The organism is Enterocloster sp. 210928-DFI.2.20 (genome assembly GCF_020554465.1).
GTDB lineage: Bacteria > Bacillota > Clostridia > Lachnospirales > Lachnospiraceae > Enterocloster > Enterocloster bolteae.
This window is the reverse complement of the sequence record NZ_JAJCHK010000001.1, coordinates 519,045-618,161: the sequence shown is the minus strand read 5'-3', so window position 1 is coordinate 618,161 and position 99,117 is coordinate 519,045. Positions and strand designations below refer to the sequence as shown.

The 99,117-nt window shown below is 49.3% G+C and carries 93 protein-coding genes, 3 tRNA genes, 1 pseudogene and 1 riboswitch (1 of these 98 cut by a window edge); of the genes and pseudogenes, 18 read left to right on the top strand and 79 right to left on the bottom strand.

Going from position 1 to position 99,117, the window contains the following annotated elements; genetic code table 11:
* Positions 1-35 precede the first annotated feature (35 nt).
* From LI015_RS02845 to LI015_RS02780, 14 genes are all read right to left on the bottom strand, one after another.
* Positions 36-446: an AbrB/MazE/SpoVT family DNA-binding domain-containing protein gene (locus tag LI015_RS02845; RefSeq protein WP_227124037.1), complete on the bottom strand. Its 411-nt coding sequence runs from the start codon at positions 444-446 to the stop codon at positions 36-38.
* Between the two features lie 12 nt (positions 447-458).
* Positions 459-1,388, bottom strand: a complete 930-nt coding sequence (locus tag LI015_RS02840; protein WP_227124035.1) for a DNA adenine methylase — start codon at positions 1,386-1,388, stop codon at positions 459-461.
* A gap of 15 nt (positions 1,389-1,403) precedes the next feature.
* Positions 1,404-1,865 (bottom strand): hypothetical protein, encoded by a 462-nt coding sequence (locus LI015_RS02835; protein WP_227124033.1) that lies wholly within the window; start codon positions 1,863-1,865, stop codon positions 1,404-1,406.
* Between the two features lie 230 nt (positions 1,866-2,095).
* Positions 2,096-2,647: a hypothetical protein gene (locus LI015_RS02830; RefSeq protein WP_227124031.1), complete on the bottom strand. Its 552-nt coding sequence runs from the start codon at positions 2,645-2,647 to the stop codon at positions 2,096-2,098.
* Between the two features lie 45 nt (positions 2,648-2,692).
* Positions 2,693-3,538, bottom strand: a complete 846-nt coding sequence (locus LI015_RS02825) for a phosphoadenosine phosphosulfate reductase family protein (protein ID WP_128570489.1) — start codon at positions 3,536-3,538, stop codon at positions 2,693-2,695.
* A gap of 401 nt (positions 3,539-3,939) precedes the next feature.
* Entirely contained in the window at positions 3,940-4,662 is a 723-nt protein-coding gene (locus tag LI015_RS02820; protein WP_227124029.1) for a DUF5131 family protein, read from the bottom strand.
* 63 nt (positions 4,663-4,725) lie between these two features.
* A complete protein-coding gene (locus tag LI015_RS02815; protein WP_227124027.1) occupies positions 4,726-5,151 on the bottom strand; it encodes a GNAT family N-acetyltransferase in 426 nt (141 codons plus the stop codon).
* A 191-nt stretch (positions 5,152-5,342) separates the two neighbouring features.
* On the bottom strand, positions 5,343-5,768 hold the full coding sequence (locus tag LI015_RS02810) for a hypothetical protein (RefSeq protein ID WP_117626399.1): 426 nt from the start codon (positions 5,766-5,768) through the stop codon (positions 5,343-5,345).
* Positions 5,769-6,004: 236 nt separating this feature from the next.
* The gene (locus tag LI015_RS02805) at positions 6,005-7,609 is read right to left on the bottom strand and encodes an antirestriction protein ArdA (RefSeq protein WP_227124025.1); all 1,605 of its coding nucleotides are present in this window, start codon (positions 7,607-7,609) and stop codon (positions 6,005-6,007) included.
* 92 nt (positions 7,610-7,701) lie between these two features.
* The gene (locus LI015_RS02800; protein ID WP_227124023.1) at positions 7,702-8,943 is read right to left on the bottom strand and encodes an antirestriction protein ArdA; all 1,242 of its coding nucleotides are present in this window, start codon (positions 8,941-8,943) and stop codon (positions 7,702-7,704) included.
* 85 nt (positions 8,944-9,028) lie between these two features.
* Positions 9,029-9,589: a GNAT family N-acetyltransferase gene (locus tag LI015_RS02795; protein ID WP_227124021.1), complete on the bottom strand. Its 561-nt coding sequence runs from the start codon at positions 9,587-9,589 to the stop codon at positions 9,029-9,031.
* Between the two features lie 48 nt (positions 9,590-9,637).
* Complete coding sequence (locus LI015_RS02790; RefSeq protein WP_227124019.1) at positions 9,638-10,216, bottom strand: urea carboxylase-associated family protein; 579 nt, start codon at positions 10,214-10,216, stop codon at positions 9,638-9,640.
* Between the two features lie 765 nt (positions 10,217-10,981).
* Positions 10,982-11,260, bottom strand: a complete 279-nt coding sequence (locus LI015_RS02785) for a hypothetical protein (protein ID WP_227124017.1) — start codon at positions 11,258-11,260, stop codon at positions 10,982-10,984.
* Positions 11,261-11,320: 60 nt separating this feature from the next.
* Entirely contained in the window at positions 11,321-11,506 is a 186-nt protein-coding gene (locus LI015_RS02780; protein WP_227124015.1) for a helix-turn-helix domain-containing protein, read from the bottom strand.
* 535 nt (positions 11,507-12,041) lie between these two features.
* On the opposite strand from LI015_RS02780, the gene LI015_RS02775 reads away from it, so the two are divergent.
* The gene (locus LI015_RS02775) at positions 12,042-12,218 is read left to right on the top strand and encodes a PspC domain-containing protein (RefSeq protein WP_227124013.1); all 177 of its coding nucleotides are present in this window, start codon (positions 12,042-12,044) and stop codon (positions 12,216-12,218) included.
* Positions 12,219-12,734: 516 nt separating this feature from the next.
* Here the strand turns inward: LI015_RS02775 and LI015_RS02770 are convergent.
* The gene (locus LI015_RS02770) at positions 12,735-13,034 is read right to left on the bottom strand and encodes a type II toxin-antitoxin system RelE/ParE family toxin (protein ID WP_195420544.1); all 300 of its coding nucleotides are present in this window, start codon (positions 13,032-13,034) and stop codon (positions 12,735-12,737) included.
* A complete protein-coding gene (locus LI015_RS02765; protein WP_002565254.1) occupies positions 13,024-13,287 on the bottom strand; it encodes a type II toxin-antitoxin system prevent-host-death family antitoxin in 264 nt (87 codons plus the stop codon). Before LI015_RS02765 ends, LI015_RS02770 begins: the two co-directional genes overlap by 11 nt.
* Positions 13,288-13,668: 381 nt before the next feature.
* Here LI015_RS02765 and LI015_RS02760 point away from each other — a divergent pair, with 381 nt between their 5' ends.
* From LI015_RS02760 to LI015_RS02750, 3 genes and pseudogenes are all read left to right on the top strand, one after another.
* Positions 13,669-13,827, top strand: a complete 159-nt coding sequence (locus LI015_RS02760; protein ID WP_024725848.1) for a ribbon-helix-helix domain-containing protein — start codon at positions 13,669-13,671, stop codon at positions 13,825-13,827.
* A 3-nt stretch (positions 13,828-13,830) separates the two neighbouring features.
* Positions 13,831-15,456, top strand: a complete 1,626-nt coding sequence (locus LI015_RS02755) for a recombinase family protein (protein ID WP_024725849.1) — start codon at positions 13,831-13,833, stop codon at positions 15,454-15,456.
* Between the two features lie 53 nt (positions 15,457-15,509).
* Positions 15,510-16,244 (top strand): annotated as a pseudogene (locus tag LI015_RS02750) (nucleoside recognition domain-containing protein); the annotation flags it as partial.
* Positions 16,245-16,363: 119 nt separating this feature from the next.
* On the opposite strand, the gene groL reads toward LI015_RS02750, so the two are convergent.
* Positions 16,364-17,986, bottom strand: coding sequence for a chaperonin GroEL (gene groL / locus LI015_RS02745; RefSeq protein WP_002565270.1), 1,623 nt, complete (start codon positions 17,984-17,986; stop codon positions 16,364-16,366).
* A gap of 43 nt (positions 17,987-18,029) precedes the next feature.
* Positions 18,030-18,314, bottom strand: coding sequence for a co-chaperone GroES (locus LI015_RS02740; RefSeq protein ID WP_002565271.1), 285 nt, complete (start codon positions 18,312-18,314; stop codon positions 18,030-18,032).
* 229 nt (positions 18,315-18,543) lie between these two features.
* Between LI015_RS02740 and LI015_RS02735 the strand changes: the two genes are divergently transcribed.
* On the top strand, positions 18,544-19,203 hold the full coding sequence (locus tag LI015_RS02735; protein ID WP_002571919.1) for a hypothetical protein: 660 nt from the start codon (positions 18,544-18,546) through the stop codon (positions 19,201-19,203).
* Between the two features lie 160 nt (positions 19,204-19,363).
* Here the strand turns inward: LI015_RS02735 and LI015_RS02730 are convergent, their stop codons facing one another.
* Entirely contained in the window at positions 19,364-20,311 is a 948-nt protein-coding gene (locus LI015_RS02730) for a hypothetical protein (protein WP_002565273.1), read from the bottom strand.
* Between the two features lie 117 nt (positions 20,312-20,428).
* A complete protein-coding gene (gene pdxR / locus LI015_RS02725; RefSeq protein ID WP_195633459.1) occupies positions 20,429-21,832 on the bottom strand; it encodes a MocR-like pyridoxine biosynthesis transcription factor PdxR in 1,404 nt (467 codons plus the stop codon).
* Between the two features lie 259 nt (positions 21,833-22,091).
* Between pdxR and LI015_RS02720 the strand changes: the two genes are divergently transcribed.
* Positions 22,092-22,562, top strand: coding sequence for a hypothetical protein (locus LI015_RS02720; RefSeq protein WP_002565275.1), 471 nt, complete (start codon positions 22,092-22,094; stop codon positions 22,560-22,562).
* Positions 22,563-22,725: 163 nt separating this feature from the next.
* On the opposite strand, the gene LI015_RS02715 is transcribed toward LI015_RS02720, so the two are convergent.
* Positions 22,726-24,420 (bottom strand): glutamine--tRNA ligase/YqeY domain fusion protein, encoded by a 1,695-nt coding sequence (locus tag LI015_RS02715; RefSeq protein ID WP_227124011.1) that lies wholly within the window; start codon positions 24,418-24,420, stop codon positions 22,726-22,728.
* A 171-nt stretch (positions 24,421-24,591) separates the two neighbouring features.
* Between LI015_RS02715 and LI015_RS02710 the strand changes: the two genes are divergently transcribed.
* A complete protein-coding gene (locus LI015_RS02710; RefSeq protein WP_002565277.1) occupies positions 24,592-25,293 on the top strand; it encodes an AzlC family ABC transporter permease in 702 nt (233 codons plus the stop codon).
* A gap of 3 nt (positions 25,294-25,296) precedes the next feature.
* Positions 25,297-25,626, top strand: a complete 330-nt coding sequence (locus LI015_RS02705; protein WP_002589882.1) for a branched-chain amino acid transporter permease — start codon at positions 25,297-25,299, stop codon at positions 25,624-25,626.
* 141 nt (positions 25,627-25,767) lie between these two features.
* On the opposite strand, the gene LI015_RS02700 is transcribed toward LI015_RS02705, so the two are convergent.
* The 18 genes from LI015_RS02700 to LI015_RS02615 form a co-directional block, all read right to left on the bottom strand.
* Positions 25,768-28,338 carry a histidine kinase N-terminal 7TM domain-containing diguanylate cyclase/phosphohydrolase gene (locus LI015_RS02700; protein ID WP_195633461.1) on the bottom strand — a complete coding sequence of 857 codons (2,571 nt, stop codon included), beginning with the start codon at positions 28,336-28,338 and terminating at the stop codon, positions 25,768-25,770.
* Between the two features lie 14 nt (positions 28,339-28,352).
* Positions 28,353-29,987: a GH3 family domain-containing protein gene (locus LI015_RS02695; RefSeq protein ID WP_002565280.1), complete on the bottom strand. Its 1,635-nt coding sequence runs from the start codon at positions 29,985-29,987 to the stop codon at positions 28,353-28,355.
* A gap of 6 nt (positions 29,988-29,993) precedes the next feature.
* On the bottom strand, positions 29,994-30,527 hold the full coding sequence (locus tag LI015_RS02690; protein WP_227124009.1) for a methyltransferase family protein: 534 nt from the start codon (positions 30,525-30,527) through the stop codon (positions 29,994-29,996).
* 454 nt (positions 30,528-30,981) lie between these two features.
* Positions 30,982-31,341 (bottom strand): hypothetical protein, encoded by a 360-nt coding sequence (locus LI015_RS02685; protein WP_002565282.1) that lies wholly within the window; start codon positions 31,339-31,341, stop codon positions 30,982-30,984.
* Positions 31,342-31,447: 106 nt separating this feature from the next.
* A tRNA-Thr gene (locus tag LI015_RS02680) sits at positions 31,448-31,520 on the bottom strand.
* 254 nt (positions 31,521-31,774) lie between these two features.
* Positions 31,775-32,722, bottom strand: coding sequence for an L-lactate dehydrogenase (locus tag LI015_RS02675; protein ID WP_024725852.1), 948 nt, complete (start codon positions 32,720-32,722; stop codon positions 31,775-31,777).
* 122 nt (positions 32,723-32,844) lie between these two features.
* Complete coding sequence (locus tag LI015_RS02670) at positions 32,845-33,906, bottom strand: type IV pilus twitching motility protein PilT (RefSeq protein WP_002565286.1); 1,062 nt, start codon at positions 33,904-33,906, stop codon at positions 32,845-32,847.
* Between the two features lie 25 nt (positions 33,907-33,931).
* Positions 33,932-34,411: a hypothetical protein gene (locus LI015_RS02665; RefSeq protein WP_002565287.1), complete on the bottom strand. Its 480-nt coding sequence runs from the start codon at positions 34,409-34,411 to the stop codon at positions 33,932-33,934.
* A 51-nt stretch (positions 34,412-34,462) separates the two neighbouring features.
* A complete protein-coding gene (locus tag LI015_RS02660) occupies positions 34,463-34,978 on the bottom strand; it encodes a hypothetical protein (RefSeq protein ID WP_002565288.1) in 516 nt (171 codons plus the stop codon).
* Complete coding sequence (locus LI015_RS02655; RefSeq protein WP_002571903.1) at positions 34,971-35,465, bottom strand: DUF4860 domain-containing protein; 495 nt, start codon at positions 35,463-35,465, stop codon at positions 34,971-34,973. Before LI015_RS02655 ends, LI015_RS02660 begins: the two co-directional genes overlap by 8 nt.
* Before the next feature lie 13 nt (positions 35,466-35,478).
* Entirely contained in the window at positions 35,479-35,808 is a 330-nt protein-coding gene (locus tag LI015_RS02650; protein WP_002565290.1) for a hypothetical protein, read from the bottom strand.
* A 17-nt stretch (positions 35,809-35,825) separates the two neighbouring features.
* Complete coding sequence (locus LI015_RS02645) at positions 35,826-36,884, bottom strand: type II secretion system F family protein (RefSeq protein ID WP_002565291.1); 1,059 nt, start codon at positions 36,882-36,884, stop codon at positions 35,826-35,828.
* 15 nt (positions 36,885-36,899) lie between these two features.
* Entirely contained in the window at positions 36,900-37,823 is a 924-nt protein-coding gene (locus LI015_RS02640; RefSeq protein ID WP_002565292.1) for a transglutaminase-like domain-containing protein, read from the bottom strand.
* Between the two features lie 30 nt (positions 37,824-37,853).
* Positions 37,854-38,597 carry a 23S rRNA (guanosine(2251)-2'-O)-methyltransferase RlmB gene (gene rlmB, locus LI015_RS02635; protein WP_002565293.1) on the bottom strand — a complete coding sequence of 248 codons (744 nt, stop codon included), beginning with the start codon at positions 38,595-38,597 and terminating at the stop codon, positions 37,854-37,856.
* Positions 38,594-39,064: a Mini-ribonuclease 3 gene (locus tag LI015_RS02630; protein ID WP_002565294.1), complete on the bottom strand. Its 471-nt coding sequence runs from the start codon at positions 39,062-39,064 to the stop codon at positions 38,594-38,596. Before LI015_RS02630 ends, rlmB begins: the two co-directional genes overlap by 4 nt.
* A complete protein-coding gene (cysS, locus tag LI015_RS02625; protein WP_227124008.1) occupies positions 39,049-40,458 on the bottom strand; it encodes a cysteine--tRNA ligase in 1,410 nt (469 codons plus the stop codon). The genes LI015_RS02630 and cysS overlap by 16 nt, the downstream gene beginning before the upstream one ends.
* An 83-nt stretch (positions 40,459-40,541) precedes the next feature.
* A complete protein-coding gene (ispF, locus tag LI015_RS02620) occupies positions 40,542-41,093 on the bottom strand; it encodes a 2-C-methyl-D-erythritol 2,4-cyclodiphosphate synthase (protein ID WP_002571900.1) in 552 nt (183 codons plus the stop codon).
* 73 nt (positions 41,094-41,166) lie between these two features.
* Positions 41,167-42,090 carry a diacylglycerol/lipid kinase family protein gene (locus LI015_RS02615; protein WP_227124005.1) on the bottom strand — a complete coding sequence of 308 codons (924 nt, stop codon included), beginning with the start codon at positions 42,088-42,090 and terminating at the stop codon, positions 41,167-41,169.
* A gap of 178 nt (positions 42,091-42,268) precedes the next feature.
* Between LI015_RS02615 and LI015_RS02610 the strand changes: the two genes are divergently transcribed.
* The 4 genes from LI015_RS02610 to LI015_RS02595 all read left to right on the top strand — a co-directional run bounded on the left by LI015_RS02610 (position 42,269) and on the right by LI015_RS02595 (position 44,320).
* A tRNA-Val gene (locus LI015_RS02610) sits at positions 42,269-42,341 on the top strand.
* Between the two features lie 20 nt (positions 42,342-42,361).
* Positions 42,362-42,435: transfer RNA gene (locus LI015_RS02605), tRNA-Met, on the top strand.
* Positions 42,436-42,540: 105 nt separating this feature from the next.
* Positions 42,541-43,668: an MFS transporter gene (locus tag LI015_RS02600; RefSeq protein ID WP_002565298.1), complete on the top strand. Its 1,128-nt coding sequence runs from the start codon at positions 42,541-42,543 to the stop codon at positions 43,666-43,668.
* A gap of 13 nt (positions 43,669-43,681) precedes the next feature.
* A complete protein-coding gene (locus LI015_RS02595; RefSeq protein WP_227124004.1) occupies positions 43,682-44,320 on the top strand; it encodes a sce7726 family protein in 639 nt (212 codons plus the stop codon).
* 57 nt (positions 44,321-44,377) lie between these two features.
* Here the strand turns inward: LI015_RS02595 and bcp are convergent, their stop codons facing one another.
* The 15 genes from bcp to LI015_RS02520 form a co-directional block, all read right to left on the bottom strand.
* The gene (gene bcp, locus LI015_RS02590; RefSeq protein ID WP_227124003.1) at positions 44,378-44,845 is read right to left on the bottom strand and encodes a thioredoxin-dependent thiol peroxidase; all 468 of its coding nucleotides are present in this window, start codon (positions 44,843-44,845) and stop codon (positions 44,378-44,380) included.
* 98 nt (positions 44,846-44,943) lie between these two features.
* The gene (locus LI015_RS02585; RefSeq protein ID WP_117626385.1) at positions 44,944-45,834 is read right to left on the bottom strand and encodes a nucleoside hydrolase; all 891 of its coding nucleotides are present in this window, start codon (positions 45,832-45,834) and stop codon (positions 44,944-44,946) included.
* A 53-nt stretch (positions 45,835-45,887) separates the two neighbouring features.
* Positions 45,888-46,739, bottom strand: a complete 852-nt coding sequence (locus LI015_RS02580; protein WP_227124002.1) for a carbohydrate ABC transporter permease — start codon at positions 46,737-46,739, stop codon at positions 45,888-45,890.
* Between the two features lie 17 nt (positions 46,740-46,756).
* Positions 46,757-47,638 carry a carbohydrate ABC transporter permease gene (locus tag LI015_RS02575; protein WP_002578063.1) on the bottom strand — a complete coding sequence of 294 codons (882 nt, stop codon included), beginning with the start codon at positions 47,636-47,638 and terminating at the stop codon, positions 46,757-46,759.
* An 80-nt stretch (positions 47,639-47,718) separates the two neighbouring features.
* Complete coding sequence (locus LI015_RS02570) at positions 47,719-49,077, bottom strand: ABC transporter substrate-binding protein (protein ID WP_227124001.1); 1,359 nt, start codon at positions 49,075-49,077, stop codon at positions 47,719-47,721.
* 209 nt (positions 49,078-49,286) lie between these two features.
* Positions 49,287-50,009, bottom strand: a complete 723-nt coding sequence (locus LI015_RS02565) for a response regulator transcription factor (RefSeq protein WP_227124000.1) — start codon at positions 50,007-50,009, stop codon at positions 49,287-49,289.
* Entirely contained in the window at positions 50,006-51,769 is a 1,764-nt protein-coding gene (locus LI015_RS02560; RefSeq protein WP_227123999.1) for a sensor histidine kinase, read from the bottom strand. The genes LI015_RS02565 and LI015_RS02560 overlap by 4 nt, the downstream gene beginning before the upstream one ends.
* A gap of 209 nt (positions 51,770-51,978) precedes the next feature.
* A complete protein-coding gene (locus LI015_RS02555) occupies positions 51,979-53,193 on the bottom strand; it encodes a D-galactonate dehydratase (protein WP_002565301.1) in 1,215 nt (404 codons plus the stop codon).
* Positions 53,194-53,257: 64 nt separating this feature from the next.
* Positions 53,258-54,100 carry a carbohydrate ABC transporter permease gene (locus LI015_RS02550; RefSeq protein WP_227123998.1) on the bottom strand — a complete coding sequence of 281 codons (843 nt, stop codon included), beginning with the start codon at positions 54,098-54,100 and terminating at the stop codon, positions 53,258-53,260.
* Positions 54,093-54,986: a carbohydrate ABC transporter permease gene (locus tag LI015_RS02545; RefSeq protein WP_002565303.1), complete on the bottom strand. Its 894-nt coding sequence runs from the start codon at positions 54,984-54,986 to the stop codon at positions 54,093-54,095. Before LI015_RS02545 ends, LI015_RS02550 begins: the two co-directional genes overlap by 8 nt.
* A 27-nt stretch (positions 54,987-55,013) precedes the next feature.
* Positions 55,014-56,411 carry an ABC transporter substrate-binding protein gene (locus LI015_RS02540; protein ID WP_002565304.1) on the bottom strand — a complete coding sequence of 466 codons (1,398 nt, stop codon included), beginning with the start codon at positions 56,409-56,411 and terminating at the stop codon, positions 55,014-55,016.
* Positions 56,412-56,598: 187 nt separating this feature from the next.
* Positions 56,599-57,501: a helix-turn-helix transcriptional regulator gene (locus LI015_RS02535; RefSeq protein ID WP_002565305.1), complete on the bottom strand. Its 903-nt coding sequence runs from the start codon at positions 57,499-57,501 to the stop codon at positions 56,599-56,601.
* Positions 57,502-57,665: 164 nt separating this feature from the next.
* Positions 57,666-59,603, bottom strand: a complete 1,938-nt coding sequence (locus tag LI015_RS02530; RefSeq protein WP_227123997.1) for a PTS fructose transporter subunit IIABC — start codon at positions 59,601-59,603, stop codon at positions 57,666-57,668.
* 21 nt (positions 59,604-59,624) lie between these two features.
* The gene (gene pfkB, locus LI015_RS02525) at positions 59,625-60,527 is read right to left on the bottom strand and encodes a 1-phosphofructokinase (RefSeq protein WP_002571890.1); all 903 of its coding nucleotides are present in this window, start codon (positions 60,525-60,527) and stop codon (positions 59,625-59,627) included.
* Positions 60,528-60,759: 232 nt separating this feature from the next.
* Positions 60,760-61,614 carry a MurR/RpiR family transcriptional regulator gene (locus LI015_RS02520; protein ID WP_002565308.1) on the bottom strand — a complete coding sequence of 285 codons (855 nt, stop codon included), beginning with the start codon at positions 61,612-61,614 and terminating at the stop codon, positions 60,760-60,762.
* A gap of 247 nt (positions 61,615-61,861) precedes the next feature.
* On the opposite strand from LI015_RS02520, the gene LI015_RS02515 reads away from it, so the two are divergent.
* Positions 61,862-62,527 carry a phosphatase PAP2 family protein gene (locus LI015_RS02515; protein ID WP_002565309.1) on the top strand — a complete coding sequence of 222 codons (666 nt, stop codon included), beginning with the start codon at positions 61,862-61,864 and terminating at the stop codon, positions 62,525-62,527.
* Positions 62,528-62,697: 170 nt separating this feature from the next.
* Here the strand turns inward: LI015_RS02515 and LI015_RS02510 are convergent, their stop codons facing one another.
* The 4 genes from LI015_RS02510 to LI015_RS02495 all read right to left on the bottom strand — a co-directional run bounded on the left by LI015_RS02510 (position 62,698) and on the right by LI015_RS02495 (position 66,271).
* On the bottom strand, positions 62,698-64,035 hold the full coding sequence (locus LI015_RS02510; protein ID WP_227123995.1) for a uracil-xanthine permease family protein: 1,338 nt from the start codon (positions 64,033-64,035) through the stop codon (positions 62,698-62,700).
* Between the two features lie 339 nt (positions 64,036-64,374).
* Positions 64,375-64,707 carry a hypothetical protein gene (locus LI015_RS02505; RefSeq protein WP_002571888.1) on the bottom strand — a complete coding sequence of 111 codons (333 nt, stop codon included), beginning with the start codon at positions 64,705-64,707 and terminating at the stop codon, positions 64,375-64,377.
* A 69-nt stretch (positions 64,708-64,776) separates the two neighbouring features.
* Positions 64,777-65,796, bottom strand: coding sequence for a glycosyltransferase family 2 protein (locus tag LI015_RS02500; RefSeq protein ID WP_002565319.1), 1,020 nt, complete (start codon positions 65,794-65,796; stop codon positions 64,777-64,779).
* Between the two features lie 25 nt (positions 65,797-65,821).
* Entirely contained in the window at positions 65,822-66,271 is a 450-nt protein-coding gene (locus LI015_RS02495; protein WP_002565320.1) for a CPBP family intramembrane glutamic endopeptidase, read from the bottom strand.
* Between the two features lie 158 nt (positions 66,272-66,429).
* Here LI015_RS02495 and arcC point away from each other — a divergent pair, with 158 nt between their 5' ends.
* On the top strand, positions 66,430-67,359 hold the full coding sequence (arcC, locus tag LI015_RS02490) for a carbamate kinase (RefSeq protein ID WP_002565321.1): 930 nt from the start codon (positions 66,430-66,432) through the stop codon (positions 67,357-67,359).
* Positions 67,360-67,458: 99 nt separating this feature from the next.
* On the opposite strand, the gene LI015_RS02485 is transcribed toward arcC, so the two are convergent.
* From LI015_RS02485 to LI015_RS02455, 7 genes are all read right to left on the bottom strand, one after another.
* Positions 67,459-68,076, bottom strand: a complete 618-nt coding sequence (locus LI015_RS02485; protein WP_118017772.1) for a CarD family transcriptional regulator — start codon at positions 68,074-68,076, stop codon at positions 67,459-67,461.
* Between the two features lie 64 nt (positions 68,077-68,140).
* The gene (locus LI015_RS02480) at positions 68,141-68,605 is read right to left on the bottom strand and encodes a RidA family protein (protein WP_054354530.1); all 465 of its coding nucleotides are present in this window, start codon (positions 68,603-68,605) and stop codon (positions 68,141-68,143) included.
* Positions 68,606-68,747: 142 nt separating this feature from the next.
* A complete protein-coding gene (carB, locus tag LI015_RS02475) occupies positions 68,748-71,966 on the bottom strand; it encodes a carbamoyl-phosphate synthase large subunit (RefSeq protein ID WP_227123993.1) in 3,219 nt (1,072 codons plus the stop codon).
* On the bottom strand, positions 71,966-73,039 hold the full coding sequence (locus LI015_RS02470; protein ID WP_002565325.1) for a carbamoyl phosphate synthase small subunit: 1,074 nt from the start codon (positions 73,037-73,039) through the stop codon (positions 71,966-71,968). Before LI015_RS02470 ends, carB begins: the two co-directional genes overlap by 1 nt.
* A 227-nt stretch (positions 73,040-73,266) precedes the next feature.
* Positions 73,267-74,115 carry a MarR family winged helix-turn-helix transcriptional regulator gene (locus tag LI015_RS02465; protein WP_227123985.1) on the bottom strand — a complete coding sequence of 283 codons (849 nt, stop codon included), beginning with the start codon at positions 74,113-74,115 and terminating at the stop codon, positions 73,267-73,269.
* A gap of 339 nt (positions 74,116-74,454) precedes the next feature.
* Positions 74,455-75,705, bottom strand: coding sequence for a peptidoglycan-binding domain-containing protein (locus LI015_RS02460; protein WP_002571884.1), 1,251 nt, complete (start codon positions 75,703-75,705; stop codon positions 74,455-74,457).
* Positions 75,706-75,818: 113 nt separating this feature from the next.
* A complete protein-coding gene (locus LI015_RS02455; protein WP_002578041.1) occupies positions 75,819-76,454 on the bottom strand; it encodes a cytidylate kinase-like family protein in 636 nt (211 codons plus the stop codon).
* Between the two features lie 159 nt (positions 76,455-76,613).
* Positions 76,614-76,728, top strand: a riboswitch (FMN riboswitch).
* Positions 76,729-76,986: 258 nt separating this feature from the next.
* On the opposite strand from LI015_RS02455, the gene ribD reads away from it, so the two are divergent.
* The 4 genes from ribD to ribH all read left to right on the top strand — a co-directional run bounded on the left by ribD (position 76,987) and on the right by ribH (position 80,659).
* Positions 76,987-78,090: a bifunctional diaminohydroxyphosphoribosylaminopyrimidine deaminase/5-amino-6-(5-phosphoribosylamino)uracil reductase RibD gene (gene ribD, locus LI015_RS02450; protein WP_117626713.1), complete on the top strand. Its 1,104-nt coding sequence runs from the start codon at positions 76,987-76,989 to the stop codon at positions 78,088-78,090.
* Positions 78,072-78,752: a riboflavin synthase gene (locus tag LI015_RS02445; RefSeq protein WP_002571881.1), complete on the top strand. Its 681-nt coding sequence runs from the start codon at positions 78,072-78,074 to the stop codon at positions 78,750-78,752. Before ribD ends, LI015_RS02445 begins: the two co-directional genes overlap by 19 nt.
* A 91-nt stretch (positions 78,753-78,843) precedes the next feature.
* Complete coding sequence (locus tag LI015_RS02440; protein ID WP_227123983.1) at positions 78,844-80,061, top strand: bifunctional 3,4-dihydroxy-2-butanone-4-phosphate synthase/GTP cyclohydrolase II; 1,218 nt, start codon at positions 78,844-78,846, stop codon at positions 80,059-80,061.
* Positions 80,062-80,131: 70 nt separating this feature from the next.
* On the top strand, positions 80,132-80,659 hold the full coding sequence (ribH, locus tag LI015_RS02435; RefSeq protein ID WP_117626712.1) for a 6,7-dimethyl-8-ribityllumazine synthase: 528 nt from the start codon (positions 80,132-80,134) through the stop codon (positions 80,657-80,659).
* Positions 80,660-80,667: 8 nt separating this feature from the next.
* Here the strand turns inward: ribH and LI015_RS02430 are convergent, their stop codons facing one another.
* The 14 genes from LI015_RS02430 to LI015_RS02365 all read right to left on the bottom strand — a co-directional run.
* Positions 80,668-83,550 (bottom strand): hybrid sensor histidine kinase/response regulator, encoded by a 2,883-nt coding sequence (locus tag LI015_RS02430; RefSeq protein ID WP_227123980.1) that lies wholly within the window; start codon positions 83,548-83,550, stop codon positions 80,668-80,670.
* A gap of 131 nt (positions 83,551-83,681) precedes the next feature.
* On the bottom strand, positions 83,682-85,397 hold the full coding sequence (locus LI015_RS02425; RefSeq protein ID WP_002565413.1) for a GGDEF domain-containing protein: 1,716 nt from the start codon (positions 85,395-85,397) through the stop codon (positions 83,682-83,684).
* A gap of 246 nt (positions 85,398-85,643) precedes the next feature.
* Positions 85,644-86,264 (bottom strand): histidine phosphatase family protein, encoded by a 621-nt coding sequence (locus tag LI015_RS02420; protein ID WP_227123978.1) that lies wholly within the window; start codon positions 86,262-86,264, stop codon positions 85,644-85,646.
* Between the two features lie 21 nt (positions 86,265-86,285).
* Positions 86,286-87,329 (bottom strand): NAD(P)-dependent alcohol dehydrogenase, encoded by a 1,044-nt coding sequence (locus LI015_RS02415; protein ID WP_002565415.1) that lies wholly within the window; start codon positions 87,327-87,329, stop codon positions 86,286-86,288.
* A 65-nt stretch (positions 87,330-87,394) separates the two neighbouring features.
* Positions 87,395-88,879, bottom strand: coding sequence for an FGGY-family carbohydrate kinase (locus tag LI015_RS02410; RefSeq protein ID WP_002571874.1), 1,485 nt, complete (start codon positions 88,877-88,879; stop codon positions 87,395-87,397).
* Positions 88,880-88,927: 48 nt separating this feature from the next.
* Positions 88,928-89,866, bottom strand: coding sequence for a transketolase family protein (locus tag LI015_RS02405; RefSeq protein ID WP_117626710.1), 939 nt, complete (start codon positions 89,864-89,866; stop codon positions 88,928-88,930).
* Positions 89,859-90,692: a transketolase gene (locus LI015_RS02400; RefSeq protein WP_002565418.1), complete on the bottom strand. Its 834-nt coding sequence runs from the start codon at positions 90,690-90,692 to the stop codon at positions 89,859-89,861. The genes LI015_RS02405 and LI015_RS02400 overlap by 8 nt, the downstream gene beginning before the upstream one ends.
* Positions 90,693-90,706: 14 nt before the next feature.
* Positions 90,707-91,663 (bottom strand): ABC transporter permease, encoded by a 957-nt coding sequence (locus LI015_RS02395; RefSeq protein ID WP_002565419.1) that lies wholly within the window; start codon positions 91,661-91,663, stop codon positions 90,707-90,709.
* 5 nt (positions 91,664-91,668) lie between these two features.
* On the bottom strand, positions 91,669-93,186 hold the full coding sequence (locus LI015_RS02390; protein ID WP_227123976.1) for a sugar ABC transporter ATP-binding protein: 1,518 nt from the start codon (positions 93,184-93,186) through the stop codon (positions 91,669-91,671).
* Between the two features lie 58 nt (positions 93,187-93,244).
* Positions 93,245-94,309, bottom strand: coding sequence for a sugar ABC transporter substrate-binding protein (locus LI015_RS02385; protein WP_002565421.1), 1,065 nt, complete (start codon positions 94,307-94,309; stop codon positions 93,245-93,247).
* A 331-nt stretch (positions 94,310-94,640) separates the two neighbouring features.
* Positions 94,641-95,657: a LacI family DNA-binding transcriptional regulator gene (locus LI015_RS02380; protein WP_002565422.1), complete on the bottom strand. Its 1,017-nt coding sequence runs from the start codon at positions 95,655-95,657 to the stop codon at positions 94,641-94,643.
* 116 nt (positions 95,658-95,773) lie between these two features.
* A complete protein-coding gene (gene nrdG, locus LI015_RS02375) occupies positions 95,774-96,310 on the bottom strand; it encodes an anaerobic ribonucleoside-triphosphate reductase activating protein (protein ID WP_227123974.1) in 537 nt (178 codons plus the stop codon).
* Position 96,311: 1 nt separating this feature from the next.
* Positions 96,312-98,471: an anaerobic ribonucleoside-triphosphate reductase gene (gene nrdD / locus LI015_RS02370; RefSeq protein WP_227123972.1), complete on the bottom strand. Its 2,160-nt coding sequence runs from the start codon at positions 98,469-98,471 to the stop codon at positions 96,312-96,314.
* A 285-nt stretch (positions 98,472-98,756) separates the two neighbouring features.
* A protein-coding gene (locus tag LI015_RS02365; RefSeq protein ID WP_002565425.1) for a LacI family DNA-binding transcriptional regulator crosses the window boundary here: on the bottom strand, positions 98,757-99,117 show its 3' end. 677 nt of this gene lie beyond the right edge of the window; the window shows 361 of its 1,038 coding nt (coding positions 678-1,038); the start codon falls outside the window, past its right edge; its stop codon occupies positions 98,757-98,759.

Genomic DNA, 99,117 nt, shown 5'->3' with positions numbered 1-99,117 from the left:
AAAGTTCAATGCCAGAGTTTTGCTGGCATGATCACTCAAGATTCCGAGAGATCATTAATGATCCGTACCTTCTCAGGGTTGATTCCAATTTCCGAACACAGTTCCAGTATTTCATGCGGCACGATTACCCCGGCCCGGGCCGGAAGAATGGTAATCCTCCTATCCTCGCACACAACCTCCAGGTCCTCATCCGGCTGGATACCGGCTTCCTCTAACAGTTCCTCCGGAACCGTCAGATGCGTTCCATCCTCATACAGCTGGTCCGGCGTCAGTTCCCCCACCTCCAACGGGCTTACGAACACCTCCGGCCCGCCGCCATATTCTTTTGCCAGATATGTGACATAGACCGTTCCATCTGCATTTGTGCCAATCGCTTCCAACACTTCTGCCGGTATTATCACTCTCCCGTCTTCCTCTGGCCTCATATTTAATTCTTTTAACCGCATGTTCCTCCTTCCTTACGAATAAAATCCGTATACATCCGACAGCTCTATCTGTTCCGGCAATTCCCTGCTCCTACACGCTGTATCATAGTTTGATATGAACACCTCCGCATACTCCTCCCTCTGGTTATACCTCTGTGCCAGGTTATTCAGCCGTTTGACAGTCTCAATCTGATATCCTTCATACAGTCCACGGATATAGGCACAGTCGTTATAGGATAACAGCCATTTTCCCTGAATACCCCCAAGCACGTCACGGAGCCGCACATGGTCCTCCCGGCGGAACACCACTTCGTAATGTCCCTCTGTTTTGTAATAGGGCGGGTCACAATAAAAAAAGGCATCCTCCCGGTCATACTGCCGTATAAGTGCCTCAAAATCCTTGTTTTCCACCACGGTCCCGGCTAACCTCCTGCTTCCCTCCCAGAGCAGCCCGAATGTTCTGCGAATATCGAAGGGCTGACTCCCATAGGAAGTGCAGCTGCTTCCGTAGCTATATCGGATTAACTGATAAAAGCAGGCAGCCCGTTTTACATCATACATCCTTGCACGTTCCTCCAGGATAGGCCGGATATCTCCACACGCCTCTGGTGTCAGACATTGTTCTGCCAGATGTCCCTCCTCCTGATACCATGGACCTGGAGCCATGAATTCCTCCCGATTCAGAAATCTCTTCAGATAGTCGAACTCCTCCCTTCCATTCAACGGAAAGAATCCTAATTCCTGAATCAATGCCAGGGGCCTGTCCCGCACACACCGGAACAGGTTGGTCAGGTCAGAGTTATAATCATTGTATACTTCCATCCCGTCCGGCGGCTTTCCGAACAGAACCCAGCCTCCCCCGCCAAACACCTCGATATAACGTCCATAGGATAAGGGGAACCGCTGGTAAATCAGTTCCCTGAGGGCTTTCTTTCCTCCAATCCAACTGATAATGCTGTTCAATGGGGCATCACCTCCCTACACCATACCGACCTGTTCCATACGCCTCAGGCCATGTTCCCGCAGAAGGCATCCGGTCAGGAGGACGGCAAACAATCCCTGGTCCACCAGGCTGCGGTCCGTCAGGTCCGATACCTTCACACATCCTGTCCGGTAATACAGGTCCTTGGCCAGATGAAACAGGATGTATCCTTTGACGTTGATGCCTCCAAGCTGTATATCCGGAAAGATTACCTGTGACATAGTAATGGCATCCCGTGCCTTATCCCAGAGATATCCGTCAGCGGCCAACAGATAAAGGGCGCAGGAATAGGATGCCTTTTGGTCCAGAGCAAGAATCTGTCTATGCCCCATGAGACCTCTGTATCGTTCCTCATGTTCCCGGTTTCGATAGACAGGGCCGTCCATACATGACTTTGTTTCCTCTACCCGCTCTATAAACTGGCTGTCGGGAATCCGTAACCGCAGTTCCTTTACCATCTTCTGGTATCCTGAAATCTTTGTGTCTTTGCAAAAAAAACAGGAGATCGCCATTTCCTGTCCCTTCCTGTCCGGAAGACAGGGATTCCCCTCCTGCATCAACACTTCGAATGCCTCTAAACTGCTGCCTGATAAAAAACGTCCTACTGGCATTTCATTTACCTCTCTTTCCTCTGTCCTTACATGTTTTGTGAACATTCGTTTTTCTCATTCTTTGAGGACCATCTTCTTTACTGCACAGGTCCCTGGGGTCCCATCTGACTGTTCTGTCCTGTTTCCAGTAGTTGTGCCCCCTGGAAAAAATAATGGACCAGACATCTCATATCCTCAAACCCTCTTGTTTCCGGCATGCAGACCGTGATAACCACTGCATCTATGATGCTTCGTCCGTCCCAGATCCTGGAAAATTCACGGCTTTCCCCCCAGTAACCATCTCCTTCTGTATTGAATTCCTCATATCGGCCATCCGCTTCAAATAAATAGGTCACTGTATCAACTCCAATCTCTTTCTGCTCTACCTCCTGTCCCTTATAACAATAGCCATCCATGTAGGTGCTGATGGTTCGTTCCGGGGCCATATAGAGGGTCATGGTATCCAACATTTCTCCCGGCAGGTCCTCAATCGGTTGTTCCTGCAGGACGACCCGTGCCACAAAATTTTTAGGCACCTTACAATTCACCGCCAGACGGTCAAGTTTTTGGCCCTCAAAACGTTCAAAATACATGGGATCACCGAACCGTATATGCGTTGGACAGTCCACTACATAAATTTCTTTCTTCACAATTTCCTCCTTTAAGGCCGCATATATTACATCCACGTACTTCCGTCACTCCGACTTCTCATTCTCTGCCCTCCACAGCTCCAAATCGGACAGGCTGATTTGTCCTTCCGTGTTCTTATCCTCCATCCACCAGGCAAAGACATCCTCTGCATCCTTCCATCGGGTTGTTATCCCCTGCTCCTGAATAGATGTCAGCATCACGCCGAATGCCCGTAGATAGGCCCTCTGGTAGCTGGGAAAAATGCGGAATTCGGTCCAACGGTTCTTTGCCGCCATGGGGCAGCCAATGCACCCAACCCGGTGAAATCCCCATTCATACAGCGGGTTTACCGGAATACGCTCGGACTGGATATAGTCCCATATATCCCGATCCAGCCAGTCCACAATAGGATTGCAAATCCGTTTTCCTTTTATGGCGCATGTCTCAAATAACATACGCTCATCGACATTGTCATTGTTAAGAATAATCTTCTTGTTCTTATCTCTTGTGTAGTTCTCAAAAACACCACGATTATTCCTGCGTTTCTGACTTTCCGCCCATCGTACCCCGGTCGTTATAAACCGGTCCTGACAGGAATTTTCCTTCAGTATCTCACAGCAATAACGCTGCAGCCTTGTAGGTGGGAACCGTTTCATGGGAATCAGGGACCACATGGACACGCGCTGACCTTTGTAATACGGATAGTGAATGCTGCACGGGATTCCCTTGCTTTCATATTCCCTGAATATCTGCCGTACATAATAAATTGTCTGTGGTGCGTCGGCAGTAGTCAGATTATGGTGAAGCTCAAAGGGTATGCCAGCTCTCCTCACAATCTCCCTGCAAACAGCACTGTCTTTCCCTCCACTGTCCGTAACTACTAAGGGACGGCCATATATCCGCAAAGACATTTCAGATGCTGTTTTTACTCTTTCTATCGCTTTCTGCTCTAAATCCATTCAAAAAAGAGTCAGATATCTTTTCCCGGCCGGAACTCTGCCTCCTTCCTTTTCGCTATCTTGCAAGAGAAAGAAAAAAGACACTGACTCTCATCAGTATCTTCGTATCAGATCTGCTCTTTTCTATTTACACTGCAACCACCCTCGCCTTCCTTCCAACACAATTTCATTGCCCCGCTCTCAATTCACAGGTTCATTTTAGGAACCTGTACAGGGTCTTATCTTAAAAATGTGGCGTTGCCCTCATATCCGCTAATTTCATATAGAAATTCATTGAGCACACCGAAAGCGGACATAAAAACAGAGGCGTCATGACATATTCTTTATGTATGCCACAACAGCCTCTATATCATTTAGCACTTATAATTTACCCCGGCCTTCTGCGCCTGGCTCATCTGAGCCTTCCGGTCTATCAAATACACCTTATTCCCCTTCTTGAACATTGCCCCTGTCTGCTTAAACCAGAAGGGTACATCATATTCCACACATTGCTCCATGGAATCAAGTATCCAGGAGAAGTCACAGACTCTTGCGTCCGGCCCGGACTCTCCACCACAGGTAACACCTTCTATCTTCCCTGTGGCCAAATATTTCCGGATATCGATCTGCTCCAGCATTGGCTCATGAATCACAGTCCGGTGTTTGATTGGCAATTCCAGAAAAACAGGCAGGCGGTAGTCAGCCTGATTCTGATTCTCACAGGTACAGCAGATGGTCACATTTTCATACCCGCTTCCCCAGTCCCCCGGTAATTCCACCTCAAACCGGTGGATGCGTTTGGTAATAATAACAAAATGCAGATCGCTGCGCCTACGAATGATATTCCATGCTTCCGCACGCCATACATCTGCCTCATCCAGAAAAAAATCAGAGGTCATGCAGGTATACACACTCTCACCATCTGGCTGCAGCTTGTAGTCACCCTTGCGGTTACATTTAACCGGCATATCAAATTTAGAAGTACGGGTTACAACACTGCTATCCTTACCAAATTCAGCATCTCTCCGATAAACATAGCAATTCGTACAGCCTGGGCTGATTTTTTTACATCCATGCCATGGATTCCAGGTTGACATATCACCACCTCCGGTTTTCACTACCAAACAGGCCAGAAGAGCCCTTTCTCGTAAATTAAGCTCTTATTTCCCACTCTCATAGACCATCAGACATTCTCTCTCGCCGGTATCTTTTTCTGTCATTCGCTCCCGGACCGTGAACCCTTCTTTCAGGTAAAAGGCCATTGCCCCTGTATTCTTATCGAACACATGCAAGGACAACCGCTTCTTCTTTTTCACCGTTTCAATTAGCTGATGGCCAATTCCCTGCCCCTTGTGTCCTGCCGCTACAAAAATACCGGCAATATATTCCGCGTCCATTCCGATGAAACCCAGAATTTCTCCCTCCTCCTCGTACACATATACCTCCGCATTGGGCAGTACCGATTTTACGGAATCGAAATTCTTCTTCCAATACTCGGCGTCTATAAAAGAATGGGCTTCCAGATTTCCCTGGAGCCATATATCCATAATCTTATCTAAATCCTGAAATTCAAATAATCGAATCATCTCTCCGCCTCCTTGCCTCTCTATTATATCGGACCAGCATCTATTGTGCAAGTGCCAATAGAACATTTGTTTGTTTTCATCGAATCACATCGTTCTATATGACAGAACGGTTGGTTACTATATAATTACCGAAGCCCGGCCGCCGTTATGATGAGCCAGGATATCTTTCTACAGTCCTGCTCTAGCACCTACTATCTCATTAATATATCACCTAATCCAAGCTCCTCATTCTCCTGAACAGGGGTATCCAAACGCCGCTCTGACTGCTGATGTTCCTCCATCTTTTGTACAGGCCCTCCATCAAGAAAACCGCCTAATGTGTTTGCAACATAATCAGACAACCATGTGCCTCCAAATGTCTCATGACTACGAAGCCTCCATATAGCCAGCTTTCCGAAATCGAGTTTCACATCCTCAAATGGAAACAGCAGGTTGGTTGAGCCCTCATGGAAAAATGACCTCACATCTCCAAACTTTGTCCCTCCCAGTAAGATATCTTCCTGTGTCAATAATTCATTAATCCCATTCACCCATTCCTGTATATCTCCTCCACAGCCCTGCAAAATCATCCCCTCCTTGTGTTTCATCTGACGCAACTCATTTATTGTGATCTCCATGAAACTCCTCCTTCTACTTTTATGACAGCTCAATTCTTCCATATTTCCCTACAGCTATCGTTCTATATAACCCTCAACATGACAGACCGCGGAGCTCATCCGTTCTATCGTCTTCTGTTCTAAATCCAATCGCCAGAGAGTCAGATATCTCTTATCCCGGTCGGGATCCTGCCTCCTTCCTCTGGCTTCCTACAGGAGAGTGATTTGTATAAAAAGGGGGACCTCCTTTATCTATCTTATATAAACGGTTCTATCCTCCCTGTTTCCTGTTCTGGAAGGTCTGGCCTCTTTAATTCTTCTTCCGTCATGATGCACAGCGCAGTCCCATAGTCCTCATCCCATAGTCCGATATGCATTTCCCCCCTCTCCGTAAGGATGGGATATTCGAGGAGGGACAGTCCCCATCCCTCCTTCATTTGACGCAGCCAGTCCCTCTTCAGTTCCTCTTGTTCTGCTTCTGTCAATGTTCCTATTGTCCTTACCTCAAGGGCACACCACAATTGCCCGCCATATGCTTCGATCTCCGGAACCATACATTCAACCTTTGCACGTAGCAGCTGATGATTCAGGAAAGCTCCCATACAATCTTCGTCGGATGGCAGATGCCGTTTGAATACAGTCTCAATGGCAGTCTTTTGTTTGATTAAACGTTCACCTGATAATATCTCCGGCATGAAACCATCTCGGTTATTCCAGAACATTGAGACTGTCAGGGGGCTATAGAGCCGGATGGTCCTGTTCTCTGACAGACGGCGGCTGTAATCCCTGGTTGGATGAAATACATGGCCTGTGAATGTGGTTACCATGTATCGGTCCGGAAAGGATTCCATATATTCCTCATAACGGCAGAACGGTTTCAGCTCCTCTGGCAGGACTATCCTGAAATACTGTAGAGCCAACATTCTCGCCATCGTCTTACGGCCCATCTTATCAGAAGGAACATACACGTAGTTTTCATAGTCTTGGATAATATCACATGCTTCCCCTATGGTTTCCGGCAATCCAGCTTCCAGAATAGCATAGAGTTTTTCCTTCTCCAGTATCCCTCTTCGGGCGACTTCCCTGTCGATTACATCGGCTACCCGGTCTAGTTCAGATAACGTAATTCCTGGTGGAAGATAACACGAAAGTTCCCCCAGATAACCACTGGTGTGCTGTATGGCATAGGCGTCCCATTTTTTCACTGCCGGACAGGCTTTCTTCTGTTCTGTAAGCGGAAGTTGGAATATTTCTTTATTCCAGTTCTCATCTGTCATATGGACAGAAAGAAAACATCCTTTGTAAGAGTCATACCCTTGTTCCTTACTCCTACACGGGGCAGTCTGTTTTTTAATCACATAACCCATGGGGGTCATACAGCCTTTCGTGCTTACATATTCCCTTCCAATGGATTCAAAGTCCAGAAACGGCTCAATTCTCTTGTCTATCTGTATTCCTCGCTTTTCCAACTCCAGACGCCCGGCCGCTTCCCAGTTTTTCATGCGGTCATCCAGGATGTAACGGTCCAGGTTCTTTGCCACGTCCATTACCGTTTCGATTGAGTCCGGATGGTCCCACATAAGCGCTGCACCGAATCTTTCCTTCTCATCTTTCTCCCACACGGCCATCTCCCGAGTAAGCTCATTGAGCAATTCCAAATGTCCATTCTTAAATACCGTACAATCTTCCAGGCATTCTGCCAACGATGGCACGTCCGATTCCACCCCGGCGATAAACGGTATCATACTAGAAGAATGCATCCCTTTCAGCTCCATGTATATCCGTTCTATCTCATCCTGACTGGCGGGCAGGTCCATCCATACCCCCTGACTGATATTCTCTCTCTTGATATATATTCGCATCTTACATCTCCAAATAAAAAGAGACCTCCATAAAGGCGGCCCTACAACTATTCTAATCTATCACACCAGTATCGCGATTCTTAAACTCAAACTCATTGCATCACCATGTCTGATACTGACCTGGCTGATTCCCACACAAACGTCTGCTCATTTCTGGAGGCGACACCATAGGGAGTCATAGCAGCACCTTTCTTCAGCATATAACGCTCCCCATAACCCCTGAAATCAAAATAAGCGAAGGAAGGATCATCTGTATCAATACCTGCTTTCTGAAAGACCTGTTCCGCATAGCATTCTAATGAAATGATAGATGGGTCCAACTCATAACAGTTCAAATTGTTTGCAATATTCAAATTCAACTCCAGGTCATTACTTTGTTCAAATTCCAATACTGCCTTATATTTTATCAGTGTTTCCCCATCAGGAAATGTCTGGATCCGCTCTGCCAGGATATTTAACTCATTGATGTCCGTATCACTGGCAATCTGATAATTAAATAGTGGAACAATACTCTTTACTTCAGTAATAATGCAGGAATTCAACGAAGAGACCTCCAGCCGTTTGAGAGCCTGGTCTATTTCCATTTCTCCTGCGGGTAAATCCAACCATACGCCAGTATGTTTCTCTGGATTACAATCCAGGGAATTCAACCGCAAGGAGATAACCCCCTCATGGATGTCTGGATATTCCGGAAGGTGTATCCCATCATATGTCTCTGTCCATATGTCAGATCCAAAGAATAGGTAGCCTTTCGTAGTGAACACTCCCTTATCACTTTTCCGGAGTGCCCGCCCTACTTTTTCTTCATCCAACATCTCCAATACTTCATCGGATGCTTCCTGAATCACATCCAATAACTCTCCCATCAGGCATAGTTCCCCCAGCATGTTATCATTCAGGATATCTGGTTGGAATACAAATGAGTCCAGGTTATAACAGATATTGATTAATTCCTTCATATCAATTCTGTTCCCATCTTCCTGGCGTAGTTTAATGGCTCCTTCGTAAGTATTGAGTTGTGCTTCATTCATCTGGCTCAGCTTATAGGCCAGTAGGTTTACTTCTTCTAGCTTCTTTTCCCCGCATGCTTCCAATACATTGTCAAGAAACTGCGGCCAGTCCTCAAACCACTTCAGAGCTATTTCTTTCTCGGAAGGTGTATGTGCACACGCCAGAGCATCCGCAATCCCTGCCTTGCCTGCTGGAAGCTTCAGGACTGCACCTGTGTATCCCCGCTGTCCGATGTATTGATTTGCCATGATTGTTACCTGCATTTTTGTTTTATACCTCCAAAAAAAAGAACCACCACAAAGGCGGTTCACCACATATTTCATTTATCTTCATACTCCTGCATCTTCAGTCTCACACTATATCGGACATTGTTTTATACTCCCTCCTACTTTTTTCTAACCTATTGTTTCAATCTATAAATACCCCATCACCCCTCTTGTTATTTGTAAATCGATTTCTTGCAGTGTTCAATTCTCTTAAATTGGACCTTACTATAATTTCGTAATGTATTCTTTGCCCTGCATATTCAGAAAAGGGTTCTTCACTCTTTTTTACGAACTGAAAGCCTGCACTTTCATAGGTATGCTGCGCAGGAACGCAAACCTGATTCGTCCAAACGACTATCTTTTGGGCCCCTTGCGCAATAATGCGCTGAACGGCCTCCCGCATCTGTCGTTTTCCATAACCATTTCCTTTGTATTTCGTCAAAATACAGTTGTGTCCGATTTCTGTTGATTCAGGTAGATTGGTCGGATTCCAGGAAACAAACCCGATAGGTTTTCCTTCTGAGACTGTCATAAAGCCGCTAAAATCAGCAATATGGGGATTATCATAAAAAAAATCATCAAATTCTTGCCATTGGTCATGCCAACTACGTTCAAATTTCGGTTCAAAAGCATAGCCGTCTTTTAGAAGAGTTGCAAGTGTTCCACGAGGAAAATCTGTTATCCTTTTAAATTCAATCTCCATTTTCTCCTCCACAATTTCGATTTATCAGCCCAGTAAACCTGAAATGTTTTAATCAACAACAATTTTGACAGGAGAACACGTTCCACGATTGCACTTACTTTCAGAAACACTACAAGCGGCAACTCCCAGTGTAATATCCATCAGTGCTTTTAATACAATTTTGTCACCCGCTTTAGAAACTGGTTCTTCCACTGAAATACTGCCATTGGTGTTGATTTTCGTGTGCATGAATAAGTTGACAGGTACGATAACGGCACGTTGTTCATCAAGCACCCTATTGATATTATCAAAGCAGTTTGGATGTTCTTCGCCGTTATGGTAGAAGAAGTCATACATTTCTGGCCGGCAACATGGGTGGAGCAAATCATGTTCTCCCACATCATCCGTAAGCACTTTTATCATGGGGCGGTATAGGTTTGTATAAATAATATCTCCAACATTTAATTTCAAAGATTCGTTACAGTCAATCGTCACTCCAGTTGAAAGAAATTCATTTACATTTCCATTCACTTCGGCAAAAAAATCTACCACTTGCCCGCCTTCAATATCAATCACTGTAATACTTTGACCTTGCTTAACATCAATTTTCATTCCCGAACACGCCGGAATTATATACTCTCTACTCAATGTATTTGCCTCCCCATTTCCGATTTAGGTAAATTATATCACATAGAACTTTCTCCGTCATGACATTCATACATTCATCAGTCTTACATCTAAAATTCATTGACATACATAACATCACTCATCCACTACGATGCTTATTTTTAGAATTGTGATTTTTGTAGTTTAGTCATATTCCATCCTCCTTAATTATTAAACCTTAATAGTGTATGTATCAGTTTGTAAACTAATATTAATGAATCTGCTACTATCATTTCGTATTTCTATATTTTATAATTAAAATAACTTCTATGCTGAAAGGTGGGCGCTCGATATGAAATACCAGCTACAATTTCACTATCTATTTGGGGGATGGATTATATTAGCCACTATCCTGTTTGCCATAAATGAAGTGTTCATCAATAGTTCAATATTTAGTATACTTATCAAGGCAAGCTTGGGAATTATCCTTATTATTTATCCGATTTATCCTAAACGTTTTGAATCCTTTTGGGAGAAAAACACTTGTAGAAACATAATTCGTCTACTGGCAACATTAGAAATCCTGGCTTCTACACTAGTTCTTAATAAATTCTAAATTCCTTGTATGTAATACTCACTCTCCGACACTATATTATTGTTGGCTTTAGACTTACATGCTCCATATGCCCGGTCTTTACAAAGGAAAGAAAAGCTACTGCAATTTAGTCCATAATCATAAATGCAGTTGTCACATAAGCACTCTTTACATTTATTTTCGTCAAACATGTTATTCTCTTCTCTTAAATGCTAAATTAAATAACTGGCCCACGCATACTGTGTATTATCTTCTATGGCCCAATAATATCTCCCATAGGAAGAATCATCACCTTGCTGATGCTGATCACAGTATTCGTTTTCTTCTTGCTCCTTTGGTTCTTGTGTTACGCCAAAACCAGATAAGCAACCGTCATCCATATCTGCGTTTTCTGAATCCCCCAGCTCTAAGTCCTCATATAGTTTATCTGTTTTTTCTTTTAACTTCTCGTATTCAGCTACTTTCCGTCCTATTTCTTTCGGTATTTTCAAGTTCTGTTTACCCCTTAAATGTCACTATCATATTCCGCAACGCTTCCAGGTCATTCTATTTTAAGAATGGAAGGAGTTATTGTCCCTAAGTAGTTTTCTACTCCGGGCAGGAAGTGTTGGATAATCCTTCCTGCCCTGCTCCCATTTGATAAGGGAGCGCTTTGACACTCCGGCGTACTTCGCCAGCTTTGCATGGGATAGCCCCTGCTGTTTACGCTGCTCCTTTAAATACTCTCCGACTTTCATATGTACACGCTCCTATATTGTATCTGTTCTCTTACGACTATCATAAATGCCAATTTTGAAGAATTTCCACCTTTATATCAGCTTCTATCCAGATGATATCAATAAAACCGCTATTTTCAGAGTTCAAAAACACATCTATTTTTCGTCAATTCAAGGCCATTTTACACTTCAAAGCCATGGGAAGTTGTCGTTTCAATGATAAATAAAAATTTTGTAAGATAAACTTAACCTTCTGCACACCATATTTCTCCATTTTATATTTTATAATAAAAATATATTAACCACACGTTCTGAAAGTATTACTATAACTAAATATTCTAATGCGGAACAGGAGGCATTCTGATGAAAATAAAATACTTTATAGCAGGTGTGTCCGTGTATTTCTTTTTCAGTCTGCTTAAAGCCTTATTATATCCATAAAGATGAATGGGTGGAAAAATAAATATCAATTTAAACCTCATGAGATTCTATAATTTTAATAAAGATTATATAGAGAGCATCTAACAATACAATTTGTATAAACGAGGTAATATTTATGAATAAAAAACTATATCGTTCAACAAACGACCGTGTTTTTCTTGGCCTTTGCGGCGGTCTTGGAGAATTTTTCGGGATAAACCCATTGGCTTTCCGATTGATTTTTTTCTTCTCAGGGCCTGGACTTTTAGCCTATCTTATACTCTGTGCTTTTGTTCCAGAAAAACCATATTAAATAAACATTGAGTAGTTCAGCCTTTTCTTACTCTAAAACATAGCAGAAAAAGCCATACTCACAATCAGAATCTATCCATAGCAGCATATTTACAATCATCATTCCTACTTTCTGTGAATATATCATTGCCCACAATGGTCAGCAAGTCTAAATCCTGGCTGGAAATCCCTAATCACATTAAACTTTAAAGGAAGATTACGACATCTTGGTGCCGTCTGTCTCCCTTTTTAACTGATTTTATCGCCATCCACCAACCTCAGATCTATTCACACGATTTAACAGAAATCTATTATTCGCCAACTGCCTCCGGGAGGGTTGGGATGTAGATAACGCAATTATTAAAGAGCAGAATACACCCCAAATGTAATTCAGCTTCATACATATTCCAGCTTAACAGATTCCAATCAACATCTGAACTGCACTCCATGAATAATCTTTTTATAAAAACAGGAGTGTCACTATTTTGACACTCCATATCACTTTTCTGGATTTTAATGTAGAACTTTATATGCTACTCTAAAAATTTTTTTTCCCATGCTGCACCGTAACAATATCCACTTCCTTCTTTCTTGCATGAATCTTATATATAATAATATAACTATCCACAATCAGTTCCCGGTAACCGCGGTTTGCATATCTGCCAGTTTTTCGCTCCGCGCAGCGGTATGGATATTCTTCCAGACTGAAAATACCTGCCTCCAAACGGTCCGCCTGCTCTTCTGCATATTCCGGAACCTGTTCATAAATATACTGGTAAATACTGTCTAAATCCCGCAGGGCACGCTGAAACATCTTGATTGTATATTTATTTTGCATACTTTCTCCTCAATCCGCTCAATGCCTCCCTGGCATCCATAAGGACAGCCCCACCTTCCATTTCAGTCTCCGCTTCTGCAATCGCAGCATCAATCTGTGTATCAGTTATCAGCCTCTCATACGCTTCAATGCTCATCACTACAAGATCCCCATAGCCATTTTTTGTTACAAAAATCGGTTCCTGGCTTTTATGGCAGATATCTGAAATTTCATTCGTTTTCCTTAAATCTGTAATTGGCATAATCTGTGGCATAATATCCCTCCTCTTTTTGTACATAATTATATCATTATTATATACAAAATTCAATCTATATATAACGAATCCAGACTCTCATGAATCTTTCGCTTATAACATTAAAGGGTTAGAGACATCATCATACCGCTATTCAATTCCATCTCCGCCCGGTTTTTACTAATAATCCGTATCTCCCTCACCAACTGCCGCACCAATACATCATCAATCACTCTCCCCATACCATGCCTCTTTTTACTTTTCATTCTTTGAGTACATCATTCCATAAGCCACATCAATGTCGCCATCTCGATATTCTTTATATAAAGAACACGAAACCCATCCAACAACCTTGACAAAGGTGTTACACTATGGTACACACTATACAAGGAGGTGGACAATATGGCTGTTTCTAAAAATAACGTGAGAGTACCTATAACAATCCCCAAGGAATTAAAACAGCAGTTAGACGAACTGGCAAAAGAGGATAAGCGTACCTTTTCCAACTTATGCGCTAAGATTCTGTCTGACTATGTTGAGCAAAAAAAGGATGGTGAGTAATCTTTGAGAATCTATATATACAGCCGTAAATCGGTATATACGGGCAAAGGGGAAAGCGTTGAAAACCAGATTGAAATGTGCAGGGAGTATATTTCAGCCAAAATCCCCGAATCAGATAAGGCAGAAATTGTCGTTTATGAAGACGAAGGCTTTTCTGCAAAAAATACGAACAGACCGCAATTTCAGAAAATGCTTCGTGATATAAAACTAAACAAACCAGAATATGTTGTTTGTTATCGCCTTGACCGTATCAGCCGTAATGTCAGTGACTTTTCTTCTCTGATTGAAGACTTGAACAGCTATAATATTTCATTTGTCTGTATCAAGGAAGAATTTGACACCTCAAAGCCTATGGGAAAGGCCATGATGTACATAGCTTCGGTTTTCGCCCAACTGGAAAGAGAAACGATTGCAGAGCGTGTCCGTGACAATATGCTAATGCTGGCAAGGACCGGACGTTGGCTGGGCGGCACTACTCCCACAGGATTTACCTCTGAAAAGATACAGGAAATCATCATTGACGGAAAAATCAAGACTTCCTGCAAGCTAAAGGACAATCCGGAGGAACTAAAAACCATCGACTGTATTCTGGAAAAGTTCTTAGAACTTCGGAGTATATCCGGAGTAAGCAAATATCTAATCAAGCAAGGAATCAAATCACGTACGGGGAAAATATTCTCTCTGTTAGGGATTAAAGAAATACTGCAAAATCCGGTTTACTGTATCGCTGATGAGGACGCATGGGAATACTTTACGGAACATCATTCAGACGTTTGCTTTGAAAAAACCGAGTGTTCCAATAAATATGGTCTGCTGACATACAATAAACGTGATTACAGGAAGAAAAATGCCCCAAGGCAGGGTATGGATAAATGGATTGTAGCTATCGGAAAGCACAAGGGACGTATTTCCGGTAAAAAATGGGTAGCCATTCAGAACATCCTGAAAGATAACATCCCCACAGGTACGAAACCAGCTATCATGCATAATGACTATTCCCTGCTGTCCGGCTTAATCTTCTGCGACAAGTGCCAGAGCCGGATGTTCGCAAAGCAGCGAAGCGGCAAAGGCGGCAACCGTGAACTCTACTACTATATTTGTAACAACAAACTGCGTGGAGGTTTAAAATTATGTGACTGCCAAAACCTCAATGGGCAGCAGGCGGACGATATTGTTTGTGAATACCTCATGCAGTACACGGATGAAAATTCCGGTATCTACAAGCTGCTGGAAAAGCTGAAACAGGATTTACAGGGCCAGACACAAAAAAGTCCCCTATCAGTCCTTGATGATAAGATCACCAAATGTAACAGCGAGATGGACAACCTGATCAACACACTGTCACACGGAAACTTAGGCACTGCTTTCATTGAACGTGTAAATGCCAGAATCATGGAACTGGACAAAGAACTGTCTTCCATGAAAGAAGAAAAAAAACGTCTGCAAAAGGATGTCAGCGTCATAACTGACAGGGAAATCCAAGTTGATATGCTGTCCACGGCATTGTCCAGCTTCAAAGACAATTTCCATACACTGACAATCGAAGAAAAACGCACCTTAATTAAGCTGATGGTTAAGAAAATTGTCTGGGATGGCAAAGATCTCCATATTTTTATCGACGGCGAGTAGGGAACTGTCAGCCCTCTACTCGTCGTATGGAGCAAAGTTACCGTTTAGGTGGTGGCGCATTCCCCACACTCATCGCCATCATCTCCATGTTCTTTGTGGGTGTATCCGGAGGAGCCTTTGACTCCATGCTGTCAGCCCTGCTCCTGACCCTGTTTATTGTACTGGGCGTATGCATGACCTTTGTGGTCTCCAAAGCCCTTTCCATGACCGTGTTAAAGGGAATTCCCTCTTCCTTCACCCTGGAGCTGCCTCCTTACCGGCGTCCCCAGATTGGCAAGGTGATTGTCCGTTCCATCTTTGACCGGACCCTGTTCGTGCTGGGGAGGGCCATTGCGGTGGCTGCCCCTGCGGGCCTTTTAATCTGGGTCATGGCAAATGTACAGGTAAACGGCATCACCCTGTTAGCCCATTGTTCCGGTTTCCTGGATCCCTTTGCAAGGCTTCTTGGAATGGACGGAGTGATTCTGATGGCATTTATCCTGGGGCTTCCTGCCAATGAAATTGTAATTCCCATCATTATCATGGCCTACATGGCCCAGGGAAGCCTTCTGGAATTTGACAGCCTGGCACAGCTGAGGGAATTGCTGGTAAATAACGGCTGGACCTGGATTACCGCTGTCAGTACCATGCTTTTCTCCCTGATGCACTGGCCCTGCACCACCACCCTTCTTACTATCCGAAAGGAATCAGGCAGTTTTAAGTGGACAGTTATGTCCTTCCTGGTGCCTACGGTCTGCGGAATCGTGCTGTGCTTTGCCTTTACAGCCGTAGCCCGGTTGTTTGTATAAAAAGAGCTTCCCCGCACATACGGCAGGAAAGCAAAAAGGATGGGACAGCAGCACACATATTCCTGTGCTGTGTCCCATCCTTAATTATACTTTATCAATCAAATATCGTGTCTGGGGGATTAATACATTCCGCCCATATCAGGTGCTGCCGGGCCTGCCGGAGCCGGCTCCTTGATGTTTGCAACAACAGTCTCTGTTGTCAGCAGTGTGGAAGCAACGCTGGTTGCGTTCTGAAGTGCGCTTCTTGTAACCTTTACAGGATCCAGGATGCCTGCTTCAATCATATCCACATACTCTTCCTTGTAAGCGTCAAAGCCGTGGCCTACAGAGGATTCTTTTACCTTATTTACAATAACGGAACCTTCCAGTCCTGCGTTGGCCACGATGTGGTACAGAGGAGCCTCCAGAGCCTTTAAGATGATTCTGGCGCCGGTCTTCTCATCGCCTTCCAGTCCGTCAGCAACACTCTTCACTTCTCCTGCTGCGTGTACATAAGCAGAACCGCCGCCTGCGATGATGCCTTCCTCTACGGCTGCTCTTGTGGCGTTCAGCGCATCTTCCATACGAAGCTTAGCTTCCTTCATCTCTGTCTCGGTTGCAGCGCCAACACGGATAACGGCTACACCGCCTGCCAGCTTAGCCAGACGCTCCTGCAGCTTCTCTCTGTCAAAATCAGAGGTGGTTTCCTCGATCTGCTTGCGAATCTGGGATACCCTTGCGGAAATGGCATCCTTGTCGCCCATGCCGTCAACGATGATGGTGTTCTCTTTCTGAACCTTAACAGATTTTGCACGTCCTAACTGCTCCATGGTTGCATCCTTCAGATCCAGGCCCAGTTCCTCGGAGATAACAGTGCCGCCTGTCAGGATAGCGATATCCTGCAGCATCTCTTTCCTTCTGTCGCCGTAGCCGGGAGCCTTCACAGCCACTACGTTGAATGTGCCTCTCAGCTTGTTTACAATCAGGGTGGTCAGTGCTTCGCCTTCCACATCCTCAGCGATGATGAGAAGTCTTGCGCCCATCTTAACAACCTGCTCCAGCAGAGGAAGCAGATCCTGGATGTTGGAGATCTTCTTATCGGTGATCAGCACGTATGGATCGTCTAAGTTAGCTTCCATCTTATCCATATCTGTGCACATATAAGCGGACAGGTAACCTCTGTCAAACTGCATACCTTCAACCAGGTCAAGCTCTGTCTTCATTGTCTTGGATTCTTCAATGGTGATGACGCCGTCCTTGGAAACCTTCTCCATAGCGTCTGCTACCATGGTTCCCACTTCATCATCGGAAGCAGAGATGGCAGCTACCCTTGCAATCTGCTCTTTGCCGTTGATCGGCTTGCTCATCTTCTTGATAGCTTCCACAGCTGCATCTGTAGCCTTCTTCATACCTTTTCTCAGAACGATTGGGTTTGCGCCTGCTGCCAGATTCTTCATGCCTTCGTTTACCATGGCCTGAGCCAGAACAGTTGCTGTGGTGGTACCGTCTCCGGCCACATCGTTGGTCTTGGAAGCAACTTCCTTGATCAGCTGTGCGCCCATGTTCTCATATGGATCCTGCAGCTCGATTTCCTTTGCAATGGTAACACCGTCGTTTGTAATTAACGGAGCGCCGAAGGACTTATCCAGGACAACGTTGCGTCCCTTCGGTCCAAGGGTCACACGTACAGTATCTGCTAACTGGTTAACGCCTGCTTCCAGTGCCTTGCGGGCTTCTACGCCATATTTAATCTGCTTTGCCATCTTTCATCAACCTCCAATATTCTATGTTCTACTGTTTTATTTATTATTCAACAACTGCCAAGATATCGTTCTGCTTTACGATAACGTACTTCTCATCCTCAATCTCTACTTCTGTTCCTGAGTACTTGGAGTAGATTACCTTGTCGCCGGCCTTAACCTGCATGGTTACTTCCTTGCCGTCAATAACTCCGCCTGGTCCCACTGCAATGACCTCTGCCTGCTGCGGCTTCTCTTTGGCTGCCCCCGGAAGGACAATGCCGGACTTCGTTGTCTCTTCTGCAACTAACTGCTTTAACACTACCTTGTCAAACAATGGTACTAACTTCATAATTGAATTCCTCCTTGCTCGATATTCTGATTTTTCTTTCTTGATTTTTTTCCTTACTACTTTCTTTTGCTCACATGATATGTTATATCACCAGTTATTAGCACTGTCAAGAGTTGAGTGCTAATTTCTTTTAATTTTATTGTTTTTTTACAATTTGCTGTTTCTTTTTTTTTCCATTCGTATTACAATAATAACAATAAGGCATAATATGACCCATAGGGGAGCTTTTATGCATCACCATTACAAGAAAGGGGTTTTTGGCATGGCAAAGAAAGGTTGGGGTAAATTCGTGGCATTTGCAGCAGTAACCGGTGCTGTAGCTGCCGGCGTTTCCTACGTACTTCAGTATAAGACATACCACAGGGAGCTGGAAAAGGATTTCCGGGAATTCGAGGATGGCGGCGAGGACAGAACCGACGAGGACGGGACAGATCGCACCATTGATACACGCAGCCTGGACCGCAATTACATCTCTCTTTCCTCCAGCAAGGACGAATTCAAGGTGGCTGCCAAAGATATGGCCCAGGCAACGAAGAATGTCCTTAAGGATGCCGGAAGCCTGCTGTCGGACACGGCCCATGAGGCGGTTTCCGCTGCCGTGGACACGGCTCAGATTGCTCTGCAGACCGTGAAGACAAAGAAAGCGGATTTCATGGATGAGCACTCCAGGGATAAAGATGATGATTCTGATTTGTTTGAAGATGAGGGCTTTCTGGACGACGACTATGTGGACGAGGACGACCTCTATGATTACCGCCGCATGGACGGCAGCTCCTCCTATGATTCAGGAGATCTTACGGAAGATGATTACGACGACAGCAGCGAGGAGCCTGAGAAATCGGAAGCAGGCCGCTCTACCGCTATCATTGAGGAAGATACACTGGAATAACACAGCGGTTTAAGACCATGTAAACGAACCAAAACAGTATAAAACAGAAAAACTCCGAGAGCATGACAGTTTATGTTCCCGGAGTTTTTTGGCACTTTATTCTGTATTTCATTTATCCGTTTACTCTTTTTTTTCTTCTTTTTAACTCTTTTTGACTCCTTTATTCCTCCCAGGCCAGAAGGTTAATCCACACAGGCTGGTCAGCCAGCTTCTCATCCATGATGTAGGCATGGCTGTCATCCTCCTGGGACATAAGCTGATACTCCCCACGTTCCTCTATATAGATCCAACGGTCATCTAACTGTACCGTACCGTCCTTTACTTCCAGCTTCCAGGTGGATGTCTCTCCCTCCTGGTTCAGGGTGGTATAGGTTACCTCTCCCTCCAGCCTGTCACCGGAAAACCTTCCTGTCTTGCACACATCCCTGGCTTCCCCTTCCGGGCTGGTCTCATAATAGCAGTATCCTGTATGGCCCAGGCCCTCCATCTTCCCATCCTTCCACAATCCCTGGGAGTAATCATACCTGGGGGCATCCAGTTCAACCACCTGAAGGGCCGTACATTCCCCTTCCGGCCTGCCGCCCTTAAAGGTACCGTAATACAGGGTCTTAGGCATGGTAAGGACCAGCCCCTCACCCTCCATGGACTGGCTGAATGACCGGCCGTCATAAAGATACCGCGCCCCATCCATGACCTCATAAAACAGAGTCACAAGCTCCTCCTCACCGCTGTCCATGACCTGGGCGGCAGTCTCCAAATCCCGCGTCTCTAATGCATTTATGATTTTGTCCAGAACCGCCTTCTGGGATTCTGTCACATCCGGAAGGATCTCTGCGTCTTTCCCTCCCGTCCGGGCCAGATCCTCCCCTGCGCCTTCTGCCGCCTGCGCAGCCCCTGCGGTACCTGGATAAGCCCCGGCCTTCCCCACGGGACCGCCATCTTCATCCGCCGGACCTGCCTGGTTATACATCCGGCCATAAGCGCTGCCCGCCGTTCCTGCCTGGTCATAGGCCCTGTCATGCTGACCCCAGAAGGCACTGATTCCCAGTACCGCTGCAAAAGCAGCGGCAGCAGCCATATCTGTCCATGTATTATTCCTGCCCTTCATGGCATACCATTCCTTTCCTGTCATTTTTCCTGTTATATTACCTGCTATATTACCTGCTATATTATCTGTTATTTAACCCGTAATCCCGTTCGCTGTCTGAAAAGTTCATACAGCAGCTTAAAATGTCCAGGCCTTACTCAGTAACTTAGTGCCATTTCGGATTTCCTCCTCGCTGAGACTGGCATATCCCAGCATAACGGTTGAATCAAACAGCTTCTCCTCCGGCTGTATGAAGCATCCTGATATTCCATAAACCTTCACTCCCAGTTCAGCCGCACGGGCCACCAGACTTTCCTCCGCCTCTCCCTGCCTGTGGGTCAAAAGCACATGCAGCCCTGCATATTCTCCCCTGATTAAAAACCGGTCCTCCAGTTCCTTAAGCCCTGCCATCAGAGCATCATGTTTTCCCTTGTACAGGGCTCTCATGCGGTTCAGGTGTCTCTCATAATATCCCTGGGTTATAAACTGATAGAGAATGTTCTGGTCAATCCTGGACACCGTGGAAAGATAGAAACCGGCTCTTTCCCGGTATGCCTCCAGCAAATGCTCCGGCAGCACCATGAATCCCACACGGATAGCCGGGGCTATGGACTTGGAAAATGTTCCCATGTAAATCACACGGCCGCCCCGGTCCATTCCCTGCAGCGCGGGAATAGGCTTTCCCTTGTATCGGAACTCGCTGTCATAATCATCCTCTATCAGATACCGGTCTGCACCGCTGTAAGCCCAGGCCAGCAGCTCCTGCCGCCGCTTCACAGGCATGACAATCCCTGTGGGATACTGATGTGAAGGCATTACATAGGCCACATCCGCGCTGCTGCGGGAAAGCCGCTGCACATCCATTCCATACCGGTCCATGTCCACGGGAATCACAGGATATCCCTCGCCCTTAAGCACTCTGTATGCCTGCTTGTATGTGGGGTTTTCCATGGCGATTTTCCTGCCGTTTCCCAGAATCTGGGATAGGAGCATCAGCAGATACTCGCTTCCTGCGCCGATGAGTATCTGCTCAGGCCTGCAGTCCACCCCCCTGGCGGAATGGAGGTAATCTCCTATGGCAGTCCTGAGAGCCCTTTCCCCCTGGGGGTCTCCTGCCGCAAACATCTCCTTGTTATCATCCACCAGTGTATTCCTGCTGATTTTCCTCCATGTATTAAAGGGAAAACTGTCCAGATCAATTCCTCTGGGAGAAAAATCCACCTCGTAACGGTCCTTTCCGGTGTCTCCCGGCTCTACAAAAGAACCGCCTCCCTTTTGCCGTACTTCCACCAGCTCCTCTATCTTGCAGACAAAATAACCCTTGCACGGCAGTGCCTCTATATACCCTTCAGACAGCAGCTGGTCATAGGCCATCTGGGTGGTACTGCGGCTCAGCCTCAGGTTCCTGGCCAGTATACGGGTGGAAGGCAGACGGCTTCCGGACTCCAGCTTTCCCTGGCGGATTTCGTTTTTTATGTACTGGTAAATCTGTTCATAGAGAGGACTTTCTGACTGACTGTCAAAGGGTACTATCAATTCCATTTTCCGCCCCTTCCTGCCGCAAACTGGCATTATCATTTGTATTTGAAATAAACATTCTAATCATACCAGTCCAAGTGGAAGATGTCAATGTGTTTTTATATTTATTCTGTTAATTCGTATTATTCAAGCAAAATACAAAGATTATTCAAAGATAATATACTCTTTTTTCTGATTTGTATATTGTAATCACCACGGTATGGAATTATAATAAAAGTAGGAAGACAATCCAATAAAATCAGTTGAGAAAGGACGGATGGACATGAGCGAACAGACTCTGAATATGTTAAAGAAGCTATCTCCCAAAAAGGAACATTCACTGGCTTTCCGCTGTTTCATAGGGGCTGCGGCCATTGTGCTGCTGACCGTGTCCGTGCACATCCTGGTGTTCACAGCCATAGAGAAGCACAGCGAGATAAGGAACCTTCCGGAATGGTACCAGCTGCTGGCAGGTCTGTCTGTGGATGCGCTTTACCCGCTGTTCATAGTGTCCCTGGCATCCATCATCAAGCGGGTGTTCCGTATACCGGTACACCGTCTGGAACGCAAGGTTTTCAAGTTTACCTATCTCTGCCTTGGACTTATCGCCGCCTCCAGAATCAGCATGTATGTGGGACTCTATGTATTCTTTATGGCTTTGTTTGCAGCAGGCACAGCCATATATATCATTATCGGCATACGTTTTCTCTACGAACTGTTTAAATACCGCTTCATATCCTGCCGGTATTATTAAATGGCGTACTATTAGATTACGTGTTATCAGGCGATCCGTCACCGGATTATGCATGGGATACGGTCATAATAAATGCCGGGGACCTTTTCATCAGGTTCCCCGGCATTTTCTTTATCGCATTAATGACTGCTTTGATTTATCTGTTATTACCTCATGGTTCATCCTATTTGGGAAGCTTAAATGAGCTCTTTAAGGATACAATCCGGTTAAACACCGGCTTCTGGGGCGTGCTGTCCTTGCAGTCCACACAGAAGAAACCGTTGCGCACAAACTGATAGCTGTCATAGGCCTCTCCCTCTGCCAGGGCCGGCTCAACGTAGCACTCCTTTAACACAACCAGAGAGTTGGGATTTAAGTTAAGGCTGCCGTCTTCATTCAGCTTGCCCTTCTCCTCGTCCACAATATTCTCATAAAGGCGGCACTCCACCTGTCTTGCTGTGGGAACAGCCACCCAGTGGATGGTTCCCTTTACTTTGCGTCCCTCAAAACCGGAACCGCTCTTTGTCTCCGGATCATAGGTGCCGTGTACCACGGTAATGTTGCCGTCAGCATCCTTCTCACATCCTGTACACTTCACGAAATATGCGCCCATCAGGCGTACCTCATTGCCGGGGAACATACGGAAATACTTTTTAGGAGGCTCTTCCATGAAATCCTCCCGCTCAATATAAAGCTCCCGCCCAAACGGCACCTTCCTGTCTCCCAGCTCCGGATTCTCCAGATTATTGGGAACATCCAACATCTCCACCTGTCCTTCCGGATAATTGTCAATGACCAGCTTCACCGGATTCAGAATAGCCATCATACGGGGCTTCTTAAGCTTTAAGTCCTCGCGGATACAGTATTCCAGCATGGCGTAGTCCACGGAACTGTTGGCCTTGGATACGCCAACCATCTCCACGAACATCTTGATGGCCTCCGGTGTATATCCCCTTCTCCTCAGAGCCGCGATAGACACCAGACGGGGGTCGTCCCAGCCGTCCACGATGTTATCCTCCACCAGCTTCTTGATATAGCGCTTGCCGGTTATCACATTGGTCAGATACAGCTTGGCGAACTCAATCTGGCGCGGCGGATTCTCAAACTCGCACTCCATCACCACCCAGTCATAGAGAGGCCTGTGGTCCTCAAATTCCAGGGTGCAGATGGAATGGGTAATGTGTTCAATGGCATCCTCAATGGGATGGGCGAAATCATACATGGGATAGATGCACCACTTGTCGCCTGTGTTGTGGTGGGACATGCGGGCAACGCGGTAGATAACCGGATCCCTCATGTTGATATTAGGGGAAGCCATATCAATCTTGGCTCTCAGCACCTTCTCTCCATCCTGGTACTTTCCCTCCTTCATCTCCTCAAACAGAGCAAGATTCTCCTCCACGGAACGGTTCCTGTAAGGACTCTCCTTGCCGGGTGTGGTAAAGTCTCCCCTGTACTCCCTGATCTGGTCGGCTGTCAGGTCACAGACAAACGCCTTTCCCTTCTTAATCAGGAATACGGCGCACTCGTACATCTGGTCAAAATAATTGGACGCAAAGAAAAGCCTGTTCTCGAAATCAGCTCCCAGCCACTTCACATCATCCATGATGGACTCCACGAATTCAGTCTTTTCCTTTGTGGGGTTTGTATCGTCAAAACGCAGGTTGAACTTGCCGCCGTACTTCTGTGCCAGGCCGTAGTTCAGTAAGATGGACTTGGCATGTCCGATGTGCAAATAACCGTTTGGCTCCGGCGGGAAACGGGTCTGGACATGGTCATAAACGCCCTCTGCCAGGTCCTTGTCAATCTCCTGTTCAATGAAATTCCTGGAGACTACCTCCTTTTCCTCTGTTTCCATTACGGTATCCTTGTCTGCCATAATTGTTCCTCCGTTACGTTGCTATTGTGATAAATATAATTATTAATCATAACACAATTCTTTTATCAGTGAAAGGGGAAAATACATTTTGCAGTGGAAATCTTGTCCCATGTCTGCTATACTATATTAATGTGCTAAATTATGTACAATTATGAGGAGATTTACCAAACCATGAAAAAAGCAGCAAAATTCGCTCTGATAAAGACCATCCCCATATTCCTCGGCTACCTGTTCTTAGGAATCGCCTTTGGCCTCCTGTTGCAGAAATCCGGTTTGGGTGTGTTCTGGGCCTTTCTCATCAGCACCCTGGTTTACGCGGGTTCCATGCAGTTTGCCCTGGTGGGCATCCTCACCGGCGGCTTAAGCTATGTGACCACGGCTGTCATGACCCTCTTTATCAACAGCCGCCATGCATTTTACGGACTCACCTTCATCGAGCGCTTCAAGGAAATGAGAAAGACCTATCCATATATGGTATTTTCTCTGACGGATGAAACCTATTCCCTGTTATGTTCCATGGCCCGTCCGTCTGACTTTACAGACAGGGAATGGAAGGCAGCCACCTTCTTTACCTCTTTTTTTGATCAGTGCTACTGGATAGCCGGGTCCGTGTTGGGCGCCCTTATGGGTGAGCTGATTACCTTTGACACCACAGGTATTGATTTTGCCATGACCGCCCTGTTTGTGGTCATATGCGTGGACCAGTGGAAGGCGGCAAAGACCCATATACCGGCTGTCACCGGTTTTATATGCGGCGCACTGTTTCTGGTGCTCATCCGCTCTTCCAACTTCATCCTTCCTGCCCTGGCAGCTGCCGTAGCCATGCTGCTGTTCCTGCGCAGGACTGTGGAACAGAAAATGGAGGAGGATTAAACCATGACCCAATCAAATTATGTACTAATTACCATACTGGTTTGCGCTCTGTGCACCCAGGTAACCCGTTGGCTTCCCTTCCTTCTCTTTGGCGGTAAAAAAGAAGTCCCAGGGCTGGTCCGCTACCTGGGAACCATTCTCCCGGCCGCCATCATGGCTGTGCTGGTGGTCTACTGCCTGAAGGGAATCACACCTTTAGCCTACCCTTATGGCCTGCCGGAGCTTATATCCGTTGCCGTGGTGGTGGGACTCCACCTCTGGAAGAGAAATACCCTTGCCAGCATTGCGCTGGGAACGTTGTGCTACATGATGCTGGTACAGTTGGTATTCTGATGAGGCTCTGACCATGTTCCGGCCGTGCTCTGACCAACCCATATATAAAAGCCTGTTCACGCTTTATAATGTGTGAACAGGCTTTTCTGCATCATTTTATTTTATAATAATTTTATTTCATACCCATTTTATATGCATTTATTAAATCTCTGCATCCGTCCCTTCCGGCTCCCTGCTGCAGACGTCATTCCCATCGTTCAGCGCAGGCCTGATCATTCCATCCTTCAGCAGGCCGATGAATACCGGCACCAGCTCCGGATCAAACTGTGTTCCCGCGCCCCGTTCCAGCTCATTGACAGCGAATTCCACCGACATGCTGGGCTTATAGCTGCGCTTGGATACCATGGCATCAAAGGAATCTGCAATACAAAGGATTCTTGCTGCCAGAGGTATATCCTTCCCTGCGATGCGCCTGGGATATCCCCTTCCGTCATACCGCTCATGGTGTCCCAGGACAGCGGGAATCACATAATCCATGGAGGGGAGGTGGCGTATGATTTCCACGGATGCCTCCACATGGCGTTTCATGGTGCTGTACTCCTCATCCGTCAATTTTCCTGTTTTATTCAGTATGTTTTCCGGTATCCCTATTTTTCCGATATCGTGAAGCAGGGCCGACTCCTTAAGAATCTCCTGGTATTCCTCGCTGGTTTTCAGGGCCTGTCCCATGGCATGGGCATAGTAGGCCACATTCTTGGAATGCTGGAATGTATAATGGTCCTTTGCGTCAATGGCAGCTGTCAGGGCATAGATGGTGGGAGCATACTCAGAATACATGCTTCGGTGCTTCTTTGCCAGTCCCTCGTCTGTATCCCTCACCCCGATGATTCCGTCCGAGTATACCCGAATTCCGTTCTTTCCGGAACGCTTCACATGGTATACCGCACAGTCTGCATTGGATATGAGCTCATTCATGGACGCGGCTGCGTACGGAGCCGCGCAGATTCCGCAGCTGACAGTCAGGGGCTTTAAGTAAGTGTCCGTACAGTCCAGATTCATATTCTGGATCTGCCGCGAAATGTTCTCAGCCAGGTTCTGCGCTGAATAGATATCATAATCAGGCAGGATGACGGCAAATTCCTTGCCGCTGTAGCGTCCGCAGTAGCCGTTATCCCCCACAGTCCCCTGTATGATACGCGCAATATGCACCAGTGCCTTATCTCCCTCATGATTGCCGTAAAGCTGGTTGTACAGCTTAAAATCATCCACGTTGAAGATGACAAGGGCCAGAGAGGTCCGCCTGCATTTTTCGTAATTTTCCTCCAGTGTCTGGCAGAAATATTTCCGGTTCAAGAGTCCGGTAAGCTCATCTGTTCTGGCTTCCTCATATGCCTTTTCATAAAGCCTGGAGTTCTTCACCGCAATGGAGCTTACGGATTCAATGGAGTTAAGGAATATGATGTCCTCCTCGGAATACCCCTGGGTACGCATCTTTCCCCGCTTCTCCCTGCCCCCTAAAAGCACCAGTCCGGCCAGATCGTTCCCATCCTTAAGAGGCAGAATACACTCAATCTTAAGGACCTCCATCTGGTATTTTTCTTCCTCCCACATGGACTTGTATTCCACGGTCCTGCGGAAATCCTTAAGCAGCAGACAGGAATCATGGCTTTTAAGCCAGTTGATAAGCGGCGCGCTGCCGGCCAGAGAAAAATTCTTGTCATCCAGGGGACTGCTGCTGAATACAGCCGGATAATTCCCCTGGGAATCCCTGATGCAAATATAAATCTTCCTTGTGTGCAGGGTATTTCCTATGACGTTCACCAGGGCATTCAGGATTTCAGTCAGTCTGAGGGATTGGGACACAATGGCGGTGTATTCGCTGAGACGTTCTGTCTGGCTCACCTCCTCCTTAATAAAAATCCGGTCAAAAAATCCTTTGGCCACCATGTAAATCAGCAGTGTGACCAGCATGGTCATAGTAGCCACAATCATGACGCTGAAAGGGGCCAGCATTGGTATATCCCTGCGGATGATGCCGTCCAGGGTCTGGGCCACATTGTAAAAGGCCAGGGCGCTTACTGCCATGGCAATGATGTAGCAGTTGCCTCTGGATACCAGCAGGGTCATGCGGAACACATGCCTGGAATAAAGCGTATAAAACATCACCCCTGCATTCAGCACCCCTGACAGTATATCAATGGGAAATCCATTGAACAGAGGCACAGCCATATTGCCTGCAAAAAGCAGGAGTATACCTGACAGCAGCGGTACCACCTTGGCCTTCAGGGCCCTGTTTTTCCGGCTGCTCCATATGATGGCGGCCGTATGTATGATTACCAGGAAGCAGAGTCCGTACATAATGCTGGCACGCCAGTCCATATGATAGACAAACACGGCGCTGGCTCCATTCCACTCGATAGCAGGCGGCTGGACCAGGTTTCCTGTCCATATATTATAGAGGTTCACCAGAAGGATAAGCGCCAGCCACATCCTGTGGGAGCTTTTCGCCTTATGGCCGCAGAAATCCCTGATAAAGCAGAAAAACGCACACGGCACCAAGCTGATTCCTGCCAGCGAAAGATGAAACCACAGCTCATAGGACGGCCAGGCCCGAAGCCTCATCAAAAGGGAACCGCCGGTCCACAGAATCATGGCGCCCAGCACAGCGATAAAATCACGAATCAGCCGTGATTTCTTAGCCGACATAAAAGCCAGCATAAGAAAGGTATAGAAATATAAAGCTGTTATGGATATAAAAACATAGCTTCTCATACAATCAGTATCTCCTAATATCTCCTGTGCCCGTCAAAAGCCGCCTGCATCTTTATCATTTCCTGTATATCGTGGATGGACGGGTTGATATGCCGCAGTGTCTTTCCTGTCTTTTCCCGATAGGAGGCAAAGGTGCCGCACCGCAGGACAGTTATCTCCAGCGGGTCCATACCCAATATACGTTTCAGATCATGGTAATCCTGGTCCACGTATTTAAAATAAATGGTCAGGTGTTCCTTCAGAAGTTCCCGGCTTACGGCCCGGTTCACCACGCAGCCCGGCGCCAGCTCCACGTACATATGGAGGTATGGCCTCCCTCTGTCCTCAGTAAACTCCTTAAGGGCTGCCCAGTCCGTCACATCAATTCCAGAAAGACTGATAACATTCTTAATGGAATTTTCCGAAATCCTTGTAAAACCGGCAATATCAATAATATCCGGTACCCGGTCAATGTACTCAAACCTGGGAATCCGTGTCTCATCCTCCTTGCTGGTAAGTCCCAGACAGCGGTAGACATCCCCCACCCGGTACCGGGCAAATGCCCCGCCTTTCAGCACGGTAAGGACAATTTCATACACCTCCCCGGCTGCCACCTCATCCATACATATGGTCCTGGGAACATAGGAGGGATCATCCAGATTCTTGTACATTTCCGCTTCCGGTATAAATTCATAAAAGCATGCATCCGGAAAAAAGTACAGTCCGTTGCGGTTCCATGTCTCTGTCCCGATAAAACTGGGCTCTGTCCCCGCAAACACCTCCACGGGCCTGATGCCCCACAGCTCCTCCAGGTCATCTTTATAGCAGCGGTTATCTGTTCCGGCGCACAGAAATCCCTTCAGCCTGAACAGATCCTTGGGCATCAGTCCCCGTCCTTCCTTTTCACACTGTTTCTTAGCCTTAAGATACCGCAGGGTCATGGAGGGGGGCATGGTAAACAGCTTTTTAAGGAAAGACCCGCCCTTCTTACCGCCCTCGGACAGACTGGCAATACTCATACTCACAAAATAAGCCACGCTGCCCATGCCAAAGAAGAAGTCAATGCCCTTTCCCAGCCCCATCTTGAATCCCTTCTTATTCCGCTCGGAAAAGGTCATGTTTACGGCCTCGTCCACCGGAGGAAGAAACTCTATATGGAGCTCGTCCGACAATCCCAGGGGAATCAGGCCCGTGATATAGGGCAAAGGCGCCAGGCCGTATAAAAATGTATCGCCGATTCCGATGTCAAAACTTCCCCTGCCCTTGCTGGTTGCCATCATCAGGCAGGTAAGGATATTATTCTTATAGGTCTTCAGCATGCCGCTGGTGTAGGGCGCCACCTTAATGGGATGCTTGCCGCCCTCCCAGGTGGTCTGTATCCATATAATGGGTTTATCAGGAAGCATGTCCTCCTTCTTAAGGAGAAGAACATCCGCATAATCCTCATAGGTAGTCAACGGCACCATGGCCCTAAACTCCTCTATATTCTCCGGTCTCTTGTCCTTTAGAATTTTCTTTCCAAGAGGGCTGGCGCACCAGAGTCCCATCTGCTCCTCCAAAAGCCTTCTCTGGATTTTCATATAAGACGCCATGTCCAGGTCCAGAAATCCGCAGTATTCCTGCCATATCCTGTCATACTCCTGATTGGTCAGCTTTTCCTCAAATGTCATTCCGGTTCACCGCCTTTTCCACAGTCTGGGTAATAAAAATGGTACCTGCTCCTGATACTCCCTGTAGTCAGAAAACTCCTCTACAAATATAAGCCTGTCCTGATACCAGGCATACAAAAGGTTCAGAAAAGAAAGGCAAAGGCTGAGCATCACCCGGTTCGGATTCCCGGTGGATAGGCCCACGCAGAAAAAGCAGCCAAAAAACCACCAGATGCCTGGATGACGGCACCAGCCATACATACCTGAGCGGCAGACCTTGTGCCGATCCGCCTCCTGGCAGTATGTATTATCAAAGGGCAATGCAAAATACAGCGTATAAATCAATACAGCCAGAAAAAATGCGCCAGGAAGGAGCCATACAGATTGTTCCTTAATTCCTGAGGAGACGCAGGCATATACCATTCTTCCTCCCACCACAGCCAGCAGCAGGTTCCCTGCTGCAAAAAGCGGTACAAACCACTTTTTCTTCAAAAAAACCCGATTCCAGTCATACAGGAAAAACATTCCAAAGGCCTCTAATCCAAAGCCCCAATCCAACACCTATATCCCCCCTTCCCCATATATAAAAGGGAGTCCGCTCTCTTCATGATTCCAGACTCCCAACCGTATCTAAAATAAATCCTCCCATCTGTTCTCAACCTTTGGGAAATTATGTAAAGTATCATGTAAATAGCAACTATTTGCCGAATAGTATAAATTCTATCATAAATATGCCGAAAAAGGAAGGGATTTGTCCAGGTATTATTTATCTTTTCTTATAAATAATTAGGTTATTTTGTAATCATGCTAAATTTATTGTTTTTTAGATACAATTATTCTCCCCTCGCCTGTTTAAAGATACTCTTCCAGGATGATGATTGATATGGACATTTACAAGGGTAAAAGGATAAGTTGGATTGTGGCGCCAATGCTCCTATGGCTGCGGCAAAAAAAGAGACAGCCCAGGCTGTCCCTTAAAATTCTTACCACATAAAATTCCTATCCCTTAAAATTCCTATCCCTTAAAATCCATTTCTGTTGTAAATTCCTTGCCGCAATATGGACAGGTGACACGAACCACAGGTCCTTCTAATCCGTTTAGGGTTTCGTACATCTCCTGTAAGAATTTCAAATCAGAAGCAAACAACTTTTCTATTGTTTCAACTGTTACCAGCGGAAGACTGCCCAGTTTTATAATAACATGGGATAATATAATAATTGCCGCATAATCCGGGTTCTGCATTACCCTTGGGTCCCTCATTGCTCTTATTTCGTCCATTGCTGTTGCCAGGCGCATGATCCCATTCTTATGAAGATTTCCTTCCTCATCCATGTACCCTTTCGGCAAAGTGAATTCGTATTGTGTCTGCAGCATAACCTCTCCTCTCCTTACATGTTAATATTTAAAATATACTAATACTTCCAATATGTACCATGGAGAACAAAAGAAAAAAAGCCTGGTAAATACCAGGCTCTCCACAAGCTGCTGACGGGAATCGGACCCGTGACCTCCGCACTACCAATGCGACGCTCTACCGACTGAGCCACAGCAGCTTATTCTGTTTTGGTGCGCTCTCGCGAACCTTGTATATATTATCATGTCCGTATGGTTTTGTCAACAATAATTTTCAATTTTTTCAAACAATTCACCAACGGTTCTTTCTTGCCTTCTCTTTCTTACCTTCTATCCCCGCCAGTACAAACCGCTGCTCCCGCAAGCCTTCCCGGCAATCATGAGCAGCAGTCTGTGCGGCGGCTTCCCAAAAGATTCTAAAAAATCGAATCCCCAATCAACCCTTTTCCATATATCAGAAAATCCCGTCATATCCTTCACGCAGCGTATCACAGGAGCGGCCCAGCTTCTCCAGCTCCTCCGGTGTCAGGGACAGGGGAAGGACCCTCTGTACCCCGTTCTGGTTGATAATACAGGGAACTCCGGCAAATACGTCCATCTGACCGTACTCTCCCCGCAGCATGGCGGATACGGTAAGTACGCTGTGCTCATCCCCCAGAATGGCCTTGGTTATTCTGGTAAGGGCCATGCCAATGCCATAATAAGTGGCACTCTTGGCCTCTATGATTTTGTAAGCGGCCGTGCGGACCTCTTCCTCGATTTCATCAAACCGCTGCCGGCATACCGCTTCCCCGTTTTCTCCGCACAGTTCCAGTATGGGCTTGGTGGCCAGCAGTGCCTGGCTCCACGGCACAAACTCGCTGTCCCCATGCTCTCCCATGACATAGGCATGGACATTTCTGGGATCCGCCTTCAGATAATCGCCTAACAGGTATCTGAGCCTGGCTGTGTCCAGGGCTGTTCCTGTTCCCAGTACCCGTCTCGGATTAAAGCCTGACAGGGTACAGGTTATCCTGGTCATGATATCAACCGGATTGGTTGCCACCAGAAACAGTCCGTTAAAGCCCGATGAGGTAACCGGCTCAATGATGGAGCGGAACACCTCAGCATTCCTTTTCAGAAGATCCAGCCGGGTTTCACCCTGCTTCTGGGCCACGCCGGCACATATGACCACAATATCCGCGTCACTGCAGTCGTCATACTCCCCTGCATATATTGTCATGCTGGAATTGGCAAATGCCAGGCCATGGTTTAAATCCATTGCCTCCCCCTCGGCCCTCTTCTTATTTACATCAATGAGCACCAGCTCATCACACACCGATTGATTCAGAAGGCAATAGGCATAGCTCATGCCCACCATTCCAGTTCCTACGATTACCACTTTCCTCTTATCTGCTCTCACGTGCTGCTCCTTTCCCACCGTCCCGGTCTGCTGTTCATAACCTTAGTATATCTGGAAAACCTGCGTCTTATTCCGGCAGGATTCCCAATTGGTTTTTCCAGGACCTCCGGCAGGTCCGGCGGCTACCTGGCCAGTTTCTTTTCCATTAACTCGCTGTTGCTGCTGTAAGCTATCGCATTTTCACGTGAAATCACTCCGTCACGGTATAATTTAATAAGGCTGTTATCCATGGATATCATACCTTCCTCCTGGGAGGTGGCAATGATTCCGTCTATCTGGTGAATCTTGGATTCCCGTATCATATTGCGGATTGCATTGTTTAAAAACATAATTTCAAAGGCTGGCTGCACCCCGCCGTCTACTGTAGGTATGAGCTGCTGGGATATAACCGCATCCAGCACCATGGCCAGCTGGGTCCTTATCTGCTGCTGCTGGTTTGGCGGAAATGCATCGATCACACGGTCAATGGTATTGGCTGCTCCCACAGTATGAAGGGTGGAGAGAATCAGGTGCCCTGTCTCCGCTGCTGTCATGGCTATGCTGATCGTCTCATAATCTCTCATTTCACCTAACAGAATAACATCCGGCGCCTGGCGCAGGGATGCCCTCAGGCCTGTGACGTAGCTGTCCGTATCCGTAACAATCTCCCTCTGGGTCACCACGCTCTGTTTATGCCTGTGCAGGTATTCGATGGGGTCCTCCAGTGTGATGACATGGGCGTTTCTGGTGCTGTTGATTTCGTCAATAATACAGGCCAGGGTTGTGCTCTTACCGCTGCCTGCGGGTCCGGTCACCAGGACCATTCCCTTGGTAAGCCTGGATACGCCGATGATGCTGTCCGGCAGATGGAGCTGTCCGGCATCCGGCAGCTCAAAACGCACCACCCGGATGATTCCTGCCAGGGAGCCCCTCTGGCGGAACACACTGGCCCTGAAACGCGATACACCCGGTATGGCAAAGGAAAAATCATCATCTCCGTGGGACTGGACCTTATCCATGCCCCGATTCTTTGCCAGGCCGTATATCTCGGTAATCATCTTGTCCATCTCATCGGGCATGATCCGGTTGTCACCCTGATAGATAATCCGGCCGCCAATCTTATAGGAGAAGGGCATGCCTGGTATAAGAAATATGTCAGCCGCATTCTTCTCCACGGCCGATGTAAGCAATTCCATCACATTCATCTGTTTTGCTCCTTTTGCCTCTGTTTTATTCCTGGGACGGGGCTGCTCCGCCCCACACAGGCATAGAATTATCTATTTCATACTCATCACTGGCATATACATACCATGACTTTATATCGTAATGCTTTTCCCCGCACATGAGAACCAGCTCAATGCGCAGAGACTGTCCCCTGTCCATAGGGATGTCCGTGGAAATAAGGCCGGTTTCCCTGTTGTAAAGCTCTCCCAGCCTGTCCTTGATATCCAGGCTGCACTGGGTGGAATCCTTTCCCTCCCCCATTTCCTCTGTCAGGACCTGGTCCACTTCCTTAAGCCACTGCTGCCCCCTGCTGTCCGCCTCATAATAAGCCTGGACCGCCTCCCCATTGCGCCCGGCCAGCTTTAAATCGCCCTGGGCGCTGCTTAAGGACAGCAGTCCAAAGGTTGCCATGCACAGAACGATGAAAATAAGAATCAGGGACGACGCCCCTATATTCACTTTATTCCTGGATGCCTCTCCTGCCATCTGTCTTTCCTTTCCGTGTTTCATTTTCCCTAAATACGGCGGTACACAGTTTTAGGGGCCGGCATAGGTCTCTGTCTGCAGCCGGTACAGCATCTTTCCCTTATTGGCCCCTCTGCCGTAGCGCATGATAAGTATGTCTGCCCGCTCCATCTTATCCACTGTTCCGGTGTATATGACCCCCAAAAAGGCGGGTTCACTGTCAGGTTCAGTTTCCTCCCAGCTGCTGTTCCAGTACATGGTATGGATTCCTTCGTAGCCTTCGCTCTGTACCAGCTCCTGGTTCCACTGAACCTGTTCCTGGTTTCCCTCATCGGCATCTGCCAGGTGTTCCCATATGTTTCGGTCCGGCAGCATCTCTGACCACCGCAGAGCCTGCCCCGCCTTAAGCTCTTCTGCCAGACTCTGCGCCTTAAGCACCGCCTGATTTATGTCCCGGGCATCTTTGCTTATGTTGTCAGCCTTCACAAACACCAGAACACAGATACTGGCGCAGATGATGAAAAACCCCACCACCACCAGCATTTCCATTAAAAATGGCCCTGAACCGGACCCGCTTTTTCTATTCATCCGTCTCAAGTCCTCCGCTCCGCAGAGAAAGCTCCAGGCTTCCGCCGCCTTCTCCCACGGTCTCTATACGCAGCAGCCTGCCGTCCTTAGAAAACTTCAGGCCCTGGCATTCTAAAATCTCCAGACCGTCCGCAAGCCCCAGACCGCTGGAGGTGTCTGTAAACAGTTCCCGGATGCTTCCATCGTCCCAGTAAATCCATGTGACGTATTCTGAATCCCCAATCTCCTGTTTCATCTCCAGCACCTGGATCCCATCCACATCCGCCACATTTACCATCCCGGCCCGGTCGCCCTGGCGCACCTTGTTGGCAATGTAGCTGAGGGCTGTGTTGCCTGTATAATTGGCATCGCTGCGCACATTGATATTTTCATATACCCGGCTGCCAATCAGCACTGTGAAAAGGGCACACAGCACAAATACCAGAAACAACAGCATGGTAAAAAGCACGCTAACGGCATTCCCCTTTTTGTCTGTTTTCCGATTCATAACTGTATGCCCCCTACTCGTCTATGGGTATGATGGTTATTTCCGGCATCACATTGGACGCGAAACCATCGTAAAACACATTGTATTTCTTTCTGTTAATCTGGACCGCGTAATTCTCCTCCAGATATTCCACGCTGGGCGGATAACGGCCCTCAATGGCATAGCACTGGACCGAAGCCCTTGCCACTGCCTTTCTGAGAGTCTCCTCCTCCCTTGCGCCTGTCCTGCCCGAAAAATTCAGCACAGCGGCAGCAAATAATGCCACCATGGCCGCCATGGCTGCCAGGGACAGTATGTAACCCAGTGCCTGGCTCTTCTCTTTTTTCTCAGACTTAACCTTCATTTACTGCCTCCTAACTGTTATCCGATAGCGGACAATACGCCCACCAGAGGAAGCATGACGGACAAAAGGACAAGTCCCACTGATACAGCCAGGACTGCCACAATGGTCGGTTCAAACCTGGCAATCATATCATCAATGGCAGTATCAGCCATCTCCTCATAATCCTGGGATATCTCATCCATAACGCTGTCCAGGTGGCCGCTTCTGGTTCCTACTTTAATCATTTGTACATAAAAACCGGAAAACAGGCCGGTATCCTTCATGGCCTGGTAGTAGCTCTCACCAACCTGGAGCTGTTCCGAGCATTTCCCGATGCGGACTGCCACGCTTTCATTCTCAACCAGCTCCTTTGCCAGGTCCATCCCCTTTTCCAGCTCCATACCGCTCTTTAAGGTCAGGGCCAGCACAGCGGTAAATCGCCGGTTGGCCACTGCCAGGGCAATCTTACTGCGTCCCTTCACAAAATTCACAAAGCGCTCCACCAGGGCAAAGCGTTTGCCGAATTTGGAGGCTGTCCAGATCCCGCACAATGCCAGGGCCAGCACAGCCCCCGCAATAAGGGCTGCGCCGCTTAACCAGCCTCCCAGCCTCATGGCCGAGGCTGCCACAGGCGGCATCTGGGCCCCCAGCTGCTCATATACCTTGTTGAACACGGGCATGACCTTGGAAAACAGCACAAAGAGGACCACCAAAAGCATTACCACCATCATCACAGGATATGTGACCGCATTCTTTATGGCCCGCAGGAGCCGGTATTCCTTCTCATAGTAATCGGACAGCGATTTCATCATCTGGTCCATGGTTCCTGTCTGCTGTCCCAGCTTGGCCATACGCACCACATAAGCCGGGAATACACCCGTATCCTCCATAACTTTGAAGAAGGGATCTCCCAGCTCCACGCCCTCTGCCATATACAAAAGCATATCCTTCTCGCCCTGCGAGGCTGCATCCTCAGCCATAATGGCCAGCCCTTCCTCTAACGGAACAGCTGCTTCCAGCAGCAGAGATATCTGCAGACAGAATGCCGACAGCTCCTCATAGGAATACCTGTAATAAGCCTCTCCCTTTTTCGCCATCTCTTTTGCCTCCCCTTAATAGCTGTATTTTGCCCTGTAGTTAGAGCCGTTTCCAATGTACTGCATGATTTCCTGGCTCTGACCGCTGGAGGACGCAAAGGTGGGGTCCATCAGTTTCCAGCTGTTGCCGTCAAAGTAGATGATATTATCCACCCATCCCTGGCCTTCCAGATATACATTAATCCATGCGTGATACAGATTCCCCGTATAGCCCACTACCAGCTTGGTAGGAATGTCCTGGGATCTGAGCATGGCTGTCATAAGGGCCGCGTAGTCAAAACAGATTCCCTTTTTCTGCGCCAGAACCACATCCACATTGGGCAGATAGCCGGACTGGACCGAACTTGCCTTGGCCGTATCATAGGTGACATTGTTGATTACATAGTTATATACGTTGGACACCACTTCCAACTGGTCCGTTGCGCTGGCAGCCACGGATGCGCCTGTCTGCACCGCTGCGCTGGCAGCATTGAAATTCACATACTGGTTGGGGTACAGGAATGGTCCGAACTGGTTGGTTATAGTGGCATTTACATTCTGGCTGAAGGCCTGGGAATACTGGTTTCCCTGGATATTTTCAAACACCTTCACCGAGTAGCTGCCGCTGCCCTCAGACAGAGGGAACACCTCGTATACGCCGCTGCTGCTCAAATCATATGTATACGTCTCGGAACCGCTTTTTGTAATCTGGACCTTAATCTTGCCCACGCTTCCCGTGTACTTTACCATAATATACCCCTCCGACACATTGGATGCGTCCAGGGTAGCCTTCTCATTGCTGTATGTAGTGACTCCGGAAGCAATGGGAGTCAGTACATGACTTCCGGCAGGCTTTGTGTAGGCCAGGGCCGTCACCGGTACCTGGATACTGCTGACGGCAAAAAAAGCCGCTGCCGCTGCCGCTGCAAGCTTTACAACAGGTTTATATGCTGTCTTCATATCGTTATCACTCCTTTTTCTCTAAAAGGACTACATCTCCAGGCGCTGCCTTACAATCTCATAGGCCAGCACGCCTGCCGCAACCGATGCGTTCAGGGAATCAATATCCCCCTTCATGGGAATGGACGCAACCATATCACAGTGCTCGCGCACTAGCTTGCCGACCCCTTCCCCCTCATTTCCCACCACCAGTCCGATGGAACCTTTCAGGTTCATCTTATACATGAGTTCTCCGCCCATGTCGGCGCAGACAAACCACATGCCCTTTTTCTTCAAATCTTCCATGGTGGCCGTCAGATTTGTGACCTTGGCTACCGGCGTATAGTTTAAGGCTCCTGCCGATGTCTTTGCCACGGTGGCTGTCAGTCCCACGGCACGGCGTTTGGGAATAATGACGCCGTGGGCCCCTGCCAGGTTGGCCGTACGGATGATGGCTCCCAGGTTGTGGGGATCCTCTATGCCGTCTAACAGTATAAGGAAGGGCGGCTCTCCCTTTTCCTCTGCCGCTTTCAGCATATCCTCCACCTCAGCGTACTCATAGGCAGCAGCATAGGCAATAACGCCCTGGTGCTTTCCTGTCTCGGATATCTGGTCCAGCCTCTCCTTCGGCACATAGTTAATGATGGTATCATATTTCCTGGCTTCTCTCAGGATAGTGCGCACCGGACCGTCCTGACAGCCGTCCAGGACAAACAGCTTGTCGATGGTCTTGCCGGACCGGAATGCTTCCAGTACGGCATTGCGCCCCTCTATGGTCAGTTCTTCGTATCTCATGTCTTATCTCCTTCCGGGTCCGGCATCCTGCCCAGCTTCTCAAGTCCCTGGCTTATCAGATATACCAGCCTGTTGTATTCCTGCCTCAGGAACAGCCATCCTACCAGGGCTTCCATTCCTGTGGCCATGCGGTAATCAATGACAGAAGCGTTCTTGGCTGATGTGGCTGATTTTGCATTGCGCCCCCGCTTGAACACGGCATGTTCCTCCTGGGTAAGCATGTCCTCGATGGCCTTTATAAGCTCTGCCTGTGTCCCGGCCTTTACAAGCTCCGAACTCTGCTTATGCATTTTATTCACCTGCATGCTGCCCCGGTTTATCACCTTTGTGCGTATGATGACCTCATACACCGAATCTCCAATATAGGCCAGAACCAGTGGCGAGTAAGAATTCTCATCCACTGGTTCAAGCCTCATGCACTGTCTATAATATGTGAGAAATTCCTGAATGGTTACGCTCTCTTCCACTTTACGCCCTCTCTGGTGTCCTCTAATACAATTCCCATATCCAGAAGCTTTCCGCGGATTTCATCCGCCAGCGCAAAATTCTTATCTTTCCTGGCCTGCTGTCTGGCTTCAATCATCTCTTCGATCTCGCTGTCCAGCACTTCTTCCTTTTTCTCCGTGATAATGCCCAGTACATCGCACAGTTCTTCTATCATTGTCTTCATATAAGATACAAATTCCCTGGTACGGGATTCATCTGCAGTGGTATTTGCCAGCTTTACCAGTTCAAATATGGCTGAAATTGCGTCCGCGGTGTTGAAGTCATCATCCATGGCTTCCTCATACTTGCCCCGCAGCTTATCTGCCTCTTCCATAGTTGCCTGCTCCCCGGCAGTCTTGGAGCTGTCGGAAGCCTTTGTCTCCAGATCCCTTAACTTCTCCACACAGGTCAGGATACGCTCCAGGCCGTTCTTGGAAGCCTCCATCAGGTCGGCGCTGAAGTTAAGGGGGCTGCGGTAATGGGCGCTGAGCATGAAGAAGCGCAGTACCTGCAGGTCGTATTTTTCACTGATTTCCCTTACTGTAAAAAAATTCCCCAGGGATTTGGACATTTTCTTATTATCAATATTCAGGAATGCGTTGTGCATCCAGTATGTGGCAAAGTTCTTGTCGTTGGCGCACTCACTCTGGGCAATCTCGTTCTCATGGTGAGGGAATATCAGATCCTCGCCTCCGGCATGAATATCAATCTGCTCGCCCAGGTAGCGTTTGGACATAACGGAGCACTCAATATGCCAGCCCGGACGTCCGTCGCACCACGGCGACTCCCAGAAAGGCTCCCCTTCCTTTTTAGGCTTCCAGAGCACGAAATCGTTGGGATCTTCCTTGCCTTCCTCACCGGTGACCTTGATTTCACGGAATCCGGACTGAAGCTCATCCAGGTTCTTATGGGACAGCTTTCCGTATTCCTTAAAGGAACCTGTCCTGAAGTACACGGTCCCGTCCCCGGCCACATAGGCGTGGTTCTTGTCGATAAGGGTCTGTATCATCTCCAGCATGCCGCAGATTTCCTGGGTTGCCTGAGGATGGACCGTGGCAGGCTTTACATTCATGGCTGCCATGTCCTTTTTGCACTCCTCAATGTACCGGCGGGACACAGTGTCAGCGTCCACACCTTCCTCAATTGCCTTTTTTATGATTTTGTCATCCACATCCGTGAAATTGGACACATAGCGCACGTCGTAACCCTTATACTCAAAATACCTGCGTACCGTGTCAAATACAATCATGGGCCTGGCGTTTCCTATATGGATGAAATTATACACCGTAGGGCCGCAGACGTACATCTTGACCTCCCCCGGGGTCAGCGGAACGAATTCCTCTTTTTTTCTGCTCAGTGTGTTAAATATCTTCATACTCTTATTCTCCTCAAATGAATCTCTTGCGGCATGTCTGGAACATACCAGGTCAGCTGTGTCAGAATGTGTTTTATCCTGTCTTATTCTTCCTTCGCCCGGCTGCAGCCAGGACAGCCTCCACAGCCGCCTTCCATTATCTTACTATCATAGCAGTAATCTGCTGTTTCCGTCAATAAGGTAATTGCCTGAGAAGAGATTCCTTCTCCAGTTCCTGTAAATCCAAGCCCTTCTTCAGTAGTGGCCTTGACGCTTACCCTGGACACGTCCAGATGGAGGGCGTCTGCTATGTTTGCCGCCATCTGCGGCCTGTATTGAGCCAGCTTGGGACGCTGGGCTATGATGGTGGCGTCTATATTCTCAACCACGTACCCTTTCCCGTCCAGAAGTTCTCCTACCTTCTTTAACAGTTCTATGCTGGAAATACCTTTATATGCCGGATCCGTGTCCGGGAAATGCTGTCCGATGTCTCCCAGGGCTGCCGCCCCCAACAGGGCGTCCATCACCGCGTGGACCAGAACGTCCGCGTCGGAATGGCCTAAGAGGCCTTTTTCATATGGGATATTGACGCCGCCTAAGATTAGGTCCCGGCCTTGTACTAATTTGTGAACATCGTATCCTTGTCCGATTCTCATTGTGTCTCCTTTTTTACTGCGTCTGCGCTACTCCGCCATGCACACCGTGACTGCGCTGCGCTCATTGCCTGCGTCATATCATCATCCTTACCTTCCTGGCTATGCAGCTGGCTTGGATGTCGGTCTGAAAGCCGCAGCTTTCTCCGTCTGCATGGACGGGCAGGGCTGCTTCCGTGTGGATGGATACTTCCCTGCACTCGTAGGTTCTGACACCTTTGGGCCGGCGCCTTCCTATGAGGGCTGACAGCAGGACGGGTATCAGCTTTGTCCTGGTACCGTGGCTCATGACGCAGATGTTTAATTTTCCGTCGCTTCCGTCTGCCCTGGGGGCAAAGAGGAAGCCGCCGCCCTCTGAGGGCTGTATGTGACAGGATATGAAAAGGATGTTGTTGAACTCCACCTTTTTTACCCCGTCCAGTAAAATGTATCCTTTGCAGGATTTGCATTTAAAAAACTGGTGTATACCTATGAGTATATAAGAAAGTTTCCCCATACCCAAACGATTTAAACGCTGGCGGCATCTGGAGGACAGGGCATCCTGACAGACTGCTGCGTCAAATCCGATTCCGGTGCTGACCAGAAACCGGCGGTGGGATACCTCCTGATTTCCATAGGTAAGGACTCCGTAATCAATCATGGTGAAATGCCGGGGGGCCAGCTGTTTCTTAAGACACTTTATGGTGCGTCCGGGCATGCGAAGGCTCCTGGCCAGATCGTTGCCGGAACCGGCCGGGATGTAGCCCAGACTTAAAGGCCCATGGAAAGACACACCGTCCAGAACCTCGTTCATGGTTCCGTCCCCGCCCACGGCGATGATATATCTTGGCTCATCATGGCTGTCTGTCAGCCGCATTGCCGCGGTTCTTGCGTCCCCAATGCCTTCTGTCAGGAAAACTTCGTATTCAATATTATGACTTTCCATATAACGGGCTATGGCTTTCCAGATTTTAAGACCCTTGCCGGAGCCTGCTTTGGGATTTACAATGAAGTTATACATGAAGGATTCAGGTCGTCCTTTCTACTATTTTACTCTGCCTTAAATTATAGCATAATACCCTATAAAACACTAAGAAAATTTCTATAAAAAAAGTTGTAAAAAAAGTCTTGACAATTACCACAATTTATCATATACTGTACAGGCAGTCGCGAGTGAGACACAAACGACGGCAGGATATGGGGTCTTAGCTCAGCTGGGAGAGCATCTGCCTTACAAGCAGAGGGTCACAGGTTCGAGCCCTGTAGGCCCCACTATCTACCAAATTAAATATGGCGGAATAGCTCAGTTGGCTAGAGCACACGGTTCATACCCGTGGTGTCGAGAGTTCAAGTCTCCCTTCCGCTACTCGAGAAGCTTTGGATTGTCAAGGCTTCTTTTGTTTTGTCGCCGGGTATTTGCCTGCCAGGGCGTTTTATCCGTCTCAAATCTGCCAGGGAGGACACAAGCATCATGGAAAAGGAACAAATCTTTCAAAGAAACGCAGGATTTCTCGCGTTTTTTCTAAGCGGCATATGCGCCATCAGCAGCGGCGTGGTCGTAAGCATGCTGCAGGAGACCTACGGCTTTGCATACGGCATGACAGGGACACTGCTGTCCCTTATGAGTATTGGTAATCTGCTGGCCGGTTTTGCTTCCGGCATGCTGCCTGCGAAAATCGGAACCAAGAAAACCGTGGTGCTCCTGACAGCAGGCTATGGAGCCGGATATCTGATCATGGGATTTTCCGGATGGATGCTGGTTCTTATGCTGGGCTTTTTCCTGGTGGGCGTTGCCAAAGGAAGCACCATCAACACCTGCACCATCCTGGTGGCTGATAACTCCGGCGACCGTACAAAGGGCATGAACATTATGCACAGCTGTTACGCCCTGGGCGCGCTTTTGTGTCCGTTCTTCATCGGCGCGGCCATGAAGGCAGGGAATGCCGTTCCCATGCTGGTGTTAGCATCCTGCGGTTTCCTGCTGTGGCTGACCTTCTGTGTGACTCCCGCGGAAACAAAGGCCATGAAAAAGGACAGGAGCATAGATAAGGGCTTCCTTAAAAGCAAAAAATTCTGGTTGCTCACCGGTCTCCTGTTCTGCCAGAATGCGGCGGAAACCAGCGTAACCGGCTGGATGGTTACATATTTTAAAGGAAATGGCATCATATCAGGTTCCCTCAGTCCTTACACCGTGACCGTGATGTGGGGCGCCACCCTGATTGCCCGCCTGCTCATAGCATTTGTAATTCCTATCAAAAACAGCTATTCTGCCATGATTAAGATGGGTATTGGCTGCATCATTTTCTACCTGGGCCTGATGATGGCCGGTACCCAGACCGCTGCCATCCTGCTGCTGTTCGCCTTTGCCTTTGCCATGGCCGGCATGAATCCCACTGCCGTGGCCAGCGCAGGCCGTATGACCAGTGCGGCCAGCATGGGAATCATGCTTCCGGCTGCCAGCAGCGGCGCTATCATCATGCCCTGGATTATCGGCATGGTGGCTGAACATGCAGGCATTGAAATCGGAATGGCTTCCAATATCATTCCCTGCGCAGGCATGCTTCTATTCAGCGTGGCTGTAAAACGTCTGAAAGAATAGGAGCTGTGAAGCCATGCTCTACGATAAGGATATACGGGAGCCTCTCTTTGATTTTCTGGAGGAGATGTACGGAAAAATACGTATTCTGGAAGAAAAACAGATAGGAAAATCCAGGGCGGATATCGTCATGGTTCTGCCGGATCTGGTGGCAGGTATCGAAATTAAGAGTGACGCCGACACCTATGCCCGTCTGAAACGCCAGGTAAAAGACTATGACCAGTTTTACGACAGGAATTATGTGGCGGCCGGCTCCAGCCATGCCCTGCACATCGAAGAACATGTCCCTGAATGGTGGGGAATCATCACCGTGGAGCAGGTGGCCGGACAGGCGGACTTTTATCTTCTCAGGGAGGCCAGGCCAAATCCCGGGGTAAATCTCAGGAAAAAGCTCAGTATCCTCTGGCGGCCGGAGCTGGCCCATATCCAGGAATTGAACGATATGCCTAAATACAAGGAAAAGAGCAAGCAATTCGTCATTGATAAAATCGCAGAAAAGATACCTGAAGAAATACTGTCAAAGCAGATAAGCGACGCCCTGTTTGAACGGGATTATAACGAAATTGAACATGTGATACAGGAATTTAAAAAGACCCGGACCGCTGGCACCAGGAAAGGGCGCGCCGGGCGCACCCGAAAAGGCAGACGTTCATGATACGCCTGCCTTTTCCTGATCCGCATTTTATTGGTCTATATTACCTGTTCCGCTTTTCTATTCCGCCTTACCATCCAGATAATCCAGTATCTCCTGGGCATTGGTATCCGGCTTTGCTTTTTCAAACACCTTCTCGATGACGCCATTCTCATCTATTACATAGGTACTTCTCACCACTCCCATGGAAACCTTGCCGTAAAGCTTTTTCTCCTTCCACACATCGTATGCCTGGATGGCAGTAAGCTCCGGATCGGACAGAAGGATGAAGGGAAGTTCATGCTTGGCGGCGAAGTTGGCATGGGACTTCTCACTGTCCCTGCTGACGCCTATGACCTCCACGTTCCTCTGTTTAAATCCAATGTACGCGCCTGCAAAGGCACATGCCTCCCTGGTGCATCCGGGCGTGTTATCCTTTGGATAGAAATACAATACCACCTTGTGGCCAAGAAAAGAAGACAGTTTAACTTCCTTTCCGTCCTTATCTTTTAATGTGAAATCCGGTGCCTTTATCCCTGCACTTAACATGTCCCGTATCCTCCTTAAGCAATTGGCCAGGCTCACAGAACGCGCACTGGCCTATGAGATTATATTATTGCAGGTATCCGTGCTTGTCAAGGACTCCTCTAACGCATTATGATTTCCTTGAATCTGCGTACAAATTCCTCAGCCTTTATATCCTTTGCACACTGCACATTCTGTCTGCTGTTCCCCACCCCTATCTTCCATGTATTAAAGGTGGTTCCTCTGGTATGCTGTCCGTGAAGCTCCACATGGATGTCTTCCCCCTGATAGGTTATGATGTCTTTATCGTACACCGCAAAAACAGCCATGGGGTCGTGCAGGAAGGTGTGGCGTCCCCGGTTCTCGTAATAGCATGTGAGCAGGTCTGCCAGCAGCTCCACTTCCGGTTTTTTGCTGTTTCGGAACATGGTTACCAATTGGTCATTCACCTGGCATCTGGTGGTCACATCCAATCCTATGGCCCGGATGGGTACACCGGAGGAATAGACGATATGGGCTGCTTCAGGGTCGCAGAGAATGTTCCACTCATTGTAATGCATATAGTATGCGCCGCCCATCATCACGATTTCCTTGATTTTCCCCTTAACCTCCGGGTACTTGCAAAGCAGGACCCCCACATTGGTCAGCGGACCTATGGTGACCAGGGTTATGTCCCCCTGTGACGCAGACAGGCTCCTGCGCAGATATTCCACCCCATCCATGTCCTTCCGGTACTCCAGCTCTTCCATTCCTGCCAGAAGCTGTATAGGCACCGTTTCCACATCCGCCTCTGCCACCAGCGGATGCCCTATCCCTGCGTACACCGGTATGTCGGTCCTGCCCATGAGCTGCAGAAGCCTTACCGCAATCTGCGCCCTGGCCGCCGTGTTCCGAAATACTGTGGTGATACCCATAACTTCCAGTTCTTCCGATTTAAGGGCCAGACAGATAGCCAGGGCGTCATCTGCATCGTCTCCTATATCCGTGTCAATGATTATCTTAATCTTATCCATATTCTCCTCCTTTTTCATAACAGTCCACACAGCGCCTATTTATTACAATCGTTTCATTCCTTCATACCCGATGTACTGATTCCCATTTTATAATATTTCTGCAGCGGAAAGAAGAACATTAACGGCAGCACCGTGGTGACCACGGAAGCTGCAAATATCTCCCCCCACAGAGTTCCGTTTTCCTGCTGGAATACAGACAAAGCCACCTGTACAACCCGTACCTCCGGGGCATTGGCAGCAATCAGAGGCCATACAAAGGACTGCCATTGATAGAAAAATATAAGCAGGCCCGCGCTCACCATAATCGGCTTGGTCAATGGAATATAGATTTTCGTAAACACAGCCAGCCAGCTGGCTCCGTCTATCCGGGCCGACTCAGCCAGGCTGTCCGGTATTTCCTCAAATGCATTTTTAAATAAAAAGATATATGTACCGTTGGCAACAGCCGGAAGGATAAGCGCGCTCTTGGTGTTCAGCATGTTAAGCTGATGGCACAGGGAATAAAGCGGTATGGCAATGGCCTCAAAGGGTATCATCATGGTAAGTATAACCATAAGAAACAGCACATGCTTGCCCATGAACCTGAATTTTGCAAATGCAAACCCTGCCAGCGCATTGAGGGCCAGCCCCAGGACAACGGTTACCGCGCACACCACCACTGTATTAACAAGCGGCTTCATGAACTCATAATCAACAAACAGACTCCGGAAGGATTCCAGGGATATCTGTCTGGGGATAAAGGTGGACAGCGAGAAGGGCGAAGCATATTTAAATATCTCCTCACTGGGCCTGATAGACGACATAAAAGAGAAAAATACCGGCAGCACAAGAAATACGGCATAAAACAGCATCAGCCCATACTGTACGGTTCCAAACAGAACATGTTTGACAGTCCGCTTTTTCATATTTTTCCTCCTCTTTCTTAATGCTTTGGCTTCAGAACTTTCATCTCTACCATGACCACTGCAAATGACACCAGAAGAATCAAAGTCACAATGGCATAGGAACGCCCGAAGTCTGCATAGATAAATCCTGATTTATACGCCTCATACATCATCAGGTTTGTGGACATCTCAGGGCCTCCCAGGGTGATCATGTACATGGGAACAAACATCAGCAGGTTTGCCACCGTGTTAGAGACAAATACAAACATCATGGACCGCCGTATCAGTGGCAGTATAATATCCCACACTGTCCTGAATCCATTGGCCCCGTCGATTCTGGCTGATTCAATCAGGGATTCGGATACCTCCTGAATGCCGGACAAAAGATAAAGCATCCAGTAACCGCAGCCCTTCCAGATACAGATAAGGATGACTGACATCATGGACTGTTTCGGGCTGGTAAAAAAGGGCTGGGCCGGCATTCCGAACATCATGAGTATGCTGTTGACCACGCCCTGATTGGGATTCAGTAATATATTCCATATCATACAACCGGAAGAAAGAGCTATGGCTATGGGCATCATGAATACAGACCGGAACGCGCTGTTAGCCCTGCCCGGTACGCGCACCGACAATGCCAGCAGCAGAGAAATCAGAATCTGCAGGGGCGTGGTAATGAGATTGAAAATAAGGGTCACCTTCAGCGTTTTATAGAAGGTGGGGTCTGTAAACAGCGCTGTGTAATTATCCAGGCCCGCAAAATACGTTTCCCCCCGCAGAAAGGATTCCGCAAAAAAACTTCCGGCAAAGGATATGATGATGGGGTAAATCTTAAAGATGAAAAGCAGGAGCATTGCCGGTGCAAGAAACAGATAGGGTTCCCATGCTCCGGGCCGTTTTTTAAGTTTTGCTGGCTCCATGGGCCGACCTCCTCCTATTTAAGGAGAACGTATCCGTTAGGCCGGATACGTTCTTCCAACGTCAACTTATGCCGTTTTAGCTACTTTGTGTACTTTTTCAGGATATCATCGATCCTGGCCGCGGATGTATCCAGAGTGGTCTTTACATCTGCTCCGTTTCTTATATCCTCAATGGCTGCATTTACCACATCCGACCACTCGTTGTATCCGGGAGTCTTTGGCCTTGATACAGAATAATTCTCCAAATCGCTGGCCAGCAGGGCGTACACTTCATGGTCCGGGGCAGAAGCATCCGTAATCCGGGCAATCCGTTCCATATTAGCCCCGATATTATTCTGGCTGTCCAGGAATATGCCGCTCCCCTCTCCCACGGTAATATACTTGATGAATTCAGCCGCCTCTTCCTTGTGTTTTGAATTGGCATTGATGCCTATGTGCCAGGAGTCGCACCCCACTGCGGGCACGCCGCCCTCAAAATAAGGCACCGGACACACACCTACATTGATTCCCTTTCCCTTGGCTCTGGCGTAGCATACCGGGTCTCCCCATGTAAATGCCACCTTTCCTGTCTCGAACATTTCCCTGGCCTCATTGGTGTTCACTCCCTTAGGGGAAACCCCGTATTTATTAAACAGGTCCTGGTAAAAGGTCATGGCTTTTACACTGGCCTCTGAGTTCAGATATCCGGTGGCTGTCAGGCCATCTTCGCTGAGCCAGGCAGCTCCAAGGGAATTAGCCAAAGGCATTACATTCCATACGCGGTTAATCTGGTCCCCGATTATGCCCCAGCATGTGGTGGAACCGTTTTCCACCTTTGTAACCTGCCGGCAGATATCCAGACACTCCTCCCAGGTCATGCGCTTATCTGTCTCATAGGCGGGATACGGAATATTGTTTTCGTCCAGAATGTCCTTATTATATACCATAATCATGCCGGACTCCCTTTTGGGCGCTGTCATAACTTTTCCGTCATAAGCAGCTGCATTGAGTCCTGTCTGGGTAAAAACCTTATCCAGTTCATCCCTGCTCATGTAGTTCTCAAAAGGCTCCAGATATCCCCTTACCGAATAGGAGGTCACAAGAGGCGCATCCACATTCAGCACATCAAAGTCGCTTAACTTAGATTTCATCTTTACTTCAACCATCTCGATCATCTGGTCAAAGGGATATGATTCTGTCTTTACCTTGATTCCGGGATGGGATTCCTCAAACTTCTGTATAATCTCCTTACCCACATCCCCCTCCCACACATCTGCATGGGAATTCAGATATACGATTTCCACAGGTTCCCCGCCCTGCGCCTTTTCCTGGCTGTTCTCCGACGTCTTTTCCGCCTGGGCAGCGCTGCTTTCTGTCTGCTGGCTCTTTGAAGAACACCCCGCCGTCGAAAAAACCATAGCTGTTACTAATCCAACCGCTGCTAACTGTTTAAACTTCATAATATGTCCCCCTAGTCATTGCTGATCCTTCTGTTTATCACACACTGCTGCAAAATACGTCATTGTTCTTTTTTATAAATTATGCATAATTTATTTTGACTTTATATATTCATTATATATATTTTGTCATTCACAACAACCAGGCCAAATTATGATTTTGTGTAATATTTTACTATCTCCCTGTTTACTCCCAATCCCACTGTACAATTCTACCCTTTATTCCTGTATTCCGTAGGTGTCATTCCCACCCTTTTCTTAAACAGATTGCTGAAATACTGGGAATCAGAAAATCCCACCATATACGCCACATCATTTACCCTGTATCGGATATCCAAAAGCAGTTCCTTGGCTCTGTCAATCCGATACGCCGAAATATAATCCGTCAGATTCTTATTGGTGTGTCGTTTAAACAGTTCGCACAGATAATTGGGCGAGATATACAGTTCATCCGCCATATTCTTTAGTGTGATTTTCCGGTTATAGTTTGAGGCAATATACTCCTGTGCCTTCGCGATAAGCTGATTTCCCGGCTGCTTGTCCCTGGCCGGACCTGTTTTCAGGGTCCGGCCCAGTTTTTTCTCAATCTGCCTGAGCGTATCTATTAACTCCAAAGGATTGGTAGGTTTTGTCAGATATCTGGTCACTCCCAGCTCTATGGCACGCTGGGCATAGGAAAAGTTAGTGTATCCGCTTACTATGATTACATCCACCTCAGCATTAACCGCCCTTATCTTATATATCAAATCCAGACCCGACATGCGGGGCATCTTAATATCGGTGATAATTACATCCGCCTGCCCGCCCTTCAGATATTCCATGGCGGCTGCGGCCTCCTCAAAGCTACCGGCCACGGTCCATTCTTCCAGCCCTTCGACCAGCCTGCACAGTCCGTTTCTTATTTTCGGTTCATCGTCCACAACAATCGCTCTCATGTCATTCCCTCCCTATGAATGCCGGGTATGCAGAAACGGATGACCGTTCCTTCGCCCAACCGGCTCTCTATCGTAAGCCCAAACTCTTCCCCATAGTACAGCCGGATTCTTTTATTTACATTTTCCACACCTATGCTTCTGTGGTCCATCCGCATTTCTGTGGTACCATCCCGCAGCCGCTTCAATTGTTCTTCATCCATGCCAGCCCCGTTATCGCTGACCTCCAGCCAGCATCCCCCATCCTCCTCACGTTCATATACCCTTATGCTCACCTTTCCTCCTGTTTCAATTCCATGGATAATGGCGTTTTCCACCAGAGGCTGTAAAATCAGCCTGGGAACCTGAACAGATTCATACTGGTGCGGAATATCAATCTCATATTCCAGTTTATCCTCCATCCGCTCCTTCTGAATCAGGAGATAGTTTGATACATGGCGGATTTCCTCCCTGAGGGCCACGGTCCTGGAGGACCTGCTGATTGCATATTTCATCATCTCACCCAGGGACACCACGATACCGCTTATTTCATATTCCTTTTTTTCCAGCAGCATCCAATTGATGGTATCCAGGGTATTATACAAAAAATGGGGATTAATCTGTGACTGCAGGGCTTCCAGCTCCGCATTTTTCTGGGCCAGTTTTTCCTGATAGACCTCCTTTATAAGCATGTCAATTTTGAAAACCATGTAGTTGAATGTCTCCATGAGACGGCCCATTTCATCCGAGCGCTTATTGTCTATGCGGTAATCAAAATTTCCCTGCTGCACCTCCCTCATGGCTTCAATCAGCTTCTTCACCGGGGCCGTGATGGCCAGCGACACTACCAGAAGGCAGACCAGAATCAGCAGGTTGCACAGAATGATGCTGAGCAGGATGGAGTGGTTCAGGCTCTGCACCTGGGCTGAGATATCAGAATACGGCACCATGGTATAAATCTTCCACCCGGTTGCCTCATTTTCAATAACTGACAGCGCCATACGCTCCTGTCCCACCATCAGTTCCTTTGATTCCCCGCCCCGGTTCTCCATGGCGCATACCGCGTCTATGACCTGGGAAACCGTCTTTTCATCCCCTGCAATCAGTCTTTGGTTCTGGTCCAGCATAAAGGTCATCTGATGGGGAAATGAGGCATTCTCCGTATGCAGGATGTCCAGAAATGTATCCGGGTTCAAATCCATGATCAGTACGGCAATCACCTCCTGATTGTAAAAATCCGTAATGGGTTCCACCATGGTAAGGACCTTTTCCGGTCCGGTGATTCCCTCCATATAAAAAAGCAGGTTGTCCTGAAGTCCAAGCCATACCGGCTGGCCTCCGTGCTCTGAAGCCGCCTCGTAGTACTTGGAAGACACCAGGTCAAAATCCTGCAGCCTGTAATAATCATAGGTGCTGTACAGGATATTGGAACGGTCGATAATCATGATATTATTCAGCGGTTCAAACGAAAGAACAAGGGAGGAAAAATACTCGGCTATATTGCGCTTGCTGCGCCCCACCTGAAGGTAGTCCTCACCGCTGTGGATATTATTCCGCACAATCTGGCTGGTGGCCGTACTCTGTCCCAGCTGTGTCATGTAGGAAACCTTATCCGTGACACTGATATTGATTTTCTCCAGCATATTCTCCATCTCATTTTTCTTGTTATTAAAAATAAGGCTCCTTGCATGGCTGTAGGCAAAATAGCCCATGATACCGCCCTGAAGAATCCCGATGGTTATGAATACAATCATGATTTTTGCACGGAATGATAACTGTTTCACGCCCTGTCCCCCCTGTGACCATATTTTTTCTATCATATCATGGATATTTTGGGATTACAAATCCCGAGGGGGGATATGATGTACCGGCTTTTGGACAAAAAAACGGTCCTGGCTTACCGCCAGAACCGCGTCCTGTTTATTTTTACCATTCAACATATAAAAGCGGACTGCACTGCATCCGCACTGTTTCGCAGTCTCCTTTGTCCGTCCTATGGCCTTACAGCCGTCCCGTCAGGCAGTCTTGCAAACAGCCAGCTGTGATCCATATCCACTGCCGGATATTTGGCGGCTTCCTTCTCATCAAAGCCAACACCAATGCCTGGTGTGTCGTCCACATATGCGTACCCATCCCTGATTTTCGGGCAGCCCGGGAATACAGCCTCTTCCTCCTGGGTAAAACCGGAGAACTCCTGTATTCCAAAGTTATGGCTGTTCAGGTCCAGATGCATCTGCGCGCACATTCCAATCGGTGACAGATCATTGGGACCGTGCCATGCGGTCCGCACGCCGTATGCATCGCAGAAATGAGCCAGCTTTACAGCAGGGGTTATACCTCCTATATCGCTTAAGTGCACCCTTATGAAATCAATCCACTGGTTTTGGATAATGGTTTTCCACTCAGCCGGATTGGTAAACAGCTCTCCCATGGCAAAGGGCACAGCTGTCTGCTCCCTCATATACTTATAATACCCTACCTGGTCAGGAGCCAGAGAATCCTCCAGGAAAAACAGCTTAAATGGTTCCAGTTCCTTTGTAAAAGCAAGGGTGTCTGCCAGTGATAACCGCTCATGAACATCGTGCATGACCTCAAGCTCCCATCCAAAATCCTTCCTCACCTGCTCAAACAGGCGGATTACACTGTCCATATACATTTTCGGATGGAAATACGCGCCTTCCGGTGCCCCCTCCGGTTTCACCATCTGCTGGCGCCTGCCGTCGAAGTTCCCGCCGTAGGTCCCCATATGACAGCGGATGTGCCGGTATCCTTCCTCAATATATCGGCTGATGCACTCTTTTACCTCTTCCAGGCATCCTCCGTCTGCATGGCGGTAAACCGTCACGCCTTCCCTGGCCTTTCCGCCAAGCAGGCTGTAGAGCGGCATACCGGCCAGCTTTCCCTTGATGTCCCACAGGGCCTCATCTACTCCTGATATTGCATTGTTGAGGATTGGACCATTGCGCCAGTAAGAGCTTCCCATCATGGTCTGCCAGATATCCTCTATATTATGTACGCTCCTTCCCTTTAACATAGGGCAGAGATATTCCTCGATGGCTGTAACCACAGCCTTGTGCCTCCATGTAAAGGTAGCGCATCCGTATCCAAAGAGTTCGGGTTCCGATGTCTCTACCTTGACAATGACCAGATTAATTCCCCTTGGCGCTGTCACAAATACTTTTATATCCCGAATTGTTATGTTATCCATGTTCTAATTCTCCTGTTTTTTATAATATATATCCCCGTATTATGTAACCTCCGCCCATACAGTATCAGCTCTTAACTGCCCCGCCTGTCATGCCTGCAATAAAATACTTCTGGAAGCATATAAAGAGAACCACCAGCGGCAGGCTGGACACAGTGGAAGCAGCCATCAGGTCATTCCATTTAATCTGGTACTGGGAATTCAGGGAAATGATGCCCACGGTCAATGTCTTCAACTGGTCGTTGGAAATCAGGACTGAGGAGTACATATACTCATTCCATCCGCTGAACAGGACAAATATGGCAACTGCTGCAATGCCCGGCACAATCAGGGGCAGTATGATGTTCCAAAAAATCCGGAAGCTGGATGCCCCGTCCACCCTGGCCGCCTCGTCCAGCTCAATGGGTACTGTCTTAAAGTAGGAAACCAGCATCCATGTGCTGAAGGCCACATTGGTGGCTGCATATACAATGATAAGCCCAATCAGCTTGTTGGTCATATGGTATTTGGAAAGCACCGCATAGAACGGTACCACCAGCATGACGCTGGGAAACATCTGGGTTACCAGAAGGAAATCCATCAGCTGTTTTTTACCCTTAAACTGGAATCTGGTCACCCCGTAGCCGGCCAGACATGCACATGTAATACAGATAATCATGGCAAAGATACATGTTACCAGGCTGTTAAGGGTCATTCTTCCGAAATTGTAGGTAGTGAAGAATTTGCGGAAGGACTCCAGGCTGATTGGGTCCGGTATCCACTGGGGTTTAGGCGAGTAGGTCTGGGCCTCTGTTTTGAAGGCAGTGGAAATCATCCAGAGAACAGGCACCAGCACCATAAGGGCCAGCAGAATCAGGACCACATAACAGAGTACTTGTTCCATTCTGCGTTTCGACTTCATTCTATTCATCCTTCAGCACCACCTTATACACAGAGTTTATGAGATAACAGATAATGAAAACCAGGATTCCCCATGCTGCTCCTTTACCGAATCTCAGGTCATTGAATGCGGTTCCGTATATGCTCAGGCTGATCAGGTTTGTGGCTGTGCCCGGCCCGCCCGCTGTCATGGTAAAGACCTGGGTATACTGCTTGAACCACCACACGCTGTCCAGGATAATCACCGTTGTCAGAATAGGCTTTAGGGAAGGCAGGGTGATGTAGCGGAAGCTGTCCCACTTATTTGCCCCGTCAATCACCGCCGCCTCATACAGGTCCTTGGAGATGCTCTGGAGTCCGGCCAGTATCATGGTCATGACCAGAGGAAATCCCTTCCATATACAAGTGAACACCACGGACGGAAACGCCAGTTCCTTGCTGCCCAGCCAGGATATGTTGGCTGAAATGATACCCAGTGACTTCAGCATATCGTTTAGTACACCATACATGGGATTCATGATCCAGGTAAACAAAAGGGCTATGACAGCTTCCGGAAAAAGCCATGGGAGCATAAAAATGACCCTGAATACAGTCCTTCCCCTGAACTCCCTGTTTAGCAAGGTTGCCAGGATGAAACCCAGGACAAAATGCCCGATTACCACAAATATCATGAACTCAAACGTAAGCAGCACCGATTTATAGAAAGACGGATCTGTAAACGCCTCTATATAGTATTTGAAGCCTACGAATTTCCACTTAGTCACCAGGTTAGTATTGAAGAAGCTGATATAAAAGCCATAGGCCATGGGATATATAATAAGGGCTGCCAGCATGAATACAATGGGGAATGCAAATAAGTATCCGTCATTCTGGTATTTGATTTTACCCGCGGTTCCTTTTGTTTTTACCTTAGACATGATATCATGACCCTTTCTTTGCCTGTATTAATTGTAATCTTCCAGGAGCTGATCAAGATCCTTTACCAGCTGTTCCGCTGCCTGGTCGTTTGTTTTCTCGTTGCTGAATACAGCTGCATAGGCATCGCCCAGGGCGCTCTTAAGTCCGCTGATTCCCGCAAAAGCCAGGGTCGGACGGCAGCCGTCCTCAATCTGCTTTAAGAAACCTGCATAATCATCTCCTGTTATATAGGAAACCTTCTGTCCTTCGGTGGTGGACGGAATCTTGCCGCTGGACTCCCAGAACTTCATATCCTTATCGTGGGAGGTAAAGAATGCCAGGTATTTGGCGGCAGCTGCCTTCTCTGCGTCAGTTGATTTGGCGGTAATAGCATATCCCTCAGCTCCCAGCATAGTGCCTGAATACTCTCCGGGGAGTTTAAAAGAACCAAGCTTTCCTTTTAACTCAGGATTGTTGGCATAAGCAACGCCCAGGGCATTTGGTCCGGTAAGGAACATGCTGGTATAGCCCATGGCAAAGTAGTTTGCCGCTGTGGGATAATCCACCTCTGTTATACCGGTGGGAACCACACCCTCCACATTGTTCATATCTGTCCACTTAGAAAATACATCCACGAATGCCGGGTCTGTGGTAATATCTGTCTTCCACTCATCCGATCCATCCTCCTGGTAAGCAAGCTCATATCCATTGCTCCAGAGATAGGACATAAAACGGCTCTGCCCTGAGGAATTATTGGAGCCTACCATGGAGAATCCCCACTGGTCCACCTGTCCGTCCCCGTCCGTATCCTTTGTCAGCGCCTTTGCACAGTCCACAAACTCATCCCATGTGGCAGGCACTTTAAGCCCAGCTTCCTCAAAACGATCCATCCGGTAGATAACGGCCTGCGGCTGTACGGCCACCGGATAATAGGTCATCTGCCCGTCAATGGTGCAGGCATCCATAACGCCGTTTGCCAGGCCGTCAATAGCTTCCTTGTCCATCCAGTTGTTAAGGTCCTCTGTCAAACCCAGGTCATAAAGGGTGGGCACCTGGTCAGCAGATGTGAAGAACATGGTGGGAAGGTCATCCGGGGAGGTTGCCATGGCTGCCAGCTTTGTATAAATATCACCGGAGGCAATGGCCTGGATTTCCACCTTAATGTCCGGATTTTCCTTCATAAATTCCTCTGCGTACTGATATATGTACTGGCCATGAGGATCCTCAGGCGCATATCCGTCCATGACGGTCAAAGTAACCTGTTCTCCGGACGCGGCCTGTGTATCCTTATTTCCCGTCCCGGTACCGCCATTATCCTTTGTGTCCCCTGCCTTTACTTCCTCTGCCTTTGTATCTGCCGTGCCGGATGATGAGCCTGCGCATCCTGTCACAAGGGATGCCGCCATCACTACGGAAAGCATTGCTGATAAGAATCTTCTTTTCATGTCAGTTCCTCCATTTCATTGTTATAAATCTCTCTTAATTACCGGCCGGTAATCGTTTGTTCTGATGGGAATATCATACAACAACTGATATGAGGAATGTGATTATTATTTAGTCAAAAATCACCATTTTTTTGTCCTGTGACAAAAATCTGCATAAAAATAGCAGCTGGTATACAAAAATCACCAGCTACTTTCTTCTGCATCGTCTGCTTGTTTCCCACCATTCATGTGCAGATTTACGGTATTGAAGGGGAGAAACGTCCATAATTGATTTAAATTGCCTTAAAAATGTGTTTACGCTGTCATAACCGCATCTCTCCGCTATCACTGCCACGCTATCACTACTATTTTCCAATAAACTGGCAGCCTCGCAGACCCTCACCGTATTGATGTACTTGTTTAAGTTGTATCCGCAATACTTGGTGAAATCCTTGCTGATGGTTGTTGGGTGAAGAAAAAATTTTTCACCCAGCATATTCAGGTTCAGCTCCTCATTAAAATGAACATCAATGTATTCCTTAATCTCCAGCATCCTGGCATTGGAAGGCGAGATACCCGACTCACTCCGCTCAAACCGGAAGACTCGAAACAGCAGCACTGCTATCTGGGTGATAATGGTCCGCTGAATCTGGGTACGGAAGGGCTTATGCACCTCGCCCTCCTCCTTTAAATAGCACAGCATATCGATCAGATGTCCAAACACCGCCCGGTCCACATTTTTATAATTTTGGACAAACACATCCGGCGGGGGCGTACCAAATACCTTCTGCAGGTCATGGTCCAAGATAATACTTCTATAGTAGGTTGGTTTGGCTGTGAAGCCGTATCTTGAAAACGGCAGCCTGTCAATCCGCCTCAGATGGTGTTCCATGGCACCTATGACCAGAATATCATAGGGCTCCACATGGTACTTCCTGCCTGAGATATAGTAGTCCGCAGCCCCGTCCTCCACCAGGAGAATCTCACTGGTATTATGGATGTGGTGCATCTCGTTCTTCTCATATTCACAGGTCCGTGAAATATTATAATTATCCTCACTGATTGCCCGGAAATGGTCCGGCTCATAGTAATCATTAATCTTAATCTCCATGTGGTAACTATAACATACCTGCTTCTATATGTCAAAAACGCAGCTCCCCGCACCTATTGGCATGCCACTGATAAACCTCAGCATTCCCCGGCTATTTATACTCTTATATTGTTATGACCAAATACTCCCCTGTCATCTGCAGCACCGCATATCTTGTTATCCCTCTATTGCGCCGCGTTTTTCTTAAGCATCCCCAGAATCACGCATCCGGCCGCTGCTCCCGCAACCACCGCAGCCAGATACATAAGGGGATTTCCAATGGTGGGAAGGACGAAGATACCTCCATGAGGCGCCCTGAGGGTGCAGCCAAATGCCATGGAAAGCCCTCCTGCAATCGCAGAACCGATGATACAGGAAGGAATCACGCGCAGCGGATCCTGGGCCGCAAAGGGAATGGCTCCCTCTGTGATAAAGGACAGGCCCATTATATAATTGACAATACCGGACTGGCGCTCCTTTTCCGTAAACTTGCTCTTAAAGAAAGTGGTGCACAGGGCAATGGCAATAGGAGGCACCATACCGCCTGCCATGACAGCGGCCATGACCTCAAAGTTGCCCTCTGCCAGCTGTGCGGTTCCGAACACATACGCTGCCTTGTTAAACGGACCGCCCATATCAATGGACATCATGCCGCCTAATACCATCCCCAGCACAATCCGGCTGGTGCCGCCCATTCCGTTCAGGAAGTGGGTGAGGCCATCGTTAATCATACCCATATATGGGTTGATGAATGTGGTTACCACTGCTGCCAGGAAGATACCGATAACCGGATAGAGAAGCACCGGCTTGATGCCTTCCAGCGACTTTGGCAGCTTTGAGAAAAGCTTCCTTAAGCCCACCACAATATATCCGCCTACAAAACCTGCAAACAGAGCGCCCAGAAATCCTGCGTTCACATCGCCGCCTGCCGGGTTGGCAAAGGTGGATCCCATCTTGGCAATCAGTCCTGCCACCAGGCCCACTGCCAGGCCGGGACGGTCCGCGATACTCATGGCGATGAAGCCGGCCAGGATAGGAAGCATCATTCCGAATGCCTGCTCGCCCACGGTCTTAAGATAGGCTGCCAGAGGCGTATTCTTACCGAAGTTGGCCGGATTGATGGAATAATCGTCAAACAGGAATGCCAGGGCGATCAGGATACCTCCGCCGATAACAAAGGGAAGCATGTGGGATACGCCGTTCATCAGGTGCTTGTATATGGTCCTCCCAATGCTGTCATTGCCTTCCGACACGGACTCTCCTCCCGCGGCTCCTGTGTGATGGTATACCGGCACCGTGCCGTCCACAGCCCGTTTGATCAGTTCCTCGGCCTTGTGGATGCCGTCGGCCACAGGGACCATGATAACAGGCTTTCCGTCAAATCTGGCCATCTCCACGTTCTTATCCGCTGCAATGATAATGGCATCCGCCGCTGCAATTTCTTCCCTTGTGAGCACATTCTGGGCTCCGCCGGAACCGTCGGTCTCAGCTTTCAGGGCAATTCCCAGCTTCTTTCCCGTATTCTCCAGGTTCTCAGCCGCCATGTAGGTGTGGGCAATGCCGGTGGGACAGGCCGTAACCGCCAGAACACGGTAACCGGAGGAGGCGCCTGCTTCTGCATCCGCCTTTGCATCCTTGGCCGCCTCTCCCTCAGGCGCTCCAAAACGCTCTGTCTCTGCCTCATCTATGATGCGTAAAAATTCATCCTTATCCGCTGCCCCCATAAGCCCTTCCTTGAATCCGGGATTCATAAGCAGGGTTGACAGGCGGGATAATGCCTCCAGGTGTACGTCTGCTCCCTCAGCAGGCGCCGCAATCATAAACAGAAGGTTGGCCAGGGAGCCGTCAAACGCGTCGTAATCAACGCCCTCTGGAACCACCATGGCCGCCAGTCCGGGCTCCTTTACCGCCTCTACCTTTGCGTGCGGAATGGCAATTCCCTCACCGATGGCCGTGCTGCCCAGGGCTTCTCTTGCCAGTATGCCCTCCTTATATCCGGCGGTGTCCTTAAGCCTTCCTCCGGCATCCATCAGGGATACCAGCCTGTCCACGGCCTCCTCCTTATCTGAAACCTTTACGCCCAGTTCAATACTCTCTTTTTTTAATAACTCTGTAATCCGCATAAATGCGCCCCTCCTAACCGGTTAAAGTGTGTTTAAGAGTCTCATAATTTCATCTTTTGTTCCAATTCCGTCGGAAAATGCCGTCGCGCCGCCGCAGGCTGTTCCCAGCTTCAAAGCGTATGCATAATCCCCTTTTTCCAGGTATCCGGCTATGAATCCTGCCACCATGGAATCCCCTGCCCCAACAGAATTCTTTACCGTTCCCCTGGCAGCCTGCCGGCGGTGTACACTGCCGTCCTCTGCTACCAGTATGGCTCCGTTTCCTGCCATGGATACCAGCACATTCACCGCTCCCTGTTCCTTAAGCTTCCTGGCATGGAGAATGATTTCCTCCTCTGTCTCAAGCTCCAGCCCAAACATCTGTCCCAGCTCATGATTATTGGGTTTAATGAGGAACGGACGGTACTTTAAAACCTTCAGGAGCAAATCCTTCTCCGCATCCACTACCATGCGGATTCCCCTGCCGTCCAGGCGTTCCATGATTCTCTGGTAGATGTCACTGTCAATGGCAGCCGGTATGCTTCCGGAAAGGACCAGCACATCCTCCTTTTTTAGATAGGAAAGCTTCTCAAAAAGCTGGTCCACATCGCCGGCTGTAATCTCCGGTCCCATGCCGTTGATCTCACTTTCCTGGTCGGACTTCAGCTTTACATTAATACGGGACATGCCCTTCTCCACCTGGATAAAATCTGAATCAAATCCCAGGCTCCTGACTCCCCGCTCTATCTCCCGGCCCGTAAAACCGGCAATGAATCCCAGAGCCGTACTCCTGTATCCCAGGTTTGCCAAAAGCGCTGAAACATTGATGCCCTTGCCTCCGTAAAAGATGTTTTCCCTGATGGTCCGGTTTACACTTCCCAATGCAAAATGTTCTACTTTAACCACATAGTCCAGTGCCGGATTAAATGTTACCGTGTAAATCATATATCTCCGCACCTCCTTTTTATGAAATTTTATTTCTTATGTTGTCTCTATCATAATACGATGCTATATTTTCGTCAATAGTATTTTATAAGAAAATTTGTTTCATACATTTTTTTGTCGCAATATACAAACAGACGGCCTGTTTCCGTAAAAAGCCGTCTGTTTTTTGTGCATTATTTTCTATTTTATCGTTAGTACTGCCCCGCGTAAATAACAGCGAAACACGGTTCCATTATTTCTTATCCGGCGATATGGCTTTTTCATGACGCCGTATATGCTCCATGGACCCCTTCATACCAGCCCGGAGCAGAAGGTAAAGTATCTCCATCACTGCCGTGGCCGTCACCCTGGAAAACCAGAACTCCTCTGTCAGCAGCTTTTCCCTGGTGGCGGTGACAATCTTGTAATCACATATCCTGGCCAAGGGCGAATTTCCATTATTGGTAATGAGAATGACCGTGCATCCGTTTTCCTTTGCCCCCTCTGCCAGGGTCTGAAGACGCTTGGAGCTTCCTGAATTGGATATGACCATAACCACATCCTCCTGGCCCAGGTTAAAGGTATAGGCAGTCTGGGTTTCCCATATATCCCCTGCCACAGCCGGTATTCCCAGCTGGTTGAATTTGAAGGCGCCGTCCAGAGCCACGGGAATGGTATTGCCCACGGCTGCCAGCTGCACCATTCGGGCATGCTCCAGCCTGTCCAGAATATGTTCCAGATTGGCCGGGTCCATCATGTTCACGGTCTCCGTCAGCTCAGCCACCTTGTTAGCCAGTATATTCTGAAGAGACTGCCGCAGATCGCCGCGGTCAATGTCATTGGACACATTCCGGTCCATTTGTTCTTCTTCCAGCACCTCCCTGGCCAATGCCAGCTTCAGGCTGTGGAATCCTTTGAAGCCGCACCGCCTGCAAAACCGGGATACGGTGGCGTCGCTGGTCCCGCTGGCCCTGGCCAGCTCGCCCACCGTCATATCCACCACTTCCGCCTTATGCTCCATCATGTAATCCGCTATCTTTTTCTCTGCTTCAAAAAATTCGTCATAGGAGGAGCAGATGACTCCCAATGCGCTTCGTGTCTCTCCCATATCATATTCCGCCTGTCTCATGTAAATTTATTTCATGGTCTAAATATAGCACACAAAACTTAAAAATAAAAGTTGTTTTTCGTCATATATTATAATGCTTTATGAAACTTTATTAACTTTTCGTTACTCCCCTTGTTTTTCCTTTTTTACTGTGCTATAATCTCTAAACGTTAACATATTATTAACAATTTGTTTATATTTAGCCGCATATTATCAGGTCTTCAAATGTGAGAAAGAGGCTGGTATCATGAAAAATATTATAACATTTCTTTCCAAGTACAAACATGCATGGCTGCTGTGTTACGGCTTCATTTATCTTCCATGGTTCTGTTACCTGGAAAAGACAGTCACCCGTCATTACCATGTAATGCATGTTGCCCTGGACGACTTCATACCCTTCAACGAATATTTTATTATTCCCTACATGATGTGGTTTTTATACGTGGCAGGAACCATAGTTTTCTTCCTTTTCCGTAATAAGGAAGACTATTACAGAATTTGTACCTTCCTGTTCTCAGGTATGACCATCAGCCTGATTATCTGTACCTTTTTCCACAACGGAACAGATTTCAGACCGGCCATTGACCCGGGTAAGAATATATTTTCCGGCATGGTCGCCGCCCTGTACCAGACGGATACGCCTACCAATGTATTCCCCAGCATCCATGTGTACAACTCCATCGGCACCCACATCGCCATCATGAAGAGCGAGTCCTTTAAGAAATATCCCTGGGTGCGGGCCGGTTCAGCCATCCTTATGGTTTCCATCTGCCTGTCTACCGTATTCTTGAAACAGCATTCGGTTATCGACATGGTGGGAGCAGCTATCATGGCTTATGTGATTTACGGGATCGTCTACGGATACAACTGGTCTGCCGAAGACAAGAAGGTCACCCAGAAGGCGCTCAGTTAAAAGGCCGGAATTTAGATGTTTGGAAATTAAATGTTTGGAAATCAAATGTTCGCAAAATCAAATGTTCGCAAAATCAAAACCGCTGTATGTCAGTCATTCTGCAAACTGGCATACAGCGGTTCTTTTATCCCTATGCTTTTTATTTCTATACTTCTGTTACCATATCTCCCCTACCGCTCCTCTTTATCCTTTGGCAGCAGCAGGTTCAGGAGAATGGAAACAACTGCCGCTATGACCACAGGCGTTTTTGCAAACACCACGGTCATCCAGGAGGGAAAACCGCAGAGCGCATCGGATGCCTGGGTAACCCCTGCTCCAAGAGCCACCGCTATACCAACGATAAAGCCGCTTCTCACCGACAGGCCGGTATTGAATATCATGCGGATTCCGGTCACTGTGATGGCGGCAAACACAGTCAGGGTAGCTCCGCCCAGCACGCACTGGGGAACACTGGTGAGAAAGGCGGAAAACTTTGGCAGTATTCCCGCAATCCCCAATATAATGGCTGCCAGAGCAGCGACCCAGCGGTTCACCACCTTGGTGGTGGTGACAATCCCCACATTCTGGCTGAAGGTCACATTGGGAAGTCCCCCAAAAAAGGCTCCTATGATATTGCTCAGCCCGAATCCCAGAATACCGCCCCGCAGCTCCTTATCCGTGGCTTCCCTGTCCATTCCGCCCATGGTGGTGGCTGTCACATCCCCCATGGCCTGCAGGGAATTGATGGCAAACAGCAGACCGATTGCCACACAGGATGAAACTTCAAATTCAATTCCAAAATGCATTATCTTTGGAAGGGCAAATATGCCTGCATGTCCCACAGCGCTGAAATCAACCATTCCAAACCCAAGGGCAACGCCGTATCCAACGATAATTCCGATAAGTACAGAAGCCAGCTTTATGATTCCCCTGCCATAATTATTACAGACTATGACCACAGTCAGGGTAAGTGCTGCCGCCAGCCAGTTCTGCCAGGAACCATAGGACTCACTGCCCTGTCCTCCTGCCATATAGCGAATGGCAATGGGGTATAGGGACAAGCCGATGCACAGGATGACAATACCTATAATCAGCGGCGGAAACAGTGACTTGATCTTGTTGTAGGACAGACCTACCAGTACTGCCACGATTCCGCCTACAATCTCTGCCCCGAAGATGGTGGCTATACCGTAGCCCTCCACAATGGTGGACATGCTTGTGACATAGGCAAATCCAACCCCGACAATCAACGGCAGTCCCGCTCCAAACTGAAGGCTGCCTTTCCTGAATCCGACTGGGAATACCTGCAAAAGGGTGGCCAAAGCAGATACCACAAGAGCCGCCTGGACAATGATGACCTTATCTTCCCCGCTTAAACCGGCCACACCCGCAATGATGATGGCAGGGGTCACACATCCCACTATCATCGCCACAATGTGTTGGAAAGCCAGGGGAAGCGCCTGTCCCAAAGGCGGCATCCCGCCGTTCAGTTCAAAAACTGATTCTTTTTTGTGTTTGCCTTCTTTCATTTTACCTCCTTTTCATATAAAAAGGTCCTATGAAAGCAAACAGAAAGACAGCCTGATTATAGCTATTTTTCCATTATACGTTCCATAGAACCACTTTTTTGTTTGTATATATGAATAATTTTTTGACGTTTTATTTATATCTTATTGTAAAATAATACCACAATGTTAAATGGTTGTCAATCTTTGTTGGTGAAAATATCAAAGAAAAACTCCGAAAAACAATCTTCTCAACCACATAAACGCAGCAAAAAATCCGCAGTCCTCCTGTCCAACAGGATTTCCGCGGATTTTTCACTTGATTTTTTACCTGAGTATCGGATTGACAAATTTCGCTTGGACTTACTGCCCCTTTGAAAAAGGATTCAGCATTTTGCTTACCACTTCCGCCTCAGACGGGCCTTCAAACAGGGTGCTTCCCTGGTCCTTGGCTGGTATGCTGTCCACCCTGGAGCCGTCAATTCCGCCCCTCATCTCTACTTCATGCTTATAGTCAGCCAGGTATTTTTCGATGGCGCTGATTTTGTCCTCAGGCGCCTCCATACCTTCCTTAGATAGTCCCATGATGTCCATGACCGTATCCAGCTCACTGGCATCCCAGTCCTTAAGAACTGTGTTTGCGAGAAACTGAATCCGCTCCCTGATTGAATTGCACTTCAGAAATTCTTTTACCATTTTTAAGACCTCCAAACATATGGAAATTTCTTGATACCGGCTATACTATACTACTTCGTTAAAAAGATGTCAATTAAAACCGTAAAATTTCTGCGTTATTTTATATCCCAGAATCAAAAGTTCCCTTCCGCCCTTGCCGGGAAGGTTGCAGCCCTGTCCCAGAAAGCCCATTCTGAGCCGCAGGTAAAGGGGCAGATTCTGCTTTTTCAGGTACTGCCACAGCTCTTTCTTTTTCTCCAGGTTTTCCTCTGTTCCGGATTTGATAGCCAGGACAGAACAAATGGTCATCATGATTTCCAGGTATTGTATCATGTAGTGGCGCAGCTTCCTGCTGCTTATCTTCATAGCATCATAATAACCTAACATCAGCTTGGTGACCCGAATCTGCTGGTCAATGCGGCCAATCATCACCTCTTCGTTGACGGACTGGTCCTGCCTTCCGATGTAATAGCGGTAGAAATTCACATCCAGGTAATAGATATGCTTCACATGAGGCAGGGGCTGGTACACAAAAATATTATCCACATAAAAGGTATGTTTGGGAAGCTCCAGCCCGCACTGGATCAGCAGACCTGTCCTGTAAATAACAGAGTGCATCAGTATATACTGCCCTGTCATGAAAAACTTCACGTCATTCCATCCAAATACCTTGTCCTTTGGAAATGCCGTGTGGTATTTCATCACCTTTTTCCTTCTGGCCCCTTCCTTCTCATAGACAAAGTTGGTAACCAGCATGTCCAGGGTCTCTCCCCCGTATACAAAGCGCCTCAGGGTATCAAGAACCTGTACATATGCCTCCTCATTGACCCAGTCGTCGCTGTCCACCACCTTAAAGAAAATGCCTGTGGCATTTTTAAGTCCTGTGTTCACCGCTTCCCCATGCCCGCCGTTTTCCTGGTGGATGGCACGGCAGATAGTGGGATATTCCCGGGCATACCGGTCAGCAATTTCTCCTGTCCTGTCTTTGGCGGATCCGTCATCCACAATGATGATTTCCACTTCCTCCCCGCCCGTAAGCAGGGTGTTGATACAGTGCTCCATATAGCTTTCCGAGTTATAACAGGGGATTGCCACAGTCAATAACTTCACCTTTCTACCTCCTCATTATGAGTACTTAGCCAAACGCTGCCAGGGCTGCCAGATTGGCGGCCCCGTGCATCAATACTGCCATGGGATACTTGCGGTATTCGCTGCCTTCATAGCCCCATGCCAGCACCATTCCCAAAAGGAATGCGTATGTGCCTTGAATCCAGTTTCCATGATATATCCCAAAGGCCAGGGAGGATATGACCGCCGCCGGAAGAAAGGCCATGAAACGCCTCAGCCATCCGTACAGAACCAGGCGGAAGGCTCCTTCCTCCAGAATGGGAGCCAGGACCAATGTCATCCACAGCAGTTCCGCTCTCCGGTATATGGCCGGAATCATGGCCTGCTCATAAGATGATAAGAGACTGCCGGGCCACGGTATAACATTCACCAGCAGATTGCCGGCCAGTGCCGCCGCCGCTGCCGCCAGTACACGCTTCTGCCACCCTGGGGGCAGAACCTGTTTTCCATCCCTCATACGCTTCCTGTCCTTCTATTCTTATTCTGCTGACAGTATAGCATGGCTCCCCGGGTTTTGCCACCATCTTTTTACTCTTTCCATTGCATTTTTTCCCATATTACCCTATAATAAACTTAATTTATATGACAATTTTAAAGACAAGCGAGGTACGGATTATGGCGAAAAAACGCATCGTAATGGCCATCGGCCACAAAGATATGGGAACCAATCTTCCTGAACAAAAGGCAGCTGTGGCGAGAACCGCCAAAATCATCGCTGATTTCATCCAGGAGGGATGGCAGGTAGCCATTGTACACAGCAACGCTCCCCAGGTAGGCATGATTCACACAGCCATGAATGAATTCGGCAAACAGCATGACGGTTATAGCCAGGCTCCCATGTCTGTCTGCTCCGCCATGAGCCAGGGTTATATCGGATACGATCTTCAGAACGGAATCAGAGCTGAACTCATTAAGAGAGGCATTTACAAACCTGTAAGCACTGTATTGACCCAGGTGACAGTGGACCCATACGATGAGGCCTTCTATACCCCCGTCAAAGTCATCGGGCGTGTGATGTCCAAGGAGGAAGCGGACGCCGAGGAAGCAAAGGGCAACCATGTAACAGAAGTGGAGGGCGGTTACCGCAGAATCGTAGCATCTCCCCATCCTGTTGCCATTGTGGAGATCGATGCCGTCAAGGCTCTTATGGACGCAGACCAGATTGTCATTGCCTGCGGAGGAGGCGGCATTCCTGTCATGGAACAGGGCTATAACTTAAGGGGCGCCAGCGCCATCATTGAGAAGGACCTTGCCACCGGACTGCTGGCCAAGGAGATCGATGCTGATGTGATGATGATACTCACCAGCGTGGATAATGTTACCTTAAACTACGGCACGCCCCAGGAACAGCCCATCAGCCACATGACCATAGACCAGGCCAGGGATTATATCAGCCAGGGCCAGTTTGAATTCGCCTCCATGCTGCCAAAGGTATCTGCCTCCATTGATTTCCTGGAGAGCGGAAAAGGCAGGAAGGCCATCATCACCACCCTGGATAAGGCAAAGGACAGTCTGAAAGGCCATGCAGGCACGGTAATTGAATAAAAACTTTGATTTAAGCGCTTTGATTTCCATAGGAAAACAGTAAAAAATCCACTAACCCCAAGTATTTTCCAAGGGTTAATGGATTTTTTTATATACCTTTTATGCTTCTGCCAGCACCCGCTCCGTTATATAGCTGACCATCTCATCCTTTTTCATCCCCAGAGACAGGGCCAGTTCGGAATACAGATTATCCTCCGCTGTCTTAAAATACCGCTCGTCCAAATCCGTCATCTTCTTTCCCTGCTCCAAGCGGTCCTTTCTGCGCAGGTACAATGCTTTTATCATGCTGATCCACACCCGGCAGTCACAGGTCTTAAGGGCTTCCTTATACCGTTCCTCCCGCTGTTTATCATTGGTCACCTCCATCTCCTTCACATCCGAGATTTTGTCAATCAGTTCAAGGGCCTCTTCTTTGGAAAGAAGCGGCCTGGTTATGGTTTTCTCCGAATCCACAGGCGTCACAATTTTACTGTCTTGCTGATAATAGGGACGGAGTACATAATACAGCCGGTCCTTTGGACCATCAGGTCTGTCGATTGTGATAATATCCATCACCTCGCAGACGCCCCTGATGCCGTATATGATATACTGACCTTTCTGATACATAATTTTACCGCCTACTTCCCTTATTTTATAATACTTATATTGTATCACTAAAAGGGTGTCGATGTCAGAAGTTTTTTGGCGCCGCCTCAAATTTTGTAAAATATATACCATGGTGCCGCCTGGTTATTTGTATACAATAACCAGTTCATTGTTCTTTGCAGGCTCCTGTCCGGTGTCAGTCCTCCTCTGCTTCCACCACAGCCAGTATTTCGGTGGCGCTGCCCCCCGGAAGCTCATTGGCTCCAATGGCAAGTCTTGCCGCGATTCCCGCTTCTCCATATAAATCCCGGAACAGCCGGCTGGCCCCGTCTATGACCTGCGGCTGATTTCCAAATCCCTTGGCGCAGCGCACATAGCTGATAATCTGTACAAACTGTTTTACTTTATCCAAATCGCCCAGTTCCGCCTTCAGAACAGACAGAATATTAAGAGCGCATATTTGGGCGGACCTCTGGCCATCCTCTATGGTCAAATCCTCCCCCACAACGCCCACCACCTGGCGCACTCCATGGATGTCCGGCGTCTGACCGGCAATATAAATCAGATTCCCCACTCTTCTTGACGGTGCATACAATCCGTTGGGCTTTGGCAGCTCAGGAAGTTCAAGTCCCATTTCCCGCAATTTCTGTTCTACTTTCATAACCTTCTCCTTATCATTTTTATATTTTCTGCATTCTTTATGCAAAGGCGCCGCATACAGCAGACGAACCACCATACCCAGCGCCTTCGGCACAAGCCATTTCGTTAAACACGTTCTTCTCTATGATTTCCTTTTCATTGCCTTACGCATTCTTTACCGTGGCAATGTCAATCAGGGTCAGCTCCTTGGCCCGGTTTTCCAGGCTGGTTACCAGCGCATTGGCCGTATCCAGGGAGGTCAGGACATTGACGCCTGTCTCGATGGCATTGCGGCGGATGATGAAACCGTCATGGCTGCGCTCTGCGCCCTGGGCCGGAATGTCGATGATCAGGTCAATCTGATGTCCCAGTACCAGGTCCAGGATGTTGGGAGATTCCTGCTCCAGCTTGCGGATTTCGTAAGCCTTTACACCGTTCTTATTCAGTGTCCGTGCAGTACCCCTGGTGGCAAATATCTGATATCCCACAGCAGCAAACCTGCGGGCAATATCCACGGCCTCCTCCTGGTCGCTGTGGCGCACGGACATAATCATTTTCTTGTATTTTGGAAGACGGATTCCCGCTCCCTCAAATGCTTTATAGAGCGCTTCATTAAACGTCTTTGCAATGCCCAGACACTCGCCGGTGGACTTCATCTCAGGCCCAAGGCTGATGTCAGCGCCCCGAATCTTCTCAAAGGAGAACACAGGCATCTTGATGGCTATATAATCAGCTGCGGGCTGCAATCCCGGTTTATAGCCCAGCTCCCGGATGGTATGGCCGCAGATAATCCGGGTTGCCAGCGGCACGATGGGGATGCCGGTAACCTTGCTGATATAGGGAACCGTCCGCGAGGAACGGGGATTCACCTCGATGATGTATACGTCGTCACCGTCCACAATGAACTGAATATTAATCATGCCCTTTACGTGGAGGGCTCTTGCCAGCTTCTCAGTGTAGTCCACTATGGTGTCGATATTGTGCTGGGTGATGTCCTGGGCCGGATACACGGAGATACTGTCGCCGGAGTGGATACCGGTACGCTCTATATGCTGCATGATACCGGGAATCAGAATGTCGGTGCCGTCACAGATGGCATCCACCTCTATTTCCTTGCCCATGATATACTTGTCAACCAGAATCGGATGCTCCTGGGCTATCTGGTTGATAATGCCGATGAATTCGTCGATATCCTCATCGCTTATGGCAATCTGCATACCCTGTCCGCCCAGCACGTAGGATGGCCTCACCAGCACCGGATATCCAAGCTTATGGGCTGCTTCCTTTGCCTCCTCGGCCGTAAATACAGTATGTCCTGCGGGCCTTGGGATATTGCACTGCTCCAGGATGGCGTCAAAGCGCTCCCTGTCCTCTGCCGCGTCCACATCCTCTGCAGCCGTACCCAGAATGGGAACTCCCATCTTCATCAGGGCTTCCGTCAGCTTGATGGCTGTCTGTCCGCCGAACTGCACCACTGCGCCGTCCGGCTTCTCAATATCCACGATGCTCTCCACATCCTCCGGGGTAAGGGGTTCAAAATACAGCTTATCCGCAATATCAAAGTCCGTGCTGACGGTCTCCGGATTATTGTTGACAATAATGGTCTCGTAGCCTTCCCTGCTGAATGCCCAGGTACTGTGGACAGAACAGAAGTCAAATTCAATTCCCTGTCCAATACGGATTGGGCCGGAACCCAGAACAAGCACCTTCCTGCGCCCGGTGGTCTGCTCGGCCTCGTTAAGACCTCCGAAGCAGGAATAATAGTAAGGTGTCTCGGCCGCAAACTCAGCGGCGCAGGTGTCCACCATCTTATAAACCGCGCGGATACCGTTGTCATAGCGCAGCTTCTTTATATCCTCCTGGGAGGTTCCCGTAAGCCTTGCAATTACATTGTCGGGATACTCGATTCTCTTGGCCTCTGCCAGAAGCTCTGCCGTCAGACTCTTTTCTCCTGCGCCCACTGCCTTCAGGGCGTCCTCCATCTCCACCAGAATGGCCAGCTTGTCAATAAACCAGAAATCAATTTTAGTGATGTCGTGTATCTGCTCATAGGTGAATCCGCGGCGCAGCGCCTCTGCAATTCTCCAGATGCGCATGTCATCCACCCTGTTTAATTCTTCTTCCAGTGTTTCGTCGGAAAGGTCCGTAAAATCATAGGACAGCAGGCAGTCCACATGCTGTTCCAGAGAACGGATGGCCTTCATGAGAGCGCCTTCAAAATTGGTGCAGATACTCATGACCTCTCCTGTGGCCTTCATCTGGGTGCCCAGGGTGCGCTTTGCGCTGATGAATTTGTCAAAGGGCAGCCTTGGCATCTTTACCACGCAGTAGTCCAGCATGGGCTCAAAGCTGGCATATGTTTTCTTTGTAACCGCATTTCTGATTTCGTCCAGGGTATATCCCAGGGCGATCTTGGCAGCCACCTTGGCGATGGGGTATCCCGTTGCCTTGCTTGCCAGGGCCGATGAACGGCTTACACGGGGATTTACCTCGATAACACAGTACTCAAAGCTGTCCGGATTCAGGGCGTACTGCACGTTGCAGCCGCCGGTGATTCCCAGCTCGCTGATGATGTTGAGGGCAGAGGTACGGAGCATCTGATACTCCTTGTCCCCCAGGGTCTGGGATGGAGCCACCACAATGCTGTCTCCTGTATGGACGCCCACAGGGTCAATGTTCTCCATATTACAAACCGTGATTACATTGCCTGCGCCGTCGCGCATCACCTCGTACTCGATTTCCTTCCATCCGGCGATGCAGCGCTCCACCAGCACCTGTCCCACACGGGAAAGGCGCAGTCCGTTTTCCAGTATTTCAGCGCACTGTTCAGGATTGGCGGCAATACCGCCGCCGGAACCGCCCAGAGTGTATGCGGGACGAAGCACTACAGGATAGCCGATTTTTTCGGCAATCTCCAGACCATGCTTTACATCCTCCACAATATCAGAGGGAGCCACAGGCTCACCGATTTTCTCCATGGTCTCCTTGAACATCTCGCGGTCCTCAGCCTTCTTGATGGTCAGGGCCGTGGTGCCGATCAAGCGCACATTGTGTTCTTTAAAGAAACCTGCATCCTCCAGCTCCATGGCCAGGTTAAGACCTGCCTGTCCGCCCAGGGTGGGCAGCACGCTGTCCGGCTTCTCTTTTAATATAAGCTGCTCCACCACTTCCACGGTAAGAGGCTCGATATAGACGCGGTCTGCGATGTCCTTGTCTGTCATGATGGTTGCCGGGTTGGAGTTGAGAAGCACAACCTCAATTCCCTCTTCCTTCAGGGAACGGCAGGCCTGGGTGCCTGCGTAATCGAATTCTGCCGCCTGTCCGATGATAATGGGGCCGGATCCAAGCACCAGTACTTTTTTGATATCAGGATTCTTTGGCATCAGTCATTCACCTCCATCATTTTAAGGAAACGGTCAAAGAGGTAACCGGAATCCAGGGGTCCGGGGCATGCTTCCGGATGGTACTGCACCGTGAAGATATTCTTGCCCACATACTTTAAACCCTCGTTGGTGCTGTCATTTACATTGACAAATGCGGGGACTGCCACTGTCGGGTCCAGATTGTCCGTATCCACCACATAGCCATGGTTCTGGGAAGAAATATATACTCTTCCTGTCTCCAAATCCTTCACAGGATGGTTTCCGCCTCTGTGTCCGTATTTTAATTTATGGGTATCCATGCCGTTGGCCAGGGCCATGAGCTGGTGTCCCAGACAGATGGCAAAGATAGGCACATCTGATTCATAAAGCTTTTTCACTTCCCGTATGATGGCTGTATTTTCCTTTGGATCCCCGGGGCCGTTGCTGAGCATGATGCCGTCAGGTTTTCCTGCCAGCACTTTTTCTGCGGGTGTGTCAGCCGGATAAACCGTTACCTCACATCCCCTCTGGTTCAGGGAACGGGCAATGTTTCTCTTGGCGCCGTAGTCCAGAAGGGCAACCTTTTTACCGTTTCCGGGAAGGACGTATGTTTCCTTAGTGGTGGTCTTAAGCACCACGCCTGTGACGGTATACTCCTTCATGCGCTTAATGGGCTCGCTAAAATCGGTATATTCCTTTGTAGTAATCATACCGTTCATGGTGCCTTTTTCTCTTAATATTTTGGTAAGGGCTCTTGTATCGATACCGCAGATACCGGGAATGTCGTGTTCTTTTAAGAAGTTTTGAATGGTATCCTCGCTTCTGAAATTGCTGGGGATTCTTGATAATTCTCTTACAATATAGCCATCCGGCCAGGGCTTTGCTGACTCCATGTCCTTATGGCAGATTCCATAATTGCCAATAAGGGGATATGTCATGACAACGGCCTGTCCTGCATAGGACGGATCGGTCAGCACTTCCAGATAACCGGTCATTGACGTGTTAAACACGATTTCACTGATGACTTCACGTTCAGAACCAATGCTGGTCCCGGTGAACACAGTTCCATCTTCCAGTATGAGGTATGCTTTCATATGGGGGTACCTGTCCTTTCTTATGTGTTTGCTTAAGGGCCATGTGACCTCAGCCCAAATTGTAAAGATTATACTGTATTTCATATGAATTTGCAATGACTTTAGGAGCTAAATTTTTTTGTGATAATCAAATATTTTTTTAGTACAAAGAGGGCAGTATACAGACCGGACGAAACAAGGGCAGGACCAAAAATATGCGCCCTGCCCTTGTCTCTGATGTCTGCTTTTTATAGGGAATGTCTGCCTCCCATCCTTCCTCCGCGGCGCCGGTCCTCTGTCCCGTGTTCTCTGTCTGCTCCCGGAAAACCTCTCCTGCCGAACCGGCTGCCACCCCCCTGTCCGCAGGCTCCTCCTTCCTCCATCCGGGGCCAGTGCTCCATCATCTTCTCCAACAGGGAGGACAGCTGCTTTTTCTCATCTTCTGTCAGCCCGTCAAACATGGCTCTGGCTTTCTTCATATGTTCTTCCCTGAAATTCCGGGCTGCCTCCATTCCTGAATCTGTCAGTTCCAGATTCATCTGGCGCCTGTCCCTTTCATTCTGCCTGCGCATGATATAACCACACGTTTCTACCTTATTGAGAATCTCGCTGAGGGAACCTGACTGCACTCCCAGCATGTCCTGAAGCTCCCGCTGTGTGATGATTCCCCTTTCCGCCAGCATGGCCAGTATTCTCTGCTGGCCTGTCTTTCCGCCCATTCCGTAGCGGAAGAAGTGGGTACAGGAACGGAACTGGTACAAAAGGATATCCTCCAGGGACATGTCTTCCCGGTTAAGATGTCCGGGACATCTTCCATGAAACCCATGGCCTTGTCCATGATGATGCTCCCGAAAGTGTTCACCCTCGCTGCGGTTTTCCTGAAAGTACCGTGTTCCTTTTCCGCATTCCAGGGCGTCTGCCTGACAATGGTTGGGACAGCATGGGCAGTAGTCCTGGGTGGTATCATTATTAGAATTACTGGTGTTGCCGGCATTACTGGTATTGCTGGCATTGCTGCTATTGCTGGCACTGCTGCTGCCATCGCCGGCATGATTGGTATTTTCCATCTTGTCCATTTCATTTCTATTCTCGTCCATATCGTTCTCTCCTTATCTCGCTGATGCCGCCAATCCATATCACAACCATCTGATTTTTTACTTCATCTGTCATCTTAGATATTATCTCAAATGCCATCCTGTTCCTATATGGTCTGACGGACTAATTAATTAGTTAGGTACCTTGTGTTTTATATCTTACTCCTGTTTTTTCTTTTTGTCAAGGTACCTTGCTAATTAATTTTAATTTTTCCTGTCCGGTCATATACACCCCCAACCCGCCCGCAAAAAAAGCCCGCCGCAATTAAAAACAAGCCCCCGGCAGCACCGGGGGCCATCATACCTTTCACTTCTTTTTCATCATGTTGCAAAATCAGATTATTACACTAATTCCGCAATCCGGGTAATTCCCACATAAATATGCGATATTTTATACCATGTGGCAAAATCCACCACTCCTGTCTGGGGCAGTCCGAAGATAGACTGGAATTCCCGCACTGCGTTCGCTGTTCCGGAACCGTATATCCCGTCGGGCGTCACCCTGGGAATGGCCGAATAAACCGTTGCTATCTCATCCAGCTGTTCCTGCATCTGGCGCACCTTATCCCCGGAGCTTCCTATGGTCAGGTCGCTGCCAGGCCAGGAGGCCGGTATCCCGGATATCTGCTCCGCTGTGTTTACATAGATGCTGTCCCCGTAAAAATGACGCAGAATCTCAATGGGACTGTAGCCCTGCTCTCCAAGGGAGCATGACCCCCACTGTGTCATCCAGTTCGGACACTGGACCTGGCGCCCGTCACAGTACTGGGTCAGGATAGGCTGTCTCACACCCGGACGGGACAGGTAGTTATCAAATATCTCATCCACGATCAGGCTGATGCTCTCGAATATATTCCTTCCATATATCCACTTGTGGTCAAAGGCAGTGGAGGACGTGATGGTGAAATCATAGCCCTGGTTCCTGTACCACTCTGTGTATACCCGGTTCAGGGTAAAGGACATGATTGCCAGCACATTGGCTGTTATGGTGGCCCTGGGCCAGGTGGAATATATTTCGCTGGATGCCACATTTTTTATGTAGTCCCTGTAGGGCACATAATAGTCCTTGGCCGTACTGTCCGTTGGCACCCCGTCATGGACCACCACGGTCTGAGGCACTACCACCCGGCTGAGTACGATTTCCCCGCTCTCGTTCACTGGTTTTATCTCTGGTTCCGCTATCTTTGGGGGGTAATTCCCGTACAGGGTATGATCCGGTATCACCACCGGGTCTTCGGGAGGTGTTTCCCCGCCAACCGGTGTCATGACTGCCGGCTGTATGGCCGTGGCCTGGGCCAGTATCTCGGTGCCGGATATGGCCAGAGGCTCAAAGCCCTCTGCCTCCACCATCAGATTATATTCTGAATAGGGCTGGATAATGCTTGGTTCCAGACTGTATTCCACAGGTGGCGCCGGAAGCTGCACCTGCTCTGTCTGGCCTGAACTGTTGGTGGTCAGCTGCTCCACCGTGCGGTCCGGTTCTCCTTTATAGCTGATAGTGACCCTGGCGTTCTGTATAGGAAAATTATTCTGTATGTTGATTACGTTAATCTGCAGCAGTCCACTGGATGTCCGTTCTGGATTGGTTGCCATGTAATACCTCGCAGTTTCTTTTCATTACCTAAATATAATACTGCCCAGCCTATTATATGCATGTATTTTCCCCTAAACCTGAAAAGTGCAGCTTAGGGGCAGGCACCGGCACGCTACAGCTCATATTCCTTAATCCGCAAATAGGCACGTATGGCTTCCATGGCCCCCTCTGTTCCCAGGGATGCCGTGTTCAGCATCAGGTCGTAGTTCTCCACATTTTCCCAATCGCGGCCTGTGTAGTACCGGTGGTAATCCCTCCGCTCCCTGTCAATGCGCTTGATGTTCTTCCTGATATCCCTGGGCTCATAATAGCCCAGATCGCTGATTCGCTTTTCCCGGTATTCCATATCCGCGTACAGGAATACTCTTACCAGACCTTCCGCGCCCTCCAGCACATAGTCGGCACAGCGCCCCATGATAACACAGCTCTCCTCCGCCGCCAGCTTTCGTATAACCTCGGACTGGAACCGGAACAGATTGTCCGCCGACACCAGGTCGGAGCCAAAGGAAGGACTTCCCTTTTCCGGGGTCAGGCTCTTGACAATCTTATACAAAAGCTTGTTTCCCGCCTTCTCGTCTGCCAGATAGTAATAGCTCTCCTTGATACCGCTTTGGTCTGAATTCATGCGCAGGATATTCTTGTCATAGAAATGGATTCCCAGTTCCTTGGCCAGCCTGGCGCCGATTTCACTGCCGCCGCTGCCGTACTGTCTGCCAATGGTCACAATGAGTTTCTTTCCTTCCTTCATACGCCCATCCTCCTGTTCTGACAGCGCAGGCCCACGCCTGCTTCCATGGTTTGTTTTCATAGTTTCATTATAGCACAATGCGCCCTGAGATTTAACCGTTATTCCAAAAATCCTTCTTGACATACCGCCGCACAGTGCTTATAATAACACTCAATTGAATAATATCTTCAGGGCAGGGTGCAATTCCCTACCGGTGGTACAGCCCACGAGCCGCAAGGCATGATTCGGTGAAACTCCGAAGCCGACAGTACAGTCTGGATGAAAGAAGATGGAACGATGACATGGACGCGCTTATGCGCTTTTTGTGGCTGGTTGAAAGTGCCCTGGAATGAACTATCATTCCAGGGCTTTTGTGTACCTCCCACCCCCATGCCCTCCATATGGCACAGAAACTGTGCCTTGGGTTTTATATTTTCTGCCTTGAACGATACCGGTTCAAGGCATTTTTTATAGCTGTTTTTACAGCTGTGAACCAGGGGACAGGCCATGGCTGCGCCATGCGTGTCCCAACATTTGTAAAGGAGGCACCGCATTGAACGATTCTGATTACATGTCCATCGCACTGAAACTGGCCAGAAAGGGCTGCAAAAAGGTCAGCCCCAATCCCATGGCGGGTGCTGTCATTGTCAGGGAGGGCCGTATCATCGGACAGGGCAGCCACCTTTATTTCGGCGGGCCCCATGCAGAGCGGAATGCCCTTGCATCCCTGACCGAATCTCCCAGGGGCGCAACCCTGTATGTAACCCTGGAGCCCTGCTGCCATCACGGCAAGACCCCGCCCTGCACGGATGCCATCATAGAAAGCGGCATCCGCCGGGTGGTCATAGGCACAAGGGATCCCAATCCCATGGTATCCGGCAAGGGCACCAAAATCTTAATAACCAACGGCATTGAAGTGACAGAAGGTATTCTGGAAGAAGAATGCAGGGAACTCAACCACGTATTCTTCCACTACATAAAGACCGGCCGGCCCCTTGTTATCATGAAATATGCCATGACACTGGATGGCAAGACAGCCACCTTTGCCGGGCATTCCCGATGGATTACCGGGGAGAGAGCGCGCCGAAGGGTCCATGAGGACAGAAGCAGGTATTCTGCTGTCATGTGCGGTGTGGGAACCATACTGGCCGATGATTCCCTGCTTACATGCCGTCTCCCGGATACCAGGAATCCGGTGCGGATTATCTGCGATTCACAGCTTCGCACACCGCCGGATTCCCAGGTCGCTGCAACCTGCTCCCAGGCCAGGACCATACTGGCCACCTGCTGTCCTGACAGGGAAGCATGGCTTCCCTATGAAGAAAAGGGCTGTGAAATCCTCCTCCTTCCGCCCCGTGAGGGACGCGTGGATCTGAATGCCCTCACAGAACGCCTGGGACAGATGGGCATTGACAGCGTCCTGCTGGAAGGCGGTTCCACCCTCAACTGGTCCGCCCTGAACCAGGGAATCGTAAACAGAGTGCAGGCCTATATTTCCCCCGGACTCTTTGGAGGCGCAACCGCCAAAACACCTGTGGGAGGCAGAGGGGCGGAATTCCCATACCAGGGCTTTTCCCTGGGAAAGACCAAAATCACGGTCCTGGACCAGGACATTCTTATCGAAGGGGAGTTGATGCCATGTTCACAGGAATCATAGAGGAAACCGGAATCCTGATGTCTGTTAAGGGCGGTTTATCCGGTTCCCGCCTGGCCGTCAAAGCAGACAGAGTCCTGGAGGACATTCAAAAAGGAGACAGCATTGCCGTCAACGGCGTCTGCCTTACCGCATATTCCTTTGATTCCGGCTGTTTTTATGCGGATGTAATGCCTGAAACCCTGAAGCGTTCCAATCTCGCCCGTCTTCCCGTGGGAAGTCCCCTTAACCTGGAACGGGCCATGACGGCAGGCGGCAGGTTCGGCGGACATATTGTGTCAGGCCATATTGACGGCACCGGGACCATTGTGAGTATTGTCCGGGACGGCAACGCCCTGTGGTACACCGTCCGCTCTGACCCGTCCATCCTGCGCCGCATCATCGAAAAGGGTTCCATTGCCATAGACGGAGTCAGCCTGACGGTTGCCCGGGTAAGGGATCAGGATTTTTGCGTATCCCTGATTCCCCATACAGCCTTCTGTACCACTCTGGGAACCCTGAAACCAGGCTGCGTGGTCAATCTGGAAAACGACTGTGTGGGGAAATATATCGAAAAATTCATAAAAATCCCCCCGCCATTCCACTGCACAGAAGGGGCGGACAGCAAAAGCACGGGGACCGGCAGCCGAATCACGCCGGAACTGCTCAAACAATATGGATTTTGAGCGGCGCCAGTACCGGACAGCAAATAAACGAATCATTAAAAACAGGACACCTGAATTGTCCCCATTAAAAACAAGGAGGATTTATCGCACCATGGAAGGATTCAACACCATAAAAGGATTCAGCACCATAGAAGAAGTACTGGACGAACTGCGCCAGGGAAAAATCGTACTGGTGACAGACGATGAAAACAGGGAAAATGAGGGCGATTTTATCTGCGCCGCCCAACATGCAACCACGGAAAACGTGAATTTCATGGCAGTGCACGGCAAAGGCCTTATCTGCATGCCCATGAGCCCGGAACTGTGTACAAGGCTTAAGCTTCCCCAGATGGTATCCCACAATTCCGACAACCACGAGACAGCCTTTACTGTTTCCATTGACCACATAAGCACCTCCACCGGCATTTCCGCGGCCGAACGGGGTGTAACGGCCAGACAGTGTGTAAATGCCCGGTCCCGGCCTGAGGATTTCCGGCGTCCCGGCCACATGTTTCCGCTGGCAGCCAGAAAAAACGGAGTGCTGGAACGGGCCGGACATACCGAAGCCACCGTTGACCTGATGCGCCTGGCCGGTCTCAGTGAATGCGGGCTCTGCTGTGAAATCATGAAGGAGGACGGAACCATGATGCGGATGCCCCAGCTCCTTAAGCTGGCCGGACAATGGAATATGAAAATCACCACCATCAAGGCCCTCCAGAACTACCGCAAACAGCACGATAAGCTTGTGGAATGCGCTGCCGTCACCCATATGCCAACCCGTTACGGCACCTTTAAAGCTTACGGCTACAGGAACCTGCTGAACGGGGAACATCATGTAGCTTTGGTAAAAGGAGAGATCGGGGACGGCCGGGACTTGTTATGCCGGGTCCACTCGGAATGCCTGACCGGCGACGCCTTTGGCTCCCTGCGCTGCGACTGCGGACAGCAGTTTGCCGCTGCCATGGCCCGGATTGAGCAGGAAGGCCGGGGAGTTCTCCTCTACATGCGCCAGGAAGGCCGGGGCATCGGGCTTCTCAATAAACTCCGGGCCTATGAATTTCAGGATCAGGGCATGGATACCCTGGAAGCCAATCTTGCTCTGGGTTTTCCGGGGGATTTGAGGGAATATTTCATAGGAGCACAGATATTAAGAGACCTGGGAGCCAGGAGCCTGCGGCTTCTGACCAATAACCCGGATAAGGTATACCAGCTCTCGGGTTTTGGCCTGGAAATCAAAGAACGGGTGCCGATCCGGATGGCGCCAACGGTTCATGATCTGTTCTATCTAAAGACAAAGGAGCAGCGCATGGGACATTTGATGCATTATTAAAAACCTGATTCATTATTGAGAAACTTCATTATTAAGAAACTGCCATCTATCCAGAATAGGAGAATCCGCCATGTATATATTAGAAGGAAAACTTGTTCCTAAAAAAATAAGGGTAGGCATTGTCGCCTCCCGTTTCAACGAATTCATTACCTCCAGGCTTCTGTCCGGCGCCCTGGACTGCCTGCGGCGCCATGAGGTGCCGGAGGACGATATCACCGTGGCCTGGGTTCCGGGCGCCTTTGAGATACCGCTCATCGCCTCCCGCATGGCTGCCAGCAGACGGTATGACGCCGTCATATGCCTGGGCGCCGTAATCCGTGGCAGCACCAGCCACTATGACTATGTGTGCAGCGAGGTCTCCAAGGGCATTGCCCAGACCTCCCTTGCCGCCAAAATCCCGGTTATGTTCGGCGTGCTGACCACTGAAAACATTGAGCAGGCCATTGAACGTGCCGGGACCAAAGCAGGCAACAAGGGCTATGACTGCGCTGCGGGAGCCATCGAGATGGTAAATCTGATACATGAACTGGACAAAAGAACGGCGGATAACAGCTTATCCGTCACGCCCTTCGTCCAGGAGGAACCTTGCCGCCCATAGTACGCTGCTTATAAATGCTTCTTCAGCTCATCCAGCACTGCCTCCATATCCAGAGGCTTCACCAGATAACCGTTCATGCCTGCCTCATAGGCCCTGGCCTTATCCTCCTCAAAGGCATTGGCCGTCATGGCCAGTATGGGAATTCTGTCCGTGTTCTCATCCTCCATGGCGCGGATGGTTCTGGTGGCCTCCAGTCCGTCCATCCGGGGCATGCGTATATCCATGAGCACAGCGGAAAAATATCCGGCCCCTCTGGACTTATACAGGTTCACTGCCTCCTGGCCGTCCTCTGCGGTTTCCACCTCCATGCCCCGCATCTCCAGAAGGGTTCTGGCAATCTCACGGTTCAGCTCGTTGTCATCTGCCAGCAGCACCCGGCAGCCCGAAAAGTCCTCCCGCTCCTTTTCAGCACCCTTCTCTTCTGATCGGTTCACTGCCCGGGCAAAAGCATCGTATATGGTACTCCCAAACAACGGCTTTGAAATGAAACAGTTTACCCCCGCATTTCTGGCCTCATCCTCGATGCGGCTCCAGTCGTAGGCGGATATCATAATAATGGTGGTATCCGGCCCAACTAAAGCCCGAATGCGCCTGGCTGTTTCCACACCGTCCATATCAGGCATCTTCCAGTCGATCATGGCAATATCGTAATGCCTGTTCTCCTCCAGCAGACGCTGCACCTCCTCCACAGACCTGAAACCGGAATCCACCCAGAGGGATTGGGCCCCGGCCTTCTCAAGTATGGATGTGGCCTGGCTGCCCACCAGCGGGTCGTCATCCACCACCAGCACGGCCAGGCCCTGAAGCAGCTCCCGCTTCTTTCTCTGGCGCTCCATCTCCTGGTCATCCTCCGCCAGTTTAAAGGGCAGTGTGACCGTAAATACGGATCCCTTTTCTTTCTCACTTTCCACCTCAATGCTGCCGCCCATAAGCTGGACCAGATTATATACAATGGAAAGACCCAGACCGCTTCCAATGTTGTTGCGGGCTGTTTCCGGCGCCTCCTGTTCAAACGGCATGAACAGGCGGCTGCGGAACTCCCTGGACATCCCGATTCCTGTATCCTTCACCTGGAACCTCAGATAAGAAAATCCATTGGTCCGCTTCTGCTCCTCAATCTGAATCTGAATCCTTCCTCCTGCCCGTGTGAATTTCAGCGCATTGGACAGCAGGTTCATGAGAATCTGTTTCAGGCGCAGCGGATCTCCTATATAAAACTGCTCCAAAGGCTCGCTGTGGTAAATCACATACTCAATCTGCCGCTCTTCCGCCTGGGGATATATAATCTGATTCACCTCGTCCATCAGCTCCGTAAAATCAAAGTATTCGTGGGCCAGCTCCATTTTACCGGTCTCAATCTTAGACATATCCAGGATATCATTAATCAAAGAGAGCAGGTACCTGGAGGAAGCGTCAATTTTACAGAAGCAATCCTGGACACTTCTTCTGTCATCTAACTTCAGCTGCCCGATGGTGCTCATACCCACAATGGCGTTCATGGGCGTGCGGATGTCGTGGCTCATTCTGGACAGAAAATCGGATTTAGCCTGGTTAGCAGCCTTGGCCGATGCCAGGGCATCCCGCAGCAGCTGCTCCTGCCGGGCCTGCTCCGCCCTCTGGCTGTCCAGCACCTTCACCAGTTCAATGGCCAGCACATCGTCGTTAAAGGGATTCTCCACATAAATAATCTGCACAGACAGCCAGTGGTACTTGCCGTCCATTCCCATCTTCTGAAACTCCATGTAGATGTCCCGTTCTCCGGCGGCAAACCTGGCCAGGACGTTCTCTCTGGCAAAGGCCGTTTCAAAATCCTCCCGATAGGATGGATACACATCGGGAATATCCCCCTTTATCATCTCCGTGTAGCTTCCACAGCGCCCGGACAGACAAGCGTCCTGGTCCTCTATAAAACAATTATAAATATCCTTTGTCAGGTTCAGGCTCATAATCAGGGGATAGGCCGTACAGATCGCCGCCCTGAGTGAACGGTTCTCTATGAGCTGCTGCCTTTCCTGCTCCAACTCCAGCTGTTTTATATCCGTCACATCCGTAAAGACAGCCTGTATAACCTCCTGGCCGTCCGCATTGACAATACGGCCCATGATGACGCTGATCCATATCTGCTTCCCATCTCTGCTGAAGGTATGGCGTATATAAGATGCCGTATCCCCATTCAACGCCAGTCCCCCTATAATGCCCTCAATCCACTCCTTGTCTTCATCCCGCACCATCTGAAAGGGATTCTTTACCTCACGTCTGTATTCCTCCTCGGAGCTATATCCGTAGAGCTCCCACCCCATCCGGTTCACATTTACAATCCGGTGCCCTTCCCCTCTCTCAAACTGTATAATGCCGCAGGGCACTGAATTGTACAGCTGGCTCAGGAACCGGGCCTGCTGTATGTATTTCTGCTCACGCCGGCGCAGCTCCCCCTCCAGCTCCAGATAAGTACGCTTTCCTGATTCCGCCGGAAACAGTTCATCCTCTTGTATTTCACCAAACGGCATGGAGTTGTGGATATGAATGGTCTCCAGCGCCTCACCCTTTTCCCGGAAAATAAAGGTAATTCTCTGCTGTGTCCTGATATACACGCCTGTTCCCTCCCTGGACTCAAGCTCACTGACACCCTCACAAAGCCACAGGCCGGCTCCCATCTCCATGACTTCGTACTGCTCATCAAACATATTGCAGGAAGACAGCTCATCCTTTCCTTCCCTAAACCAGGCGGCCACGGCATCACGTCCCTCTGCCTTCTGCATCTTTCCACCGCCCAGCCATATGATATCATCCGCAAATGTGGATATGAGAAGTTCCACATCATTCTCACAGAAATACGAAGAAAGAATGCGCCTGGCAAACTCCCTTACTTCTTCTGATGACCATTTTTTCATTTAAATCCTCCCCTAATCTGAAGCATCCGGCATCCTGGACCAGCTGCGGCCCCATATGAGGATTACCAAAAAAGCTGCCCGCTGATCAAGAATGACCCGAAGGGCAGCAACGTTCACTCTAATATATGATCCTATAACAAATCCGAATAAAATGCAAATCCATTCTTACCTTTTCTCTTCACCGCATATGCCGCCTTATCCGCTTTCTCCACCAGGGCGGCAATATTAGTCCCATCTGCCGGATACATGGATATGCCGATGCTGCATGTAACGCAGAAGTCATGGAAATCCCTGTCCATTACACTGCGGACAGAGGCACATATCCTTTGGACACACTGACGCACACCCGCCGGTGAGTTGACCGGATGGAGCAGGGCAAGGAACTCGTCCCCTCCAACGCGCCCGCTCAGGTCCGACGCTCTCAGTGTTTTCTTAAGGACTCCCGCCACCTCCTGAAGCAGCAAATCCCCCTTGATATGGCCCAGGGTGTCATTGATCACCTTAAAATTATCCAAATCCATAAACAGGACCGCGGCTATTCCATCCTCCCCTTCCAGACGTTCCGCAATCATGTCTTTCACCGCCTGGTTATAAAGGCCTGTGAGAGGATCGGTCTGAGCCTGCATAAGAGCCCTTTGGAGAAGCTTGTTCTGACGCTTCTGTTCCAGATAAATGTCCGTGACATCGGTCCTTGTCATCAGCACCATCTGGTTCTCTTTATCATAATAAAGATACTGCAGCCTCTTTCGGGTATACCCCCTCTGAGAGTCCATAACGCCGCAGTAAAAACAGTGTTCCCCTGTCCGGTCCAGCTCCTCCAGCACGCGGCTTATACGCATTTCACAGATTGCCAGCTCCTGATCCTCCGGGGCTATGTATTTCCTCACATATGTCTCAATGGCTTTCTCATAGTCATCACAGTGATCGGGCGGAAGAAGCGTACCGTCCCCTTTGCTGCTGAACATGACATAGCTGTTATTCCTGGCATTGAGATAAATGAAATAATCGCAGTGGCTGTATACATACCGCTCCACAATTCCCTTTAAGAGGTGCTGCTCGCTGGTATCCCGCATGGCCAGATATACCTTGTCCGGCATATCCTCCCGCCTGAACAGCATGGCGTTTACCTCTGCCCACCTGAAGGTTTCCCCATCCGCGGAATACCGGACCTCCAGGGACATGTTCTTCTGCCCATTACCCCATACTTCCCGCATGTGTTTAAGGGAAAAGGTTCCTGCAAATATATCCCTGTCCCCGTGATAAATGACGTTGCTGCATAAATATCCCACCATCCTCCCCCACTGAAAGGAGCGCAGGGCCATGTCCGGCATAGGGATACACTGAATAATGGTCCCGATTCCCAGGTCCAGATCCAGCTCAGCAATCCCTATATAGGCATCCAGGAACACACCAAACAAATCACGGTTCATCTGCATAAGCCTGGCCGCATTCCGGCTTTCAATATCCACAGTGTAAAACAGAGCCTTATCCCTGCCGCAGGCATCACATGAAAAAAGGGTTCCCCTGACCCAGCGTTCACGTCCTCCCTGCTGCATCCTCCGGAATTCCCCCTGTTTTCCGATTTTATGGGCACATACCTCATCCAGACTCTGACGGCTGAACAGTGCCAGAAAACCAGCCCTGTCCTCCTCACAGACAAATAATTCTGCCGCTGCCCGGACATCCATCTCGCCTGTCCCGCAAGCCGCATCCCCCTTTCCCGGAGTCAGGAAAATGGGCCTGAGAATCCTTTCTGCCACATCCACTTCAAAGAATTCATCGCAGGCATCCTTAAGGACAAATGCATATAGATCCATTTTCACCGGGTCCACTACCACATGGTTCATATTCATTCCCTCCCGGCGGCCGTGTGCACTGCCGTTTCTAACGTTCTGTAATGTATTATATGTATTTTATCATCATCCCCACCCTCCGTCAATGACCCGCCGGCACGGATTGGATGAAAGAGGAACCGGACTTCAGGGACAAAAAAGATGTTTCCTCCAGGGAATCATGCCCGGCGGAAACATCCTGTTTCGCATACGCTGCTTCATTTATTACTTCATTATATATTATTTCATAAATGTATGGCCTCATATATCATCATTATAATAAACAGTCCCTTCCTCCATTACCTGAAACACCCCTTGTTCCAGGGAAAGAACCGTGACTGCACAGTTTTTCTGAACCGGCCCCTTCCAGAACGCATCCGGGGCAATCCCGTCTATGATGCACACCATTTCCCGTATCAGGGCGCCGTGTCCGCAGACCAGCACATGGTCCATCTGTTCCTCCAGAGGTTTAAGCTCCTGCTCCAGAAACTCCCGGCAGCGCTTTCTCAAATCATCATAGGTCTCCCCGCCCTTAGGGGGTACGTAGGCGGAGGGATGGGAAAAATAACGGTGAAGCCGTAAAAACGGCAGTCTGTGAATCAATGCCAGCAGCTGGCCCTCCCTGTTTCCATAGCTGATTTCCAAAAGCCTGGAATCCTCCATCAGGGGAAGTCCGCGCTGTCCGCTTATGAGTTCTGCCGTGCGCCTGGCACGGGACAATGGACTGGTATAGATCCGTTTAAATGGGATATCTTTCATTTTCTGTCCGGTGAGGAAGGCCAGGTCCTCCCCCTTCTCATTGAGGGGAATATCGGCCTGGCCCTGTATCTTCCCCCTGCGGTTCCACTCCGTCTCTCCATGTCTAACCAGATAAACCTTCAACCTCTCCTCCTGCCTGGTTCATTACATCCTGATAACCGCCTTGATCACCTCATCCTTGTGGTTCAGGCTGTAATCCACTCCCTCTATGACATCCTTAAAATCAAAGGTATGGGATACAATCTTCTTAAGCGGTATAAGTCCCTTGCTGACAGCACTGATAGCGGACGGATACAGGTTGCGGTAACGGTATACAGAGTAAATGGTTCCCTCCATGGCATTCAGCGTGGCTATATCCAGCTCCAGTACCGGCTCAGGCGAAACGCCCACAAGGGTAATCTTTCCGGCCCTCTTAATCAGACGGCATGTCTGAAGGGTGGTGATACGGTTTCCGGCGCACTCATAGACCTGGTCCACGCCGCCTCCCGGAAGCGTTTTCACAAACTCCTCTATATTCTCATTTCTGCTGTTAAATACCCTGGTAGCCCCCAGTTCCCTGGCCTTCTCCAGACGCTTATCCAGCACATCCGCCACATATATCTCGCTGACTCCCCGTGCCTTTAAGGACATAAGGGTAACGAGGCCGATACACCCAGCTCCCAGCACCACTGCCGTCTCTCCCAGCTTTGCATTGGACAGCTCACAAGCGTGCATACCCACGGCCAGCGGTTCCATGAGACCGCCCTCCATGGTGGAGACATTGTCCGGAAGCTTGAAGGTCATGCTGGCTGCATGGGTACAGTACTCTGAAAATACCCCGTCCTTCTCGCCGGGAATAGCCATAAACCGCACAGACCTGCAGAGGTTATAATGTCCCTTAAGGCAGTCCTCACAATGACCGCAGGGAACTCCCGGCTCCAGGGCCACCCTGTCCCCAATCTCAAATCCGGTCACGCCCTCTCCGATTGCGCTTACTACTCCGCCAGGCTCATGTCCCAGCACCAGGGGACCGTCCGGCACCCAGTTGGCCAGGCGTCCCTCTGAATAAAAGTGCAGGTCGGAACCGCACACGCCTACATACTCCAGTTTAATCTGCAGTTCTCCCGGACCTGGCTGTGGAATCTCCCTCTCACACCACTCCATTTTCTTTTTTCCTGTCATAACCGCTACTTTCATTGTTCCTTCCATATCAAAGCCCTTCTTTCATTTATAATCCAACGGTTTCCTATATCCTTAAATATTAAGTACTCCTGTTACGATCTGGTCAGCACGGTACCTACCGCAGCCCTCCATCCATCCTGCTTTTGACGTCTGGCATCCTGGTCCATGGCGGGTTCAAACACGCTCCGCTTCATCTTTCCGAATATGCTTCTGTCAAAGAATCCCAGGGCCAGCCCGGCCGCATAGGCTGCTCCGATACCAGACAGCTCCTCCGCATCCGGCACAAGAACCCGGATATCAAGAATATCGCTCTGAAACTGCATCAGATACCGGTTCCTGGTGGGGCCTCCGTCCACCCGGAGCTCTTCAATCCTGACTCCCGCATCCTGGCTCATGGCCTCCACCACATCCGCAATCTGATAGGCAATACACTCCAGTCCGGCCTTCACCAGCTCCGGCGTTCTGGTCTTGCGGGTAATGCCAACAATGGCTGCCCTGGCCTCGCTGTCCCAGTAAGGCGCTCCGATGCCTGTAAAAGCAGGCACCAGATAGGTGGTATCATCCTCATTGGCCTGTCTGGCAAGACCTTCTGTATCAGAGGCAGACGCAATCAGCTTCAAATCATCCTTCAGCCAGGTAATGACCGCTCCTGTATAATTGATATTTCCCTCCAGTACATAATTCACCCTGCCGTCCATGCCCCAGGCCAGGGAGGTTACCACACCGTGGGTACTTATGACCGGCTTTTCTCCAATGTTCATCATAATGGAAGAGCCCGTGCCGTATGTAGTCTTAATCATCCCCTTTTCCAGGCAGCCCTGGCCAAACAGGGCTCCGTGGGAATCCCCCAGCACGCCGTGGATAGGTATGGGATTGTCCAGGTAACCCTCTAAATCCGTATCCCCAAACCATGCATTGGAATCGCACACCTGGGCCAGGGCATTTGCAGGAATCCCAAACAGACTGCACAGCCCCTCATCCCATTCCAGGCTGTGTATGTTGAACAGCTGAGTCCTGGAGGCATTGGAATAATCTGTTTTAAAGGATGCTCCTCCGGTCAGCCGGTAGACCAGGTAGCTGTCTATGGTTCCCAGGCAAAGAGTTCCCTCGGACGCTTTTTGCGGCGCCTCCTTTACGTTCTCCATGAACCACGCCAGTTTTGATGCCGGAAAGTAGGGAGACAGATTGATTCCTGTTGTACGGCGCACCCATTCCGCCTTGCCGGACTCCTCCACCCGCGCACAGATATCCTTTGCCCTGGAACACTGCCACACAATGGCATCTGCCAGCGGATGGCCGTCTGTCCTGTCCCAGACAGCCGACGTCTCCCTCTGGTTGCTGATTCCCAGCCCCGCCACCTGTTCTCTGCGAATCCCCGCCTTTTCAATCACATCCCTCACCACCTTAAGGGTGTTGGAGTAGATTTCATTTAAATCATGGGATACCCACCCTGCATCGTTTATAATCTGCCGGTGGGGCCGGTCTCCCCTGCATATCAGGTTTCCCTCCTGGTCAAACAGCAGGGCCTTGGTTCCCTGGGTGCTCTGGTCAACCGATAAAAGATACTGCTTTTCCATTGCTTCTCCCTTCCTTTTAGAGCTGTCTCAGATTAGAGCTGTCTCAGATTAGAGCTGCCTCAGAAGTTCCTGTACCCTTCGGGCAATTCCCTGCCCGGTCAGACCGTAGTATTCAAACACCTCTGCCGATGTGCCCGTAATGACAGGTTCATCCGGAAGGCTTAAGTTCACCACCATCCTTGGACAACAGGCAGATACCACCTGGCTCACCCTGGAGCCCAGCCCGCCAAAGGGCGCGTGTTCCTCCACAGTCACCACCAGCCTGGCTGCTCCGGCTGCCTTTCGGACCGCCTCCTCATCCAGAGGCTTCACACAGTACATATCCACCACACCTGCGCTGATTCCTGATTCCCCAAGCAGACGCCCTGCATCCAGCGCAGGCTTTACCATCTCCCCGCAGGCAATGATTGCCACATCTCCGCCCTGGGAAAGGACCGTGGCCTTATCCATGGAAAAGGGTACATTTCCCTCCTCATAGATATCCTCCACCGCGTTCCTGCCCACACGGATATAGGCAGGCTTATCGTCCTTTAACAGCTCCTTCACCAGGCAGGCTGTCTGGAAACGGTCGCTTGGAAGATAAACCCTCATATTAGGTATGGCGGACAGGGCCGCTATGTCCTGGGCCGAATGGTGGCTCATGCCCAGCGCTCCGTAGCTGACGCCCCCGCTGATGCCGATGAGTTTTACATTGGTATTGGAATACGCTGCATCCACCTTAATCTGTTCATAGCTTCTGGTGCTGAGAAAGCAGGCCGGGGAAGCCGCAAAGGGTTTTTTACCGCATTTTGCCAGTCCTGCCGACACGCTGACCAGATTTTGTTCAGCAATGCCCATTTCCACAAACTGGTCCGGGCAGGCATCCGCAAAAGGAGTCAGGGATGCGGAACCCCTGGAATCACTGCACAGCACCACAATATCTTTATCCTCCTTTGCAGCCTCCATCAGCGTGTCACAGATGGCCTTCCTGTTGGGTATTTTATTCATGAAGCAGGGCCTCCTTTCTTTTTTCAAAATCCCGGATGATTTCACTGTATTCCTGGGCTGTGGGAACCTTGTGATGCCATGCAGCCTTATTCTCCATCACGGGAGAGCCGCACCCCTTTACTGTATTGGCGATAAGTACGGTGGGTTTTCCTTTCACTGTCTTGGCTTCCTCGAAGGCTGCGTCCAGCTGGTCTATGTCATTTCCGTCCGCCACGTCAATCACATGCCATCCAAAGCTTCGGAAACGCTCATGCAGGTCATCGTGGCCCATGACATCCTCCGTACACCCGGAAATCTGCAGCCGGTTCCTGTCCACCACGGCGCACAGGTTATCCAGGCAGTAATGGCTGGCTGCCATAGCGCCTTCCCACACAGAGCCCTCTGCCAGCTCCCCGTCCCCCATGACCACATAGACACGGTAGTCTTTCCGGTCCATCTTTCCCGCCATGGCCATTCCCACACAGACCGGAAGACCGTGGCCCAGGGAACCGGAATTCATCTCGATTCCCGGAAGCTTGTTGTTGGGATGACCGATGAATTTTGAGCCGAATTGGCTGAAAGTGGAAATGACCTCCTCCATGGGAAAGAATCCCTTTTTCGCCAATACCGCATAATAGCTTTCCACGGAATGGCCTTTGCTGAGCACAAAGCGGTCACGGTTGTCCAGCTCTTTATTTTCAGGGCTTATATTCATCTGTTTCATATACAGCTCCACCAGAATCTCCATGACGCTCATGTCGCCCCCGATATGCCCGCCCTTTCCCGCGATAATCATATCCACCACATGTTTTCTCAAGTCATACGAAAGGACCTTAAGTTCGTTCATTTTTTCCTCCTTCTCTACTTTACCGACTTCCTGAACCGGTCAAGACCCACTGCCAGCAGAAGGACCACGCCCATGCACACCTGCTGCCAGTATGTGTTTACATTCAGGATGGTAAGCCCATTCTGGAGTACGGAGATAAAGATGGCTCCAATCAGGGTACCCACCATGCTTCCGATACCGCCCTTTGTGAGGCTGGCTCCGCCTATGACGGCAGCAGCGATTGCGTACATCTCATAGGACTGGCCTGCGATGGGCTGGCCTGAATTCAGACGCCCCATATACACGATGCCGCTGAGCGCCGCACAGAATCCAGACAGCACAAAGGCAGCCAGTGTGACCCTTTTTACATTGATGCCGGAAAGCCTTGCCGACTCTGAATTATCACCCACCGCGCAGACCTTGCGCCCTGCCGTGGTCTTTTGCAGGGCCACATGCCCTATAATATAGACAATGGCGATGAGCCAGACGATATTTGGTATGTAAAGTATACTTCCCATGGCAAAGCTGGTCATTCCCTGGGGCAGCCCCACCACTGCCTGGCCTCCCGTATACAGGTATGCCATTCCCCGAAACAGCCACATGGTGGAAAGCGTCACGATGAAGGGCGGAAAGCCCAGATAAGCCACCAGGCTTCCGTTAAACAGTCCCAGCAGGATACCGGTCAGCAGCACAGCCGCCACGCCCAGTCCCACATTGCCGGTTCCCACCATAAGGGTAGCGCCCACACAGGAGGACAATGCCAGGGACGCGCCCACGGAAATATCAATGTTTCCGGAAATGATGACATAGGTCATACCCACTGCTATGATGGCATTGGTACCGCTCTGAATCAGGATGTTCCTGATATTGCTGGGGGTGAGAAATATGTTGCTGAGAGCGGTAAACACCACTACCAGGATGACAAGCCCCAGAACGGTTCCCAGGCTTCCTGTTAAAAGTTTTTTCAATGAAATATTCTTAGCTTTATCCACTGCACTTACCTTCCCTTCGTCGTAATGTGCCTGAGCACATTGTTCTGTTCTATCTCTTCCGCTTCCAATTCACCGGTTATCTGGCCTTTGGACATAACGATAATACGGTCGCTGACCGATACCAGCTCGTTGACCTCCGAGGAAATGACGATGGCTGCCTTTCCCTCCTGCGCCGCAAAATTCCTGATTAACTGGTGTATCTCGGCCTTTGCGGCCACGTCGATGCCCCTTGTGGGCTCATCGAAGATGAGAAGGTTGCAGCCTGCGTGGAGCCACTTGGCAATGGCCACCTTCTGCTGGTTTCCCCCGCTTAGATTTACCACCTGGGTGGCGGATGTGCCTTTGGTTTTCAGCATTTTTATGTAATTGTCCGATACCTCCCGGACCCTTTTCCAGTTCATGAACCCGCGTCTGCTGACCGCCGTCATGTCACAGTGAATGGTATTTTCCTCGATCTTCAGCCCCAGGGACAGTCCGTCCTCCTTGCGGTTCTCACTCAGGTATCCCAGCCCCGCATCAATGGCCTGTCTGGTATTCGTAATCCGCCTGGCCTTTCCGGAAACCTTTATAACGCCGCCCTTTAAAAGGTCCGCGCCGCATACCATCCGGGCCAGTTCTGTCCGCTTGGAACCTACCAGTCCCCCGATTCCCAGCACCTCCCCCTGGTATACAGTCAGGTTCAAATCCTGGATGAATCCGCCGTCCGTAATATGCTCCAGCTCCAGAAGAGGAATGCTTTTTGCCTTGTCCCGTCTGGTACGCCCGCCTCCCATTGGCTGGCTAAGCACCTTTCCGCTCATCATCATAATGACATCGTCCGGCGTGCTGGTCCTGACATCGGATGAGCCCACCAGTTTTCCGTCTCTCATGACGATTGCCCTGTCGCATATCCTGAATATCTCATCCAGACGGTGGGATATGTATATGGTGGTGATTCCTCTGGCCTTTAAGGTCCCGATAATTTCAAAGAGCTGTTCTGATTCCTCATGGGTCAGGGAGGTGGTGGGTTCATCCATAATGAGCACCTTGCAGTCCACGGCCAGGGCCTTGGCTATCTCCACCATCTGCTTTTCCGGCAGGGACAAATCTCCTACCCGGCCCCTGGGGTCAATGTGTCCCGCATTCAGCTTCGCCAGCTGTTCCTTTGTATCCGCGTACATTTTCCTGAAATCAATGAGGTTTCCCACCTTCCTGGGCTCATGGGACACATATACATTTTCCATGACATTCATCTCTGACATAAGGCTTAATTCCTGGTAGATGATAGCCACACCGAATCCCCTGGCCTCCAGAGTGGAATACTGTTTGGGAAGGGGACGTCCGTCCAGGACGATGTCCCCTCCATCCCGCGTATAGGCACCGCTTAAAATTTTCATCAGCGTGGACTTGCCCGCGCCGTTTTCCCCCATGAGGGCGACTACCTCGCCCTCATAGAAGTCCATGGAAACATCGTCCAGGGCCCTGACGCCCGGAAATTCCTTCACAATATGCTTAAACTCCAATATAGGTTTGGAATGTTCCATATTTTACTTCTCCAATCCGCCCGTTCCCGGGGCTGTTCTTCCTGGCAGTTCCCTGATTTTAATATCCCTTTTCGGTAAGACCTCTGAGCGGGAACCGCTCTGCGGCGTACTCATAAATGGTCTGGTCTGTCAGCCCGTCCACAAACTCGCCTGTAACCAGGGTGCAGTCATAAAGAATTTCCCTGTCGTAGTGGTAATCACTGTTCATAACCAGAGCCGTTGCCAGTTTCACGCCCATGGCGCCTTCATCCAGGTTAGGAAGTGACACAAACGCATCCAGATCACCGTCCATGGTCATGTTCACCGCATCCAGAATTCCGTCATATCCCACCAGAATCAGGTCATCTGCCTTCTTGCCCGCTGCCTTGGCCGCATTGACCATGCCCACTGCCATCTGGTCGTTGCAGGCAAATATGGCTTTTACGTTGGGATTCGCTGTCAGGATGTTGGTAGTCACGTCAGCTGCCTTATCGCTGGACCACTCGGCTCCCTGTTCCGCAACCACCTTGATTCCCGGATATTCCGCACAGGCCTGCATGAATCCGGCATGACGGTCAACGCCTGTGGACTGTTCCATCAGTCCTGTGATGATAGCAACCTCGCCTTCCCCGCCCAGCTGCTCGCATATGTACTTACCTGCCTTGTAGGCTCCGGCCACATCGTCGCCGCCCACAAAAGCGTCAATCACGCTTGTATCGCTGATTCGCGTATCAAAGTTCACTATTTTTATTCCTGCTTCCCTGGCCTTCTTGATGGCCGGAATCACGCCGTCCGAGCTGGCCGCCGAGACCACAATGGCGTCTGCCTTCTTCTCAATGGCAGCCTCAATCATGGATACCTGCTTCTCCAGGTCCACTTCCTCCTGAGGAATGGCAATGGTCAGATCCACGCCCAGATTATCTGCTGTCTGCTGCGCAAAATCAGATACGGAAATCCACCAGGGATTGTTCAATGTCTTTCCCACCCAGTAAACGCTGATGCCCTCTTTTTTCTCAGTTCCCGCTTCCGCCTCCTTGGCATTGTCATTGGTGGCGGATGCCGCTTCCAATCCATTGGACGTACAGGCTGCCAGACTCAGGACCGCCAGACCGGTTAACAGGATGCTTACTACTCTTTTCTTCATTGTGTTCCTCCTTTTGATGTGAGAAAAATGGTTTCTACACATATGCCCTGTGATTTAACTAAATTTAATTAAGTTATTGTTTTGTGCATTATAACCATTTATTCTCTTTGTTAATGGGTTTCCTTGTGCTTGTTACACGTAATATAGCAGGTTATACCTTTGGTGTCAATAGTTTTTCACTAAATTTTAATTAATTTAGTTAAATCAAAAATAAATTTTTAACGATATTTACTTAATATAATTAAGTTCACAAGGGTTAAAGACAAAAAAAGAGCATATACAGCATTAAATGCCGTACATGCTTCTGCATATCTTCTGTTTTTGATTTGGTTTAATCCGTTATTTTTTTCACACTTCCGCGTTTCACCAGGCTGGTTCCTATCTCCACCTTCAGGGACTGTTCTCTCCCCTGGTCCAGGCGGGAAATCAGCAGATCCACGGCAGCCGGTCCAAATATATCCTTTGGCACGTTAATCGTGGTCAGCTGAGGCTCCACCAGGGTACTGATGGGCCGGTTGTCAAACCCCACCACGGAAATATCCTCCGGTATCCGGTATCCGCATTCCTGCATGGCCCTGATTGCGCTGCATCCAATCAGGTCATTTTCCGCAAAGAAAGCCGTGGGAAGGCGTTTGCGGCCCTCCAGGTATTTCTTCACGTCCCGCTTCACATCCTCCTCGGAATACCCCACGTCAACCACATACTCCTTGTTGAAAATGCCTCCCAGGCTCCTGAGCTTGTGCTTGAAGGCATTATACCGCTCGTCAAAGCTGTTGATCCTGACCTTGCTGCGGATATATCCAATCTCCCGGTGCCCCATGCCGCACAGATAGGACACCGCCTTGCTGGTACCCTGTACATTGTTGATGGACACCGCATCCACATCGTTTTCCTGAAATGAGTTGTCCAGGATGGCAAATGGAATCTGGGATTCCTTGAACAACTGGAGGTCGTCATAATACATTTCCACCGCAAAGATGATGAGGCCTTTATATCCGCCTGATTTAATCTGGTGTTCCTGCTCCGTCCTGGGCATGGTTTTATTGATGTAGAGGAAGTTAAGGGTATATCCATAATGGTTGATACGGTTATTGATTCCCTCCAGGATATATGTGAAAAAAGGGGACTCATCCACGATGCTCCCCTCACGTTTATAGACCACGAACCCAATGGAACCATTATTGATTCTCTGTTCCTTCAGCATGTATCCGCAGTCCATTTCTTTTATTTTCTGAATGATTTCCTGACGGCGTTTCTCACCCACCCCTGGTTTGTTGTTTAATACCAGAGAAACCGTAGCCGTGGACACCCCCAGCATTTCCGCTATATCTTTTGCTCTCAGCGCCATTTGCAGACCCCCTTTGCCATACAATTAAGTTGATTTTACTAAATTATTAACTAAATTGCAATACCAAAAGGCATTCCGGATATGTCCACGCATCTCCGGACATATCCGCAACAGCGCTAAATTCTTCCGCTGCCCATCTCCAGCAGCTTCGCGCTCCCGCTCTCAAGGGTGGCCCTAAGATTCAGAATGCGCTGGTTGGACGATCCCCGGAAGGGGAGGCTGATATCCTTAAGGGCCTCCATAAACCGCCCGTCCACCAGCACGTCAATCATGGACAGCATCCGGTCCGTATAGCCGCACCTGGCCCGGCTGTCCCTCAGAAGGTCCTGTTCCAGGGTATATCCCGTATAGCACCACAGGTTCTTCTGCGGATAGCGCTCTCTCACCTTTTCCAAAAAAGGCACCAGCGCCTTCTGGTTCTCCGGCTCAAAGGGCTCTCCCCCCAGAAGGGTGAGGCCCTCTATATAATCCGGCGCAAGGGCGTCCAGGATTTCCTCCTCCGTCTCCCCTGTAAAGGGTTTCCCGAAGCCGAAATCCCACGCCTCTTCGTTAAAACAGCCCGGACAGTGGTGGGTACACCCTGACACAAACAGGGATACCCTCACGCCTACGCCGTTGGCAATATCGTTCTTCTTGATTGTACCGTAATTCATCTTATAAATGGAGCACCCTTTCCTTGATTTCCTGGGTCCTGCCCTGGTTCCAGAACTGAGTTCCGATGTAGCCGCAGGTTCTCCTGGCCACATTCAGCTTGTTCTCGTCCCGGTTGCCGCACTTGGGGCATTCCCACACCAGCTTGCCGCTCTCATCCGTCACGATCTGAATCTCGCCGTCAAATCCGCACTCCTGGCAGAAATCGCTCTTGGTATTTAACTCTGCGTACATGATATTGTCGTAGATATACCGTATGATCCCCAGCACGGCCGGAATATTGTTCTGCATGTTGGGTACCTCCACGTAGCTGATGGCTCCGCCTGTGGAAAGAGCCTGGAACTGCGACTCAAATTTCAGCTTTGAGAAGGCATCTATTTCCTCGGAAACATTTACGTGATAGCTGTTGGTGATATAGCTTCTGTCCGTCACGCCCTCTATGATGCCGAAACGCTTCTGGAGGCATTTGGCAAACTTATAGGTAGTGCTCTCTATGGGCGATCCATAGATGCTGAACCCGATGTTAGTCTCATCCTTCCAGCGGTTGCAGGCCTTATTCATGTACTCCATGACCTCCAGGGCAAAGGGAGTAGTCTCCTGGTCGGTATGGGACTTTCCGGTCATGTACTTCACGCACTCATAGAGTCCCGCATATCCCAGAGAAATGGTGGAATAGCCTCCGTAAAGGAGCCTGTCAATGGTTTCGCCCTTCTTAAGCCTTGCCAGGGCGCCGTTCTGCCAGAGAATGGGCGCCGCATCGGACAGCGTGCCTCTCAGACGGTTGTGGCGGCACATCAGTGCCCGGTAGCAAAGATCCAGCCTCTCGTCAAAAATCTTCCAGAAAGCCTTCATGTCTCCGCCGGAGGACAGGGCCACATCCACCAGGTTAATGGTCACCACTCCCTGGTTGAAACGGCCGTAGAATTTATAATTTCCATTTTCATCCTTCCAGGGGCTTAAGGCGCTGCGGCATCCCATGACAGGGAAGCAGTTTCCTTCCTTAAATTCCATCATCTTCTTCTCGGAAATATAGTCGGGAACAAGGCGCTTGGCCGTACATTTGGCAGCCATCTCTGTCAGGTAATAATACTCGGTTCCCTCGTTGACATTGTCCTCCTCCAGCACATAAATCAGCTTGGGAAATGCCGGAGTAATCCACACGCCCGACTCATTCTTCACCCCCTGGTAGCGCTGCTTCAGAGTCTCCTCGATAATCATGGCCAGGTCCTTTTTCTCCCGCTCGTTCTTAGCCTCATTCAAGTACATGAACACGGTCAGGAAGGGGGCCTGTCCGTTGGTGGTCATCAGCGTGATGACCTGATACTGGATGGTCTGGACACCCTTGGTAACCTCCTTGCGGAGCCTGTTTTCCACCACTTCGTGTATGGCTTCCTCGGAAGGCATGCAGCCAAAGGTCTTAACCTCCTCCTGGACCTCCGCGTATATTTTCTTTCTGGATACGTCCACAAAGGGAGCCAGATGGGCCAGGCTGATGCTCTGCCCGCCATACTGGTTGCTGGCTACCTGGGCGATAATCTGAGTGGCGATATTGCAGGCCGTGGAAAAGCTGTGGGGCTTCTCAATCCTGGTCTCGCTGATAACCGTGCCGTTCTGCAGCATGTCCTCCAGGTTCACCAGGTCGCAGTTGTGCATGTGCTGGGCAAAATAATCGGAGTCATGGAAATGGATGATGCCCTCCTTGTCAGCCTCCACGATGTCCTGGGGAAGGAGCATCCTCTTGGTCAGGTCCTTGCTGACCTCCCCGGCCATGTAATCCCTCTGCACACTGTTGACCGTTGGATTCTTGTTGGAATTCTCCTGCTTCACATCCTCATTATTGCACTCAATCAGGGACAGAATGCGGTTATCCGTTGTATTGGCCTTGCGTATAAGGGAGCGCTGATAGCGGTATCTCACATAATCCTTTGCAAGCTCAAATGCGCCTGTAGACATGATCTGGTTCTCCACCATATCCTGGATCTCCTCAACGGACACAGCCCTGTTAAGCTTTACACACTTGTACTCCACATAATCCGCAATGTCCTTAATCTGCTCCAGACTCAGCTTGTTTTTTCCGGCAGCCGTATTGGCCTTTGCCACAGCCACCACGATCTTATTGTTGTCAAAATCCTCTTCCGCGCCATTCCTCTTAATAATCTTCATCGTCACTACACTCCTTTTATCCTAATGCTCTCCCTCGCTGCCTGTCTTCAGGTAAACGGTTTAAAGGCATCTTATCACAGAATACTGGAAAAATCTGTTGCTTGTGCAACAGTATAAGATTTTACCACTAAATGTTGTGTTTTTCAAGAGGAAGTATACGATAAGATGTATTTCAGAAAAATAAGACAATTGGCTGAAATCCCGGCCGAACCTGGTGATATGTCTGACAGCAAAAAGGTGCCCAGGCAGTCACCTGCCTGGGATGTATTATACTGTTCCAGTATCTCAATCACCGCAGAACCCTCCGGCTCCCGCACAGCTCTCCCGCTCCACCATGTGGTGGGGAACAATGATTTTCGTTGCCACCAGCTCCGGATTTTCCACATGGCTTATCATCTGGGCGGCTGCCTCGATTCCCAGCTGGCAGGCATTCACATCCACGGATGTCAGGGGCGGAAAGGTGAGTCTGGCGAGAAGGGAATTGTTAAAGGACAGGATGGACACATCCCCCGGTATGGACAGCCCCAGACCAATACATGCCTTCTCCAGGGCCACTGCCAGTATGTCGTCGCTGACCAGTACGGCCGTGGGTCTGTCCTCCCTTGCGAACAGGGCCGCCAGGGCCTGGTCCTGCTCCTCCGGCACA

What these genes read in the sequence shown, in the direction of transcription:
- LI015_RS02740 (WP_002565271.1), bottom strand. Translation starts at nt 18,314, where the DNA reads ATGAAGTTAGTACCATTGTTTGACAAGGTAGTGTTAAAGCAGTTAGTT.
- LI015_RS02640 (WP_002565292.1), bottom strand. Translation starts at nt 37,823, where the DNA reads ATGAAGACAGCATATAAACCTGTTGTAAAGCTTGCAGCGGCAGCGGCA.
- nrdG (WP_227123974.1), bottom strand. Translation starts at nt 96,310, where the DNA reads ATGAATTACGGTACAATCAAGAAGAACGATATTGCCAACGGCGTAGGC.
- LI015_RS02495 (WP_002565320.1), bottom strand. Translation starts at nt 66,271, where the DNA reads ATGAGGGATGGAAAACAGGTTCTGCCCCCAGGGTGGCAGAAGCGTGTA.
- LI015_RS02710 (WP_002565277.1), top strand. Translation starts at nt 24,592, where the DNA reads ATGAAAAAAGCAGCAAAATTCGCTCTGATAAAGACCATCCCCATATTC.
- pdxR (WP_195633459.1), bottom strand. Translation starts at nt 21,832, where the DNA reads ATGGAATTGATAGTACCCTTTGACAGTCAGTCAGAAAGTCCTCTCTAT.
- LI015_RS02825 (WP_128570489.1), bottom strand. Translation starts at nt 3,538, where the DNA reads ATGTCTTTGCGGATATATGGCCGTCCCTTAGTAGTTACGGACAGTGGA.
- LI015_RS02705 (WP_002589882.1), top strand. Translation starts at nt 25,297, where the DNA reads ATGACCCAATCAAATTATGTACTAATTACCATACTGGTTTGCGCTCTG.
- LI015_RS02645 (WP_002565291.1), bottom strand. Translation starts at nt 36,884, where the DNA reads ATGGCGAAAAAGGGAGAGGCTTATTACAGGTATTCCTATGAGGAGCTG.
- groL (WP_002565270.1), bottom strand. Translation starts at nt 17,986, where the DNA reads ATGGCAAAGCAGATTAAATATGGCGTAGAAGCCCGCAAGGCACTGGAA.
- LI015_RS02600 (WP_002565298.1), top strand. Translation starts at nt 42,541, where the DNA reads ATGGAAAAGGAACAAATCTTTCAAAGAAACGCAGGATTTCTCGCGTTT.
- LI015_RS02760 (WP_024725848.1), top strand. Translation starts at nt 13,669, where the DNA reads ATGGCTGTTTCTAAAAATAACGTGAGAGTACCTATAACAATCCCCAAG.
- LI015_RS02585 (WP_117626385.1), bottom strand. Translation starts at nt 45,834, where the DNA reads ATGGATAAGATTAAGATAATCATTGACACGGATATAGGAGACGATGCA.
- LI015_RS02565 (WP_227124000.1), bottom strand. Translation starts at nt 50,009, where the DNA reads ATGAGAGCGATTGTTGTGGACGATGAACCGAAAATAAGAAACGGACTG.
- ribH (WP_117626712.1), top strand. Translation starts at nt 80,132, where the DNA reads ATGTATATATTAGAAGGAAAACTTGTTCCTAAAAAAATAAGGGTAGGC.
- LI015_RS02405 (WP_117626710.1), bottom strand. Translation starts at nt 89,866, where the DNA reads ATGAATAAAATACCCAACAGGAAGGCCATCTGTGACACGCTGATGGAG.
- LI015_RS02550 (WP_227123998.1), bottom strand. Translation starts at nt 54,100, where the DNA reads ATGAATAGAATGAAGTCGAAACGCAGAATGGAACAAGTACTCTGTTAT.
- LI015_RS02515 (WP_002565309.1), top strand. Translation starts at nt 61,862, where the DNA reads ATGAAAAATATTATAACATTTCTTTCCAAGTACAAACATGCATGGCTG.
- rlmB (WP_002565293.1), bottom strand. Translation starts at nt 38,597, where the DNA reads ATGAGATACGAAGAACTGACCATAGAGGGGCGCAATGCCGTACTGGAA.
- LI015_RS02780 (WP_227124015.1), bottom strand. Translation starts at nt 11,506, where the DNA reads ATGAAAGTCGGAGAGTATTTAAAGGAGCAGCGTAAACAGCAGGGGCTA.
- LI015_RS02695 (WP_002565280.1), bottom strand. Translation starts at nt 29,987, where the DNA reads ATGACATTTGAGGAAAAGCTGACCAATCAGGAGTATGACAGGATATGG.
- LI015_RS02720 (WP_002565275.1), top strand. Translation starts at nt 22,092, where the DNA reads ATGAGCGAACAGACTCTGAATATGTTAAAGAAGCTATCTCCCAAAAAG.
- bcp (WP_227124003.1), bottom strand. Translation starts at nt 44,845, where the DNA reads ATGTTAAGTGCAGGGATAAAGGCACCGGATTTCACATTAAAAGATAAG.
- LI015_RS02575 (WP_002578063.1), bottom strand. Translation starts at nt 47,638, where the DNA reads ATGGAGCCAGCAAAACTTAAAAAACGGCCCGGAGCATGGGAACCCTAT.
- LI015_RS02410 (WP_002571874.1), bottom strand. Translation starts at nt 88,879, where the DNA reads ATGGAAAAGCAGTATCTTTTATCGGTTGACCAGAGCACCCAGGGAACC.
- LI015_RS02615 (WP_227124005.1), bottom strand. Translation starts at nt 42,090, where the DNA reads ATGTATAACTTCATTGTAAATCCCAAAGCAGGCTCCGGCAAGGGTCTT.
- LI015_RS02545 (WP_002565303.1), bottom strand. Translation starts at nt 54,986, where the DNA reads ATGTCTAAGGTAAAAACAAAAGGAACCGCGGGTAAAATCAAATACCAG.
- LI015_RS02715 (WP_227124011.1), bottom strand. Translation starts at nt 24,420, where the DNA reads ATGGCAGACAAGGATACCGTAATGGAAACAGAGGAAAAGGAGGTAGTC.
- LI015_RS02820 (WP_227124029.1), bottom strand. Translation starts at nt 4,662, where the DNA reads ATGTCAACCTGGAATCCATGGCATGGATGTAAAAAAATCAGCCCAGGC.
- carB (WP_227123993.1), bottom strand. Translation starts at nt 71,966, where the DNA reads ATGCCAAAGAATCCTGATATCAAAAAAGTACTGGTGCTTGGATCCGGC.
- LI015_RS02795 (WP_227124021.1), bottom strand. Translation starts at nt 9,589, where the DNA reads ATGGAGATTGAATTTAAAAGGATAACAGATTTTCCTCGTGGAACACTT.
- LI015_RS02765 (WP_002565254.1), bottom strand. Translation starts at nt 13,287, where the DNA reads ATGCCACAGATTATGCCAATTACAGATTTAAGGAAAACGAATGAAATT.
- LI015_RS02510 (WP_227123995.1), bottom strand. Translation starts at nt 64,035, where the DNA reads ATGAAAGAAGGCAAACACAAAAAAGAATCAGTTTTTGAACTGAACGGC.
- LI015_RS02655 (WP_002571903.1), bottom strand. Translation starts at nt 35,465, where the DNA reads ATGAATCGGAAAACAGACAAAAAGGGGAATGCCGTTAGCGTGCTTTTT.
- LI015_RS02440 (WP_227123983.1), top strand. Translation starts at nt 78,844, where the DNA reads ATGGAAGGATTCAACACCATAAAAGGATTCAGCACCATAGAAGAAGTA.
- LI015_RS02455 (WP_002578041.1), bottom strand. Translation starts at nt 76,454, where the DNA reads ATGAAGGAAGGAAAGAAACTCATTGTGACCATTGGCAGACAGTACGGC.
- LI015_RS02465 (WP_227123985.1), bottom strand. Translation starts at nt 74,115, where the DNA reads ATGGACGAGAATAGAAATGAAATGGACAAGATGGAAAATACCAATCAT.
- LI015_RS02400 (WP_002565418.1), bottom strand. Translation starts at nt 90,692, where the DNA reads ATGAACGAACTTAAGGTCCTTTCGTATGACTTGAGAAAACATGTGGTG.
- LI015_RS02730 (WP_002565273.1), bottom strand. Translation starts at nt 20,311, where the DNA reads ATGAAGGGCAGGAATAATACATGGACAGATATGGCTGCTGCCGCTGCT.
- LI015_RS02685 (WP_002565282.1), bottom strand. Translation starts at nt 31,341, where the DNA reads ATGCTGCAGACACAATACGAATTCACTTTGCCGAAAGGGTACATGGAT.
- LI015_RS02445 (WP_002571881.1), top strand. Translation starts at nt 78,072, where the DNA reads ATGTTCACAGGAATCATAGAGGAAACCGGAATCCTGATGTCTGTTAAG.
- LI015_RS02540 (WP_002565304.1), bottom strand. Translation starts at nt 56,411, where the DNA reads ATGAAAAGAAGATTCTTATCAGCAATGCTTTCCGTAGTGATGGCGGCA.
- LI015_RS02835 (WP_227124033.1), bottom strand. Translation starts at nt 1,865, where the DNA reads ATGGTAAAGGAACTGCGGTTACGGATTCCCGACAGCCAGTTTATAGAG.
- LI015_RS02815 (WP_227124027.1), bottom strand. Translation starts at nt 5,151, where the DNA reads ATGATTCGATTATTTGAATTTCAGGATTTAGATAAGATTATGGATATA.
- LI015_RS02580 (WP_227124002.1), bottom strand. Translation starts at nt 46,739, where the DNA reads ATGAAAAAGCGGACTGTCAAACATGTTCTGTTTGGAACCGTACAGTAT.
- LI015_RS02485 (WP_118017772.1), bottom strand. Translation starts at nt 68,076, where the DNA reads ATGGTATATATTTTACAAAATTTGAGGCGGCGCCAAAAAACTTCTGAC.
- LI015_RS02700 (WP_195633461.1), bottom strand. Translation starts at nt 28,338, where the DNA reads ATGAGAAGCTATGTTTTTATATCCATAACAGCTTTATATTTCTATACC.
- LI015_RS02735 (WP_002571919.1), top strand. Translation starts at nt 18,544, where the DNA reads ATGCATCACCATTACAAGAAAGGGGTTTTTGGCATGGCAAAGAAAGGT.
- LI015_RS02380 (WP_002565422.1), bottom strand. Translation starts at nt 95,657, where the DNA reads ATGGCGCTGAGAGCAAAAGATATAGCGGAAATGCTGGGGGTGTCCACG.
- pfkB (WP_002571890.1), bottom strand. Translation starts at nt 60,527, where the DNA reads ATGATTTACACGGTAACATTTAATCCGGCACTGGACTATGTGGTTAAA.
- LI015_RS02480 (WP_054354530.1), bottom strand. Translation starts at nt 68,605, where the DNA reads ATGAAAGTAGAACAGAAATTGCGGGAAATGGGACTTGAACTTCCTGAG.
- arcC (WP_002565321.1), top strand. Translation starts at nt 66,430, where the DNA reads ATGGCGAAAAAACGCATCGTAATGGCCATCGGCCACAAAGATATGGGA.
- LI015_RS02555 (WP_002565301.1), bottom strand. Translation starts at nt 53,193, where the DNA reads ATGGATAACATAACAATTCGGGATATAAAAGTATTTGTGACAGCGCCA.
- LI015_RS02390 (WP_227123976.1), bottom strand. Translation starts at nt 93,186, where the DNA reads ATGGAACATTCCAAACCTATATTGGAGTTTAAGCATATTGTGAAGGAA.
- LI015_RS02415 (WP_002565415.1), bottom strand. Translation starts at nt 87,329, where the DNA reads ATGGAAGGAACAATGAAAGTAGCGGTTATGACAGGAAAAAAGAAAATG.
- LI015_RS02660 (WP_002565288.1), bottom strand. Translation starts at nt 34,978, where the DNA reads ATGAATAGAAAAAGCGGGTCCGGTTCAGGGCCATTTTTAATGGAAATG.
- LI015_RS02665 (WP_002565287.1), bottom strand. Translation starts at nt 34,411, where the DNA reads ATGGCAGGAGAGGCATCCAGGAATAAAGTGAATATAGGGGCGTCGTCC.
- LI015_RS02430 (WP_227123980.1), bottom strand. Translation starts at nt 83,550, where the DNA reads ATGAAAAAATGGTCATCAGAAGAAGTAAGGGAGTTTGCCAGGCGCATT.
- LI015_RS02810 (WP_117626399.1), bottom strand. Translation starts at nt 5,768, where the DNA reads ATGGAGATCACAATAAATGAGTTGCGTCAGATGAAACACAAGGAGGGG.
- LI015_RS02425 (WP_002565413.1), bottom strand. Translation starts at nt 85,397, where the DNA reads ATGAACCATGTGGTAGTGGACCCGGTGAAAATGGATCTATATGCATTT.
- LI015_RS02805 (WP_227124025.1), bottom strand. Translation starts at nt 7,609, where the DNA reads ATGCGAATATATATCAAGAGAGAGAATATCAGTCAGGGGGTATGGATG.
- LI015_RS02535 (WP_002565305.1), bottom strand. Translation starts at nt 57,501, where the DNA reads ATGGAGATTAAGATTAATGATTACTATGAGCCGGACCATTTCCGGGCA.
- LI015_RS02505 (WP_002571888.1), bottom strand. Translation starts at nt 64,707, where the DNA reads ATGGTAAAAGAATTTCTGAAGTGCAATTCAATCAGGGAGCGGATTCAG.
- LI015_RS02845 (WP_227124037.1), bottom strand. Translation starts at nt 446, where the DNA reads ATGCGGTTAAAAGAATTAAATATGAGGCCAGAGGAAGACGGGAGAGTG.
- cysS (WP_227124008.1), bottom strand. Translation starts at nt 40,458, where the DNA reads ATGAAGATATTTAACACACTGAGCAGAAAAAAAGAGGAATTCGTTCCG.
- LI015_RS02520 (WP_002565308.1), bottom strand. Translation starts at nt 61,614, where the DNA reads ATGGGAGAGACACGAAGCGCATTGGGAGTCATCTGCTCCTCCTATGAC.
- ispF (WP_002571900.1), bottom strand. Translation starts at nt 41,093, where the DNA reads ATGAGAATCGGACAAGGATACGATGTTCACAAATTAGTACAAGGCCGG.
- nrdD (WP_227123972.1), bottom strand. Translation starts at nt 98,471, where the DNA reads ATGAAGATTATTAAGAGGAATGGCGCGGAAGAGGATTTTGACAACAAT.
- LI015_RS02385 (WP_002565421.1), bottom strand. Translation starts at nt 94,309, where the DNA reads ATGAAGAAAAGAGTAGTAAGCATCCTGTTAACCGGTCTGGCGGTCCTG.
- LI015_RS02530 (WP_227123997.1), bottom strand. Translation starts at nt 59,603, where the DNA reads ATGCGGATTACAGAGTTATTAAAAAAAGAGAGTATTGAACTGGGCGTA.
- LI015_RS02595 (WP_227124004.1), top strand. Translation starts at nt 43,682, where the DNA reads ATGCTCTACGATAAGGATATACGGGAGCCTCTCTTTGATTTTCTGGAG.
- LI015_RS02570 (WP_227124001.1), bottom strand. Translation starts at nt 49,077, where the DNA reads ATGAAGTTTAAACAGTTAGCAGCGGTTGGATTAGTAACAGCTATGGTT.
- LI015_RS02470 (WP_002565325.1), bottom strand. Translation starts at nt 73,039, where the DNA reads ATGAAAGCATACCTCATACTGGAAGATGGAACTGTGTTCACCGGGACC.
- LI015_RS02460 (WP_002571884.1), bottom strand. Translation starts at nt 75,705, where the DNA reads ATGGCAACCAATCCAGAACGGACATCCAGTGGACTGCTGCAGATTAAC.
- LI015_RS02650 (WP_002565290.1), bottom strand. Translation starts at nt 35,808, where the DNA reads ATGAAGGTTAAGTCTGAGAAAAAAGAGAAGAGCCAGGCACTGGGTTAC.
- LI015_RS02770 (WP_195420544.1), bottom strand. Translation starts at nt 13,034, where the DNA reads ATGCAAAATAAATATACAATCAAGATGTTTCAGCGTGCCCTGCGGGAT.
- LI015_RS02670 (WP_002565286.1), bottom strand. Translation starts at nt 33,906, where the DNA reads ATGAATGTGATGGAATTGCTTACATCGGCCGTGGAGAAGAATGCGGCT.
- LI015_RS02800 (WP_227124023.1), bottom strand. Translation starts at nt 8,943, where the DNA reads ATGAAATATGTGGTGAACCGCCTTTGTGGTGGTTCTTTTTTTTGGAGG.
- LI015_RS02775 (WP_227124013.1), top strand. Translation starts at nt 12,042, where the DNA reads ATGAATAAAAAACTATATCGTTCAACAAACGACCGTGTTTTTCTTGGC.